Raw genomic sequence first — 82,406 nt, 5'->3', positions numbered from 1 at the left:
TCTGGTAAAGTACAGCAGAGAAAACAGAGGAATAGATACAGCTTCGTTGACAAATGTTACGCCTGAAAAATTTACCCTTAGAGATATCATTTCTGAACATTATGATCAAGCAAAAAGTTATATAGATCGAATACAGGTACATGTACCGGAGGGGACAGTGCGAAAGACAGCCTCAATAAGGCTGCATCAGTTGTTGTTCTAGGGTTTGACAAAGCAGACGGATAAAAGTAGAATAAGGCAAACAATTCTAAATCATTATATCTAGAAGCTTTTCTTTTTATGCTCTCCCAACTGACAACAGATTTACTCCATCTACAAGGCAGATAATGTTGATAAATATTCTTTGATATATTATAATAAACCTAGATGTATTGTGAAATAAGCTTTCATATATGGGGAAGAAGAAAGCTTGTGTTTAATAGCAGACAGGGGTGGTTTGTTATTTTGGTATTTGATGAGAAATACATCGTTGATCATTTCAATGATGCCATTAATAAAGGTCACATCAAAGCATATTTTCAACCTGTTTACAGAGCGCTTACAGAAGACATTTGCAGTGTGGAAGCTCTGGCAAGATGGGATGATCCTGAGCTGGGTCTGATATCTCCGCAGCTTTTCATTGATGTGCTTGAAAAACATAAATTAATCTATAGACTTGATCTTTATATGCTTAAAAAAATCTGTGAATTATATCGCAAGATGGCTGAAAAGGGTATGAAGATCGCGCCTTTCTCAATAAATCTTTCAAGACTGGATTTTAACGAACCCGATCTTTTTGAATTATTTACCGAAGTTATAAATGCATATGATGTTCCTCATGGATCGATAAGAGTTGAGATAACGGAAAGTGTTATGTTGGATGAATCCTCCAATTTCCGTGATATTTTTAATTGCTTTCATGATGAAGGTTTCAGTATATGGATGGATGATTTCGGAAGCGGATATTCGTCATTAAATGTTCTTAAGGACTATAATTTTGATGTATTAAAATTGGATATGCTTTTCCTTAGAAATTTTGGATATAGATCGATGAAAATGATTTCAGCCATAGTCAACATGGCTAAAGCTATGGAAATCCATACTCTTGCAGAGGGTATAGAGACCAGGGAACAGTTGGACTTTTTAAGAAGCATAGGCTGTGAATTGATTCAGGGATATTATTATGCAAAACCTATGACAGAGGATGCATTCCTTGAATATATGCAGAAGGATGGAGTGAATGTCGAGCTTTCCGAAGAAGAGGATTATTGGAATACGATAGGTAAATTTAATTTCCTCAGTACAAACCCTCTTGAAGATTTTCATGGTGAAGATGATAAGGAATTAAAAATGAGGAGTGATATTCCTCTTGCATTGGCAGAATATTTTGATGGGTTAATCAAATTTAAATTCTACAATCATGAATTTCGGAAGAAGATTTTACAGATTGGTTATGAGTCTGTTGAAAAGATGGAAGATATATTCAACGAGAAAGTTTCGAGTCAGTATATCATGTTTAATGAGCGATTTATCAGGGCTGTCAGTACCGGTAAGATTCAGAAGCTTGATTATGTAACGAAGGATATTTATTATACGATCAAGATAAAAGCCATAGCAAAGACGGGTAAAAAGAATATGCTGGCAATGACTCTCTTTACCTTTGATTCGGACAAAGAAGAGAGGAATTTTGATGAAATACTTCGTGCCAGTCAGTCGTTGTTTTCAACATATGAACATGTTACTCTTATATATCCTGAAGAAGATATGTCAAAGAGAATTTATTCCATTGCAGGATTCGATAAGGATTATTCAAAGGTGCCTTTAAGAAGGGGATTTATAAACTTTTGCAATGATAATATTTATCCTGACGATCAGAAAAGATATATGCAGTTCGTAGACATGCAGACACTTGAAGATAGACTTAGCAAACATGATAACATATTCGTTCAGAAACTTTTCAGAGTAAAAGTAGAAGATGATTATCGATGGAGAACCATAAGGATTACGAGAATACCGGGACCTATATCTGAACCGACAAGTTTTATTTATACTATTCAAAAGGTTTCTAATCATGATTCAGGATCGTACGGTTTACTGCTTAATGAACATCCTGATATTTTCGATGACTAAGTGTATGTGCTAAATTATATTTAGGTCACTTGACCGATTTTTCGGTTGACGAATGCACTAAGATTATGAGTATATTTAAATAATATTTTGCAAAAGAAGTGATAGTACCCTCATACCTCAAAAACGGTAGGAGGGTATTTTCATGTATAAAACCATGGATAATATGAGTTTCTAAATTAATCAATTAAGAAATAGATAAGAATTAGACTAGAGTTACATAAAGATTAAATCTAAGAAGTATATTATATTAGACTCAAGGAAAGCGGATTGGGTGATCCGACATAAATCAGAAATACATTAGTTTAACGAAAGGGAAAAGAAATGGGTAAAAGTATTATATTAACAGCAAAAAATCTTTCAAAGACTTTCTCAAATGAGTTAGTTCAGCAGCATGTTCTGAAAAATCTTAATCTTGATATATATAGAGGTGACTTTACGGTAGTTATGGGGAATTCCGGTTCGGGAAAAAGTACTCTTCTGTATGCTCTTTCAGGAATGGATAGACCAAGTCTTGGATCTATTACATATCAGTTCGATGATCAAAAAGATATTGAAATATCAAAATTTAACAATGATAAATTAGCTTTGTTTAGAAGAAATCATGCAGGATTCGTTTTCCAGCAGAATTATCTTAATGATTCCATGAGTGCACTTGATAATGTTATGCTCAGCGGATTATTAAAGAGCAAGAACAGAAAGAAGCTTGCTGAAAAAGCAAAGGAGCTTCTTGAAAGAGTCGAAGTAAGTGAGAAAGATTGGAAGAAATTTCCAAATCAGTTATCAGGTGGTCAGCAGCAGAGAGTAGCTATGGTAAGAAGCGTCATTAACAATCCTGAGATACTTTTTGCAGATGAACCGACAGGTGCTCTTAATTCACAGAATACAGAAAATGTTCTTGATATCATGTCCGATCTTAATAATGATGGACAGAGCATAGTAATGGTTACACATACAGTTAAGGCAGCTGAAAGAGGCAACAGAATAATTTATCTTGCCGATGGTGTGATATCATCCGAAATCGAGATTGGACCATATAAGGGAAATTATAAGGATGATAAAAATCCGGATCAGGAAATAGCTAAGGAGAGACACGTAAAACTGAAGAACTTCCTTCAGGAAATGGGGTGGTAAAATGTACAGACTTTTCTTTATTGCAAAAAATAATATAAAAAAGCAAAAAGGTGATATGATCACATTTTTCATTCTTACATGCATGGCGGTATTTCTTATAATCATCAGCATTTCAACCATCACAGGACTTGGAAAGGTACTTGAAACTCTTCATAAAGAAACAAGCGGCAGTGATGTGGAGGTCGTTGTAGAATCAGTTGATGAAGTAGATGAAGCGTTAAAAGACATACTAGTGAATAATCCGAATTTTAGTGATTATGAAGCAGAAGATATTCTTGGAATAGATTGTGAGTTTAGAAAAGGCGGAGAAGCAAAATGGGACTCATTTTCCTTCATGATAACATCATATGATAAGGAAAAACATATACAGAAACTGAGTCTTAATACATCGGATTTTTCAGGAAATGAAGTTGTAGTTCCTTATTATCTTAAAAATAGGTTTAGCATTGGTGACACTTTAGAGTTAAAGATTGATGATAAAATAATTGAATTTAATGTTGTAGGATATAACGAAGATACTATCTACGCTAATCCAATGAATATGTCTATATTTCTGATCGGAGTTTCCGATGAATATATGGATAAACTGGAAGAGATAGAATCGAGCAGTATTGTTAAGCAAACAAGACATAAAGCAAGAAAGTCGGAAGAAGCAATAGCTAAAAATGTATCAACGGATGATCTTGAAAAACAGGTTACTGAAGCATATAAAAAATGGGCCGTTGAATATAATGAAACACATCCGGATTTTAAAATGCTCAGATTACTGGGATTAAACTGGGATGTTATGAAGGGAGGCGGACAGCTTATTCCGTTCATCGCCATGACTGTAGTTCTCGTATTTTCGGTACTCATAATGGCAATAGCTATAATCATTACAAATTTCAGTATCAAGAATTTTATTCAGAGAAACATGAAGAATACAGCTATAATGGAAGCTTCAGGATATACAGTCAGAGAGATAAAAGCTGCTTTAATGATGCAGATCATATCAGTAGCATTAATTGGTATGGTTTTCGGAATAATAATCAGTATTCTTCTCAAAAATGCAGTTGGAAATCTCGTGAGCAGTCTTCTTGGAATCAGCTGGAATCAGTCGGTTAATCTTCCTGTAGTTGTACTTGTATCAGCTGCTGTAATATTGGTTGATTTTATTTCAGTATATTTCGCAGGCAAAAGATACGATAAGATTTCTACACTTGATGCATTACGCGGAGGACTCGGAACACATAATTACAAAAAGAATTATTTTGCATTTGATAAGACAAAACTTCCGGTTTCGCTTACTTTATCATTAAAGAATACCTTCGGAAAATTAGGAAATAATCTGGTTATAACATTTATCGCAGTAATACTTGGTGGTGTAATGGTGGTCGGATTAGGACTTTATCAGAACTATGGTAAAGGCCGTGAGAATATACAGAAGCTTACAGGAATTGAGTGTGGTGAGGTTATTGCTTCAGGGGAGTATGATTCTTATGAAAAAGTCAAGGATGTTGAAGGAATACAGAATCTTTTAGCATTTACAGATAATGAATATTTATATGAATCTGAGAAAGCATCAGATACTATTTATACAATGGCTTATCAGGATGTTACACAGATGAGATACTGTCTTGCTTCAGAAGGAAGAATGCCGATTCATGATAATGAAGTGGCTCTTACAGCAAATGACATGAAGCGCCTTAAAGTAAAGATAGGTGATACTGTTACAGTATCGATCGGTGACAGAAAAAAACAGTTTATCATAACAGGTAAATATCAGCTTTTACAGATGGCAGGATATACAGCCATAATGACCAAAGAAGGTGCAGACAGTCTGGCTCAGTTTAAGAGCAGCTGGCAGTACAGAATTTATACTGAAGAAGGAATCGGTTATGAGGAAATGAAGGCAAGACTTGATGAAGCTTGTCCGGGATTAAACATAAGTGATGGTAACAAAACTTTGGATATTTCCATCGGTTCACTTACATCATCAATGAGAATGGTTTGTCTTATAATCGTTATTGTAACATCATTAGTAGTTATATTCGTTGAAGCACTTGTTATCCGTTCAAAGATGGTACGTGAGTGGAAAGATTATGGAGTTAATCGTGCACTTGGATTCTCAAGTAAGGAGCTTATTGTCCAGACAATGATCTCAAATATTCCGGCGATAACAGTAGGTTCGATAATAGGAGTAATCCTTGCCTGCCTGTTTGGTAAGAACCTTGTTGTTGTATTCCTGATCATGTTCGGAGTAGAAAAGATCAAATTCAACATCTCAGTTTTTTATATAATCCTTTCTGTTGTCGGAATAGTTGTAACTGCAGCTGTTGTATCAGGATTATTGGCATTAAGAGTCAGAAAGCTTAATCCGGTAGAAATGATCACAGAGGAGTAAAGAGATAAAAAACAGGTAAAAAACTAAATAAATGATGCCAAATCATTTAAACTATTATAAAATGCTTAGTGATGGTTAATAATTTATAAATGGTGGAGGTTCATGGTATGCATTATAATTGTCTGATTGTTGATGATGAGGAAGAACTGTCGAAGATGACGGCTGAGTATTTTCAGATGTTTGATATAACGACAGCCTACGTAAATTCAGCTGAGGAGTGTTATAAATTCTTTGAGGATAATACTGTGGACCTCCTTCTTCTTGATATAAATCTTGGAAATGGATCCGGCTTTGATGTCTGCAAAAAAATCAGAGAAGAATATCAGCTGCCAATACTTTTTATAAGTGCAAGACAGGGTGATGATGATGTTCTTATAGCTTTAAGTATCGGGGGAGATGACTATATAAGAAAGCCTTACAGTATGGCTATTTTGCTTGCTAAAGTTAAGGTTAATCTTAAGAGAGTCGAACAGCTTAAAACAGCCGGACAGGATTCTGTGAAAGATACCGATAATGATGATATAAATGAATCTGAAAATGAAAAGCTTGTTCTTGAACCTTCAACAATGTCTATTATTTTAAATGGCGAAAGAATCAGTCTTAAGGCCAAAGAATTTGCCTTGATCGAATGTTTGTACAAGTATAAAAATACCATAGTTACCAAAGATAAGCTTTTCGAAGAAGTCTGGGGAGACTCATTCTTCAGTGACGGAACCCTCAATGTCCATATAAGGAAACTGAGAGAAAAGCTGGAAGAAAATCCAAATGATCCACAGATCATAAAAACAGTTTGGGGAACAGGATATATTTTAGAACTGTAAAATGATATCTGAAATGGGAAAATAATATGGGACTTATAAAAAAGATTTTTATTATTTTTACCCTGGTTATGTTAGCCGGATTGACAGTATTTATCATAATGATCAAAAAGGGTAAAAGTGCTGATGTGGATGTCGTTAAGTATTATGACAGTCTATATAATATTACCGAAGATTATAAAAATGGCCTCAGCGAAGAAGATATAGAAGCTAAATATGATTGTAATCTCATCCTTTCAACAGATGCTCTAAGTCAGGAAATTGTTGACAGTATCAAGAAAAGAGCTGTAGTAATGGAATTTGCTCCTGAGGGCGAGATTATCGGAAGAGTGACCTGGGATACTGAATATAAGTCAGAAATTTCAAAAGATAAAAAGATCATGACCTACGGAATAGTCCTTTGGTTTGTAATCTTTATCTCAGTGAATCTGGCTATAATACTGATATATATTTTCATGATAAAACCGGTAAAGGAACTTCATGTATTTTCGGAGGAGATAGCAAAAGGTAATCTTGATATCGCACTTCAGAGACATAAGAATAATCTTTTCGGAAACTTCACTGAGAGCTTTGACATAATGAGAGAAGAACTTCGTGCCTCGAAGGAGAGAGAGATTGAAGCAGATAAGCAGAAAAAAGAGCTTGTTGCGGAACTTTCTCATGATATAAAAACACCGGTTGCGACTATCCGTACCACCTGTGAAGTTATGATGGTCAAGTATCAAAGAAAACTTGATGAACTGAAGAATTATATCAACAGCATGAGTGAAAATACTGATAACGGTGAAAATATCAGTAATGACATAAAGAATAATGCCGGTAAAATTAATGACCTGGTCGAACTGGAAAAAGAAAGAAAAGACGCTCTTGAGAAAGTGAATCTGATCTCTGAAAAGGTTAATGTTATCGAGAAGATCATGTCTGATATTTTCGATGCAACAATGGATGAACTGGATCATCTGGAGATTAATGTAAGAGAAGAAGAAAGCGGCATCGTCGAAACTTATTTCCGCAAAATGACTACGGTCAAGAATATAACAATTGCGAATAATATACCTGAATGTCTTGTATATATGGACAAGCTTCGTCTGGAGCAGGTATTTGATAATGTCATTTCAAATTCGGTTAAATATTCCGGAACTGAGATAAATGTATCCTTTGATGAGATAGAAGGTATTGCAAATGAAAAAGGCAGGAAAGACAGCTTCATCAAGATCACGATACGTGACAAAGGTCCCGGAGTTCCTGAGGATGAATTGCCGCTTATTACAGAGAAGTATTATAGAGGCAGTGACGTAAAAGAAAAGGACGGATTTGGAATCGGACTGTACCTTGTCAAAGTTTATATGGAGAAGCAGGGCGGCGGATTCGAATACTATAATGACGACGGATTTGTTGTCGAACTTTATCTGAAGAAAGTCTGATGGAAAAAGATGGATTTTCATTACAAAAAAATTTTTTTAAAAAAGTTGTTGACAAAAGAATTATTTGGGTATTATAATCCAAAACTGTAAAGACAAAGGCGTCTTAGAGTTCAAGGTAGAACTCTGAGGCGCTTTTTTTGTTTTTTAGCCTAAAAAGTAACGATTTAAACCCGGGAAGATTATAAAAGAACAGGAGATAAGAATTATGGAAAAACAAAACGTACCAGAGATATTTGGATCGCTTGTCTTTGATGACAGGGTTATGAGAGCTAGACTTTCAGATAAGATTTATAAATCACTTAGAAAGACAATCGATGAGAATGTTAAGCTTGATGATGATGTAGCTGAAGCAGTAGCAGTTGAAATGAGAGACTGGGCTATTGAAAACGGAGCAACACATTTTACACATTGGTTCCAGCCACTTACAGGTGTAACAGCAGAGAAGCATGACAGCTTCATTACACCTTCACCTGACGGAGGAGTGCTTATGGAGTTCTCCGGTAAGGAACTTATAAAGGGTGAGCCTGATGCTTCATCATTTCCTTCAGGTGGACTCAGAGCTACATTTGAAGCAAGAGGATATACAGCCTGGGATCCAACATCTTATGCATTTATAAAGGATCATACGTTATGTATTCCAACAGCCTTCTGTTCATATTCAGGAGAAGCACTTGATAAGAAGACACCTCTTCTTCGTTCAATGCAAGCCCTTGACAGAGAAGCAAAGAGAGTACTTAAGCTTTTCGGTAAAGAGGTTAAATACGTTAGAACAAGTGTAGGACCTGAACAGGAATATTTCCTGATAGATAAAGAAGTATTTGATAAGAGACCTGACCTTATTTACACAGGAAGAACACTTTTCGGAGCTATGCCTCCTAAGGGTCAGGAACTTGATGATCACTATTTCGGCGTTATCAAGCCAAGAGTTACAGAGTTCATGGAAGACCTTAATAATGAACTTTGGAAGTTAGGAATTCTTGCTAAGACAGAGCATAATGAAGTTGCTCCTGCACAGCATGAACTTGCACCTATCTTCTCAACAACAAATGTCGCAACAGACAACAATCAGCTTACAATGGAGATCATGCAAAAGGTTGCAAGAAAGCATGGTATGGTATGTCTGCTTCATGAGAAGCCATTCGCAGGAGTAAATGGTTCAGGAAAACACAATAACTGGTCAATGGCAACAGATACAGGTGTAAATCTTCTTTCACCTGGAGATACACCTTATGAAAATGCTCAATTCCTTCTGTTCCTTACCGCTGTTATAGAGGCAGTTGATGAATATCAGGATCTTCTCAGACTTTCTGTTGCAACTGCAGGAAACGATCACAGACTTGGAGCAAATGAAGCACCTCCTGCAATTATTTCAATCTTCCTTGGAGATGAGCTTTCAGCAATACTTGAAGCAATCAAAGAAGATAAGCCATATGTTGGAGCAGAAAAAGTCCAGATGAAGCTTGGAGTTCATTCAATTCCACGTTTCTCAAAGGATTCAACAGATAGAAACAGAACATCACCATTTGCATTTACAGGTAATAAATTCGAATTCAGATCACTTGGATCTGCAAACAGTATCGCTTGCTGCAACATCATGTTAAATGCAGCTGTAGCCGATACATTAAAGAAATATGCTGATGAGCTTGAAAAAGCTGAAGATTTTGAGACATCACTTCATGAACTTATAAAGAGAGTGATCATAAAGCATGAGAGAATTCTCTTTAACGGAAATGGATACGGTGAAGAATGGGTCAAGGAAGCTGTTGAAGTTAGGGGACTTTCAAATCTTAGAACAACAGCAGATGCTATGCCTCATCTTCTTGATAAGAAGAATATGGATATGCTCATCGGTGAGAAAGTATTTACAGAGGCAGAAATCCAATCAAGATGCGAGATCATGCTTGAGAACTATTGCAAGACAGTTAATATAGAAGGACATACAATGGTTGAAATGGTAAGAAAAGATTATCTTCCGGCTATTGAAGGATATCTCTACAGTCTGGCAAAAACAACATCACTTATGAAATCTGTAAGTGATAAGGTTAAGTGTAATTATGAAGTTTCTACAATGGAGAGACTTTCAGAACTCACAGATTACATACTTGAATCTGTTGAGAAGCTTGAAGCATCACTTGAAGATCTTAAGAGTTATGATGATATCATCAAGACATCAGAAGCTGTAAGAGATAAAGTATTACCTGATATGGAGAAGTTAAGAGGCTATGTTGATGAGGCGGAGATGCTTACATCAGAGAGATACTGGCCATTCCCAAGTTACGGAAAACTTCTTTTCAGTGTAAATTAATAAGGCATAAAATATAAAGCAATGGCGCTTTAAGAATTAATATTTAGTTCTTAGGGCGCCTTTGGTTATTAAGGGAGGAAAAATATATGGAAGATATCTTTAATGCACTACATGGTGAGATGTTCGGTATGTGGTTTCTTATAGGAGCGGCACTTGTATTCTGGATGCAGGCCGGATTTGCGATGGTTGAGACAGGCTTTGCGAGAGCAAAGAATGCAGGAAATATCCTTATGAAGAACCTCATGGACTTCTGTATCGGAACAGTAATGTTTATACTTATTGGTTTTGGTTTATTCCTTGGCGAAGATTATATGGGAATACTCGGAAAACCGGGATTTGATATATTTACAGGTTTTGAAACATTTGATTATTCAAATTTTGTATTTAACCTTGTATTCTGTGCAACAACAGCAACTATCGTTTCAGGAGCTATGGCAGAGAGAACAAAATTCCTTAGCTACTGTGTATATTCAGGAATCATTTCAGCAATTATCTATCCAATCGAAGCTCATTGGACATGGGGCGGTGGATGGCTCGCAAAGATCGGATTCCACGATTTTGCAGGATCTAACTGTATTCATATGGTAGGTGGTATCTGTGCCCTCGTTGGTGCGATCATGGTAGGACCACGTATCGGTAAGTTTGAAAGAGATAAAAATGGAAAAGTAACAAAAGTAAATGCTTTCCCTGGACATAACCTTCCAATCGGTGCTCTTGGTGTATTCATCCTTTGGCTTGGCTGGTATGGTTTCAACGGAGCAGCTTGTACAAGTATCGAAGAGATGGGTTCAGTATTCGTAACAACAACTATCGCTCCATCTGTAGCAACTGTAGTTTGTATGATCTTTACATGGGTTAAATATGGTAAGCCTGATGTATCAATGTGTCTTAACGCATCACTTGCCGGACTTGTTGCAATCACAGCTCCATGTGATGTATGTGATGCAGCAGGATCAGTACTTGTAGGTGCTGTTTCAGGTCTCTTAGTAGTATTTGGTGTATGGCTCCTTGATCATAAGCTTCATATCGATGATCCTGTTGGTGCTGTAGCAGTACATTTCATGAATGGTATCTGGGGTACTATAGCAGTAGGTCTTGTAGCTACATCAACAGCTCCTGGATTTGCAAGAGGTCTTGGAGACGGAGTTAACTTTGGTGCAAACCAGATTGCAGGTGAAGGACTTCTTTACGGCGGAGGATTTAAGCAGCTTGGAATTCAGTTCGGCGGTATGTTCGCTACTGCAGGTTATACATTTGTAGCTATTATCATTACATTCTTAGTAATTAAGAAGATTTTCGGTCTTAGAGTTTCAGAAGAGGAAGAAATTGAAGGACTTGATCTTACAGAGCATGGTCTTGTATCAGCATATTCAGGATTCAGTATCATGGATGTTTCAAGCGGTACACTTCTTGAAAATGAAAATACAAATCTTGGTACAGATGACTATGAAGAAGCAAGTGAAGCTGCCAAGAATGCGGCAGTTCCGGTATACAATGCGAGCGCTGACTTTGAAAAAGCAGGTATCGTTGCTGATACCGGAATCAATAAAGTGGTTATCATCACAAAGCTGTCGCGTTACGATAAGATAAAGAGAGCCCTTAATGAGCTCGGTGTTACAGGTATCACAGTAACTCAGGTAAGTGGTTGCGGTATTCAGAAGGGTGCCGGCGAGATGTACCGAGGAGTTGAAATGGATATGACACTTCTTCCTAAGATTAAGCTTGAAGTAGTAGTATCAAATATTCCTGTTGACAGTGTTATCGAAACAGCAAAGAAAACACTTTATACCGGTAAGATCGGTGACGGAAAGATATTCGTATATCCGGTTAGCAGGGTTGTAAAGATCAGAACCGGTGAAGAGAATTTTGCAGCACTTCAGGATGTAGAATAATATGACATAAATGCTCTTGTTCCGCGAGATTAGGCGGGTGAAATAACCTTGCCGACTCGCGGAACTTGGTCGTGTTTTTAAAAGTACTAAAGCTAAAATACAAATTTTCAAATAAAAAGAAGAAAAGGGAGAATATTATGTTTGAGGATAAATTGCATGAGGAATGCGGAGTGTTCGGAATCTATTCTATAGATGGTGAAGAGGTTTCAAGGGATATATATTTTGGACTTACCGCACTTCAGCATAGAGGGCAGGAAGCGGCCGGAATGGCAGTTTCCGACACAAAGGGAACAATGGGCAACCTTGTGATGAAGAAGGATATGGGCCTTGTTAGTGAGGTTTTTCATAAGGATGATCTTGAAAGACTTCATGGAAATATAGGTGTCGGACATGTGCGCTATTCAACTACCGGAGGAAGTACTCCTGAGAATGCTCAGCCTATGGCTATGAAATATATAAAAGGAAGTCTGGCCCTTGTCCATAATGGAAATATAATAAATGCGGAAGAATTAAAGAGTGAACAGATGCATCGCGGAATGCCTCATTATACAACTTCTGATTCGGAAGTTCTTGCTTATGAGATAATCAGCAACAGAGTAAAGGCAGCAACGATAGAAGAAGCTATTGCCATGTCAGCAGACCGTCTCAAAGGAGGTTATGCAGTAATTGTTATGAGCCCGCGTAAGCTTGTGGGAATTCGTGATCCGTATGGTATCAAACCTTTAGTACTTGGTAAAAAAGGAAATACATATATACTTTCTTCTGAAAGTTCAGCATTAACGGCAATTGGCGCAGAGTTCGTGCGTGATATAGAACCGGGTGAGATTATATCAATCACAAAAGACGGAATAAAATCCGATAAAGAATTATGCGGAAGAAAAAGAGCACATTGTATATTTGAATATATTTATTTTGCAAGAAATGATTCTGTAATGGACGGAATCTCTATCCATGATGCAAGGATTAAAGCGGGTAGAGCCCTTGCTAAGAAAGCCCGCGTTGATGCGGATATAGTTGTAGGTGTTCCGGATTCAGGACTTGTTGCTGCTGAAGGATATGCCCTTGAATCAGGTATTCCATTTGCTCTTGCATTCCATAAAAACAGCTATATCGGAAGAAGTTTTATAAAGCCGACAGATGAGGAAAGACGTACTGCAGTACATATGAAGCTCAGCGTTTTGGACAGTGTTGTAAAAGGAAAGAATATTGTAATAATCGATGATTCAATCGTAAGAGGTACCACCATGAGGCAGCTTATAGAGATGCTACGAAATGCAGGTGCCAAATCGGTTCATGTAAGGATAAGTTCGCCTCCGTTTTTATATCCTTGTTATTATGGTACAGATGTTCCGACAGCTTCCCAGCTTATAGCATCTGAGCATTCGAAAGAAGATGTATGTAGAAATGTAGGTGCTGATTCTCTTGAATATCTTGCTGTGGATGATTTTGCGGCTATGGTGAATGATCTTCCTATCTGTACAGCATGCTTCACAAATGAGTATCCTGTAAAGTAAGTGATAGTATTTGATAGTATTTGATGGCGCTTGATTTACTACCTAAAAAATGAAACAATTTAGGTAGTAATGCCATTGAGGGAATAGTAACAACTGATGACAAAGAAGAGTACGTTAGAATAGTTATCTCCATATGACAAAAAAAGCTTCGGTTCCGTAAATAAGAACCGAAGCTTTTAGCTTTAAAATAAATCTGATCAGGCAGCTGCCTGCTGTTTTTTTCTACCTACAACAGCAAGACTTACTTTTCTCAGAATGATTGTTATAAATATTGTGATAGCCATATCAGGAAGTGTATTTCCGAAGAAGAAATCGTATTTCATAAGTACACGATATACAACAAATCCTATTGCCCATCCGATGGCAGCAACAGCGTCAATCTTAGTATCCTTCTTGTTATGATGAAGTATAAAATTATCAGCAATCTGAACTGATATCATAGGTGCAAATATCGAACCGATGAAATATAAGAATTCAGTGATATTTTCCATCGGGAATACTATAGCGCCTATAGTTCCTATGATAGTATCAATGATTCCCGGAAGGTTAGCTCGTACATTTCCCTTAAATGAAGGCTTCTTATCCTTATCAGTATTAAAAAACTTTTCAGGTAAAAGTGCATATGTTGACTGATTGCATGAAAAAGCATCAATAAAGTTTGTTGTTACACAAGAGAAGACTATTATGAAAAGTCCGGCAGCACCAAGACCTGCTTTTAGCATTATCTGGTCGATTCTTGTTTCATGTGTAATAACAGCGGCACCGAGACCGATTATATACATCCACATACTTGCAACGCTGTAAGTGATACATGCTGAAAATGTTGTCTTGACAGGCTTCTTAGCTTTATATGTGTAATCCGCGATCATAGGAATCCATGAAAGAGGCATTGCTATTGAAAGCTCAAGTCCCTGTCCGAATGAAAGAGAGCTTGTTGCAGCGGCGGCCCCTGCTTCACCACGCTTAATTCCTGAGAAAATAATAACTGATAATACAACTGTCAAAAGAAGAAGTAAAACCATGACAACCACATTTAATTTATCACGGTGCTTGATACCGATGATTATCCATGCAACCGTAAGTAATCCGATGATAAGACTCCACCATGATTTACCAAGCTTCAGGATTCCTTCGGCAGAATAAGAAGCATCAAATATCATTATTCCCTGCCATCCTACAAGCTGGATGATATTCATTATTGCAAAGAAATAACATCCCCATCGACCGAATGAGAGAGCGGAGGATTTCATGGAACCTTCCTTATTCTTCACACCTATCATTCCGGCTAAAACCAAAAGAATACAACCAATAATGTGACCCAGAACTATAACAGCAAGTCCCTTGGAAAGACCTAAACCTTCAAGGCTGGCACCTGTTAAGATTTCAGCGATAGATATTGCTGCACCAAACCAGATCAGTGAAATTCGAAACATTTTTAATTCTCCTTTTCTGAATAATATTTGATATGATGCTTTTTGATATATGTATCCGAAAACTAAGTAATTTCAAAGGCATATGATCAAGAAACATTATTCAAGTGTGGATTATATTTCTAAACTGGTATTTTTAAAATATTCAATTTAATCATTTTTTATATGACCAGATTGGAAAATTATTTCAAGACTTCAGAAGTGAATTTTGTTTGGAATGGGGCATATTATTCAAGAATTTTAGGGTTTTAAAACAGAATTTAGAAATAATAATGTCAAGAATAAGACAAATATCATATATTTATGAATAAAAAATGTTGACAAGAATAATATATTAGGTTTAAAATTTCAATAATTTAATAACATAAACCGTTGAGGCGGAGATAACGTTAAGAGATGTGCATTACAGAGAGTGGGACATATGCTGAGAGTCCTGCGGTAACAACTTAGCAAATGGACCGCTGAGGGCTTGGTCAAATGCATTTATCTGCAGAGTATTCCATGACGTGAATCGAGCGTAAATCGATTAGGATATAAATGTTTATACTGAGTATCCGAGTAAAGTGCGGAACATCATAAGATGGTCCGAAGTAAGGTGGCACCGCGAATTAATTCGTCCTTAGAATGATTGATTTATCATTCTGAGGATTTTTTTTATTTTATTGACACGGAGGAAAGAAAAATGATTAAAGAAGCAATCACAAAAATCGTTAATAAGCAGGACTTAAACTATGATGAGGCTTATACAGTAATGAATGAAATCATGAGTGGAGAGACAACTCCTACTCAGAATGCTGCATTCCTTTCAGCTCTTTCAACAAAGAGCGCTAAAGCTGAGACAAAGGATGAGATTGCAGGATGTGCAGCTGCTATGCGTGATCATGCAATCAGAGTTGATACAGGAATGGATATTTTTGAAATAGTAGGAACAGGCGGAGACAATGCTCAGAGTTTTAATATTTCAACAACATCAGCAATAATCGCTGCAGCAGGTGGAATGAAGGTTGCAAAGCATGGTAACAGAGCTGCTTCTTCAAAGTGCGGAACTGCTGACTGTCTTGAAGCTCTTGGAGTAAATATCCAGCAGGAACCTGAAAAATGTATCGAACTTTTAAATGAAGTCGGAATGTGCTTCTTCTTTGCTCAGAAATATCACACATCAATGAAGTATGTTGGTGCTATACGTAAAGAACTTGGATTCAGAACAGTATTCAACATCCTCGGACCTCTTACCAATCCGGGACGTCCAAAATATATGCTTCTCGGTGTATATGATGAATATCTTGTACAGCCTCTTGCTCAGGTTCTTTCAGAGCTTGGAGTTGAAAGAGGAATGGTTGTATACGGACAGGATAAGCTTGATGAGATTTCTCTAAGTTCACCAACTACTATTTGTGAGATTAAAGACGGATGGTATAAGACAAGAGTGATCAGTCCTGAAGACTTCGGATTTGAAAAATGCACCAAGGAAGATCTTAAAGGTGGAGATCCTTCTGAAAATGCAGAGATCACAAGAAAGATCCTTAGCGGTGAAGAAAAGGGACCAAAGAGAAATGCAACTCTTCTTAATGCAGGTGCAGCTCTTTATATCGGCGGTAAGGCAGATACATTTGAAGACGGTGTTAAGCTTGCAGTAGAGATTATTGATTCAGGTAAAGCTACTGCTACTCTTGAAAAGCTTATCGAAGTAAGTAACAGATAAAATATAGAAAAATGGTGAGAAAAATGATCCTTGATGAATTAGCAGAACTTACTCGAAAAAGAATAGAAAAGAATAAAAGAGAGAAGTCGCCGGAAGTTTTAAGAAATGAAGCGTTGGCGATGGCTGAGAAAGAGAAGGCAAATGGCGGCTTCACATTTCCTTTTGAAAATGCCTTAAATAAAAAAGGTCTTTCAATCATTTCGGAAGTGAAGAAAGCTTCACCTTCAAAGGGAATAATCGCAGAAGAGTTTCCTTATCTAGAGATTGCAAAAGAATATGAAGCCAGCGGTGCGGATGCTATTTCCTGCCTTACGGAACCGGACAGGTTTAAGGGAAGTGATGAGTATCTCATAACTATTGCAAAAGAAGTGAAGATTCCGGTGCTTCGTAAGGATTTCACTGTGGATCCTTACATGATCTACCAGGCTAAAGTAATGGGAGCATCAGCGGTTCTTCTTATAGCAGCAATTCTTTCGGATGATGAACTTAAAGAATATTTTAGTATAGCGGATTCTCTCGGTTTATCATGTCTCTTTGAAGCTCATGATGCGGAAGAGGTTAAGAGATGTCTGGCAGCAGGGGCAAGAATAGTCGGTGTAAATAACAGGAATCTCAAAGATTTTACAGTTGACATAGAGAACAGTATAAGGTTAAGAGGACTGGTTCCCGATGACATTATATTTGTTTCCGAAAGCGGTATCATGGTTCCGGATGATGTGAAAAGACTTCGAGAGAATAAAACAGATGCAGTTCTTATAGGTGAAATGCTTATGAGAAGCAGCGATAAATCAGGGCTTATTCATGAATTAAAGCATGAGAAGTAAGAGGTGTATATGAGCAGCAAAACTTTGGTTAAAATATGCGGTCTGAGTAGAGAAGAAGATATAGATGCGGTAAATGAACTTTTGCCGGATTATATCGGATTTGTTTTCTGGCCTAAAAGTAAGAGATATGTAGATTATGCTAAGGCAAAAGAATTAAAGGATAAACTTGACAAAAGAATCAAAGCGGTTGGCGTATTCCTAGACGAAGATATAGATAAAGTAGCGGAACTTGTACATAAAGGAATCATCGATATAGTACAACTTCACGGTGCTGAGGATGAGGAATATATAAGAAAGCTTAAGGAAAAAAACGGATGCGAGATAATAAAAGCCTTTAACGTTAATAAGCTTGCTACACTTAAGGATGCCGAGAGCTCATCTGCAGATCATATAATGCTGGATTCAGGAGCGGGAACAGGTATTCCCTTTGACTGGAGCAGACTTAATGAAGTTAAGAGACCGTACTTTTTAGCCGGAGGACTCAGCCCTGACAATATAAATGAAGTTTTGTCGAAGATTCAACCATTTGCGGTGGATGTAAGCTCCGGAGTTGAAACAGACAGATATAAGGACAAGAACAAAATAATTAGTTTTATGAAAGTGTGTAGAAATGAAAATTAGACCTGAAATAACAGAATTACAGAAGATCGATAGAGACAAATACAGTGTGGCTCCTGTAAGCTGCGAAATACTTTCGGATTTCATTACGCCTGTGGAAGCACTCAGAAAATTGAAGAAGATTTCAACGCATACATATATGCTTGAATCTGCAGAAGCGGATGAGAAATGGGGAAGATATACTTTCCTCGGGTTTAATCCTGTGATGGAGATAACTTGTCTTGACGGAGAGTTTAAGGCCGGAGATAAAACCCTGAAGGTTGATAATCCAACACCTTACATCAGAGAGATTATTAACGGATATAAGAGTCCGAGATTTGATTATCTTCCTACATTTACAGGTGGACTGGTAGGATATTTTTCATATGATTATATTAAATACAGCGAACCGGTTCTTAGAAATGATCTTAAGGATGAAGATGAATTTAAAGATGTGGACCTTATGCTTTTTGATAAGGTAATAGCATTTGATAATCTTAAGCAAAAGATAATCCTCATAGTGAATATAAAGCTTTCGGATATTGAAAATGAATATGAGAGAGCGAAGGAAGAACTGAAAAAATTAGAAGATATTCTTTATAACGGTGAGAAAGCTGTTGATGAACCGGGAAAACTTCTTGGTGAAGTAACTTCATATTTCACTAAAGAAGAATATTCGGAAATGGTTGAAAAAGGAAAAAGATACATCTTTGAAGGTGATATTTTCCAGATAGTACTTTCCAATAGAATGTCAGCTCCTTTTTCAGGAAGCCTTCTTGAAATGTACAGAAAACTCAGAACCATAAATCCTTCTCCTTATATGTTTTATTTTTCGGGAACGGATGTGGAAGTAGCAGGTGCATCACCTGAGACTCTGGTCAAACTTGATAATGGCGTTCTTAACACATATCCTCTGGCAGGAAGCAGACCGAGAGGTAAAAATGAAGAAGAAGATAAGGCGCTGATTGAGAGTCTTCTTTCTGATGAAAAGGAACTTGCTGAACACAACATGCTTGTGGATCTTGGAAGAAATGATCTCGGAAGGATAAGTAGGTTTGGTACAGTGGAAGTTGAAAGATATATGGATGTGCTTAAGTTCTCGCATATTATGCATATCGGATCAACTGTTCGCGGAATCATCAGAGATGATAAGGATGCACTTGATGCTATAGAAGCGGTACTTCCTGCGGGAACCCTTTCCGGTGCTCCGAAGATAAGAGCGTGTCAGCTTATTGATGAGCTTGAAGGATGCAAGAGAGGTATCTACGGCGGAGCTATCGGATATATTGATTTCACAGGAAATATGGATACCTGTATAGCAATCCGAATTGCTTATAAGAAGAATGGAAAAGTTTTCGTAAGAAGCGGTGCCGGTATAGTTGCAGATTCTGTACCTGAGAAAGAATATATAGAGAGCTGCAACAAAGCAAGAGCAGTTATAAAAGCACTCGAAGAAGAGTTATAGAATGAAAGGATGCTAAGATGATTTTACTGATAGATAATTATGACAGTTTTTCTTATAACCTCTATCAAATGATCGGAAGTATTGAACCTGATATAAAAGTTATAAGAAATGATGAGATGACTGTCGACGAGATAAAGACTTTAAATCCTTCGCATATAATACTTTCACCGGGACCCGGAAAGCCTTCTGATGCAGGTATATGTGAAGATGTGGTAAGACAGCTTGCGGGAACTATTCCGATCCTTGGTGTATGCCTCGGTCATCAGGCTATATGTGAAGTTTACGGAGCAATAGTAAGTTATGCAAAAAGATTAATGCATGGTAAGCAGTCTGAGTGTACAGTTAAAACTGATATAGAGATATTTAAAGGACTGGATGATAAAGAGAAGGTTGCAAGATATCATTCACTTTCAGCTAAGGAAGATACTATTCCCGATTCACTTACAGTAATTGCAGTCTCAGACGATGATGGCGAGATAATGGCAGTTAAGCATAAGGATTATCAGGTTTACGGACTTCAGTTCCATCCTGAATCAATACTTACACCAAATGGAAAAATAATGTTAGAGAACTTTATGGGAATAAAATAGTCATATTTCAATAATTAAGTTATTTGATAAAACAATTAAGAAAAATAATTTAAAAAACTACTTGACTTTTAAAAATAAAGATGTATACTACAAATAGTTTTGAAAAATAATTTACACATTTGATATATTGATTTAAGAAGCAAAGGCGCTTCGAGTTTATACTCGAAGTGCCTTTTTCTATGTGCGGAAGTAAGAATTAAGGGAGGAAAGACATGGAAAAGGTTATGGAAGAACTGCAAAAAAAGGGTTTATATGATTCATCATTTGAACATGATAACTGCGGTATCGGAGCTGTCGTTCAGATAGACGGAAAAGTCAGCCATAAGCTTGTAACTGATGCGCTCAGTATCGTAGAAAAACTTGAGCATAGAGCAGGAAAAGATGCGGAAGGAGAGACTGGAGACGGAGTTGGAATCCTTACACAGATACCGCATAAATTCTTTGTGAAGAAGCTTTTGGAGCAGGGAGTTACACTTCCTGACAGAAGAAATTATGCTGTTGGTATGTTTTTTCTTCCTCAGAATGAACTTGATAAGAGACAGGAAAAGACTATGTTCGAGGTGATCGTTCGTAAGGAAGGAATGAAGATTCTTGGATGGAGAGAGGTTGAAACTTCTCCGAATGTACTTGGTTCAAGAGCAAGAGAATGTATGCCTGTTATCAGCCAGGTATTTATCGAAAGACCTGAAGGATGCGAGACAGACCTTGATTTCGACAGAAAGCTTTATCTTGTAAGACGTGAATTTGAGCAGAGCAGCGTTAATACTTATGTTCCTTCATTATCATGCAGAACAATAGTATATAAAGGTATGTTCCTTGTAGGACAGCTCAGAACATTCTTTAAAGATCTTACTGATAAGGATTTCGAATCATCAATTGCCATGGTTCATTCAAGATTCTCAACCAATACAAATCCAAGTTGGAACAGAGCTCATCCAAACAGACTTATGGTTCATAACGGTGAGATCAATACGATCAGAGGAAATGCAGATAAGATGCTTGCCCGCGAAGAGACAATGCATACAGATATTTTCTCAAATGAAGATATGACAAGAGTATTCCCGGTTATATCATCAAGCGGATCGGATTCTGCAATGCTTGATAATACTCTTGAATTCTGCATGATGAGTGGAATGGAACTTCCACTTGCAGCCATGATCGCTATACCTGAACCGTGGGCACACAATGAAACACTCAGTCGTGAAGAGAGAGACTTTTATCAGTATTATGCAACTATGATGGAGCCATGGGACGGTCCTGCATCAATTCTTTATTCCGATGGTGATGTTATGGGAGCTATCCTTGATAGAAACGGACTCAGACCTTCAAGATATTACATAATGGATGATAACAGACTTATCCTTTCATCTGAAGTAGGAGTTCTTGATCTTGATGAAGCACATATCGTTAAGAAAGAAAGACTTCATCCGGGAAAGATGCTTCTTATAGATACAAAGAAGGGTAAGATTTATGACGATAAGGAGATCAAAGAGAAATATGCTCACAGAGAGCCTTACGGTGAATGGCTTGATATGAGTCTTGTAACTCTTAAGTCTCTTAAAATTCCTAACATTAAAGTTCCTGATATAAGTGGTGAAGAGAGAAAGAAACTTCAGAAATCATTTGGATATACATATGAAAACTTCCATGAAGGAATCAGAAATATGGCTTTGTCAGGAACAGAGCAGATTGGAGCTATGGGTGTTGATACTCCTATAGCTGCATTATCAAAAGAAGATCAGCCACTTTTCTATTTCTTCAAACAGCTTTTTGCACAGGTTACAAATCCACCTATAGATGCAGAAAGAGAGAAGATAGTTACATCAAAAACTATTTATCTTGGTAAGAATGGTAATCTTCTTTCTGAGAAGCCTGAAAATGCAAGAGTACTTAAGATAGATAATCCTATTCTTTCAGATCTTGATCTTCTTAAGATTGAGAAGATGAATAAAGAAGGGTTTAAGGTTGCCAAGGTTTCAATGCTTTATTATAAGAAAACTCCTCTTAAGAGAGTTATTGAACATCTCTTTGTAGAAGTTGATAAGGCATACAAGGAAGGCGCAAATATTCTCATTCTTTCCGACAGAGGAGTAGATGAAAATCATGTTGCTATTCCATCACTTCTTGCTGTGGCAGCTGTTTCAAGATATCTTGTTAAGACTAAGAAAACGACAGCAATGTCACTGATAGTTGAGTCAGGTGAACCAAGAGAAGTACATCATTTTGCAACTCTTCTCGGTTACGGTGCTTCAGCTGTAAATCCTTATCTTGCACATGCAACAATCAAAGAACTTGTTGATGATGGTCTTCTTGAGAAGGATTATTATGCAGCAGTACATGATTACGACAATGCAATCATTAACGGAATTGTTAAGATTGCTTCAAAGATGGGTATTTCAACCATCAGATCATATCAGGGAAGTAAGATATTTGAGGCAATAGGAATATCACCTGATGTTATAAATGAATATTTCACAGGAACGGTTAGCCGTATTGGCGGTATCACACTTGCCGACATTGAAAAATCAGTTGATAAGAGACACAGCAAAGCATTTGATCCGCTTGGACTTGAAACTGATCTTGAGCTTTCGGCAGTGGGAAGACATAAACTTCGCAGCCAGGGTGAGCATCATAGATATAATCCACAGACTATACATATGCTTCAGTCTGCAACAAGAGAAGGAAGTTATGAGAAATTCAAAACATACACAAGTATGGTCGATCAGGAAGAAACAGGTTATCTCAGAAGTCTTATGGATTTTAACTTCCCTGAAAACGGAATTGATATAAATGAAGTAGAGAGTGAAGAAGAGATAGTTAAGAGATTCAAGACAGGTGCTATGTCATACGGATCAATCTCTGAAGAAGCTCATGAAACTCTTGCTATAGCGATGAATCATCTTCATGGTAAGTCAAACAGTGGTGAAGGTGGTGAAAGCGATGAAAGAATCGCTTCAGCAGGAACTAAAAATGACAGAAGCTCTGCTATTAAGCAGGTTGCCAGCGGTCGTTTCGGTGTTACAAGTAAATACCTTGTCAGCGCAAGAGAGATTCAGATAAAGATGGCTCAGGGTGCAAAGCCGGGTGAAGGTGGACATCTTCCTGGAAAGAAAGTATATCCATGGGTTGCAAAGACAAGACATTCTACACCGGGTGTAAGTCTTATCTCGCCACCACCTCATCATGATATTTACTCAATCGAAGACCTTGCACAGCTTATTTATGACCTTAAGAATGCAAATAAAAATGCACGTATTTCAGTTAAGCTTGTATCAGAAGCAGGTGTTGGTACCGTTGCAGCGGGTGTTGCAAAGGCAGGTGCTCAGGTAATACTTGTTTCAGGTTATGATGGAGGTACAGGTGCAGCGCCACTCAGTTCAATCCATAATGCCGGACTTCCTTGGGAGCTTGGACTTGCAGAAACTCATCAGACACTCATTTCAAACGGACTTAGAAACAGAGTTGTCATCGAGACAGACGGTAAGCTTATGAGTGGACGTGATGTTGCCATAGCAGCGATCCTTGGTGCTGAAGAATTTGGTTTTGCAACAGCTCCACTTGTAACTATGGGCTGTGTAATGATGAGAGTATGTAACCAGGATACTTGTCCTGTAGGTGTTGCAACTCAGAATCCACGTCTCAGAAAGAACTTCAAGGGTAAGCCTGAATATGTTGAAAACTTCATGCTTTTTGTGGCAAGAGAGTTAAGAGAATATATGGCAAAGCTTGGAGTAAGAAGTATAGATGAACTTGTAGGAAGAACAGATCTTCTTAAGGTTAAGGATGAAGTAAATAAGAATAATCTTGATCTTAGCGGTATCCTTCTTGATATGTCAAAAATTGACAGAAAAGAACAGATATTTGATGAGAAAAAGGTTTATGACTTTAAACTTGAAGAAACTCTTGATGAGAAGGTGCTTCTTAAATCTGCAGATATTAAGAATGCATTTAAGAGTAAGAAGAAGTGCAGTATTTCAATAGAAGTAACCAATACTGACAGAACATTCGGAACACTTCTGGGTGCCGAGATCACAAGGGCATATCCTGAAGGACTTCCTGAAGATACCATAGAAGTAAATTGTGTGGGCGCAGGCGGACAAAGCTTCGGTGCATTTATACCTAAGGGTCTTACACTTAAGCTTACAGGCGACAGCAATGATTATTTCGGAAAAGGTCTTTCAGGCGGAAAACTTATATTACATTCACCAAGCAATATAAGCTATGTTCCTGAAGAGAATATTATAGTCGGAAATGTTGCCCTTTACGGTGCTACATCCGGAGAAGCATATATCTCAGGTATGGCAGGTGAAAGATTCTGCATCAGAAATTCAGGCGCAACTGCTGTTGTTGAAGGAGTTGGCGAGCACGGATGCGAATATATGACAGGTGGTCGCGCAGTAATCCTCGGTCGTACAGGTAAGAACTTTGCAGCCGGAATGAGCGGCGGTATTGCTTATGTATTTGATGAAGAAAATACTCTTTACAAGAACCTGAATAAGACATTTGTTCTCATGGAAAGAGTTTTGGATAAGAATGAGATAAGTGAACTGAAATCAATTATTGAGAAGCATGTGGAATACACCGGTTCGAAGAAGGGACAGAGAATCCTTGATAATTTCGATGAGGCTATCACACATTTCAAGAAGATAATACCTTCAGATTACAAGGAAATGTTACGTCTTACAAATATGTATATCGAGCAGGGATGTGACAGTGAAGAAGCAAAGATTAAGGCATTTGAGACATTCAATCAGTAGAAAAAGGGAGGATCGAAAATGGGCAAAATCGGCGGTTTCATGGAATATGACAGAGTAAATGCTGCCGTTATCTGTGAAGAGGAAAGAATAAAAAACTTTAATGAATTTCATGGCAATTTAAGTCTTGAAGAAGAGAAGAAACAGGCTGCCAGATGTATGGATTGCGGTATCCCTTTCTGCCAGGCCGGTAAGATGATATCCGGTATGGCATCAGGATGTCCTCTCAATAATCTTGTTCCTGAAGTGAATGATCTTGTATATAGAGGAAATCTTGCTGATGCTTACAGAAGACTTTCAGTAACACACAGTTTTCCTGAATTTACATCAAGAGTATGTCCTGCGCTTTGTGAGGCAGCTTGTACCTGCGGTGAATTTTCAGAGCCTGTATGTACTAAGCAAAATGAAAAGACAATCATTGAATATGCTTACGAAAATGGACTTGTTAAAGAGAGAAAGCCTGAGATAAGAACCGGTAAGAAGGTTGCTGTAGTCGGAAGCGGACCATCAGGTCTTGCAGTTGCACAGCTTCTTAACAGAAGAGGTCATGAAGTAACGGTATATGAAAGACATGACAGGATAGGCGGACTTCTCCGCTACGGAATTCCTAATATGAAGCTTGATAAATCTGTTATCGACAGAAGAGTAAAGCTTATGGAGGAAGCAGGAATTCATTTTGTAACCAATACTAATATAGGTAAAGATATTAAAGCTAAGGACTTAAGAAAACAGTATGACGCAGTTGTTCTTGCCTGCGGTGCATCAAATCCGAGAGATATAAATGCTCCGGGAAGAGATGCCAACGGAATTTATTTCGCAGTTGATTTCTTAAGTGATGTAACTAAGAAATTACTTGATTCGGAATTTAAGACATTTCCGTATGAACTTGCTAAAGATAAAAATGTAGTAATAATCGGTGGTGGTGATACAGGAAATGACTGTGTCGGTACATGTATAAGACTTGGTGCAAAGAGTGTTACACAGCTTGAAATGATGCCGAAACCACCTGAAACAAGAGCTGCTTCAAATCCTTGGCCTGAATGGCCTAGAGTCCTCAAAACAGATTACGGTCAGGAGGAAGCTATCTATAAGTTTGGACATGATCCTAGAATCTATCAGACAACAGTAAAGGAATTCATCAAGGATAAGAAGGGTAACCTTAAGGAAATCTGCATTGTATCTCTTGAAGCTGTTAAAGATGAGAAGACAGGAAGAATGAATATGGTTCCTGTTGCCGGAAGCGAGAAGATAATTCCTGCTGAGTTAGTACTTATAGCTGCAGGATTCCTTGGAAGCGAGAAATATGTAACAGATGATTTTGGGGTTGAAACAGACGGAAGAACCAATGTTAAGACAGAAGCGGGAAGCTTCCTTAGTTCTGAGAAAGATGTTTATACTGTAGGAGATATGCACAGAGGACAGTCACTTGTTGTTTGGGCTATTTCCGAAGGAAGAAAGGCAGCGGCAGAAATTGATAAATCATTAATGGGATATACAAATCTTTAGGAAAGGACATTAAAATGGCTAAATATATATTTGTAACAGGCGGAGTTGTTTCGGGACTTGGAAAAGGAATAACTGCTGCATCACTGGGAAGACTTCTTAAAGCAAGAGGACTTAAGGTTGCGGCACAGAAGCTTGATCCATATATAAATGTTGATCCGGGAACTATGAGTCCTTATCAGCATGGTGAGGTTTATGTAACGGAGGATGGTGCAGAGACCGATCTTGATCTTGGTCATTATGAAAGATTTATTGATGAAAATCTGAATAAATATTCGAATCTTACATCAGGAAAAGTATACTGGAATGTTCTTAATAAAGAAAGAAGAGGAGAATACCTGGGCTCAACAGTCCAGGTTATTCCTCATATAACCAACGAGATAAAAGATTTTGTATATAGAGTCGGAAATGAAACAGATGCGGATATAGTTATTACAGAGATCGGAGGAACCATCGGTGATATTGAGTCGCAGCCGTTTATCGAAGCTGTAAGACAGATATCTCTTGAAGTTGGTAAAGAAAACAGTCTCTTTATCCATGTTACTCTTGTTCCTTATCTTCATGGTTCTGATGAACATAAATCAAAACCGACACAGCATTCTGTTAAGGAACTTCAAGGAATGGGCGTAAGTCCCGATATCATTGTTCTTAGGTGTGATGAGCCTCTTGAAGAATCTATTTTCAAGAAGATTTCGATGTTCTGTAATGTTAAGGAAGACTGCGTAATAGAAAATATTACTCTTCCAAATCTTTATGAAGCACCTCTTATGCTTGAAAAGGGCGGACTTTCTGATGTTGTTTGCCGAGAGTTGAATATTAAAGCCGATAAGCCGGATCTCAGTGAGTGGACAAAGCTTGTTGACAATATAAGACTTATTAATAAGGAAGTAAAAATCGGTCTTGTAGGAAAATATGTTCAGCTTCATGATGCATATCTTTCTGTTGCGGAAGCACTGCGTCATGCAGGATACGGACTTGGTGTTGATGTAAAGATCGAGTGGATTGATTCTGAAGAGATAACACCTGAAAATGCTGATGAAAAGCTTGGTAAATTAAATGGAATAATCGTTCCGGGCGGTTTCGGTGACCGTGGTATAGAGGGAATGATACTTGCTGCAGAATATGCAAGAACACATGATATTCCTTATTTCGGAATATGTCTCGGAATGCAGATTGCTGTAATAGAATTTGCAAGAAATGTTGCAGGACTCCCTGATGCATGCTCAGGAGAATTCCATGATGCAACAGATGTTAAGGTAATAGATTTCATGCCGGGACAGTCAGACAGCATCAATAAGGGTGGAACATTAAGACTCGGAAGTTATCCTTGTAAAATTACTGAGAAAACTCTTATGGAAAGATGTTATTTTCCTGAGAAAAGTGGTATTATGCATAAAGAGGCTCAAGTTGAGCCGGTTAAAAACAGTGAGTCAGTTGCAGATGCTTCTGTGATCCATGAAAGACATAGACATAGATATGAATTCAATAATGATTACAGAACGATCCTTACTGATGCAGGCCTGGTTATCTCAGGTCAGTCGCCTGACGGACATCTGGTTGAAACAGTGGAGATACCTGAACTTAAGTTTTTCCTGGGCGTTCAGTTTCATCCTGAATTCAAATCACGTCCTAACAGACCGCACCCGCTGTTTTTGAATTTTATTAAAAATGCAATGTAACGATAAAGAGGAAAAAGTCTTATGAACGAGTACAACAAAAAGCTGATTCTTGAAGATGGAAGCGAATATTACGGATATTCCTTCGGTGCTGAAAAAGATACAGTATGTGAGATGGTATTTAACACCTCTATGGCAGGATATCAGGAAATACTTTCCGATCCGTCATACACATATCAGGGTGTTGTAATGTCTTATCCGCTTATTGGTAATTACGGAATAACGGATGAAGATTTTGAAAGCCGAATGGTGGCACTCTCTGCACTTATTGTCAGAGATGTGAATGACAACCCTTCCAACTTCAGATTTACAAGAACTTTACCGGAGCTCCTTTACGAATATGATGTTCCGGGAATTTATGGTATTGATACCAGGAAACTTGTTAGAAATATCAGAGATAAGGGAAGTCTTAGAGGGCTTCTTACAGATCCTTCGGTAACTGCAGAAGAAGGTGTTTTGAGAATCAAGAATACTCCGGTTCCAAAAGATGCAGTTGCAAGATGCAGTTGCAAGAAAAAATGGTATTTAAGAACAACCAATCCAAAGTATAAGGTAGTTGTTATAGACTGCGGAATTAAGACAAATATCCTTAAAATGATAAGTAAACACAGTTGTAATATAACAGTTGTTCCTTATGATACAAGTGCAGAGGAAATCCTTCAGTTAAGTCCGGATGGCTTATTCATTTCAAATGGTCCCGGAGATCCTGAAGATGTAAAACCGGTTATAGAAACAATAAAAGGTTTAAAAGGTAAACTTCCTATATTCGGAATATGTCTCGGACATCAGCTTATAGCTCTTAGCTACGGTGCCAAGACTTATAAGTTAAAGTTCGGTCACAGAGGCGGAAATCATCCTGTTAAGGATCTTACAACAGGTAAGATTGAGATAACAAGCCAGAATCATAGTTATGCTGTAGATAAGGATTCGGTTGAAGGAACAGGACTTAAGATTTCACATATCAACCTTTTGGATAATACAGTTGAAGGTCTTGTGTCAGAAGAAGATAAGTGCTTCTCTGTTCAGTACCATCCTGAAAGTGCTCCGGGACCTCAGGACAGTACTTATTTGTTCGACAGATTCATAAAGAATATGGAGGATTACAAAAATGCCTAAGAGAACTGATATAAAAAAAATACTTGTTATAGGTTCGGGACCTATAGTAATAGGTCAGGCAGCAGAGTTCGACTATGCCGGAACACAGGCCTGCCTCGCTCTTAAAGAAGAAGGCTATGAGGTTGTTCTTGCAAACTCTAATCCTGCCACGATCATGACTGATACTTCAATTGCGGATAAGGTTTATATGGAACCGCTTACATTAAAATATCTTGCAAGACTCTGTAGATTTGAAAGACCGGATGCCATAGTTCCGGGAATCGGCGGACAGACAGGTCTTAATCTTGCTATGCAGTTATATGATAAGGGAGTTCTTCGTGAATGCGAGATCGAACTTCTCGGAACCGATGCAAAGAGTATCAAGATGGCTGAAGACAGAGAACAGTTCAAGGAATTATGCGAGAGAATCGGTGAGCCGGTTGTACCTTCAATGATCACATACAGTGTTGAAGAAGGACTTAAGGCTGCGGAAGAGATTGGTTATCCTGTAATCCTCAGACCTGCATTTACACTCGGAGGAACAGGTGGAGGATTCGCTTACGATCCTGAAGAAATGGCAGAGATGATGAAAAATGCTCTCAGTCTTTCTCCTGTTCATCAGGTACTTGTTGAGAAGAGTATCAAGGGATATAAAGAGATCGAATATGAAGTAATAAGAGATGCAAATGATACTGCTATAGTTGTATGTAATATGGAAAACCTTGATCCTGTAGGTATCCATACAGGTGACTCTATAGTTGTTGCACCTAGCCAGACTTTAACCAACAAAGAATATCATATGCTGAGAGACAGTGCATTAAGAATAATCAGAGCTCTTGATGTTAAGGGCGGATGTAATGTTCAGTTTGCGCTGGATCCTGAATCATTTAAATATTATGTTATCGAAGTTAATCCACGTGTATCAAGATCATCAGCTCTTGCATCAAAAGCCAGTGGTTATCCTATAGCCAGAGTATCGGCTAAGATTGCAGTGGGAATGAATCTTGATGAGATACCGCTTGCCAATACACCGGCATGTTTCGAGCCTTCTCTTGACTATGTGGTTACTAAGATGCCTAGATTCCCATTTGATAAATTCACTCTTGCTTCCAATACTTTATCTACTCAGATGAAGGCAACAGGAGAAGTAATGAGTGTCGGCAGAACTATGGAAGAAAGCCTTCTTAAAGCTATCAGATCTCTCGAAGACGGAAAGAACCATATCCATCTTAAGAAGTTTGATACTGCAAGTCTTTCAGATAAACCATATCCTGAAAATATAAATGAAGCAAAAGAAAAGCTTCTCAAATATATTGAAGAAGGTACGGACGACAGAATTTACGCTATTTCACAGCTTATGTGGCTTGGAGTGGACTATCAGCTTATTTATGACAGAACAAGGATCGATATGTTCTTCCTTGATAAAATCAAGAGGATAGTTGACTTCGAGAAGAATCTTGAAGAAAAGGCTGAAAAGATTGAGAAAGAGGCCGGTAACGGAGTAGTAAGTCAGGAACTCTTAAAGAGTATCATTGATAAGAAACTTCTCTACGAAGCTAAAAAGCGTGGATTCTCTGACTCATATATAGCTGAGCTCGTAAAGGTTACAGAAGATGATATCTGGAAACTCAGACAGAACTATGATATCTATCCTGTTTACAAGATGATAGATACATGTGCAAGCGAGTTTGACAGTTATGTTCCGTATTTCTATTCAACTTATGAAGATGAAAATGAATCAATACCAACAGACAACAAGAAGGTTATAGTTCTTGGTTCAGGTCCTATCAGAATCGGACAGGGTGTAGAATTTGATTATTCTACAGTTCATGCAGTAAGAACACTTCAGTCTCTTGGTTATGAAGCAATAGTTATAAATAATAATCCGGAGACAGTTTCTACGGATTATACAACAGCAGATAAGCTGTATTTTGAGCCGCTTACATCAGAAGACATCATGAATATCATTAATCTTGAGAAACCTCTCGGTGTTATATGTTCACTTGGTGGACAGACTGCAGTTAATCTTGCAGAACCGCTTATGAAGAGAGGCGTAAAGATCATTGGTACTGATTGTGAAGCTATCTTCAAAGCAGAAGACAGAGATGCATTTATTGATGTTATTGAAAAACTCGGAGTACCTCATCCAAATGGACAGGCTGTTACTAATATCGAGGAAGGTGTAAAGGTTGCGGAAGAGATCGGATATCCGGTTCTTGTACGTCCTAGCTTTGTACTCGGTGGTAGAGCGATGGAAATCGTTGCAAATGAAACCATGCTCAGAACTTATCTTAAGACAGCCGTTGAAGTTGATGAAGACAGACCGGTTCTTGTAGATAAGTATGTAGTCGGAAAAGAAGTTGAGGTTGATGCTGTTTCAGACGGTAAGGAAGTATTTATACCGGGAATCATGGAACTTGTTGAAAGAACGGGTGTACATTCAGGAGACAGTACTAGTGTTTATCCTCCATATTCTCTTTCTGATAAGGTTAAAGAGAAGATTGCGGATTATACAACAAAACTCGGAATCGGAATTGGTATTGTAGGTCTCTTCAATATTCAGTTCATAGTAGATAAGGATGAGAGCGTTTACATCATTGAAGTTAACCCACGTGGTTCAAGAAGTGTTCCTTTCTTATCAAAGTCAACATCGATCTCACTTGTAGATATCGCTGTTAAAGCAATGATGGGAATAAGTCTTAAGGATCAGGGAATTACAGAGCTTATTCATCCGGAGAAGAAGTTCTGGTATGTTAAGACTCCTGCATTCTCATTTGCCAAATTAAATGGTATGGATGCATATCTTTCACCTGAGATGAAGTCGACAGGTGAAGCAATCGGATATGACAGAAGACTTAAGATAGCATTTTATAAGGCTATGCAGGCTTCGGGCATTAAGATGAAAGATTACGGTACAGTTATGGTTACACTGGCCGATGAAGATAAGGAAGAAGCTCTTCCTTTAGTAAGACGTTTTTATGAGCTCGGATTTAATATTGAAGCAACAACAGGTACAGGTGAATTCCTTAAGAAGAATGGCATAAGAACAAGACTTCGTGCCAAGATTTCAGACGGAAGTGATGAAGTGCTTCGTTCTATTCAGGCAGGATATGTAAGTTACATCATCAATACCAGAGCTATTATGTCAGGAGTTCATTACAGTGACGGTGCTGCTATCAGACAGTGCGCTGTTAAGAACGGAGTAACAATGTTTACTTCTCTTGATACAGTAAGGATACTTCTTGATGTCCTTGAGGAGATAATCCCTGAGATATCAACGATCTAATATGAAAGGATAAGGTTTTATGGATAACGGTCTTGAAAAGATACTTGAATTTATAGAGGAGGAAGATGCTAAGTTCATTCGACTTGCATTCAGAGATGCTTACGGAATTCAGAAGAATATTTCTGTTATGCCAAGTGAAATAGCAAAAGCATGTAAATTTGGAATACCTATAAATGCCAGAGAGATAGCAGGATTCAGAGACAGCGAAGAGTCAAGTCTTTATCTTAAACCTGATCCTACTACAATGGCCGTTCTTCCATGGAGACCGGACAGCGGAAGAGTTATAAGACTTTTCTGCGATGTATATACAGCTTCCGGAGAAAACTTTAGTCAGGATAGCAGATATATTCTTAAAGATGCGATGGAGAAAGCCAAGAAGGCCGGAATTAATTTCAAATTCGGTTCTGAGGCGGAGTTCTATCTCTTCAAGAAGGATGATGAAGGAAATGTAACAGATGAGCCATATGATAATGGCGGATATATGGATATCGCACCTCTTGATAAGGGTGAGAATATAAGAAGAGAAATCTGTCTTACCATTGAAAAGATGGGTCTTACACCTGAAAGATCTCATCATGAGAGAGGACCGGGACAGAATGAGATTGATTTCCATTATGGTAATCCTCTTAAAGCAGCCGATCAGATGACAACATTTAAGATGGTTGTAAATACAGTCGCTGACAGAAACGGACTTGTGGCTGATTTTTCTCCAAAGCCGATTAAAGATAAACCGGGAAATGGTTATCATATCAATCTTTATGTTAATGATGATAATGGCGAAGATCTTGCCAAATATGCTGCAGCGGGAATCATGGAAAAAATCAGAGAGATGACAGTATTTATGAATCCTGCATCTGACTCATATTCAAGATTCGGAAGCGGTACTGCACCTGACAGAGTAAACTGGTCTGAAACAGGAGATACTGAACTTATTCATATAGATAATTATATGGGTAAGACAAGAGTTGAACTTCGTTCACCTGATGCACTCAGTAATCCTTATCTTGTTTATTCACTTCTTATACATGCAGGACTTTACGGTATCGAGAATAAGATAGAATTACCTGCCGTAAATGATGAGAAGGGACAATTCTTACCTCAGTCAAAGAAAGAAGCAGCTCAGATAGCTGGAGAAAGTAATTTTATAAAGAGCATTTTACCGGAGGAATTAATTAAGATATATACAACAGTTTAAGGTGTACCGGAATGGCAAAAGATACAATAAGGCAGAAGTCGATAATGATCGTCGGCGGAACCGAGCAATTTAATACGATAGTAAAAAAAGCCGTTTCCGGAGAAAATTTTACGTCCATCGAGATTAAGAGAAGTGCTGCAGCGGCAAGGCGACTCTTCATGGAGAGACCATATGATATTGTGGTTATATGTTCCCCTCTTCCTGATGAATTGGGACATCAGTTTGCGCTTGATATCTGTACTTCTCATTCATCCTCTGTTCTTATGATAGCTCCGAGCGAAGTTACGGGAGATATATCGGAATATGTAACTAATTACGGAGTTATGGTAATGTCAAAACCTGTGGAATATGAGATGCTTAAGCGAGCGCTTAAATATCTGATAGCTATACAGGAAAGATTCCACAAGGCAAGACAGAGAGAGCATGAACTTGAAGGAAAACTTCAGGAACTGAAGATTATCAGTAGAGCAAAATGTCTTCTTATTGAGAAGAAAGGCATGAATGAAGCCGAAGCTCATAGATATATAGGTAAGCGCGCGATGGACGAAGGTCTTACAAGAAAACTGGTTGCGGAAGATATAATTGATAGTATGACATAATTATTAAACCTCTCATTTGATTTAAATGAGGGGTTTTTTGTTTGACACGGGATAATTCATAACATATACTGAGGCATAGTAAATGCGTGAATTCATAATGACCGGATCATATAAGATTGTTCTTTAATCTTTGGTTTTTTTGGATTGATGTTTCTAGGGTGAAAAAGGGGAAAGATATGAGGATAGCTGTCTGTGACGATGAGGAAAGATATCGTCTCGATGTGAAAAAAAGGATAGAATCTAATTTCAACAGTCTGGATATTCTGGTAGACTGCTTTTCGGATGGACGAGAACTTGTTAAAGCATTTATGAGAAAACCTTATGAGGTTGTTTTTCTTGATATTGAAATGCCTGAGATGGATGGGATCACTTTAGCTAAAAAGATAAGATCTTTAAGTGAAAGTGTCTATATTATCTTTCTTACAGGTCATGTGGAATATGCACTTGAAGGATATGAAGTTAATGCACTCAGATATCTGACAAAACCTGTTGATGAAAATAAACTTATTGAGGTTTTTAGATTTATTTCCGATAAGGCAAAGAAGAATTATCAGCTTCGTATCAAAGAAGACGGAGATGATATACTTATCAATATTGATGATATTATCTACATGGAAGCTCAGAACCAGTATATTTCAATCCATACCATAAATGGAGATCATCTTGTAAGATTTAATATATCAGAATATGAGAAAGAACTTGCTCCTTATGGATTTTTCAGGTGCCACAGAAGTTATCTGATCTCTCTTGGAAAGGTTAAGAGAGTTGGAAAAACCGATGCGGTTATGAAAGACGGAAATACGATTCCTATCAGTAGAAAAAATATTGTTAATTTGAAAAATGCTTTATATACATACATAGAAGATACATCAATATAACAATGGAGTGGACAACATGGGGGCTTATGGATTAAAAAGATTAATCGAGATAGGGATATATACATCTGTTGCTAATTTTAATTTTGGTTTGACACTGTTAGAGGTGATTCTTTGTATGGGTTGCCTTTTGGGATGTAAGATAGAGTTTTCTAAAAAAGCCAAAAGGAATATAGCTGTTTCATGGATATTATTCGTTGTGGCAGCTGATGTTGCGACATATCTTGTTATATACAGGCTTAATAAAATCGGCACAAGTATGGATGATCTGGTTTTTTATGAATATGTGGTCGATATATTTAATATCATCACTATCATTGCTCTGGGACTGATATTCTTCTTATCTGTTTATAAAGAAAAGAAGGTATTAAGGACTATTCAAAGTGCTGTTGCGGCTCTGTTTTTGATGCTCTATGAGGGCGAGATAGTAACATATGTATATACATATTTTATGGGTATGGAACTTGATACAGCAAGTTCATCACTTTCGGACCCGATGTCTGACGGAAGAGGATATATCATAATAGATATTGTATGTGGAGTAATATTCTTTTGTGTTTTATATTTCGGTTTTTATAAGAGAAAACTCTTTATTAAGATAGATCTCAAATATGTTTTATATTTTGTGATCTGGACAATTGTTCTTTATATTGTTCCTGCACTTCCTTTCACAAGTTATTTTGATGGTATCAGGCATGAGCGTGCAAAGGGAATGGTTACTGCCTTCCTTTTACTTATGCTTTCTATTGGTGTGCCTATCATTATCATTTTAGGCATTATGAAAAGACGTGTTAAGGAGAAAAATGAAAAGCAGGAATGCTATCTTGATGCTCAGCTTGAATATATAAGACAGTATAAAAATGCTCAGTCCGAAACAAGAGCATTCAGACATGATATAGTAAATAATCTTTCACTTCTTAATATGATGCTTGAGAATGATAAAACAGAAGAAGCAAAAGTTTACCTAAAAGAATTGATAGGCAATGTTTCATCGCTGTCACCAAAATATGTTACAGGTGACGAAGTGCTTGACAGTATAGTACTAATGAAAGTAGCAACCATGAAAGAGAAGGATATAGAGTATACTTCCGATGGAGTTATAGACGGAGGAATGCCTATGAGTTCTATGGATATTTGTAATCTTTTTGCCAATGCATTTGACAATGCTATAGAAGCCTGCGAGACTTTTCCTAAGGGCGCTGATAAATGGATTAAAATGAATATCAAAAGAAATGATATGTTCTATATCGTTAAATTATCAAACTCCAATATTGATGATTCTAACCTTGATGTTGAAAAACTGTTTGAAGGTGAAAGACAGTTTACTTCAAAATATGACAAGGATTCCCATGGCTTTGGAACACAGAGCATGAGAAAAACTGTCAAGAAGTATGGTGGTATGATTAAAGCCGACAAAGATAAATATAGTTTTAATCTTACGATTATGATTCCAAGAGAAACAAAAATTGTATAAAGATTTTCTTTAGTTTTTTGATCCGGTATTGAATCAGAAAACATTTTGCGCTACACTGGTTAACGAACGTTAAAATACATTTTACGACAGAATTTTTACTGATTACGACAAAATAAACTATTTTAAGTGAACGTTCGTTATTATCTGATTGTCGTTAAGACGTAGCATTACACATGGGAAATAAAAATGAAGGAGGCTGATGTTGAAAGATACGATCATTTCGGTTCCTGACTATTCTGAAGGGTTTCGAAAAGAACTCTATGAAAAAGCCATGAAGGCTAAAGCATTGAAGAATGTTGACAACAAATCGAGGAAAAAGAAGGTTAGGAAAAGAACTTTAGTGAAGGCAATTAAAGCAAAACAAAACAAAAAGTAATTTATATGTTGATGAAGTGGGGACTTCATATCATAAGCGAAAGGTTAAAAGTATAATATGTTTAAGAAGAAGATTAAGGGTAGAATTTCTTTAATTCTTGTTGCTATGCTCATGGCAACAGCTGGATGCGGAAAAAAAGGAAAAAATTCTAAAAAGGTTGAAGATAATAAAGAAGCAAATGTTGTAACGGAAAGTCAGTTTACAGGTGAAGATATTGAAATACCTACAACAGAATTTGCTTCATCAGGCGATTCATCCATAATAAAAGCAGTCAGCTATGCGGATAAGAAGAATGATGATTTCGAAAAATATATTGATGAAGAATTTGTAAATCAGGTTACTTCAAGTACAATAGCATATCATGACTGCATTACTAATGGTGACAACTTCGGTATAACAAAACCTAAGGACGTAAAATGGGACGAAGATAAGGTTGGCGACACAGTAGAAGAATGGATTGAGAACGAACTTAAGGGCATTGAAGAGTCGTATGATAAGCTTATCAAATTTGAAGGGGCAAAACTTACCGAAGATGAATATCTGACTTTTTTAGTATATAAAAGACAACTTGAGATAACAAAGGCCGGAATAAAGTATAGCGAATTTATATCACCATTCTTCCCGGGAAGAGGGATTCAGGCAGAAACCGGTGAAGCTCTTATGGAATATAGATTCAACAATAAAGAAGATGTAGATGATTACATTGAACTTATGAATAAATATCCTGACTATGTTGATCAGAATGTAAAATATGAAAAATGGCGCAATGAAAAAGGATATGTCTTACCGGAGGCAATGATTGACAGGGCTATAACACAGTGTGATGATTTTCTTGCTGAAAAAGAAAATAACTATGTCATAGTAGAATTCAACGGAAAGATTGACGCAGCGGATTTCCTTACTGCTGATGAGAAAGAAGAGTATAAAAAGAAAAATGTCAAAGCCATGGAAAATGTCTTCGAAGGATACGAAACGATCAAGAAAACTCTTGAAGAATCAAGGAGTCAGTCAGTAAATAAGGCTGTTGCAGAATACGAGAACGGTAAGGATTACTATAATGAATATATCATTCCTTATTTTGCTTCTACTGATAAGACAGGAGACGAACTTTGCGCTGAATTTGACAAACGTGCACAAGAAATTGCCGATGAAATGTCAACAATAGCTGAGCAGTATCCTGATGAAACGGAATATTTCTATAATCATGTGCAGGATGCATTTAAGGATATTGATACAAAAGATGTAGAAGAGATAGTAAATATTGCCATGGATAAGACACTTGATAATTATCCTGTTATCGATAAGATGCAGTTTAAGGCAAGCTATCTTTCGGAAGTATCATCAAAAATATTATCAAATACTCTGGCGTATTACCTGATACCTACACTTGATGAACCTGATAATAACATCATAAGGGTTAATTCCAATACATCAAGTGGAATGTGGGGAACACTTACTCACGAAGGATGTCCGGGACATATGTATCAGTTTAATTACTTCAGATCAACTGATGCAAGTAAACTCAGGAAGATCAGTCTTCCACTTGGATATATTGAAGGATGGGCTGTTTATGCAAGTTACAATGCATATGACGATTATGACTATCCTGATATGGAAAATGATGCTGTAATCGGTACACTTTTCAGACTTAATGATGAGCGTAATTATCTTATCAATGAACGAATAGAACTGGGCGTAAACTATGAAGGGTGGAGCGCCGAAGATATGGTAAAATACCTCAGTGATGTGCATTATATAAATGCATTAGAAGAAGGTTCTGATGAGTATAATCAGATGGTTGCAGCATTTGAAGAGCAGAGAAAAGGTATTCTTGCCGGAGATCCGGGACTGCTGCTCAGCTATTCACAGGGATATAATGAAATGAGAAATCTTAGAGAATACGCAAAAGAGAAGCTTGGAGACAAATTTAATATTGTAGAGTATCATAAAGCAGTTCTTGATGCAGGCCCATGTTATTACGATATACTTAAAGAACAGGTTGATGAGTACATAAATGAGACATTGAGCAAATAATCATAAAAAAAGTAAGATTCATGATACAGTTTTCACTGAAAATATTTATTATCAGTAATATGATATAGATATTTACAGTGAAAACTGTTTTTTTTATATAGATGGTATAAAAGTTCTAAATATCATTGTTTTTAGGGAAATATAGGTGTAAATATATAAGTAAAACTATTGGTGTGTGATCAGGAAAATATATAGATCGGATCCTAAAGACAAATGAATTAAATGGTCAGGTGAAAGTTATGGATGAGAAAAATTCTAGTGGATCAAAACTGGATATGGTAAATGGACCGATACTTCGGACGATGATTTTATTTGCGGTTCCACTGATGTGTTCAAGTATTTTGCAGCTTTTATTTAATGCGGCAGATACTGTGGTGGTTGGTCAATTTGCGGGTAAAACAGCGCTTGCTGCGGTAGGGTCAAATGGTGCCCTTATAAATCTTTTAACAAATCTTTTTATTGGTTTAAGCGTCGGAACCAACGTTCTTATAGCAAAGGCTGTGGGCGCAAAGGATACGGAACATACCGGAAAGATTGTTCATACATCCCTTGTTATAGGATTTTTCGGCGGAATAATACTTATGATAGTCGGTATGCTTTTCGCAGAGAATATACTCATTATCATGGATTGTCCAAGTGATGTTATAGATCTTTCCGTAACTTATCTTAAGATATATTTTATAGGACTTCCGGCTATGATGATCTATAACTTCGGAAGTGCTGTCTTAAGAGCTGTCGGAGATACAAGAAGACCACTCATTTTCTTATCAATAGCAGGAGTTGTAAATGTTATCTTTAATCTGTTCTTCGTTATTTGTTTAAAAATGAGTGTTGCCGGAGTAGCAATTGCAACTGTTATATCACAGTTTATGTCAGCAATCCTTGTTGTCATATGTCTCATGAAAGAAGAAAGTGATATAAAGCTTATTCCGGGTGAACTGAAGATAGATATGGATTCATTTAAGAGGATTCTTTTGATCGGAATACCTGCCGGACTTCAGGGAACTTTATTCTCACTTTCAAATGTTGTTATACAATCATCAGTCAATAAATTCGGATCGATCATTCAGGCGGGAAATGCGGCGGCTCAGAATCTGGAAGGATTTGTATATGTTGCAATGAATTCTTTTCATCAGGCAACCCTTTCTTTTACCAGTCAAAATGTTGGAGCAGGACGATATGACAGAACCGGCAAAATCCTTTTAAGAGGTATTATCGCTGTATTTGTTGTAGGACTGGTGCTCGGAGGTGCAGTAGTTCTTTCGGGAAATCAACTCTTAAAGATATATACTCGTAACAATGCTGAGCGTTCTTTGGTAATAAAAGCCGGATATAACAGACTTATCGTCGTATGCGGAACTTATTTCCTATGCGGAATAATGGATGTTCTTGTAGGAGCAATAAGAGGGCTTGGATATTCTATTCTTCCTATGATAGTTTCACTGGTTGGAGCATGTGGACTTAGAATATTCTGGTTAGAGACATTTTTTAAGATGAAGATTTTCCATCGTCCGTCTATGATTTACATAACCTATCCTGTTTCCTGGGCATTAACCATATGCGCTCACGTGGTATGTTATATGATCATACGGAAGAAATTCATGAAACATATGCAAAAAATGGACTTTGTAAAGTAAAATTGACAACAAAAAATAAAATGCAAAGAAAAAGTGCAAAAAATGCAAATTCGCATGTATGTTAAAATACTTGCCCTTATGATAAATTAAATACAAGCTAACTTATAGCTTACCCCCCCGAACATAACCGACATCCCCGGAGAAATATTTCGCCAATGTATTTCTTTGGGGATGTTAGCCATTAAATGCTTAATTAGATACCTGGTTCAAAGTTGATATATAGTTTTAAAGTGAAGGTTAGAACTACAAGGTCCGTGCAGGGGAGCATGTGATGCGGGCCAGGTTGAACACTTAGTAAGGCAGAGATTTTCAGGTCTCTGCCTTACAGCCATTTTGTTGTAAATATATGCGGATTTATGATATAATCTAAGTCACTTGGTTGCAATGAAAATGGGGGATATGTCGATAAAAAACGGAGGCATTCTGATGGGGAGTTTTGTTGTGATTGATCTTGAGATGTGTAACGTCTCGAAAGATAACAGAAAAGAATATCATTATAAAAATGAGATCATTCAGATCGGTGCGGCTTCAATGGATGATGACTATAAAATCTTAAGTAAATTTAGCAGTTATGTTCGTCCGGAGTATGGACGTATAGACAAGTTTATAAAGGATCTTACAGGTATAAGTCAGTCGGATGTTGAAAATGCAGAAGGAATATCCGAAGTACTTTCTAAGTTTTTAGCGTGGCTGCCGGAAGGTGAAGTCACTATGGTATCATGGAGTAAATCCGACAAATATCAATTGGTTCATGAACTCGAGGAAAAGAAGATCAGAATTGAACGAATGAATGATCTGTATGAAAACTGGTACGACTGCCAGCCTCTTTTTTCGGAAAAGATGAAAATGAGGAAAAATTATTCTTTGGAAGAAGCCTTGATTGCAACTGATATTGTGACCGAGGGACATGCCCATGACGGGCTTTGCGATGCATATAATACTGCCTTATTATTTGCAAAAATGAAAACTGAAACGGACTTTAAACTTAATCCGTATTATAAGACAGCACATGAAGATTCGAAGCCGGAAGAGCTTAAATATTCCTTGGCCGATCTTTTTGATAATATAAAATTTGATGAATAGCTGTAAGTATTACTGATAAAAAGATAATAACCGTAGTAGACTACAGATAATAAGAAAATAACTGTAATAGGCAACGGATAATAAGAAAATAACTGTAATAGGTTACAGATAAAAGGGGATAAAATGACTCACTTTGACATTTTGGGTATAGAACCCACAAAAGACGAAAAGATAATAAGAGATGCATATAGAGAGAAGCTTCTTGTGACCAATCCTGAGGATGATCCGGAAGGATTCAAGAGGCTCAGAGAAGCTTTTGATAAAGCTTTGGAAGAAATAAATAAAGATAAAAATTCCGCTGAGGATAATGATACAGAAGATGATAATCCTGTGAAAAGGATTATACGTAAAGTTGATGATCTGTATAACAATATTTATACAAGAAATGATCTTAAAGCGTGGGAGGAATGGTTTTCAGATCCTCTTATAACAGGGCTTGATACGGTAGACGAGGTTAGAAAAGAACTGCTCGTTTACTTAATGAAGCATTACAGTTTTTCGGCTGAAATGTGGGAAAAATTCGAAGAAGAATTCGGTATTATTCAGGATGAGGATGAACTTTGCAGAGATTTTCCGCCTGATTTTATTTCATACGTTATTTACAATATCAAGAATAAAAACTTCTTCCCTTACGATAAGCTCTTTTATATAAGGGATAAGGAAGAATATGAATTTATAAGAGAATTACCTCTTAGCGGTGAAGGCTGTATGGATCCTGAGGGTGTAGATAATGCAGATGACCGTTATATAAGACTTGCGGTTTCGCTTACCAATTATTTTTCAAATTATGATAGTTCGTATATTGATGACGGCGATAGAGATTCATATCTTGAAAAGATGAAGCAGAGCCTTATCACCATGAGTGATTATGAGGTTTTTTCACCGCTTGAAGCATCATATAAGATGTTTTTATATGCAGTTTCGGGAGAGAATGATAAAGCCGTAAGGATAGCCAAATTCCTTCTTGATGACTCACGACTTGATGAGATTGGATTCATGGCTGTAGGAAGTTCGCTTTATATTCTTCTCAGGGAAGAGATTAATAATCCGGGTACTGTTGAAGATTTCAGATTATATAAAAATGCGCTGGACAGGCTTTTCATTATGAATAATAATTATGCTTTCGGAATAGCTGCGAAAGCAGAATATCTTTATCTTGAGAATAAAGTCGAAGAGGCAGAGGACTGTATCCTTTCTGCTGTAGAGAAGAATGATGCAAGTATTCTTCTTAATGATACCAGAAAATTCATCGATTCTAAGATGTCTGATTATTATTCCAAAATGCTGGAAGAAAATCCGGAGGATCAGCATGCTAAGATCGAGCTTGGCTGGTGTAAACTTCGTGAAGACAAGATGGATGAAGTATATGAACTTCTTGATGGTTTTACGCCTGATGAGGAGAATGAATATAATTATTATAATCTTTATTCGAGATGCCTTGTCAGAGAAGAAAAATATGAAAAGGCCAAAAGTTATGTAAAACATTGGCATGAGATGCTGATGAATATACATGCAGATCTAAAAGATAAAAATGAAGCTGAGCTTTCTGATGAAGATAAGAAACGTCTTAGAAGAGTAGGTTACAGTTTCTATATGATGGCTATATGTGATGTGGCTAAAAATGATATCGACAAGATAGAAAAGAATCTGAAAAGCGCTATTGAGTATTGTACAAATGATCGTGAAAAGATCACATACAGAAGAGCGCTGGGACAGTTTTATCTTGATAACAGCAAATATAATGAAGCATATGATATCTATGATCAGCTTGTAGAAGAGGATGATAAATATCTTTTTGCAGTGGCAGGAAGACAGGAGGCAGCATTTTATCTCCATAGGGCTCAGCAGGTTATAGATGATTTCTATTATCTAATGAATTCAATTCCGGATTACAGTCCTGCATATGTATTTGCTGCAAAGATTTATTGCATTTATAAGCGTTTTCAGGATTTTGACTTTGTTATTGATAAGGCAAAGGAAAATGGAGTTGACAGCTTCAGACTAAGTGCTGAGATCGCCGGTAGATATCTGGTTGAGAATAAGGTTACGGAGGCAATTCTTATATATAGCCAGATCTATGAAAAAATAGATAAATGCCTTGCTAGTCCTGAGGAACAAAATAATGATCCTGAATTAAAGGGAATGGATTTTTATAATCCGAAAGACAGGGCTTCATTTTATGCGAATTATGGAAATGCACTTGTTAAGAAATCTAAAGAGCAAGAAGAAGACAGAACCATCTGCATTGAAAAGGCTTTAAAATGCGTTGAAAAAGGCATGAAAGATAATGACAAGAATATAAATGTCTATTGGCTCAAAATCGATATAACAGAAGAGGATAATGAGAAGGAACAGATTTATAAAGATATGGAAGAACGTTTCCCGAATAATCCATATGTTTATAAAGAATACAGTGATCTTTTGAAAAAGATGGGACGAAATGAAGAATCCATCGATCAGCTTTATAAAGCTGTAAAAGCAGTTCCTAATTATTCCCCTGCTCAGGATGCTCTCTCAGATCATTTTATGAATCTGCATAATGATAAGCAGGAGAAGCAGTATGTGGAAAAAGCTATCGAACATGCAAAGATGGCTTTGGAAGGTGATGATGACCCATATTATTATGTTTCTCTCGCACTGGCATATGAGGCTGCTTACCGTTTTGAAGATGCTCTTGAAGTTGCGGAAAAATGTGTTGAAGAATATCCGGATGATATATATGGATATAATGCAAAGGCTTATGCACTTGTTATGCTCAACCGTTTTGAGGAAGCTGAAGAAACATTTAAAAAAGGTATCGAAAAAAATACACAGAGGAATTATACCGCTCTGGAGTCTAATTATATACAGTGCCTGGAAATTCAGAAAAAATATGCTGAAGCAGTTGAATTTGCCTTGAATTGCATCGACAAATATAATATAAAATCTGCTAAACATTATGAGAAGATTGCCAGATTATATAAGAAGATGAAAGAATTTCCTGATGGTATCAAATATTATGCCAAGTCATATCTTATGTTTAGGGAGAAATATGCGGGTAAAGATAATGATGTTTCATCAATAAGTAATTTCTTTACATATAAGCTTATTAAAAAATGCTGGCCGCCTAAAGAATATAATATTTGCGATATGATCGATTATGAGCTTACTGTTATGGATCTTTATGTAGCAGCAGGTTATATCAGTATGTATAAGAAACAGGCAAAAGATATAAGAGGGCTTCTTAAACATCATATTAATATTTCAAAGCCTTATGATAAGGATGAAGTAATGAGTAATCTCAAAAGATATAGTGATGAGAGTTCCGCTTTATGTATGATAGCAAAGCATATGCTGTATATCAGGGATTATGAGACTTCTATAAAATGTTATAATAAACTGCTTGATTATTTCAAAATTACCAATAATGAAAATGGTGATATATCCGAATTATGGGTAGCTGATCAATATTTAAATGCGGCTGAAGTATATTATATGTCCGGAAGAAAAGATGAAGCCAAAAGATTGGCTCAGGAATTTAAGGACAGGGTAATAAAAGAAAGAGGAAGTATTGAGAATTACATTAGCTATGAGATAAAAGGACAAGTAAGACATGTAGATGCGGCTGCAATGTATTATTTTCTCGGAGAGAGAGAAAAGGCATTTGAACTTCTTGATAAGGTTCCGAATCTGCCGAGAGATAAGAGTAGCGAATGTTGCGAATATTATGAAAATTATATCCTTCTCGCAAAGATCAGTGAGAGTGAAGGACGTAAGGATGACGCGATAAAATATTATACCTATATCAGGGATAATATTGTGGATACCGATGTCGAGGTAGTTAATTCTCTCGAGGTTTTGAACGGTGCCAAAGAATTATATGACAGATAGGATGAAATTAGATTTATTTTATGATAATATGTCTGTCAGGAATATAGATACTGGAGGACGATAAAATTGATCATAGGAATTGATCTGGGAACGACTAACAGCCTTGCGGCATACTATACCGAAAACGGTCCGGTTATAATACCTAACAGATTAGGTAAAAGACTTACTCCGTCTGTCGTAAGTATAGATTCCGAAGGCGTTGTATATATAGGAGAAACTGCAAAGGAACGTATGGCCCTTTATCCTGATACATGTGCAAGTGTATTTAAAAGGGATATGGGAAGTGATAAGAAATATGTATTGTCCGGTAAAGGATATACAGCAGTTGAATTATCATCACTTGTTCTTAAATCTCTTAAAGAGGATGCTGAGGTTTTCCTTGGAGAAGAGGTTACGGAAGCTGTTATAAGTGTTCCTGCATATTTTAATGATGTTAGAAGAAAAGCTACCAAGAGAGCCGGAGAAATGGCCGGACTCAAGGTAGAAAGAATCATAAGTGAACCTACTGCTGCAGCAATTGCGTATGGTCTAACAAGTGATAATAAGCCTGCAAAGAATCTTGTATTTGATCTTGGAGGCGGAACTTTTGATGTGTCGATACTTGATTATTTTCACCCTATCCTTGAAGTACGTGCGGTAGCAGGTGATAATTATCTTGGAGGCGAGGATTTTACAAATGTTATCGAGAAGATATTTTATGAGAAAAATCCTGGCATCAATAAGGATGAACTTTCTGTAAAAGAACGTGAAAATGTACATAGAGAAGCGGAAAAAGCTAAGATTACTTTATCTGATGAAGCTGAGGCCGTAATGAAATGTCATATTGGTGACAGCATAGTTGAGACAACAATAACTCTGTCACAGTATGAGAGAGACTGCGAAGATTTATTTGAAAGAATAAGGATTCCGGTTAAAAGAGCACTCAGCGATGCGATGCTCAAGATTTCAGATATCAATAAGATTGTTCTTGTTGGTGGTGCGACTAAGCAGACAAGCATCAGAAGCTTTGTAAGTAAGCTCTTTAAGACATTTCCTGATACAAGTATTAATCCTGATGAAGCAGTTGCACTTGGCGCTGCCATACAGGGGGCTATCAAGGAAAGAAATGAATCAATACGTGAAGTTATCATGACTGATGTATGTTCATTTACTCTTGGAACTTCTGTTACGGTTGATCTTGGAGATCATCATCTTGAGAGTGGACATTACTGTCCGATACTTGAGAGAAATACAGTTATTCCTGCCAGCCGTACAGAGAGACTCTATACTGTAAGTGATAATCAGGAACATATCAAAGTTGATATTCTTCAGGGCGAAAGCCGAATTGCTAAGAATAACCTTCTGCTTGGTGTTCTTGAGATAAAAGTTCCTAAGGCGAAGGCCGGTGAGGAAGCTATAGATGTAACATATACTTATGATATTAATTCAATTCTTGAAGTAGAAGTTAAGTCTGTTTCTACAGGTCAGAAGGAAAGATGTATCATTAAGGGACAGTATACGGAAATGACCGACGAAGAGATTGAAGCAAGACTTAAGGAACTTGCTTATCTCAAGATTCATCCGCGTGATCAGGAGGAGAACAAGCTCGTACTTCTCAGGATGGAAAGGTTATATGAGGAAAGCCTTGGACAGGACAGAGCAGTTCTGGAAAATGCAACTCACAAATTCGAACTTGCACTCAGTACTCAGGATAAGAGAGTTATAGAGCAGGAGAGAAAGAAACTTACTGAGTTCATGGATGAATGGGAAGGTAAGTAATTAATATATTTGATTGGAGATACCGTATGGCTAAATCAGGAAATTGCGATACATGCTGTTATCTTGTCTACGATGATGAGATGGAAGAATATGTATGCGATGTAAATATGGATGAGGACGATTACGGTCGTTTAATGCAGACCAGCTTTAAGGAATGCCCTTATTATAAAGATGGCGATGAATATAAAGTGGTCAGACATCAGATGTAGGTTATTATTATGAAGAATGACATAAAGACAAATGTTATGAGAGTTCTCGACAGTAAGAAAGTAAAGTATAGCAGTCATACATATGAGCCGGATGCTACACTTCGAGGAGAAGAGATAGCAGCTATACTTGGCGAGGACGTGGAAAAGGTTTTTAAAACCCTTGTTACAGTCAGCAAGTCAGGGAAGAATTATGTATTCGTTGTACCTGTTAATGCTGAACTGGATCTTAAAAAAGCGGCTTCGGCTGCAGGTGAGAAAGCTGTAAGCATGATCAAACAAAAGGAACTTCTTCCTCTTACAGGTTATGTTCATGGTGGATGCTCACCTATAGGTATGAAAAAAATGTATCCAACTTTTGTGCACATTACTGCCAAAGAATATGATACAATATTTGTTAGTGCAGGAAGAGTGGGAGCTCAGGTAGAACTATCGCCTGTAGACTTAGCTAATACTGTAAAACTGGAATTTGCTGATATTATATAGTGATAAGTATATTTAATGCATGGTTTGAATCGAGGGGGGCAGTGTATAAATAATACTTTATTCGGTTAGTGGGATGGTGATAGTCATGAGTAAGCTGATTGATGTTGCAATCCGAAAGAATTATTTTGAGGACACAATAGTTCTTCTTGGTGATTTTAATCTTGCCGGACATAATCTTAATTATGTGATCAGAGTATCTTCGTATGGAACAAGATTTGGCGAGAACAAGGTCAGAGTTTATTTTGCACTTCTTGATGATACATTAAGACAGTATGATGAAGAAATTATAGATTATTCTGCCGATGAAGTAATACTTGATGAGAATCGTCTGCTTATAAGGACAGACAAATTCGAGATCAAGGATGTTGGTGAGGAGATAAGTGTATATTTTAATTATAAGACAATAATCTTTGACTTTAACATCAGATTCAAATGTGAAAAGATTCAAATAAAGCGATTTGGAAAACCTGTCGAAGGTGGAAAAGTAGATACGTATGCATACCCTGAGTGTATTACGGAAGGGCATGCTACTACAGATGATAAATATCATGAGATTCATGGAAAGCTTTTCTATGTGAGACATGCTCAAAACTTTGAGAATATTCTTACAAGGAAATTCAAGATAAATAGAGCTGTAGATGTGAACAGACCTCATTTTATGTTTGCATTTTATTCTCTTACAAACGGAAGAAAACTTATTCTCGGAAGTTTTACACATAAGGATGAGCATATAGATCAGCTGGGTATAATGATCCATATGGATTTTCATGAAAAGGATATTGAACCTCTCAGGAAATCAATTACCGAGTATATGAATCAAGAGAACAAAGAGGGTCTTATCTTAAAGTTAAATATCAATGCATTTGACAACAGATTTGCCCTAAAATGCAAGACAGCATTTAATATCAATGAGGGAATGTCACCGGCCGATCTGGAATTTACTATGTATGATAAATTCGTAAGATGCGGTGGTATATATGACAATGAAAAAGTCAGTGGCTACGGCTACATGGTACTTTTCTAAAATTGATGTGTTTCCTAAAAGTGACAAGTTTCGCCTCACATGAGCATATACCCATGTGAGGCTTCATAAATAATATAATGGAGTATATATATGAGAGATATTGATTACTTAAAATTATTAAGTGAAAAATACAGGAGTGAGAGCAGTGTTCAGGCGGAGATAATTAACCGCAAGGCACTGCTTTCGTTGCCCAAAGGTAATGAATACTTCTTCTCGGATATTCATGGTGAGTATGAAGGATTCAGATATCTTTTAAGAAGCTGTGCAGGTGTAGTCAGAAGTAAAGTCGATGAGACATTCGGAAGTCTGATGAAGGAAAGTGATCAGATAGAACTTTCAAGACTTATTGCTTATCCGAAGAAGGTACTTGCAAAGAAGAAGGCGGGTGGTGAACTTGACGATGATTGGTATAGGACAACGATCAGCCAGCTTATCGCTATCTGTAGAGTTGTGGGCGTAAAGCATACAAGAGCCCGTGTAAGAGAGATGCTTCCAAAAGAATTTGCACATGCAATCGATGAACTTTACCACGTAAATGAAAGTGATGAGAATAAACGTTTATATTACAGAGGAATCATTGATTCGGTTATCGCGGTTGGAGCAGGAGATGCATTTGTAACGGCATTATCGGATCTTATACAGAATCTTCTTATGAATCATCTTCACATAATAGGCGATATTTTCGATAGAGGACCACGTGCCGATATCGTTATGGATGATATTATGAATTTCCCTTATGTTGATATACAGTGGGGTAATCATGATATTAGCTGGATGGGAGCCGTTTCGGGAAATGAAGCCTGCATAGCAAGTGTTCTCAGGATTGCCACAAGCTATAACTGTTTCGATGTACTTGAAGATGGATATGGTATCAATCTCAGATCATTATCACAGTTTGCAAGTGAAGTATATGCAGATGATAACTGCGATGCATTTAAGCCTCATCTTCTTGATAAGAATAAATATGATAAAGTTGATTATGATCTTGCTGCAAAGATGTGTAAAGCAATAACCATAATCCAGCTTAAACTTGAAGGAATGCTCATCAAAAAGCATCCGGAATATAATCTTTCCGACAGACTTCTTCTTGATAAGATTGATTTCGATAAGGGCGTTGTAAAGATTGATGGTAAAGAATATCCGATGAATGATATAAACCTTCCGACTGTTGATAGGGAAAATCCTTATGAACTCTCCAAGGGTGAAGCAGAACTTATGAGAACTATTAAGTATTCATTTAAGCATTCCGAGAAGCTCAATAATCACATCAGATACATTTACACACATGGATCTTTATATCTTATCAGAAATAATAATCTGCTTTTCCATGGTTGCATCCCAATGACAAAGAAGGGAGAATTCATGGAACTTGTTACAAAGGATGGAGCATTTTCAGGAAAGAATCTTATGGACTATCTGACAAGGAAGATAAATGAAGCTTATTTCCTTGAAGATACGGATGAGAGAAAACAGGACGCGGTTGATATGATGTGGTATCTATGGTGCGGTCCGGTTTCACCTCTTTTCGGAAAGGATAAGATAACTACATTTGAACATGTATTTCTTTCTGATAAGGAACTTATGAATGAACCATACAATCCATATTATTCACTTTCGCATGAAGAAAAATATGCAGATAAGATATTCGACGAGTTCGGTATCAATCCAGATAAGGGTCATATCATCAACGGACATGTGCCTGTAAAAGTAAGTAAAGGTGAGAGACCTGTAAAGGCGAACGGTAAGCTTTATGTTATAGACGGAGGAATGTCTAAGGCTTATCATAATACAACAGGAATTGCCGGATATACACTTATATTTAATTCCCATCATCTTGCCCTCGGTGCACATAAGCCTTACGTAAAGGGTGAGGAAAATGTTGCTGATATTGAGATAACAGAGGTGATGAAACATAGACTTCTTGTGGAAGATACGGATGAAGGAGCGGAGATAAAGAAATTTATCGAAGACCTGAATGAACTCCTTGAAGCATATAGAAACGGTATCATCAAAGAAAAATAATATTTCAGCAAACAAAAGAGTCGTTAGCTCGTATGAACTAACGACTCTTTTGTTTGTTCAAAATTATTATGCTTCAGCTTTGGCTTTTTTCTTAGCTGCTTTAGCTTCAGCTGCCTTACCGCTTGGTCTAACAAGAATGAAGCAAACGAGTAAAGCGATTACATAAAGGATACCTGTTGCAATAAGTACATTCTGGTAACCCTGTGGATTGATCATTTCCATAACACCATCATGTTCAAATGGAACCATCTTTCCTGTGTGCTCAACGATATATGAAGCAAGCTGGTTTCCTGTAAGACCTGCAAATCCCCAAGCTGAAAGTGTGATACCATGGATCGCACTGATGCTTCCCATTCCGTAATGGTCTGAAAGAAGAGTAGGTACATTTGAGAAACCACCACCGTATCCGGCATTTACCATGAATACAAGTGCGAGTACGAGGAAGATGAGAAGGTTGTTGCCATCGCCCTTAACGATACCGCTTGTGCACATTACAAGTCCTGTAAATGCAATAGATATGATGAAAATAAGTTTGTAGATTGTATTTCTGTCCTTAAGTGAATCAGCCCATGCTGAGAATCCAAGACGTCCACCTGCATTGAAGATAGCAGATACAGATGAGATAAGTCCGGCTGAAGCAACAAGACCGATACATTTTACGATTGCCTTCTCCTGAGAGATAAGTGCAAGACCGCAAGTAATATTGATATAGAACATAAGCCAGATACCAACATAGTTGCCGATTGGCTTAGTCTTAAGTGTTTCCATGATAGAAGGCTTCTTCTCGCCTGCTGCAGGCTCATGCCATCCTTCAGGCTTCTTAAGAAGAACATGTCCAACGAACATCATTACGAAATAAACACCGCCGAGGATCCAGAACATCTTATAAACACCTGAGCCAACGTTTCCTGTTGTTTCTGTTCCGTCCTTCCAAGCATTAAGAAGCTTAGTCATAATTGGACTTGCGATAGCCTTAGCTGCACCGAAACCTGCTACTGCAAGACCGGTTGCAAGACCTTTACGATCCTTGAACCAAAGCATAAGTGTTTTAACCGGTGAAAGGTAACCTGTACCAAGACCGACACCCATTATGAAACCGTAACATACATAGATTCCTACCAGGGCTAGTTTGCTGCCTCTGTGCTCTCCGCCGTACATGATAAAGAAACCTGTTCCTACCATACCGAGAGTGAAGCATATAGTTGCTATGAGTGATGATTTGTGAATGTCCTTTTCAACTACATTTCCAAGGAATGCTGCTGACATACCAAGGAAGAAGATAGCGAAACTGAACGCCCATTCAACTGATTTTTTCTCGAAGCCAATGTAGTTGGAAATTTCCTGACTGAACACTGACCAGCAGTATACGGTACCGATACTGCAGTGAAGAAGAAGTGCAGGAATAGCGGCACGTAACCATTTGTTTTCTGGAATTTTCATTGAAAACGTTCCTCCCTATTAAATTTAAGCGCGCACACGACCTCGTTCCGTCTGTGCGCATACATTATCATTTATACATTTTTTGCGGGTTTTTGTCAATTTGAAATTGATAAACAGGTGGGTTAAATATAGGGTTTTGAGGTCAAATGTTTTTATTGCGTTTTTTCGTGGATTTAAGTATAATTTTCTTTGCGAGTCTATACGTAGATATAGATTTAAAAAGGTTATATTTTAGATGATTTTAAGGAGAGAAGCAGTATGGAAAAAAAGTATTTTCAGCCTGAGATCGAGACAATGCCTGTTGAAGAGATTAAGAAGTTACAGGAAGAGAAGCTCTTAAAGCAGGTTAAGTACGTATATGAGAATAATAAATACTACAAAAAACTTATGGATGAAAAGGGAGTAAAGCCTGAAGATATCAAGTGTCTTGCAGATCTTTCAAAACTTCCTTTCCTTACTAAAAATGATCTTAGAGAGGCTTATCCATATGGTCTTCTTTCAAGACCGCTCAGTGATTGCGTAAGAATTCATTCAACAAGTGGTACAACAGGTAAGAGGGTTGTTGCTTTCTACACACAGAATGATATTGATATCTGGGAAGAGTGCTGTGCAAGAGCTATCGTTGCTGCAGGCGGAAGTGAGAATGATGTATGTCAGGTTGCTTACGGTTACGGACTTTTCACAGGTGGTGCCGGACTTCATGGTGGCTCACACAAGGTTGGATGTCTTACACTTCCAATGTCTTCAGGAAATACTGAAAGACAGGTTCAGTTCATGCAGGATCTTGATGCTACAATCCTTTGCTGTACTCCATCATATGCAGCATATATCGGTGAGAAGATTGAAGAGATGGGTATTAAGCCTGAAGACCTTAAGCTTAAGGCAGGTATCTTCGGGGCAGAGCCATGGACAGAAGAGATGCGTCGCAGCATAGAGAAGTCACTCGGAATCAAGGCTTATGATATATATGGTCTTACAGAGATTTCAGGACCTGGCGTTTCATTTGAATGTGAAGCACAGAGTGGTATGCATATAAATGAGGATCATTTCATTGCAGAGATAATCGATCCTGAAACAGGTGAAGTTCTTCCTGAGGGACAGGAAGGTGAGCTTGTATTCTCAAGTATTGATAAGGAAGCATTTCCACTTCTCAGATACCGTACAAGAGACCTTTGTGTTCTTACAAGAGAGAAGTGCTCATGCGGACGTACACATGTTAAGATGTGCAAGCCGAAGGGACGTTCAGACGATATGCTCATCATTCGTGGTGTAAATGTATTCCCATCACAGATTGAGACAGTTCTTCTTAAGAAGGGATATACACCAAACTACCAGATCATAGTTGATCGTATCGGAAATGAAGATACATTTGATATCAACGTAGAACTTTCAGAAGAAAATTATAAGAAGATTCATGCAGCTGACAATGAAGAAGCTTCAGAGAGAGATCTTGTAAATGCAATGAAGACAATGCTTGGAATCAGACCAAAGATACATCTTCTTGCACCAAAGTCAATCGTTAGAAGTGAAGGAAAGGCTGTAAGAACAATCGATAAGAGAAAACTTCACGATTAATTGGATGTTATAAGCTATATGACATCCGTTATATGAATTGGTAATATTTACGGAATTATATAGAATAAGACAGTTAAGACCTTTATACATATATTTATGTGATCGAGCTCAAGACTGTCTTTTCTTTTATTCAAATATAAATTATTAAAGATTCTAAGCAGATTTTATAAAAATTGATGATTATTGTAAGGATTATGGGTATACTTTAAGGAGTAGCCTTGTAATGTATAAGAAGTAAGGAGGAACAAGGGGGATGGCAAAGGTTTTATTTATTAACGGAAGTCCGCATGCAAATGGTTGTACAGCAACTGCATTTCAGGAAATGATAGATATTTTTACAGCAGAAGGTGTTGAGACAGAGATTATTCAGATCGGAAATAAAGCTGTCAGAGGATGTATCGCATGTGAAACATGTAGAAAGAACAAAAAATGTGTCTTTGATGATATTGTTAATGAGACAGTTCCGAAATTCATGGAAGCAGACGGAGTTGTGATCGGAAGCCCTGTATATTACGGATCGCCTAATGGAAATCTGCTTTCGTTCCTTGATAGATTATTCTATAGTACATCATTTTCAAAGCATATGAAGGTTGGCGCTTCTGTAGTAAGTTGCAGAAGAGGCGGTAATACAGCGACTTATGATGTTTTGAATAAATACTTTGCAATCAGCGGTATGCCTATCGCTTCGAGTACTTACTGGAATCAGGTGCATGGACATACATCAGCGGATGTAAAGAAAGATCTTGAAGGACTTCAGACAATGAGAAATCTTGCAAGAAATATGGTATTTATGATGAAGGCTTTTGAAGATGCAAAAAGCAAATACGGTCTTCCTGAAGTTGAATCATCGGTATTTACAAGTTTTCCTGACGGAAAGTAGATTTAGATTAATATAAGTATTTTACAGGTATATAAGAGAAATATTATAAATGGAAGTTTGCAAAAATGAGTGACATAAAGAATAGTAAAGCTATAAAAAGATTTTTAAAATATGTAAAGATTGATACACAGTCGGATGAAAACAGCGGACTGCATCCAAGTACAGAAAAGCAGAAGGATTTGGGAAAGATACTTTTTGATGAACTTGAGGAACTGGGTGCGGAAGATATTTATTATGATGAAGAACATAATTATATTTATGCGATGATTCCGGCTACGGAAGGAAGAGAACATGATAAAGTCCTGGGCTTTATCTCCCACATGGATACTTCTCCGGAAACCGGCGGAAAGGATGTTAATCCGCAATTTGTTTATGATTATGACGGAAAAGATATAATCCTTAATGAAAAGGAAAATATAATCCTTAGTGTATCGAAGTTTCCTGAATTAAAAGATTATATCGGAAAGACTCTTATTACCACGGATGGAACAACACTTCTCGGCGCTGATGATAAGGCCGGAATTGCTGAAATAATGTCCATGGCGGAAGAATTTCTGAATGATATCAAAGAAAATACAGGAAAATATTCTCACGGAAAGATTGCTATTGCATTTACACCTGATGAAGAGATAGGTGAAGGAACAATGTTCTTCGATGTAGAAAGATTCGGAGCTGATTATGCATATACTGTTGACGGAGGTGCCCTTGGGGAGCTTGAATATGAGAACTTCAATGCGGCTGCGGCGTCAGTTAAAGTCAGCGGTCTGACTGTTCATCCGGGAGAAGCAAAAGATAAAATGCTCAATGCCATAAGAGTGGCTGAGGAGTTTGATCTAAGCATCCCTCAGAATGAAAGACCTGAATATACAGATGGATATGAAGGATTCTTTTATCTTATGAAATTCAGTGGCACAACAGAAGAAGCTCACATGGAATATATCATAAGAGACCATGACAGAATAAAGTTTGAGCAGAAGAAAGATATTTTAATTAAGACAGCGGAAAGATTAAATGAAAAATACAGATTGTTTAAAGAAGATGCGATTTCTGTAGAATTAAGAGATCAGTACTTCAATATGAAAGAAAAGATAGATCCGGATAATCTGTTTTTGATCGAGGATGCAAAGAATGCTATGAAGAAACTTTCTATCATTCCGAAGATAAGTCCGATCAGAGGCGGTACCGACGGAGCTTCACTTTCATTTAAGGGACTTCCGTGTCCTAATCTTTGCGCAGGAGGACATAATTTCCATGGAAAATATGAATATGTCTGCGCAGAATCGATATGTTCCATAACAGAACTTTTAATAGAAATTTCAATAGGTCGGAGAAATTAATCGATGGAAAAATACAGTATCACAGGAATGAGCTGTGCGGCATGCCAGGCTAGAGTAGAAAAAGCGGTGCTTGGAGTTGAAGGAGTTAAATCTTGCTCCGTAAATCTTCTGACTAATTCTATGGGTGTTGAAGGTGATGCGCCGGCGGAAAAAATAATTAAAGCTGTTGAGTATGCAGGATATGGCGCGGCAGTTAGTTCTAATGATATTAGATCAAATGCTTCGTCTAATTCGTATGCGGCAGAGGAAGAGGCTCTAAGAGATAAAGAGACACCGAAGCTTAGAAAAAGACTCATAGCATCTATTATATTTCTGTTGATATTAATGTATTTTTCTATGGGACATATGATGCTTGGATGGCCTATACCAAAGAGTATGTCAGGCAATCATGTTGCAATGGGACTTTTGCAGATGATTCTTGCAGTGATAATTATGGTCATCAATCAAAAGTTCTTTATAAGCGGTTTCAAAAGTCTTATTAAGGGTGCACCGAATATGGACACTCTTGTTGCGCTTGGATCATTCACATCATTTATATATAGTGTCGGCGTCCTCTTTATTATGACTGATTCCGTTGTAAAAGGCGGCACCGGCGAAAAATATATGGATGAATTTTATTTTGAATCTGCGGCTATGATACTTACTCTTATTACGGTAGGTAAGATGCTTGAAGCTTATTCAAAAGGTAAGACAACGAATGCCCTTAAAAGCCTTATGAAGCTGGCTCCGAAGACAGCAGTTATCTATAAGGACGGGAAGGAAAAGACAGTTTCCATAGATGAAGTAAAAGTCGGAGATATATTCGTTGTAAGATCAGGTGAGAGCATTCCGGTTGACGGAGTTATAATAGAAGGAAACTGTGCGGTAAATGAGGCCTCATTAACAGGCGAAAGTATTCCGGTTGATAAGACGGAAGGTGATGAGATTTCTGCTGCGACCATATGTGCTTCCGGTTATATAAAGGGTGAAGCAAGAAGAGTAGGAAGAGATACAACTCTTTCGCAGATAATAGAAATGGTAAGCGATGCAGCGGCAACAAAGGCACCTATAGCCAAAATTGCAGATAAGGTTTCAGGTATTTTCGTGCCTGTTGTAATAGCTATTTCTGTAGTAACATTTATCATATGGATGCTTCTTGGTTACGGCTCGGCTTTTTCTATTTCAAGAGCCATTTCTGTACTTGTTATTTCATGCCCTTGTGCCCTTGGTCTTGCTACACCTGTAGCTATCATGGTAGGAAATGGAGTCGGTGCAAGAAACGGTATACTTTTCAAAAATGCAGTTTCCCTTGAAGAGACAGGCCGTGCAAAAGCAGTTGTATTTGATAAAACGGGTACTATCACAAGCGGTGAGCCGGTTGTTACGGATATTTATGGAGCTGAAGGATTCAGCAATGATGACATTTTAAGATATGCTGTTTCTCTTGAAAAACTCAGCGAACATCCGCTTGCAAAAGCAATAGTAAAATACAGTGAAGCAACCGGTGAAGCAGGTTTAGAGGTAAAAGAATTTAAGGTCTATCCGGGTAACGGCCTTTCCGGAATGATAGAAGGAAAGCGTGTTGCAGGAGGAAATTTTGACTTTATAAATAAAAAGATTAAAATATCTAAGAAGGTTGAAGAATTATCAGCAGGATATGCTTCAGAAGGAAAGACTCCTGTTTTCTTCTCAATAGACGAGAAGCTTCTGGGTATAGTAGCAGTGGCGGATACTTTAAAAAATGATAGTATCGAAGCTATAAAAATGCTGAAAAAAATGAATATTGGGGTTATAATGCTTACCGGAGATAATAAAAGAACAGCCGAAGCTGTGGGAAAAGCCGCAGGGGTTGACAGAGTTATTTCCGATGTACTTCCTTCAGGCAAGGAGAAAGCTATCAGAGAGCTTAAAGAGGAGTATGGTAAGGTTATAATGGTCGGAGACGGAATAAATGATGCTCCAGCACTCACAGCAGCAGACATAGGTATAGCAATCGGTGCGGGTACTGATGTGGCTATTGATGCAGCTGATGTGGTTTTGATGAAGAGTAAGGTTAAAGATGTTGTATCATCTATAATATTAAGTAAGGCTACTTTAAGGAATATACATCAGAATCTTTTCTGGGCTTTTATCTATAATGTTATAGGGATACCTCTTGCAGCGGGGGTTTATTATCATTTGTGGGGAATAAAATTAAATCCTATGTTCGGTGCGCTTGCAATGAGTCTTTCAAGTTTTTGTGTTGTGACAAATGCTCTAAGACTCAATCTGATCAAACTTCCAAAAGATGAAAATATTTCTGATAATAAAAGTAATAAGACCGTTGTAGTTAAAATCAGCGGTATGATGTGTGAACACTGCGAGAAAAGAGTGAGAGATGCTCTTACCGCTTTTACTGCAGTAGAAAATGCCGAGGTAAGTCACAAAACTGGTAAGGCAATACTTTCGGTTAGTGAAGAATTAAACAGTGAAGATGTAAAGAAAGCTGTGACTGAAGTCGGATATAAATTCAAAGGATTAATATATAAATCATAATGAACAATAAAAAGAAGTTTACTAATATATTATTAAAGAATTTAATACTTATGGCAATTCCTCAGCTGATGATACTTACGGCTCTTTTATTTACCGTCATAAGTGTAAGGAAACATAATGATGTTAAAGTATTTACTTTAGATGATATTCATGAAACCGAAAGCTATTTTATTGATAATATGGTAAATGTCATCTATGAACCTGAGTCGCTTAAACCGGCAGGATTTGATCAAATAACCGGTGAAAAAAAGACAGGACAATATTTTTACGAATATAAAGACGGTCGTTTATTCATTATTCTTCTGAAAGAAGAAACGGCGAATAAAGTTAAAAATGGAGAAAAGATATCATTTAAGGTAAAGATTATTAAGGATACACCAACAGCTGATTATATTCTAAGCGAGTATGCAACTACACTTGGACTTGAAAATGCGAAGATCGAAGGTGCTGTTTCACCATATATTCTTGATGAAACTAAGTTTCCGGGACTTTGGATAAAGAGCTTAAAATGCATGCATTACGTTCTTGTGGTCGTTCTTGTAATACTCCTTGCATATATCCTTGTGGCTTCTTATAATCCGGCTTTAAACAGACAGGCAAGACAGCTTAAAAAGTATGGCAAGCCGGGTAAAGTTGTACGCAGAATTGATAAGGAAATGCGTAAGAAACTCTTATATAGAAGTGATAATATCTATGTTACTGAATCATTTCTTATAGTTGTTTATGTAAGCAGGATAGATATCATATATCTTGATGACGTCAAATATATTTCAAAGAATAAGGTTGAAATTAAGAAGGGACCTTTCGGAAGAAAAAGAACGGAATATCAGCTTACTCTTTCCAATGTTGAGAAGATGTATTTTGAAATGACTATACCTGATGAACAGACTATAGATGATATCATTTATTATATCCGTGGTGATATTGAAATGTCAGAAGATATAAATGAGAAGGATGATATTAAAGAAGAGGAAATGTCTTATGACTCTGTAAATGAGGAAGGGGCAGTCAATCCGGAGAATGAAATCGATGATGACATCATTTTTGTAGATATGGACGGATTTATAAATGAATTTGAATCTATAGACGATATGGATGAGTAATTTTACGGGAATAAAATATATTTTTATTTATCCGGCAGTAGAAGCAGAAAGACAGCATTAGGGAGGCTATGAATGAATTTTGATTTATTTGTAAAAGACATCGAAGAAAATGATTGGAATGTATTCGGTGTGGAAGTCTATGAAAATGGTAAATTAAAATATAACTACGGCGATACGGAAGGGCTTCATCAAATTTATTCGGCTACAAAGACTGTGCTTTCTGTGGCAGTTGGAATAGCATATGACGAGAAAAGAATAGACATTGATAAATCGATTCTTGAATATCTTCCTGAAGATAAATATAAAAATCTTTCAAAAAAGAGTTATGATGTTTTTTCAAGAATAACTATCAGACGACTGCTAACCATGTCTGTTAATGGTTTTCCGTTCAGACCTGAAGGCGATAACTGGCTTGATTTCGCGCTGAACTGTGATGAGATTGATCCGGATAAAGTAACATTCAACTATAGTAATATTTCTGCATATCTTGTAGGTGTGGCTCTTGATAAAGCTTTTGGATGTGACCTGGGGAAAGTAATAGAAGAGCGTATCCTTAAAACTATGGATATTGTAGATTATGAATATGAAAGAAGTCCTGAAGGATATTTTTATGGTGCTTCTAAAATGCTTTTGTCTGTCCATGATTTAAGTAAGTTTGGACTGCTTCTTTTCAATAAGGGTATTTATAACGGAAAACGCATTATCTCATCGGAATATGTTGATCTTGCCACAAGTACACAGCAGATGAATAGAGAAGGCGGATACGGTTTTTATATCTGGATGTATAGAGGTGGATTCAGCATCAATGGTAAGCTGAAACAGAAGTGTTATATATTACCGAGAACCGGGCTGATAGTAACATATCTTTCTCATATAGAAGACGATTCCTGCAAAGTTAAAGAAAGTATGGAAAAACATATTTTCGGTATAGATGTAAAGGAGAATAAAGCATTCGCTCGTATTGCATCTATGGAAGAAATATACGACAGAGTAAGAAGCGGCAGCGGTACTTCAGAGGATTTGAAAATACTTGAAAAGTATTTATCAAGTCCTGATTGGAAATATGATTTTATGCTGGATGAAAAAGGGCTTATTCCCGCAGGATTAAAGAGAGGCGTTCTCTCAGAAGATGGCATTTATAATCTCTTGGAAGAATATAATAAGTAGATTACAATAATAAACATTTAAAATCGAAATCTTGAAATATAAGAACATATACATAAAACAAGAAGTGTAAAATACATATAAAAATATTATATATAAAACCAAATTAAATCAAAAACAGGAAGCTCCGAAAGAAAAATCTATCAGAGCTTCCTGTTTATATTTTGGATAAATTAAATTTAAATAAGTATCAAAAGTTGATTTACCAAAATTCTGTGATGACCGGATTAATTATATTTCTCATCATATTCCTTGATGAAGTTTTGAACATATTCTGCATCTGATGGGCATGGAATATATTCTCTTCCGATCTTCTGGCGTGTTTCATCACCTTTTCCGGTTATGAGAAGAACAGTAGGAGGCATGTCCGGTGAAGCAACTTCAAATATTGCCTTCTTAATTGCGATGCTTCTGCTATCGAGTATTTCGTATGGACAACCTTCTTTTTCTACATATTGAGCAATGTCTTTTGATATTTCTTCAGCTGGTTCTTCACCCGGATCCTCAGGTACGAGATAGATCATATCTGAATTCTTTCCGGCGAGAGTTCCGAGATGTTCACGTCTAAGAAGGGCTTTCTTACCCGGACATCCGAAGATTGTTACAACACGTCTTCCCGGATACTCGGAAAATGTTGATTCATATAATTTCTCAAAAGAAAGCTTGTTATGAGCATAATCAACAATGGCAAAAACCTTCTTATCTTTGGTTGTGAAAAGCTCCATTCTTCCCTTTGATCTTGCAGTCTTTAATCCGTTAAAGATATATTCTTCCGGTATATCATAGCTTACAGCAACTGCGATGGCTGCGAGAGCGTTCTGTACATTGAAAAGTCCCGGCATAGTAAGAATGAATTCTTTATCAAAACGGTCACATTTTACTTTGAAATGAATCTCTTCATCAACCTTTTTGATGTCATATCCATATATATCACTTCCCGGTTTTGTGCCGAAAGTAGTAACTTTTGAAGATGCCTTAGAAGCTTCTTCGATACGTTCATAGTAATCTGAATCAGTACAGATAAGAGCATGTTTTACCTGAGAGAAGAAGCGTAATTTTGATGAAAAATAATCTTCAAAATCAGGATGTTCGATAGGGCTTATATGATCTTCGGAAATATTTAAAAATACACCTGCATCATATGTGATAAGATCCACTCTGTTATATTTTAACGCCTGAGATGAGACTTCCATAGTGAAGAAATCTATGTCTGATTTGGCAGCATTATCGAAATGATAAAGGAGCTCCAGACATTCAGGAGTTGTTATATGTGATTCATATCTTTTCTTTCCGTCATAGAAATCGATTGAAGAAGTAATGGCAGTCTCTGAACGGCCAATACTTTCCTCGTAAAGATCGAGTATATTCTTGATGTAATAAGCCGTTGTTGATTTACCTTTTGTTCCGGTAAGACCTGTCAGCTTAAAATTATTCCATGGACTGTCATAGAAAATCTTTCCGAGAAATGGCATGGCGCGTCGGATGTCATTTACCATGATATGAGGAAGGGCTACATCCGGATACTCTTTTTCACTTATAAATGCAACAGCACCTTTTTTTACGGCATCTTCAAGATAGGCCTGTTTAAATGCGGCACCCTTACATACAAAGAGAGTACCTTCGGTAACACTGTTTGAGTCATATGTAAGTCCTTTGATTATTATTTCTTTATCATCCGCATTGGTATTGTCGGATGACAGAAGATTATTCTTTGTTAAAACGTCAATATATTCCTGCAGTTTATGCATTTTAAATCTCCATTATTTGTAATATTCCTTATATTTCTTATAGTGGCTTATGTGCTGCTTAAGCATTCTGAGTGTTCTGTTAAGCTTCAGATCGCCGGCCATAAAAACAGGATTCACGAATTTATTCTTTTTGAGAAGTTCTTTGAGCTTTTTCTTGTTGGCAGGGTCCTTAACATATTTCTTTGCAACACCCTTTGGAACTACAAGCCAAAGATGCTCTTTCTTGGCAACCATTAAAGGAAGGTCTCTTCCTCTTATATATTCTTCAACAAAATATCTGGCAACATTGAAGCCGGAAGCTGTTACATAGAAATTAGATCTGCCCTGTCTTGTATTGATCTCAAAGAATTTATATTTATTATCACGAGAATCATACTTGATATCAAAATTTGAATATCCGATATAATTAAGATCCTCGAGAAGGTTTTTGACTTTTTTCATAAGCTCAACCTGAGGCTCTGTAATTATGACAGCATGATTACCTTTTCCGTGAGGAGTATGCTCTTCGAGAAGAACATGTCCGAGACACATCATTTTAACTTTACCGTTATGGTCTGAGTAAGATGTGAGAACGCGCATATATTCATCATTTCCCGGAATCATATCCTGGATAATGAGAGTATCTTCGTAACCTGCATCATAAATCTCATTAATAACTTTTTCGAGTCTTTCGCGTGATTCGATAGTATATACTTTTTCCTGTGTAGGGAATTCATGCTCCCAGTAATTAATACCATTAGATGGCTTTAAGATTACAGGAAACTGGAATGGAAGAGTATCGCCGAGGACATCTCCTTTTTTGTAGCAAAGAGTTCCCGGATAATCTATACCATGCTTATCGCAGAGCTTGTAGAAAAGCTCTTTCTGCTGAAGGCTGTCCATAAGTTCGAAATCGATATATGGAGCGATGGCATTTTCCGGCAATTCATTTTTGTGCTTACTGATAAGTGCAACATAAGAATCGCCGCAACCGATGGTAAGTACCTTTTTATCACTATGTTCCGAACAGAAATCTCTTACAGTTTTAAGAAAAACTTCGTCGGTATCTATATCTTTGTCAGCATGATAAACTGTTATCTTGCTGCCGTAGCTTGGTCCTGTCTGGAATTTTCCGAATACGTATGATTTAACTTTATATTCTTCATAAAATGCTCTTGCGACACTGTAAGTATTGATGTCACCGCCGAAAAGCATAGGTATGAAGGACTCATCAGTGAATTTCATTTTTTATCCCCTTTTCATTTTAATGTGTATTCCAAATGCAGATTACAATATGCAGATCACAATATGCAGATTACAATATGCAGATCACAATATGCAGAACACAATATGCAGATTACAATATGCAGATTACAATATGCAGATCACAATATGCAGATCAAATATGAAGCTCATAATATGCGAATCACAATATGCATATGAAACATCAACCGCAATAAGCGGTCATTGCATATAATTGCATAAATTATAATTTACATTCGATACACAAATCATAAAACAACCTACAGTATACCACTTTAAAAGAGTTTAGTGAAATGTTTTCTTTGCCCGGAATTTTTAAAATCATATTTATAAAAAATGATTATTTACATCATAAATATAAAATAAATAAAGATCGGACGATATACCCTGAAAATGTCGCTTATTTGCGGAATATACAGGCGAATATTTGGAATAGATAGAACAGGCGGATTTGTTGACACGGGGGGCACTTCAAGTTATAATTTTTATAAGATTTTATATGAGCTTATTGCTTGAGAGGACGACATAAATGAACAAGAAAAAACTTGGTATTTTAGGTGGTATGGGTCCTGAGGCGACAGAGATTCTTTATAAGAAAATCATAGAGAAAACAGCTGTTTCGGGAGATAGAGACCATCTTGATATACTTATATACTCACATGCAACTATACCTGATAGAACAGAGGCCATACTTAACGGCAGACAGGAAGAGCTCTGGGACATACTGTCACAGGACGTAAAGATGCTTAAGGGTGCAGGATGTGAATATCTTGCGGTTCCTTGTAATACCTGCCATTTTTTCGCTGACAGATTTGACGAATGCATGGATGGCAGATTTATCAATATGATTGAAGAGACAGCTGCTTATACGGCTGCCAGAGGATTTAAGAAAGTCGGCATTATGGCAACTGACGGAACTGTCAAAAATGACATGTACGGCAGAGCATTAAGAAAGCATGGAGTAGATGTTGTTTATCCTGATCCGGATGCTCAAAGTAAAGTCATGTCCATCATCTATGATGAGATCAAAGCCGGAGAAAAAGGCGATAAGCATAAATTTATGGATGCAGCTGCTTCACTTAGAAATAAGGGGTGCGAGGCAGTGGTTCTTGCATGTACAGAGTTATCAGTTTTTAATGTGAATTATGAGTTGAATAGTGACTATTATATAGATGCGCTGAGCGTTGTTACTAAGGCTTGCATTGAAAAGTGCGGTGGGGAGTATCTTTTCTAATTATGGGGTAGCAGACAAAGGAGGGGCGGACTATGGAGAAAAAGGTTGTTATCACAATTGCCAGACAGTATTGTTCCGGCGGCCTTAAGGTTGGTAAAAGGCTGGCTGAAGAACTGGGCATAAACTGCTATGACAGTGAGATGTTCAGACTTGTTTCGGACAGTAAAAATCTTATGGATAATCATGTTGCACATGATGCAAGGATAAAGGGAACATCTTTTTTTACAATAGCCAAGTCACAATACGAAGGGCATGATTTTCATGACGAACTCCCTCCGGAAAGTGATGATTTCCTCTCTATGAAAGATCTGTTCACTTATCAATCGGACATAATAAGAGAGCTTGCTTCGAAGGAGTCCTGCGTTATAGTGGGAAGATGTTCGAATTACATTTTGAAAGACTATCCAAATGTTATAAGTGTATTTATACATGCACCGATTGAGTACAGAATTAGAAGAGCCTCGTCTATACATAATATGCCGGATAAAGAACTTATCTCTTATATCAACAGCATGGACAGGCATAAGGAAGATTATTACAGATATTATACCGGTCACGACTGGAAGAATGTCAGATATTATGATCTTTCACTTAATTCAGAGCGTTTTGGTATAAGAGGATGTGTAACTGAAATTGAGAATTTTATCAAAGCAAGATTTTCTGCTTGATCATAGATGGAGGGGTTGCAAATGAAAAAAATAGCGTATATAGCATCAGAATGTGTTCCATTCATCAAGACCGGAGGTCTGGCAGATGTAGTTGGAACTCTTCCTAAAAAGTTCAATAAAAAGGAATATGATGTCAGAATCATCATGCCGAATTATATGTGCCTTCCTGAGAAATATCGTAAGAAAATGAGATATATAACACATTTTCATATGGATATCGGCTGGAAGCAGCAGTATGTCGGAGTAATGTATCTTGAGTATGAAGGTGTTCCGGTTTATTTTATTGATAATGAATATTATTTCAATGGTTTCAATATTTACGGAGATGTAAAATGGGATATTGAAAAGTTCTGCTTTTTCAGTAAGGCAGCCCTTTCAATCCTTCCGGGTATCGGTTTCCAGCCTGATATCATTCATTGCCATGACTGGCAGGCGGGAATGGTTCCGGTATTCCTTAAGACTATATTTTCAAGTAATCCTTTCTACAGCAATATGAAGTCTGTTATGACGATTCATAACCTGCAGTTCCAGGGTAGATGGGATATTAAGACTCTTCAGGAATATTCAGGACTTCCGGGATATCTTTTCACTCCTGATAAATTGGAGATAGATAAAGACGGAAGTATGCTTAAGGGTGGTCTTGTTTATGCAGACAAGATTTCGACGGTTTCCAATACATATGCTCAGGAAATTCAGACACCGTATTACGGTGAAGGACTTGACGGACTTCTGCGTGCAAGATGGCAGTCTCTTTGGGGTATAGTCAATGGTATTGATTACCAGGTATGGAACCCGGAGACAGATAAAGCGATAGCTAAAAATTATAGTATAAAAACATATAAGAAGAATAAGGTTGCCAATAAGCTGGCTCTTCAGAAGGAGCTTGGTTTACCGGAAGATCCGAATGCATATATGATCGGACTTATATCGAGACTTACAGATCAGAAAGGTCTTGATCTTGTAGACAGGATAATGAATGATATAATGACAGACGGAACACAGTTTGTAGTCCTCGGTACCGGAGACAGAAGGTATGAGGATATGTTCAGATATTATCAGGGTATTCATCCGGCAAAGCTTTCAGCAAATATTTATTTCAGTGATGAGCTTTCACATAGGATTTATGCTGCCTGTGATTCGATGCTTGTTCCATCAAGGTTTGAGCCTTGTGGTCTGACTCAGCTTATGGCACTTAGATATGGTACGCTTCCGATAGTACGAGAAACAGGTGGACTTAAAGATACTGTTATTCCTTATAATGAATATGAGGGAACAGGAACCGGATTTTCATTTGCAAATTATGATGCATATGAGCTGTTAAATACTATCAATTATTCAAAGAAAGTATTCTTTGATAATAAAGAAGCATGGGCAGGTTTACAGAAACGTGCCATGGAACAGAATTACAGCTGGGCTAATTCAGCAAAGATTTATGAACAGATGTATAATGAATTGTAGAATATGAATAGGATTCAGATGTCTGCGTGTGTTATGCATACGCAGACATTTTTAGGTGATTATAATGGCTTTTGACGGAATTATGATAAGCAGCATAGTGCATGAACTTAAGGGAAAGATCGTTGACGGAAGGATGAGCAAGATCCAGCAGACTGATGATAATGAACTTTTTCTCACGATCAAAGGAAGAGAAAATGTTAAACTTATCATTACGGCTGATGCTTCACTTCCGCTTATATATCTTACGGAAGAGTCTAAAAATGCACCGCTCACAGCTCCGAACTTCTGCATGTTATTGCGTAAATATATCGGAAACGGCAGGATAGTTGATATAGTTCAGCCGGGGTTTGAACGAATAGTCGAGATCATAATAGAACATAGAAATGAAATGGGTGATATCGAAAAGAAGAGGCTGATAGCCGAATTCATGGGTCGTCACAGTAATATCATCCTTGTTGACAGTGACAACAGAATACTTGATAGTATTAAGAGGATTCCGAGTGATGTAAGTTCGGTAAGAGAAGTTCTTCCGGGAAGGGAATATACATATCCACCGGCAGGAGACAAGAAAAATCCTTTGGAAATCTCTGAATCGGAATTTTATGAAAATGTATTTTCGAAGAATGTAAATATCAGTAAGGCGATATATACTTCTGTAAATGGTTTTTCACCTGTTGTAGCAGAAGAAATCTGTTACGAAGCAAATGTCGAACCTAGAAAAGACAGTTCATCACTCAGTGATGATGAAAAGAATAATGTATTTAATGCTTTTAAAAATGTGAGAGATAATATCAGTAATGATTCATTTGTAAATGAGATTTATCTTTCAAACGGAATGCCTAAAGAGTTTTCGGCAGTCAGACTTTCAATGTATTCTGATTATGAAGTAAGAGGATATGAAAGTCCTTCGAAACTTACATTTGATTATTATAATGAAAAGGCGGCTAAAAACCGTATCAGTACAAGGTCTGCGGACCTTAGACATCTTGTGGCAAATGCTGTGGAAAGAGTTTCCAAGAAGTATGATCTTCAGCTTCAGCAGTTAAAGGATACGGATGACAGAGATAAGTACAAGGTTTACGGTGAACTTATCAATACATATGGATATAATCTTCAGAAGGGTGATAAGATATTAAAGTGCTTAAACTATTATGAGGACAAGGAAATAGAGATTCCTCTTGATGAAAATCTTACACCTTCGGAAAACAGCGTAAAATATTTTTCAAAATACAATAAAAAGAAAAGAACATTTGAAGCTTTGACGATTCTTACCGATGAAACAAAGGGAGAACTTATGTATCTTCAATCTGTTCAGGCATCCCTTATGATGGCAGAGTCGGAGGATGAACTTATTGATATAAGAACAGAACTTGTGGAATCCGGTTATGCAAAAGGTGACAACAGGATGAAGAAGCTCTCCGGAGGAAAGAAGAATAAGGGCGGACAAAAGGGTATAATACAGAAATCAAAACCACTTCATTTTATATCTTCAGATGGATATGATATGTATGTTGGAAGGAATAATATTCAGAATGATGAATTAACTTTCAAGATAGCTTCCGGAAATGATATGTGGTTTCATTCGAAGAATATGCCGGGTTCTCATGTAATAGTTAAGAAGAAGAGCGAGGCTGAGATTCCTGACAGAACTTATGAAGAGGCAGGAAGGCTTGCGGCATATTATTCATCAGGTAAGGATGCACCTAAGGTGGAGATAGATTATACTGAGAGAAAGAATCTTAAGAAACCACCAAAAGCTAATCTTGGATATGTTATATATCATACCAATTACTCCATGATGGCAGAACCGTCGATCGATGGTCTTACACAGGTATGATAAAATAAATTGATAATAGCAGGAGACGAAAATGATCAGAAGTATGACAGGCTTCGGAAGAAGCGAGTATGTAGACGAGGATAAAAAGATAGCTATTGAGATTAAGTCTGTTAATCACAGATATTCAGATATAAATATCAAGATGCCTCGCAAGTTTAATCAGTTTGAAGCGGCTATGAGAACCGTTCTTAAAGATTATATCGAGAGAGGAAAAGTTGATGTATTTGTAACATATGAAGATTATGCTAAATCAAATCTCGTTGTTAAATACAATAAGGAAATCGCTGCTGAATATATCGGCCATCTTGAGCAGATGAAGCAGGATTTCGATTTGAATGAAGATTTTAAGCCGACAGTTATTGCTGATTTTCCGGAAGTATTTTCGCTTGAAGAGAAGTCTGAGATAGATAACAGCTTATATGAAACAATCGAGAAAACTTTACGTGAAGCCGGAGAAAATTTCTCTAAGGCAAGAGCGGTTGAAGGTGAAAATCTTAAAAATGATATGCTTGCTAAACTCGATGAGATGGCTGCTATGGTTGATAAGATTGAAGAGATGTCACCAACACTCATTGCTGAATATAAAGAGAAGCTTACTACTAAAGTAAAAGAACTTATAGAAGCAGGAAGCATTGATGAATCAAGAATAGCAGCTGAAGTTGTTATATATTCTGATAAGATATGTGTAGATGAAGAGATAGTAAGACTGAAGAGTCACATAGAAGGCGTTAAGAATATCCTCTTAGGCGGAGGAGCTGTAGGAAGAAAGCTTGATTTTATAGTTCAGGAAATGAACAGAGAATCAAATACAATTCTTTCCAAGTCAGATTCTCTTGCTGTAACGGATATAGGAATTGAACTTAAAACTTGTATAGAGAAGATAAGAGAGCAGATACAGAATTTAGAGTAATGGAGGCTATTATGAGTAATAAAGGAAAACTTATCGTATTATCAGGATTTTCCGGAGCAGGAAAAGGTACGGTTGTTAAAGGACTTGTAGAGAAATACGGATACAGTCTTTCTGTATCGGCAACAACAAGAAGTCCAAGACCGGGTGAAGTAGACGGAAGAGAATATTATTTTAAAACAGTTGATGATTTCAAGAATCTTATTGATTATAACGGATTTATCGAGTGGGCTCAGTATGTAGATAATTATTACGGAACACCTCGTAAATTTGTTGAGGATGAGATAAATGCAGGCAGAGATGTCATTCTCGAGATCGAAGTTCAGGGTGCTATGAATGTTAAAAGTCAGTATCCTGATGCAATACTTATCTTTATCACAACTAAGGATAAGGAAACTCTCAGAAGCAGACTTGAAGGCAGAGGTTCTGAGGAAGCAGCTGTTATAGAAAAGAGAATGAAAAGAGCGGCTGAAGAGGCTAAGAGTATCGACCTCTATGAGTATATTGTCATAAATGATGATATAAATACTTGCATTGATATGGTAAATTCTGTTATATTAAGCAGGAAGTGTGCAAAGGAGAATAATTTAGAGTTTATTGCACAATTAAAATCTGAGTTCAACGCAGCGAAGTAAAAGCTGCGATATACGGAACGAAACCTTTATGATAAAGGTTAACTGGAAGGAGATATAAAATGAGCGAGACAACCCAAAGGAAGACAAAGGAAGACGGAATGCTGCATCCATCTTATTCGGATCTTATGGCAGTTGTTAACAGTGATGTTGAACCGGGAGAACAGCCGGTAGTACAGAGTAGATATTCTATCGTGCTTGCAACAGCTAAGCGTGCAAGACAGATAGTTGGCGGTGATGAACCACTTATATATGGCGGAGACACAATGAAGCCGCTTTCAGCTGCCGTTGAAGAATTATATCAGGGTAAGGTTAAGATCGTAGGCGACAACGAATAATATATTAGATTCTGATTTAAATGTCGGATATCATTAATGCAGGCGGGCTGGAATGTCCGCCTGTATTATTTGAGGAATATTATACGGTTAACATAATGTAATGCTGACCACTGTGGACGAGAGCTGTGTTTTGCATCGCGTATAATAGTGACGAGGCCTTTGTCGAGACAATCTTGTAGCATAGATAGATGAAGACTGTTTTGCGGTATATTTATTTATGGAAGAAATATGTCGAGACAATCTTGTGATACGGAAAACACGTACAACTGTACATAGCAAAATGCAGAATATTTTGTCACGTAAAAATGCAGACGAGTTAATTATAATAGATTGAATTTTGAAAGAAGGAGGAACTATGGAAGGCAGATATGCGGATGTGATAATAGATATATCCCATGAAAAAGTTGATAAAGTATTTCAGTACTGCATTCCGGAGGAACTCCGTGAAAAGATTAGGATTGGTACACCGGTTAATATACCGTTTGGAAGAGGTAATGCCCTCAGAAAGGGATATGTCGTTGGATTGAGCGACGAAGCCCAGTGGGAAGAAAGTAAGATAAAATCCATAATAAGTATAGTCGAAAAAGGTGTATCCATTGAGAGTGAATTGATAGAACTTGCTGCATGGATCAAGGAGTATTACGGATCAACAATGATCTCTGCGCTTAAGACAGTTACTCCTGTTAAAGAAAAAGTTAAAAGGCGAAAAGTTGAATCAGATGGACCTGCAGAAGGAATCATTTCAAATGAAAATCTGATTAAAGAATACAGTGGCGTGACTCTGAATCAGGAACAGCAAAATATCGTAAACGATTTTGTGAATGATTATGATCAGGGTATAAGAGGCAAATATCTTCTGCATGGAATTACAGGAAGCGGTAAGACGGAAGTTTATATCGAACTTGTAAAAGAAGTTGTTAAAAGAGGTAAGCAGGCCATTGTTCTTATACCGGAAATTGCACTGACAGTTCAGACTGTTGCGCGATTTGAGGCCGTATTTAAGAATAGGATTTCCATCATCAATTCAAGGCTCAGTAAGGGTGAAAAATACGAAGAATTTGCCAGAGCGAGAAAGGGTGAGACAGATCTTATAATAGGACCGAGATCGGCTTTATTTACGCCATTTATAAATCTCGGACTTATAATAATAGATGAAGAGCATGATAATGCATATAAGAGTGAAACTACTCCGAAATATCATGCCAGGGAGACTGCATTAAAGAGGGCTTCTCTTTCTGATGCAGCAGTAGTGCTTGGGTCTGCGACTCCTTCAGTCATGAGTTACAATATGGCTGAAAGAGGAGAATATAAGCTTTGGAAATTAAATGAAAGAGCCCTCGGTCAACTTGCCGATGTCAGTATAGTTGATCTTAGAGAAGAACTTAAAGCGGGCAACAGAAGCATCATTTCAAGAGAATTATATACAAGAATGAATGAAGCATTTACTGCAGGTGAGCAGGTTATGCTTTTTATCAATAGAAGAGGTTTCAACAGTTTTGTTTCATGCCGAAGCTGCGGTAAGGTTATAAAATGTCCGAAATGTGATGTGGCACTGGCACTTCATTCCGGCAATAAACTTATATGTCATTACTGCGGACATCAGGAAAGTATGCCTAAGAACTGTCCTTCCTGCGGTTCCAATCTGATAGGTGGCTACGGAACAGGAACCGAGAAGGTGGAGGCAGCTGTTAAAAGCCTTTTCCCGGGGATCAGAACTCTCAGGATGGATAAAGATACAACAGGAACCAAGAATGCGCATGCGGATATTATTTCTGCATTTAGAAATCATAAGGCGGATTGTCTTATAGGAACCCAGATGATAGTTAAGGGACATGATTTTGAAAATGTAACCGTTGTCGGGGCAATCCTTGCGGATCTCGGACTTTTTGATAATGATTATGAATCGGCTGAAAGAACATTCGATCTTCTTACTCAGGCGGCAGGTCGTGCAGGAAGAAGAGAAAAACCGGGCTATGTTGTTATACAGACATACCAGCCGGAACATTATGCTGTTGAATGTTCTAAATCTCAGGATTATGAGGAATTTTATCAAAATGAAATGGCATACAGGAGAATACTTCATTTTCCGCCTGCCTCTCATATGCTGGGACTGCTTATAACATCTAAAGACGAGGAACTTGCCGATAGGGTGGCTGCCGATGTGGCTGTAAAAGTAAAAGAAGCCCTTGAAGGAACGAAGGGGGCTGTTATTACAGGACCTAGTCCTGCATATATTGGAAAGATAAATGAAAACTACAGAAGAGTTATCTATGCACGTGAAGAAAAATATGATAAACTAATGGATGTTATTGCAGAAACGGATAAATTTTTCAGGGAGACATATCAGGATACGGATTGTGAGCTTCAATTTGATATGGACCCGATTAATATAATATAAAGGAGTGTATTTATGGCTATCAGAAATATTCGCGTAGACGGCGATGAAATACTCAGAAAGAAATGTAAACCTGTAACAAAGATGAATGAGAGAACAAGAGAGCTTATAGATGATATGTTTGATACAATGTATGAATCAAACGGTGTCGGACTTGCAGCTCCACAGGTTGGTGTCCTTAAGAGGATAGTAGTTATAGATGTTATGGATGATAATCCGCTTGTACTTATCAATCCTGAAATCATTTCAAGTGAAGGTGAGCAGACAGGCGATGAAGGATGTCTCAGTCTTCCCGGACTTGCAGGTGAAGTAACAAGACCTATGAAGGTTGTCTGCAAGGCGTTTGATGAAGAAATGAATGAATTTACAGTTGAAGGTGAAGGACTTCTTGCAAGATGTATCTGTCACGAGCTTGACCACCTTGACGGTATACTTTATAAAGATAAAGTAATCGATGGTTTACATAGAGTTGATCTTCCTACTGAAGAGGATGATTCGGGAGAAGAACCTGAAGAAGATTTGGATGAAGAATGATAATGGATTCGGCAGCCTTATGACTGCCGAATTTTTGAGCACGGAAGTATTTTAAGAAAAGTGAGGCCGGTTATGGATAATAAAGATATAAAAGTTGTTTATATGGGAACACCGGAATTTGCGGTGAATGCGCTTAGAAGAATACATGAAGAGGGATATGACATAATAGGCTGCTTTACTCAGCCGGATAAGCAGAAGGGAAGAAGCAGTAAGCTTATTGCTCCTCCTGTTAAGGTATGTGCAGAAGAGTTCGGAATACTTGTATTTCAGCCTGAGAAGATCAGGGAAGAGGAATATGTTGAGAAGCTTAGAAGTCTTAATCCGGATGTGATAGTAGTTGCCGCTTTCGGACAGATACTTCCTGAAAGTATACTTAATATTCCTAAATACGGATGCATCAATATCCATGCTTCACTTCTTCCGAAGTATAGAGGTGCCGCACCGATTGAATGGGCTGTAATAGACGGCGAGAAAGAAACCGGTGTTACTACAATGTATATGGAGAAAGGCCTTGATACAGGCGATATGATAGAGAAGGCGGTAACTGAGATAGGAGCTGATGAAACAGCTGAAGAATTAAGAAGCCGTCTTGCTGATATGGGAGCTGAACTTATAATCAGCACTCTTAAAAATGTTATCAGCGGAAATTGCAGCAGGGAAAAACAGGATGATTCAAAGAGTAATTATGCTGTTATGCTGAAGAAGGAAATGGGTAAGGTTGACTGGAATGATCCGGCTGATAAGATAGAAAGACTTATCAGAGGACTTCAGCCATGGCCTGTTGTATATGCGACTCTTAATGATAAGAATCTCAAAATTTATGCTGCTTCTGTTGAAGGCGATAGAGACGGAGAACCGGGAGAGATTGTTGAAGTTACAAAGAAGAATTTTGTTGTAAAATGCGGTTCCGGATCTCTTAGGATTAAATCAGTCCAGCCGGAAGGAAAGAAGAGAATGGATTCTGTGGCATTTCTTAACGGGAACAAGATAGAGCCGGGAATGAAACTTGTGTAGATAGATTTTTGTATGAGGTATTAGTATAATGGCGGATAATGCTAGAGAGATAGTTCTGGATGTTCTTATTGATATAGACAGCAACGGTACATTTTCCAATATTGCGCTTGATAAAGCCCTTAGAAAGGTACAATTTGCTGAAAAGACAGAGAGAGCATATATTACAAGATCTGTAGAAGGCGTTACGGAAACAAGGCTTCTTCTTGATCATATTATTGGATTGTTTTCTAAAGTTAAATTAAATAAAATGCGTCCGCTTATACGAAATGTTATAAGACTCGGAACGTATGAAATGCTTTTCATGGATTCGGTTCCGATAAGAGCGACTATCAGTGAATGTGTAAAGATAGTTAAAAAACATAATATGATGAACCTCAGCGGATTTACCAATGCAATTCTTAGAAATATAAGCAGGAAGATTGTTGATACAGGTCTTGAAGATTATAAGGAAATGGCGGAAAGACTGGAAAAAATAGGCGAGATATTTGATATAAAAGATAAACATATCATTTACTCGGTGCCTAAGTGGCTTGAAGAATTCTTCAATGATAAGTTCGGAAAAGATAAAGCAAAACTTATTATGAGAGATTCATTCAGAGATAAAAAGCTTGTCATTCGCGCCAATACTTCTAAAATATCTGTCGATGAACTGACAGCTGTACTTAAAGAGAAAAATCTTGAAACTTCTCCGGGAAGATATTCAAAGAATTGTATCAGGATCGGAAATGTTGATTTTGTAAGAAGAATTCCGGGATATAAGGCTGGACTTTTTTCTGTACAGGCAGAGAGTTCCGCTTCGGCGGTGGAGGCTCTCGGTATAGAGAAAGACATGAAAGTACTGGATCTTTGTGCGGCTCCGGGAGGAAAGAGCTGTTATGCGGCTGAGCTTCTTAAAGGAACCGGAAAAGTTATTTCAAGAGATATTTCCGATGATAAGATTGAGATCATAAGTGACAATATTTCACGTCTCGAACTTGATAATGTTGAAGTTTTAACCGGCGACGCTACGGTTTTTGAGGAAAGTTATGAGGGACAGTTTGATGCTGTAATTGCAGATGTTCCATGCTCCGGCCTTGGTGTTATAGGCAAGAAAAATGATATTAAATACAGAGTTAAACCTGAAGATTTTGACAGCCTTACAGAGATATCGAGAGAGATACTTAAAAATGCAGTCAGATATCTTAAGGACGGCGGAAAACTTCTTTTTTCAACCTGTACCATAAATCCGGGGGAAAATGAAGTTATAGCGAAAGAACTTCTGGAATGCTATGGAGCGGACGGAGTTAAAGAAAAAGAATTAAATGACAGTTGCGGACTGAATGCGGATAATGGTTTTATACTTGAAAAGATATCAGAAAAAACCTTTATTCAGGGAATAGATGAGACTGATGGATTTTATTACGCTTTATTTAAGAAAAGGATGAAATGATGGATATAGCTTCAATGAATCTTGCTGAGTTAACTGAATATATTATAGGAAAGGGACTTCCGAAATTTCGTGCTAAGCAGATTTATGAATGGATGCATAAGAAATTTACATATGATCCTGAAAAGATGACCAATATTTCAAAGGATATAAGGAAGATGATCGAAAATGATCTTCCTGTCATCGAAGAAGAGACAAGGCTTGTTTCAAAAAGAGACGGAACCATTAAATTTCTTATGAAAATGCAGGACGGACAGATGATAGAGACTGTATTTATGAGATATCATCATGGTAATTCCGTATGTATCTCATCTCAGGCGGGATGCAGAATGGGATGCAGTTTCTGTGCATCAACAATCGGCGGATTAATAAGAAATCTTGCCCCTTCGGAAATGTTAATGCAGGTATATCATGCCATGGCAGTAACAGGAGAAAGGGTTTCAAATATAGTAGTTATGGGAACCGGTGAACCGATGGATAATTTTGATAATCTCCTTAAGTTCATCGAACTTATCACAAGTGAGGACGGATATAATCTCAGCGAAAGAGGTATAACTGTATCGAGCTGCGGAATCGTTCCAAAGATAAAAGAACTTGCGGATAAGAAGCTTCAGATCACATTTGCATTGTCACTTCATGCAACAACGGATGAAGAGAGAAAGAGTCTGATGCCGATAGCCAATCGCTACAGCATTTCAGAGACTATAGATGCATGCAGATATTATTTTGATCAGACGGGAAGAAGGGTTTCATTTGAATATAGTTTGGTTCACGGAGTTAATGATTCAACCCAGCATGCAGTGAGACTGGCAGGACTGATAAAGGGCTTAAATGCGCATGTTAATCTCATTCCTGTTAACCCGATAGAAGAGAAACATTACACGGCGAGCGGTGCGAAAGAAGTCGATAATTTTAAAAATACACTTGAAAAATATCGAATAAATGTTACTATTAGAAAAGGTATGGGCAGAGATATTGAAGCAGCCTGTGGCCAGTTAAGAAGAAAATATAATAGTTGATATATAGGAGTATGAAGTATGGCTTCATTTGGAAAGACTGATACCGGAATCAAACGCGACAGTAATCAAGACAGTATCTTCATGTGCGATTCGCAGGTAGGGCCTTTGCCAAATTTATATATAGTTGCAGATGGTATGGGAGGGCATGCAGCAGGTGATTTTGCGTCACAGTATGCGATAAGACTGGTTGTTGATTTTGTTAAGAAGTCTACGATTGAAAACCCGATATCGTTATTAAAGAGGGCTTTTGTATATGCCAGCAACGAGGTATATAAGGAGGCAGAGAAAGATAAATACAAAAATGGAATGGGTACAACCATGGTTGCTGCTGTTATCATTGGAAATGAGCTTTATATAGCCAATATCGGTGATAGTAGATTATATGTGATTGGTAATGAAGTTAAACAGATAACCATGGATCATTCTCTGGTTGAAGAGTTGATAAGGAACGGACAACTGGATCGTAAGAAGGGTAGAAATCATCCTGAGAAAAATATTATAACAAGAGCTATGGGCTCAAGGGATGAAGCTATGCCGGATTTCTTTCAGATTACTATAGATGAGAATGACAAAGTTCTTCTTTGTTCTGATGGTCTCTCAAATATGGTTGAAGATGACGAGATCATGGATATAGTGTGCGAGAATGATGATCTGGAGAGAATAGTTGATTCTCTTATCAGCAGGGCGAATTACTATGGTGGTAATGATAATATTTCGGTTATTGTCATTTCCGCGTCAAGTGAGGTATAGGAATGTTAAACCCAGGATTAATATTAGATGACAGATATGAGATAATTGAAGTCGTTGGAACCGGCGGAATGTCAACGGTATATAAGGCTAATGATCTGAGACTCAAGAGATTCGTTGCACTTAAGGTTTTAAAGTCAGAATTCAGTAATGATATAAATTTTGTTTCTAAATTCAGAGTGGAAGCTCAGGCTTCTGCAGCTCTTTCGCACCCAAATATTGTTAATGTTTACGATGTTTGTGAGGACGAAGGAAGATATTTTATAGTAATGGAGCTTGTAGATGGTATAACCCTTAAGGATTATATCAGGGAAGTGGGCAGACTGGATATGGATACTGCTATTGATTTTTCTATCCAGATTGCTTCAGGTCTTGCTGCAGCTCATGAAAATCATGTTATTCACAGAGATATCAAACCACAGAATATAATAGTCGGAACTAACGGAAGTCTTAAGGTTACTGATTTTGGTATTGCAAAAGCGGCAACCTCTAATACCATGTCTACAACCAACATGGGAAGTGTACATTATATTTCCCCTGAGCAGGCAAGAGGCGGCTACAGTGATGAAAGAAGTGATATTTATTCGCTTGGTATCACTATGTATGAGATGGTTACGGGACGTGTTCCTTTTGAGGGGGATACCAATGTTTCCATCGCCCTTATGCATATCCAGAATGAGATAGTTCCGCCTAGAAGACTTTATCCGGATATTTATTCAAGTCTTGAAAAGGTTATTCTTAAGGCTGTTCAGAAGAAGCCTGAAAGAAGATATCTTACTGCAAATGCTCTTATTGCAGATCTTAACAGAGTTAAAAATAATCCAAATATAGATATTATAGTGGCACCTTCTGTCGTTACAAATTCTCCTACAAGAGAATTTACAGAAAATGATATGGAAACTATCAAGAGAGAAAGCAACATGAAGAATGTTGATGATCTTGCATATCAGAACACAACTCTGATCGGACAGAACGGTTATCCAAAGAGCAGTACAGTTACTGTAGACAGAAGTAAGATTAATCAGCTTATAGATGATGAAGAAGATTATTATGATACTCCGGAACCTGTAAAGAAGAAGGGTATCAAGATAGTTGATGATGATTATGATGAAGACTATTCTGATGCAGGATATGTTGAAGAAGAGCCGGAAGAACCGGATGGTGACGGTATCGATCCAAAACTCGAGAAGATAGTAATGATAGCAGGTATCGGTGCGGCAGTTATTATCGCTGTTATCCTTTTCATTTTAGTCGGAAATGTTCTTGGATGGTTTAAATTCGGTAAGAGCTCTTCAAATCCAAAGCCAAAGGCAACTACCGAGGCGACAAGCGAAGAGAAAAAGAAGACATCCGAGAAGAATACAGAGAAGACAGAAGAACCTACAACAGAGAAGAAAGTTACCAAGAAGATGAAGAATGTTGTGGGACTTAAGTATGAAGCAGCTAAGTCTGAACTTGAAAAAGAAGGATTTACAAATGTTACATACGAAAGGGTAAATGATGATGATGTTCCTGAAGGCTATGTTGCAAAGCAGAGTGTTAAGGAAGCTGAAACAGTAGAAATTGATGCGAATATCGTTATTTATATAAGTGCAGGTGCGTCAGAGATAGCTGTTCCTGATGTAAAGGGATATTATATTGATGATGCTGACAGAGTACTTACTGATGCTGGTTTTGAAGTTACACATAGCTATGAATTAAGTGATTCCGTTGATAAGGATCATGTTATCGGAACAGAGCCTGGCGAGAATGCAAAGGCTGCTTCAGGAAGCACTATTAAGATCATAGTAAGTAACGGACCTAAGGAAATTCAGGTTCCAAACCTTAAGAATTCCAGCGAAGAATCAGCTATATCAATGCTTAGTTCTCTCGGACTTCAGACAGGTGAGATCACATATGAATCAAGCGATACAGTTCCTGAAGGACAGGTAATAAGCCAGACCGTGGATGCAGGTACAAGCGTTACTGAGGGAACACAGGTTGGATTTACTATAAGTCTTGGAAAAGCAACGAAGACATATACTGCAACTATTAGCGGAACTATCACACCTTATGATACTTCTACAGTTAATCAGTATATTAAGGAATCAGGCGGAACAGTACACCTTACTGTAAAATTCAACGCAGAAGGTGAAGGCGAAAAGGTTGTAGTCGATACTGATGTTGATTCTAAGGCATTCCCTTATAATGTTGAACAGTCATACAGTGGTCTTTCTTCAAATAAGGGTACTGTTATAGTACTTATCATTGATTCAAACGGTTCTGAGATTTCAGGAATGTTTGATACTGACAGTGTTAAGAGCGTTACTTACGATGTTGAATAAATGAGGTAATCCTTGAAGGGGAAGATTCTTAAAGGAATAGGCGGCTTTTACTATGTGGCTGCTGAAAATAATAAAATATACGAATGTAAAGCCAAAGGTGCTTTCAGGAATATGGGCATCAAACCATTGGTCGGGGATAATTGCGACATAACTATCCTCGACGATGATGTCTGCACCGGGAATATCGAGGCTATATTCGATAGAAAAAGTGAACTTATCCGCCCGGCGGCAGCTAATGCTGACCAGGCGGTTATAATTTTTGCTCTTACCAAACCTGAACCAAGTCTCGGACTTTTGGACAGATTCCTTGTATTAATGGCAAGAAGTAATGTTGAAACGATCATTTGTTTCAATAAAGAGGATTCTGCCGATGATGAAAAAGTTCAGACTCTGACAGGTATATACAGAGAAGCAGGTTACAGGGTGCTTACGGTATCTGCACATACGGGGAAAGGTGTAGATGAGCTCCGGAGCATTCTCGAAGGTAAAGAAACTATATTAGCCGGTCCTTCCGGCGTGGGAAAGTCATCAATGATCAATGCACTTATTCCGGAAGCTATGGCAGTTACCGGCGGTCTCAGTGAGAAGATTGCAAGGGGAAAAAATACAACCAGACATTCAGAACTAATTATGCTATCACCGGATACATTTATAATGGACACTCCGGGATTTAGTTCGATACATGTACCCGATATGGAAATGATCGATCTCAGAATGTCGTATCCCGATATTTCGGTATATGAGGGTGAATGTAGATTTGATGGGTGCAATCATATTAATGAACCCGGATGCAGAGTAAAGGAAGCTCTTGCAGACGGCGAGATCAGTGAAACAAGATATCTGAATTATAAATCTATATACGAAGAACTTCTTGACAGGAGGAAATGGAAATGAATTTATTTGCGCCGTCAATGTTGTCCATAGATTTTGGGAATGTTGAAAAAGGTATCAAGACATGTGTTAAAGCAGGGGCGGATTATATACATGTTGATGTAATGGATGGAAACTTCGTTCCGAATATTTCTTTCGGCCCACCGGTTATCAAGGCGGTGAAGAAAGCGGCAGGAAATGTTCCTCTTGATGTTCATGTTATGATGCTTGAACCAATACGTTTTATCGAACCCTTGAAGAAAGCAGGGGCTGATATGATTACCGTTCATTACGAAAGTGCGAGCGATATCAATGCAACTCTTGATGCTATAAAAAATGCCGGACTTAAAGTAGGTGTGGCAATCAAACCAAAGACTCCGTTAGATGCTATTTTAGATCTTTTGGATAAAGTTGATATGGTGCTTATCATGGCTGTTGAGCCGGGGTTCGGCGGACAGGTATTTATCGAGGACAGCTATGACAAGATACGTAACCTTAGAAATATTATAAATGAACGTAAGCTTGATATTGATATAGAGGTTGACGGCGGTATCAGAGAAGATAACCTGCAGAAGGTGCTTGATGCCGGTGCAAATGTAATTGTTGCGGGCTCAGCAGTATTTATAGGTGATATCGAAGAAAATATCAAAAAGTTCTTATCGGTGATGAGATAGATAATATGTATAAAAAAGTTATTGTTATCCTAGGTGGATCGGTGGATCCGTCATTTGTAAAAGAAGTATTGGATGATGCCGGAAAGCCATTTATAATTGCGGCTGATAAAGGGCTGGAAGTTTTATATAAGCTCTCTGTTATGCCGGACATTATACTTGGTGATTTTGATTCGGTGGATAATAGTATCC

60 protein-coding genes (1 of these 60 cut by a window edge) are annotated in these 82,406 nt (G+C 37.5%); 56 read left to right on the top strand and 4 right to left on the bottom strand.

From position 1 onward, the window contains the following. The 9 genes from B5D25_RS13060 to purF all read left to right on the top strand — a co-directional run. On the top strand, window positions 1–202 hold a 202-nt coding region (locus B5D25_RS13060; protein WP_341465076.1), incomplete at its 5' end, for a hypothetical protein. 209 nt (window positions 203–411) lie between these two features. Then, window positions 412–2,109 carry an EAL domain-containing protein gene (locus B5D25_RS06595; protein ID WP_159444100.1) on the top strand — a complete coding sequence of 566 codons (1,698 nt, stop codon included), beginning with the start codon at window positions 412–414 and terminating at the stop codon, window positions 2,107–2,109. Window positions 2,110–2,430: 321 nt separating this feature from the next. Next, window positions 2,431–3,240, top strand: a complete 810-nt coding sequence (locus tag B5D25_RS06590; RefSeq protein WP_078787166.1) for an ABC transporter ATP-binding protein — start codon at window positions 2,431–2,433, stop codon at window positions 3,238–3,240. 1 nt (window position 3,241) lies between these two features. Next, window positions 3,242–5,623: an ABC transporter permease gene (locus B5D25_RS06585; RefSeq protein ID WP_078787165.1), complete on the top strand. Its 2,382-nt coding sequence runs from the start codon at window positions 3,242–3,244 to the stop codon at window positions 5,621–5,623. A gap of 107 nt (window positions 5,624–5,730) precedes the next feature. Beyond that, the gene (locus tag B5D25_RS06580) at window positions 5,731–6,444 is read left to right on the top strand and encodes a response regulator transcription factor (protein ID WP_078787164.1); all 714 of its coding nucleotides are present in this window, start codon (window positions 5,731–5,733) and stop codon (window positions 6,442–6,444) included. A 26-nt stretch (window positions 6,445–6,470) separates the two neighbouring features. Next, complete coding sequence (locus B5D25_RS06575) at window positions 6,471–7,865, top strand: HAMP domain-containing sensor histidine kinase (protein ID WP_078787163.1); 1,395 nt, start codon at window positions 6,471–6,473, stop codon at window positions 7,863–7,865. A 205-nt stretch (window positions 7,866–8,070) separates the two neighbouring features. Then, window positions 8,071–10,170: a glutamine synthetase III family protein gene (locus B5D25_RS06570; protein ID WP_078787162.1), complete on the top strand. Its 2,100-nt coding sequence runs from the start codon at window positions 8,071–8,073 to the stop codon at window positions 10,168–10,170. 86 nt (window positions 10,171–10,256) lie between these two features. Then, window positions 10,257–12,062, top strand: a complete 1,806-nt coding sequence (locus tag B5D25_RS06565; RefSeq protein WP_078787161.1) for an ammonium transporter — start codon at window positions 10,257–10,259, stop codon at window positions 12,060–12,062. A gap of 137 nt (window positions 12,063–12,199) precedes the next feature. Next, a complete protein-coding gene (purF, locus tag B5D25_RS06560) occupies window positions 12,200–13,576 on the top strand; it encodes an amidophosphoribosyltransferase (RefSeq protein WP_078787160.1) in 1,377 nt (458 codons plus the stop codon). Window positions 13,577–13,773: 197 nt separating this feature from the next. Here the strand turns inward: purF and B5D25_RS06555 are convergent, their stop codons facing one another. Then, the gene (locus B5D25_RS06555; RefSeq protein WP_078787159.1) at window positions 13,774–15,009 is read right to left on the bottom strand and encodes a cytosine permease; all 1,236 of its coding nucleotides are present in this window, start codon (window positions 15,007–15,009) and stop codon (window positions 13,774–13,776) included. 679 nt (window positions 15,010–15,688) lie between these two features. On the opposite strand from B5D25_RS06555, the gene trpD reads away from it, so the two are divergent. From trpD to B5D25_RS06440, 24 genes are all read left to right on the top strand, one after another. Beyond that, window positions 15,689–16,708 (top strand): anthranilate phosphoribosyltransferase, encoded by a 1,020-nt coding sequence (gene trpD, locus B5D25_RS06550; protein WP_078787158.1) that lies wholly within the window; start codon window positions 15,689–15,691, stop codon window positions 16,706–16,708. A 23-nt stretch (window positions 16,709–16,731) separates the two neighbouring features. Further along, window positions 16,732–17,532, top strand: coding sequence for an indole-3-glycerol phosphate synthase TrpC (gene trpC, locus B5D25_RS06545; RefSeq protein WP_176755092.1), 801 nt, complete (start codon window positions 16,732–16,734; stop codon window positions 17,530–17,532). Between the two features lie 9 nt (window positions 17,533–17,541). Further along, window positions 17,542–18,153 carry a phosphoribosylanthranilate isomerase gene (locus B5D25_RS06540; protein ID WP_078787157.1) on the top strand — a complete coding sequence of 204 codons (612 nt, stop codon included), beginning with the start codon at window positions 17,542–17,544 and terminating at the stop codon, window positions 18,151–18,153. Further along, complete coding sequence (gene trpE / locus B5D25_RS06535; RefSeq protein ID WP_078787156.1) at window positions 18,143–19,594, top strand: anthranilate synthase component I; 1,452 nt, start codon at window positions 18,143–18,145, stop codon at window positions 19,592–19,594. Before B5D25_RS06540 ends, trpE begins: the two co-directional genes overlap by 11 nt. A gap of 17 nt (window positions 19,595–19,611) precedes the next feature. After that, window positions 19,612–20,184, top strand: coding sequence for an anthranilate synthase component II (locus B5D25_RS06530; protein ID WP_078787155.1), 573 nt, complete (start codon window positions 19,612–19,614; stop codon window positions 20,182–20,184). 212 nt (window positions 20,185–20,396) lie between these two features. Continuing rightward, window positions 20,397–24,941 carry a glutamate synthase large subunit gene (gltB, locus tag B5D25_RS06525; protein WP_078787154.1) on the top strand — a complete coding sequence of 1,515 codons (4,545 nt, stop codon included), beginning with the start codon at window positions 20,397–20,399 and terminating at the stop codon, window positions 24,939–24,941. An 18-nt stretch (window positions 24,942–24,959) separates the two neighbouring features. Continuing rightward, window positions 24,960–26,444, top strand: coding sequence for a glutamate synthase subunit beta (locus B5D25_RS06520; protein WP_078787153.1), 1,485 nt, complete (start codon window positions 24,960–24,962; stop codon window positions 26,442–26,444). Between the two features lie 14 nt (window positions 26,445–26,458). Next, a complete protein-coding gene (locus B5D25_RS06515; protein WP_078787152.1) occupies window positions 26,459–28,120 on the top strand; it encodes a CTP synthase in 1,662 nt (553 codons plus the stop codon). Window positions 28,121–28,141: 21 nt separating this feature from the next. Beyond that, window positions 28,142–29,233, top strand: coding sequence for a glutamine-hydrolyzing carbamoyl-phosphate synthase small subunit (carA, locus tag B5D25_RS06510; protein WP_078787151.1), 1,092 nt, complete (start codon window positions 28,142–28,144; stop codon window positions 29,231–29,233). Continuing rightward, window positions 29,226–32,498 carry a carbamoyl-phosphate synthase large subunit gene (gene carB, locus B5D25_RS06505; RefSeq protein ID WP_078787150.1) on the top strand — a complete coding sequence of 1,091 codons (3,273 nt, stop codon included), beginning with the start codon at window positions 29,226–29,228 and terminating at the stop codon, window positions 32,496–32,498. The genes carA and carB overlap by 8 nt, the downstream gene beginning before the upstream one ends. Window positions 32,499–32,517: 19 nt before the next feature. Beyond that, window positions 32,518–33,693, top strand: coding sequence for a glutamine synthetase family protein (locus tag B5D25_RS06500; RefSeq protein ID WP_078787149.1), 1,176 nt, complete (start codon window positions 32,518–32,520; stop codon window positions 33,691–33,693). A gap of 11 nt (window positions 33,694–33,704) precedes the next feature. Continuing rightward, a complete protein-coding gene (locus B5D25_RS06495; RefSeq protein WP_078787148.1) occupies window positions 33,705–34,292 on the top strand; it encodes an ANTAR domain-containing response regulator in 588 nt (195 codons plus the stop codon). A gap of 176 nt (window positions 34,293–34,468) precedes the next feature. Then, window positions 34,469–35,170, top strand: coding sequence for a LytR/AlgR family response regulator transcription factor (locus tag B5D25_RS06490; protein WP_078787147.1), 702 nt, complete (start codon window positions 34,469–34,471; stop codon window positions 35,168–35,170). 115 nt (window positions 35,171–35,285) lie between these two features. Beyond that, entirely contained in the window at window positions 35,286–36,641 is a 1,356-nt protein-coding gene (locus B5D25_RS06485) for a sensor histidine kinase (RefSeq protein WP_159444099.1), read from the top strand. A 202-nt stretch (window positions 36,642–36,843) separates the two neighbouring features. Further along, entirely contained in the window at window positions 36,844–37,017 is a 174-nt protein-coding gene (locus B5D25_RS12855; RefSeq protein WP_159444098.1) for a hypothetical protein, read from the top strand. A gap of 57 nt (window positions 37,018–37,074) precedes the next feature. Next, the gene (locus tag B5D25_RS06480; protein WP_078787145.1) at window positions 37,075–39,051 is read left to right on the top strand and encodes a DUF885 domain-containing protein; all 1,977 of its coding nucleotides are present in this window, start codon (window positions 37,075–37,077) and stop codon (window positions 39,049–39,051) included. 239 nt (window positions 39,052–39,290) lie between these two features. Next, a complete protein-coding gene (locus tag B5D25_RS06475; RefSeq protein WP_078787144.1) occupies window positions 39,291–40,688 on the top strand; it encodes an MATE family efflux transporter in 1,398 nt (465 codons plus the stop codon). Between the two features lie 426 nt (window positions 40,689–41,114). After that, window positions 41,115–41,771 carry a 3'-5' exonuclease gene (locus B5D25_RS06470; protein ID WP_159444097.1) on the top strand — a complete coding sequence of 219 codons (657 nt, stop codon included), beginning with the start codon at window positions 41,115–41,117 and terminating at the stop codon, window positions 41,769–41,771. A gap of 123 nt (window positions 41,772–41,894) precedes the next feature. Next, window positions 41,895–45,641 carry a J domain-containing protein gene (locus tag B5D25_RS06465; protein WP_078787142.1) on the top strand — a complete coding sequence of 1,249 codons (3,747 nt, stop codon included), beginning with the start codon at window positions 41,895–41,897 and terminating at the stop codon, window positions 45,639–45,641. Window positions 45,642–45,707: 66 nt separating this feature from the next. Further along, complete coding sequence (locus B5D25_RS06460; RefSeq protein WP_078787141.1) at window positions 45,708–47,399, top strand: molecular chaperone HscC; 1,692 nt, start codon at window positions 45,708–45,710, stop codon at window positions 47,397–47,399. Window positions 47,400–47,425: 26 nt separating this feature from the next. Beyond that, entirely contained in the window at window positions 47,426–47,608 is a 183-nt protein-coding gene (locus B5D25_RS06455) for a DUF6472 family protein (protein ID WP_078787140.1), read from the top strand. A gap of 9 nt (window positions 47,609–47,617) precedes the next feature. Continuing rightward, window positions 47,618–48,091 (top strand): Cys-tRNA(Pro) deacylase, encoded by a 474-nt coding sequence (ybaK, locus tag B5D25_RS06450; RefSeq protein WP_176755089.1) that lies wholly within the window; start codon window positions 47,618–47,620, stop codon window positions 48,089–48,091. Between the two features lie 85 nt (window positions 48,092–48,176). Continuing rightward, the gene (locus B5D25_RS06445) at window positions 48,177–49,115 is read left to right on the top strand and encodes a hypothetical protein (protein ID WP_078787138.1); all 939 of its coding nucleotides are present in this window, start codon (window positions 48,177–48,179) and stop codon (window positions 49,113–49,115) included. A gap of 90 nt (window positions 49,116–49,205) precedes the next feature. Continuing rightward, window positions 49,206–51,137, top strand: coding sequence for a fructose-1,6-bisphosphatase (locus tag B5D25_RS06440; RefSeq protein WP_078787137.1), 1,932 nt, complete (start codon window positions 49,206–49,208; stop codon window positions 51,135–51,137). 66 nt (window positions 51,138–51,203) lie between these two features. Here the strand turns inward: B5D25_RS06440 and B5D25_RS06435 are convergent, their stop codons facing one another. Beyond that, window positions 51,204–52,577, bottom strand: a complete 1,374-nt coding sequence (locus B5D25_RS06435; RefSeq protein ID WP_078787136.1) for an OFA family MFS transporter — start codon at window positions 52,575–52,577, stop codon at window positions 51,204–51,206. A 258-nt stretch (window positions 52,578–52,835) separates the two neighbouring features. Here B5D25_RS06435 and B5D25_RS06430 point away from each other — a divergent pair, with 258 nt between their 5' ends. From B5D25_RS06430 to B5D25_RS06410, 6 genes are all read left to right on the top strand, one after another. Further along, window positions 52,836–54,152, top strand: a complete 1,317-nt coding sequence (locus tag B5D25_RS06430; protein WP_078787135.1) for a phenylacetate--CoA ligase family protein — start codon at window positions 52,836–52,838, stop codon at window positions 54,150–54,152. A 253-nt stretch (window positions 54,153–54,405) separates the two neighbouring features. Next, window positions 54,406–55,032 (top strand): flavodoxin family protein, encoded by a 627-nt coding sequence (locus tag B5D25_RS06425; protein ID WP_078787134.1) that lies wholly within the window; start codon window positions 54,406–54,408, stop codon window positions 55,030–55,032. 65 nt (window positions 55,033–55,097) lie between these two features. Continuing rightward, complete coding sequence (pepT, locus tag B5D25_RS12725) at window positions 55,098–56,369, top strand: peptidase T (RefSeq protein WP_090168493.1); 1,272 nt, start codon at window positions 55,098–55,100, stop codon at window positions 56,367–56,369. A 3-nt stretch (window positions 56,370–56,372) separates the two neighbouring features. After that, window positions 56,373–58,883 (top strand): heavy metal translocating P-type ATPase, encoded by a 2,511-nt coding sequence (locus B5D25_RS06420; protein ID WP_090168490.1) that lies wholly within the window; start codon window positions 56,373–56,375, stop codon window positions 58,881–58,883. A 50-nt stretch (window positions 58,884–58,933) separates the two neighbouring features. After that, window positions 58,934–59,986, top strand: coding sequence for a hypothetical protein (locus B5D25_RS06415; RefSeq protein ID WP_143000651.1), 1,053 nt, complete (start codon window positions 58,934–58,936; stop codon window positions 59,984–59,986). Between the two features lie 72 nt (window positions 59,987–60,058). Continuing rightward, window positions 60,059–61,153: a DUF4298 domain-containing protein gene (locus B5D25_RS06410; protein ID WP_078787132.1), complete on the top strand. Its 1,095-nt coding sequence runs from the start codon at window positions 60,059–60,061 to the stop codon at window positions 61,151–61,153. A 224-nt stretch (window positions 61,154–61,377) separates the two neighbouring features. Here the strand turns inward: B5D25_RS06410 and B5D25_RS06405 are convergent, their stop codons facing one another. Beyond that, window positions 61,378–62,898: a Mur ligase family protein gene (locus tag B5D25_RS06405; RefSeq protein WP_078787131.1), complete on the bottom strand. Its 1,521-nt coding sequence runs from the start codon at window positions 62,896–62,898 to the stop codon at window positions 61,378–61,380. 12 nt (window positions 62,899–62,910) lie between these two features. After that, window positions 62,911–64,122 (bottom strand): carboxylate--amine ligase, encoded by a 1,212-nt coding sequence (locus tag B5D25_RS06400; RefSeq protein WP_078787130.1) that lies wholly within the window; start codon window positions 64,120–64,122, stop codon window positions 62,911–62,913. Window positions 64,123–64,669: 547 nt separating this feature from the next. On the opposite strand from B5D25_RS06400, the gene cuyB reads away from it, so the two are divergent. The 17 genes from cuyB to B5D25_RS06310 all read left to right on the top strand — a co-directional run. After that, window positions 64,670–65,374: a cysteate racemase gene (gene cuyB, locus B5D25_RS06390; RefSeq protein ID WP_078787128.1), complete on the top strand. Its 705-nt coding sequence runs from the start codon at window positions 64,670–64,672 to the stop codon at window positions 65,372–65,374. A 32-nt stretch (window positions 65,375–65,406) separates the two neighbouring features. After that, window positions 65,407–66,042: a cytidylate kinase-like family protein gene (locus B5D25_RS06385; protein WP_078787127.1), complete on the top strand. Its 636-nt coding sequence runs from the start codon at window positions 65,407–65,409 to the stop codon at window positions 66,040–66,042. Between the two features lie 21 nt (window positions 66,043–66,063). Further along, complete coding sequence (gene glgA, locus B5D25_RS06380) at window positions 66,064–67,500, top strand: glycogen synthase GlgA (RefSeq protein WP_078787126.1); 1,437 nt, start codon at window positions 66,064–66,066, stop codon at window positions 67,498–67,500. A 64-nt stretch (window positions 67,501–67,564) separates the two neighbouring features. Beyond that, window positions 67,565–69,337: an Rqc2 family fibronectin-binding protein gene (locus tag B5D25_RS06375; RefSeq protein ID WP_078787125.1), complete on the top strand. Its 1,773-nt coding sequence runs from the start codon at window positions 67,565–67,567 to the stop codon at window positions 69,335–69,337. A gap of 31 nt (window positions 69,338–69,368) precedes the next feature. Continuing rightward, entirely contained in the window at window positions 69,369–70,247 is an 879-nt protein-coding gene (locus tag B5D25_RS06370; protein ID WP_078787124.1) for a YicC/YloC family endoribonuclease, read from the top strand. A gap of 11 nt (window positions 70,248–70,258) precedes the next feature. Continuing rightward, window positions 70,259–70,879, top strand: coding sequence for a guanylate kinase (gene gmk / locus B5D25_RS06365; protein WP_078787123.1), 621 nt, complete (start codon window positions 70,259–70,261; stop codon window positions 70,877–70,879). 59 nt (window positions 70,880–70,938) lie between these two features. Further along, entirely contained in the window at window positions 70,939–71,214 is a 276-nt protein-coding gene (gene rpoZ, locus B5D25_RS06360; RefSeq protein ID WP_353736463.1) for a DNA-directed RNA polymerase subunit omega, read from the top strand. Between the two features lie 355 nt (window positions 71,215–71,569). Beyond that, on the top strand, window positions 71,570–73,612 hold the full coding sequence (gene priA / locus B5D25_RS06355; protein WP_078787122.1) for a replication restart helicase PriA: 2,043 nt from the start codon (window positions 71,570–71,572) through the stop codon (window positions 73,610–73,612). Between the two features lie 12 nt (window positions 73,613–73,624). Further along, complete coding sequence (def, locus tag B5D25_RS06350; RefSeq protein ID WP_078787121.1) at window positions 73,625–74,143, top strand: peptide deformylase; 519 nt, start codon at window positions 73,625–73,627, stop codon at window positions 74,141–74,143. A gap of 72 nt (window positions 74,144–74,215) precedes the next feature. Next, a complete protein-coding gene (gene fmt / locus B5D25_RS06345; RefSeq protein ID WP_176755088.1) occupies window positions 74,216–75,157 on the top strand; it encodes a methionyl-tRNA formyltransferase in 942 nt (313 codons plus the stop codon). Between the two features lie 28 nt (window positions 75,158–75,185). After that, window positions 75,186–76,586, top strand: a complete 1,401-nt coding sequence (gene rsmB / locus B5D25_RS06340; RefSeq protein WP_078787120.1) for a 16S rRNA (cytosine(967)-C(5))-methyltransferase RsmB — start codon at window positions 75,186–75,188, stop codon at window positions 76,584–76,586. After that, on the top strand, window positions 76,583–77,602 hold the full coding sequence (gene rlmN / locus B5D25_RS06335) for a dual-specificity RNA methyltransferase RlmN (protein ID WP_078787119.1): 1,020 nt from the start codon (window positions 76,583–76,585) through the stop codon (window positions 77,600–77,602). The genes rsmB and rlmN overlap by 4 nt, the downstream gene beginning before the upstream one ends. 18 nt (window positions 77,603–77,620) lie before the next feature. Further along, a complete protein-coding gene (locus B5D25_RS06330) occupies window positions 77,621–78,352 on the top strand; it encodes a Stp1/IreP family PP2C-type Ser/Thr phosphatase (RefSeq protein ID WP_078787118.1) in 732 nt (243 codons plus the stop codon). A gap of 2 nt (window positions 78,353–78,354) precedes the next feature. Continuing rightward, a complete protein-coding gene (pknB, locus tag B5D25_RS06325) occupies window positions 78,355–80,673 on the top strand; it encodes a Stk1 family PASTA domain-containing Ser/Thr kinase (RefSeq protein WP_078787117.1) in 2,319 nt (772 codons plus the stop codon). A 12-nt stretch (window positions 80,674–80,685) separates the two neighbouring features. After that, window positions 80,686–81,567 (top strand): ribosome small subunit-dependent GTPase A, encoded by an 882-nt coding sequence (gene rsgA / locus B5D25_RS06320; RefSeq protein ID WP_078787116.1) that lies wholly within the window; start codon window positions 80,686–80,688, stop codon window positions 81,565–81,567. After that, the gene (rpe, locus tag B5D25_RS06315) at window positions 81,564–82,217 is read left to right on the top strand and encodes a ribulose-phosphate 3-epimerase (RefSeq protein ID WP_341443631.1); all 654 of its coding nucleotides are present in this window, start codon (window positions 81,564–81,566) and stop codon (window positions 82,215–82,217) included. Before rsgA ends, rpe begins: the two co-directional genes overlap by 4 nt. 5 nt (window positions 82,218–82,222) lie before the next feature. Beyond that, window positions 82,223–82,406, top strand: the start of a protein-coding gene (locus tag B5D25_RS06310) for a thiamine diphosphokinase (RefSeq protein ID WP_078787114.1). 500 nt of this gene lie beyond the right edge of the window; 184 of the gene's 684 nt are visible here — the first part of the coding sequence; it begins with the start codon at window positions 82,223–82,225; the stop codon falls past the right edge of the window.

The organism is Eubacterium ruminantium (assembly GCF_900167085.1).
In the GTDB taxonomy this organism is placed as follows: Bacteria; Bacillota; Clostridia; order Lachnospirales; family Lachnospiraceae; genus Eubacterium_Q; species Eubacterium_Q ruminantium.
Note: the sequence above shows the minus strand (reverse complement) of the source record. Positions and strands in the feature narration are given on the sequence as shown.

Coding starts and splice junctions, on each gene's coding strand:
- priA (WP_078787122.1), top strand. CDS start 71,570: ATGGAAGGCAGATATGCGGATGTGATAATAGATATATCCCATGAAAAA.
- pknB (WP_078787117.1), top strand. CDS start 78,355: ATGTTAAACCCAGGATTAATATTAGATGACAGATATGAGATAATTGAA.
- B5D25_RS06565 (WP_078787161.1), top strand. CDS start 10,257: ATGGAAGATATCTTTAATGCACTACATGGTGAGATGTTCGGTATGTGG.
- rpoZ (WP_353736463.1), top strand. CDS start 70,939: ATGAGCGAGACAACCCAAAGGAAGACAAAGGAAGACGGAATGCTGCAT.
- gltB (WP_078787154.1), top strand. CDS start 20,397: ATGGAAAAGGTTATGGAAGAACTGCAAAAAAAGGGTTTATATGATTCA.
- purF (WP_078787160.1), top strand. CDS start 12,200: ATGTTTGAGGATAAATTGCATGAGGAATGCGGAGTGTTCGGAATCTAT.
- B5D25_RS06570 (WP_078787162.1), top strand. CDS start 8,071: ATGGAAAAACAAAACGTACCAGAGATATTTGGATCGCTTGTCTTTGAT.
- B5D25_RS06330 (WP_078787118.1), top strand. CDS start 77,621: ATGGCTTCATTTGGAAAGACTGATACCGGAATCAAACGCGACAGTAAT.
- B5D25_RS06575 (WP_078787163.1), top strand. CDS start 6,471: ATGGGACTTATAAAAAAGATTTTTATTATTTTTACCCTGGTTATGTTA.
- B5D25_RS06495 (WP_078787148.1), top strand. CDS start 33,705: ATGGCAAAAGATACAATAAGGCAGAAGTCGATAATGATCGTCGGCGGA.
- B5D25_RS06410 (WP_078787132.1), top strand. CDS start 60,059: ATGAATTTTGATTTATTTGTAAAAGACATCGAAGAAAATGATTGGAAT.
- B5D25_RS06540 (WP_078787157.1), top strand. CDS start 17,542: ATGAGCAGCAAAACTTTGGTTAAAATATGCGGTCTGAGTAGAGAAGAA.
- B5D25_RS06490 (WP_078787147.1), top strand. CDS start 34,469: ATGAGGATAGCTGTCTGTGACGATGAGGAAAGATATCGTCTCGATGTG.
- B5D25_RS06435 (WP_078787136.1), bottom strand. CDS start 52,577: ATGAAAATTCCAGAAAACAAATGGTTACGTGCCGCTATTCCTGCACTT.
- B5D25_RS06430 (WP_078787135.1), top strand. CDS start 52,836: ATGGAAAAAAAGTATTTTCAGCCTGAGATCGAGACAATGCCTGTTGAA.
- rsmB (WP_078787120.1), top strand. CDS start 75,186: ATGGCGGATAATGCTAGAGAGATAGTTCTGGATGTTCTTATTGATATA.
- trpE (WP_078787156.1), top strand. CDS start 18,143: ATGAAAATTAGACCTGAAATAACAGAATTACAGAAGATCGATAGAGAC.
- B5D25_RS06400 (WP_078787130.1), bottom strand. CDS start 64,122: ATGAAATTCACTGATGAGTCCTTCATACCTATGCTTTTCGGCGGTGAC.
- B5D25_RS06455 (WP_078787140.1), top strand. CDS start 47,426: ATGGCTAAATCAGGAAATTGCGATACATGCTGTTATCTTGTCTACGAT.
- B5D25_RS06585 (WP_078787165.1), top strand. CDS start 3,242: ATGTACAGACTTTTCTTTATTGCAAAAAATAATATAAAAAAGCAAAAA.
- rpe (WP_341443631.1), top strand. CDS start 81,564: ATGAATTTATTTGCGCCGTCAATGTTGTCCATAGATTTTGGGAATGTT.
- B5D25_RS06590 (WP_078787166.1), top strand. CDS start 2,431: ATGGGTAAAAGTATTATATTAACAGCAAAAAATCTTTCAAAGACTTTC.
- B5D25_RS06445 (WP_078787138.1), top strand. CDS start 48,177: ATGAGTAAGCTGATTGATGTTGCAATCCGAAAGAATTATTTTGAGGAC.
- B5D25_RS06555 (WP_078787159.1), bottom strand. CDS start 15,009: ATGTTTCGAATTTCACTGATCTGGTTTGGTGCAGCAATATCTATCGCT.
- pepT (WP_090168493.1), top strand. CDS start 55,098: ATGAGTGACATAAAGAATAGTAAAGCTATAAAAAGATTTTTAAAATAT.
- B5D25_RS06520 (WP_078787153.1), top strand. CDS start 24,960: ATGGGCAAAATCGGCGGTTTCATGGAATATGACAGAGTAAATGCTGCC.
- B5D25_RS06500 (WP_078787149.1), top strand. CDS start 32,518: ATGGATAACGGTCTTGAAAAGATACTTGAATTTATAGAGGAGGAAGAT.
- B5D25_RS06440 (WP_078787137.1), top strand. CDS start 49,206: ATGAGAGATATTGATTACTTAAAATTATTAAGTGAAAAATACAGGAGT.
- def (WP_078787121.1), top strand. CDS start 73,625: ATGGCTATCAGAAATATTCGCGTAGACGGCGATGAAATACTCAGAAAG.
- B5D25_RS06370 (WP_078787124.1), top strand. CDS start 69,369: ATGATCAGAAGTATGACAGGCTTCGGAAGAAGCGAGTATGTAGACGAG.
- fmt (WP_176755088.1), top strand. CDS start 74,216: ATGGATAATAAAGATATAAAAGTTGTTTATATGGGAACACCGGAATTT.
- B5D25_RS06415 (WP_143000651.1), top strand. CDS start 58,934: ATGGCAATTCCTCAGCTGATGATACTTACGGCTCTTTTATTTACCGTC.
- B5D25_RS06480 (WP_078787145.1), top strand. CDS start 37,075: ATGTTTAAGAAGAAGATTAAGGGTAGAATTTCTTTAATTCTTGTTGCT.
- B5D25_RS06580 (WP_078787164.1), top strand. CDS start 5,731: ATGCATTATAATTGTCTGATTGTTGATGATGAGGAAGAACTGTCGAAG.
- B5D25_RS06425 (WP_078787134.1), top strand. CDS start 54,406: ATGGCAAAGGTTTTATTTATTAACGGAAGTCCGCATGCAAATGGTTGT.
- B5D25_RS06485 (WP_159444099.1), top strand. CDS start 35,286: ATGGGTTGCCTTTTGGGATGTAAGATAGAGTTTTCTAAAAAAGCCAAA.
- trpC (WP_176755092.1), top strand. CDS start 16,732: ATGATCCTTGATGAATTAGCAGAACTTACTCGAAAAAGAATAGAAAAG.
- B5D25_RS06465 (WP_078787142.1), top strand. CDS start 41,895: ATGACTCACTTTGACATTTTGGGTATAGAACCCACAAAAGACGAAAAG.
- B5D25_RS06375 (WP_078787125.1), top strand. CDS start 67,565: ATGGCTTTTGACGGAATTATGATAAGCAGCATAGTGCATGAACTTAAG.
- B5D25_RS06475 (WP_078787144.1), top strand. CDS start 39,291: ATGGATGAGAAAAATTCTAGTGGATCAAAACTGGATATGGTAAATGGA.
- carB (WP_078787150.1), top strand. CDS start 29,226: ATGCCTAAGAGAACTGATATAAAAAAAATACTTGTTATAGGTTCGGGA.
- B5D25_RS06385 (WP_078787127.1), top strand. CDS start 65,407: ATGGAGAAAAAGGTTGTTATCACAATTGCCAGACAGTATTGTTCCGGC.
- glgA (WP_078787126.1), top strand. CDS start 66,064: ATGAAAAAAATAGCGTATATAGCATCAGAATGTGTTCCATTCATCAAG.
- B5D25_RS06515 (WP_078787152.1), top strand. CDS start 26,459: ATGGCTAAATATATATTTGTAACAGGCGGAGTTGTTTCGGGACTTGGA.
- gmk (WP_078787123.1), top strand. CDS start 70,259: ATGAGTAATAAAGGAAAACTTATCGTATTATCAGGATTTTCCGGAGCA.
- ybaK (WP_176755089.1), top strand. CDS start 47,618: ATGAAGAATGACATAAAGACAAATGTTATGAGAGTTCTCGACAGTAAG.
- B5D25_RS06470 (WP_159444097.1), top strand. CDS start 41,115: ATGGGGAGTTTTGTTGTGATTGATCTTGAGATGTGTAACGTCTCGAAA.
- B5D25_RS06405 (WP_078787131.1), bottom strand. CDS start 62,898: ATGCATAAACTGCAGGAATATATTGACGTTTTAACAAAGAATAATCTT.
- carA (WP_078787151.1), top strand. CDS start 28,142: ATGAACGAGTACAACAAAAAGCTGATTCTTGAAGATGGAAGCGAATAT.
- B5D25_RS06530 (WP_078787155.1), top strand. CDS start 19,612: ATGATTTTACTGATAGATAATTATGACAGTTTTTCTTATAACCTCTAT.
- cuyB (WP_078787128.1), top strand. CDS start 64,670: ATGAACAAGAAAAAACTTGGTATTTTAGGTGGTATGGGTCCTGAGGCG.
- B5D25_RS06420 (WP_090168490.1), top strand. CDS start 56,373: ATGGAAAAATACAGTATCACAGGAATGAGCTGTGCGGCATGCCAGGCT.
- rlmN (WP_078787119.1), top strand. CDS start 76,583: ATGATGGATATAGCTTCAATGAATCTTGCTGAGTTAACTGAATATATT.
- trpD (WP_078787158.1), top strand. CDS start 15,689: ATGATTAAAGAAGCAATCACAAAAATCGTTAATAAGCAGGACTTAAAC.